We start from the raw sequence: 81,683 nt of genomic DNA, 5'->3' as shown, positions 1-81,683 counted from the left end.
AAGGAGATCTATACCAGTTTGGGAATCGATCCACCATCCTCGTTATGAGTTCCCGGGAATCCAGGTTATCTCGGTCACTACGCAGCAGAAACTCCAGCATGTCCTCTGCGGTACGGGTTTCAGTAAAAGCCTCGGAAGGCGAAAAAAAAGAACCGCTGACAGGCGGTTCCGGGCTGGTTGATAGAGGAGCGGCAGATGGTGAGGCTTCAATTATCTCGGCTTCAGTACGATGTCGTTCAGCACCAATTCCTCTGCGGTGTTCCTGATCTGGCTCAGGTGCCGTGTCCGCTCCAGGGTGTCGTCGGTTCGCGGCATCGGCTGGAGCCGGAGCAACTGGTCGGTCAATTGCTCCATCTTCTCCAGCGCTTCCTGTTCCACTTGGTGCATCTTTTCCATCAGGTCGCCTTGCATCTGGAGAATCAGGAAGCGCTGCGGGTGATGCTGTCGCAGATGATTCAACGCCATCCGGCCGTATTTGCCCAGGGGCTGCTGGTCTGTCTCCGCTTCGTTCGAGATGCTCAGGTTGGGGTACAGCAGGCCGTCCCTCTCCTGAAAGCTGAGCTTCAGGGTGTCTTTCTTGTCCATGAGACAAGCTCCTTTCGTGTTCCATGATTTTAATGTAGCGGGCAATATCGTTTAACAGGCTACGGGCGATGGTGTTCACCTGATATCCCAAGCGGGCGGCAAGGGGCAAGGTGTCAAAATGGGGTATGGTGGAGAAATCTACATGGTCTGGGTCCGGCAGCTTGCAGCGGCGGTGGATGATTACACGAACACTGTCCTCGATTAAGTCACCCATATGCTGCTCCAGGCCATGAAGGGGCATCGTTTGCAAAAGATGATCGGCAATGTCGTGCTCCATATCTTGCAGCCATTCCTCCCAGGAAGAAGTAACGGCAGTTTGGGTCAATTGAGCAATGGCGGAAGATAAGTTCATCGTATCGTAGGAGGTCAGCCTTCCGGCCAGTTCGGCGGGGTCCAACTGCTCCAGGCTCCACAGAGTGGGAATCGGCTTGCCGGTGGTTTGGGTGACATCAAACAGATGGTTCAATATGGGGCTTCCTTGCTCAAAGTCACAGACAGCGACGCTTTTTTCGCCTTTCTTCACAAAGCGCCCCAAGCGGTTCCACAGCGGGAGGGGAGCCAGCATGGTCGCTTCCGGGCGTTGGGCGTAGATGAGCAGGCTGTTGTCAAAGGAATATTTGTGGATGGAAGCAGCAAAGTGCAGATAGTCTCTCCAAGCTTCCCCGCTGCTGGTCAGGTTGGTTATTTCTTGTTCATATAAGTCGCGCAACCGCTCCACTCGGCGCATGGCTGGCTCTCCTTTCTTGAGTTGATGGGGGAACGATGCTACGGAAGCAATCAGGCTTCCATCTCATTTGCTTCATGAAAGTCTGCTTCAACATTCATGGGAGTAAACGGAAGATAGGGCTGTTCCAAGGAGCGGGCATATTCCGCATACCGCAGCTTCACCGCTTCAAAAAAATACGGCATCAGGCTGGTGTCAAATAAATGATACGGGCTGTAATTCCGGGGATGGTCCTGACCGGCTTCGATGTCTCCGGTGTACCCGTTAAACAGGTTGAAGGCCAGCCGGGTCAGCTTCATGGTGCTGCTGGTTTGCCAGCCTTGCTCCAAGCTGGAGAGGCGGATGCAGCTTTCGTCAAAATCGTACAAATCCCGGATGTGCTGACGGGTTTGCGGAGTCGAGCCCAGCAAGTAGAACAACGCTTTGCGATACGGGTCTTGCTGGCTGCGGGTCATCCGCAGGTTGCCTTCATAAAATTGTTCATGGTCAAGGTCTTTAAAGCTCAGATACATGATCAGATTCCTCCATTTCTTCATTGAGAGTGGGCTGCTGTTGACGCTGACGAGCAAAGTACATCTCCAGCGCTTTATCGATGATCTCCTCTACTTCTGATGCCTTGCTTTGCGGCGTGAAATACTTAGCAATTACCTTGTGCTTAATCTTGAAGGAGGCAGGTATTTTGCTTCGCGGCTTACGGGTGGCTTCGCCAGATAAAATCTTGGTGGCTTGCTCAACGGTGAGTCTGCCGGAATACTCGCGTAACAATTCTGCTTTTTTCATATCCACTTTGTATTCGTTTTGGGCCAGGATGCTGTCAATAGTGGTTTGCTCTGCCCCTGTTAGATATGAAAGACTGACAGCGGGATAAAGTCCAAGCTCTGCATCATCGACCCGCTTTTTTAAGGAAGGCAACAACTTGTCAATGCGTAGCAAGCGAGCTACCGTATTTTTAGATAAGCCATACTCCAAACCAAGTTTTTCATCACTGCGCAACTTCGTACCTAAAAGGGGCGAAGTAGAGTTTTCCTTGTTATACTGCGGGTTTTCCAGCTTTTTAAGCTCTTCAATAATGTCATTTCGTTTGCCCTGAGAAAACATATCCGAATAGCGCAGGGCCAGTACCTTAGCCTTTTCCGAGGGGAGCATATCCGAGAAAGAACGCTGCAAGACGTTGGTTTCCACCACGTACATAAGCGCTTCTTCATCGGTCAGCTTTTCCTTCACGATGGAGGGCAATTGCTCCAAGCCGATCAGCAGGGCGGCATTCATCCGGTTATGTCCGGCCAGCATTTCGTATTCACAGCCGTTTTCGTCGATTTCGATTGTGCGGATAATGACCGGCACCAGTACACCGTTGTTGGCGATGCTATCCGCCATGTCTGTCAGCCGCTCTCCTTCATAGAGACGGAACGGATGGTCCTTGAAAAATTTGATTTTGCAAATCGGAATGGACTGAATGGCTCCTTTCGCCGCTTCTGTCCCTTCTGGTTCTTTGAAGGATTGCTCGGAGAGCTTCAGCAGTTCGTCGATGCTGCCCAATTCAGGAGCCATTCGTTGCTTAGGCATGGCCATGCTGCATCAACTCCTTTGCCAGATAATGATAGGCCAGCGTGACCTTCGATTTCGGTTGATAGCTCATCAGGCTCTGGCTGTAAAAGTTCGCTTCCCCGACTTTGACGGATAAAGGGATTTGTGATTCAAAAATACGGATAATCTCGCCGTAGTAATCCTGCACCAGCTTGAAGGCGTCTTTGTACAGGTTGGTACGGGTATCGCACATGGTCATCAGAATGCCTTCAATGGCAATCTGCGGGTTAATTCGCTTCTTCACTTTCACGATGATGTTCAATAGTTGCGTCAGTCCGGTAGCGGACCATAGCTGCGGGTTGACGGGAATCAGGACGCTGTCGCTGGCGGCAAGGGCATTGATGGTTAAAAGCCCCAGTGACGGATTGGTGTCGATCAGGATGTAGTCGTACTGCTCCTTCATTGGCTCCAACAGCGTAGCCAGTGTTTTTTCGCTGCCCATTTCATCCCGCAGGTTTATTTCGGTGACGGATAACTCAATGTTACTGGGAATGAGGTCGATGTTGTGCTGATGATGCAAGTATTCCTCTGCCGCGGGGAGCGGGTGGTCGCACATGATGGCGTCCAGAATGTTGCACATGCTGACCGGCAATTGGTCCGGCTGCTCGATGCCGAAGCACAGGCTGAGATTGCCCTGCGGGTCAAAATCCACCAGCAGCACCCTTTTATTTTCATGGGATAAAGCATGAGCCAGATTATAGGCAGATGTGGTTTTGCCGGTGCCGCCTTTTTGGTTGGCAATGGTAATAGTCTTGGCCTTGGTCATGAATAACCCTCCCTGGAGCATTCGCTCCGATCATTTGTCAATGGCAGGGAGCGGGGCTGGTTCTTGTCCGTTCTCTCCGAGTTCTTCCCGACGTCCAAAAATGGACTCATTTCAGGTTGTTGTCGGGAAGCCTTGTGGGTGCTGAAAAAAGCACAAAAACCCGCGAAAAACCTTGATTTTACAAGGCTTTTCGCGGGTTTTGAATTCCTCTTCTTTGACTTAACCTCTGCTATCTTCTCAATAGCAGTCACGACTCAAAATCGTGAGGGAAACCGTTGCGAAATGTTATGCAAAGAAGTGGCAACGGTCGCCATGGATAATTCAATCCGCAAAGTCACGTTTATGGCATGCAATATGATGAGGAGAGACTGAAATTTCTCAGCCCTTTACTCTAGAGCGTGTTTGCAAACACGGCCTAGCATCGGAATATTTAAAAGCATGAATAACTCCAGTCTCCCGGGTTCAAACTGAAAAAATACGAAAAAATACAATGTAAATAAATTTTCCGATGCTATTCGAATTTCATCGGATTGTTTGCGCTTTCATACCGGGTTACACTTAATACGTAAACCATTACATCATGAAAGCAGGGGATCAACTGATGAAAAAGAGAAGCGCAAAAATTGCAGGCGGAGCTCTTTCTGTGGCACTGGCATTTTCCTTAGCCGCATGCGGGGGCAGCAATACCGAGGATACCTCAAAAAATGAAGGCGGGAAATCCTCCTCCGGACCGCAGGTGGAGCTTACCCTGTGGCAAACCTGGACGGACAGCGCCAGTCAGCCACAGCAAGACCGGATCAAGGCATTCCAGGAGCAGCACCCCGAAATCAAGCTGAATGTAGAATCCATTGCCCATGACCAATACAAGATCAAGCTCAAGACCAATGCTGCAGGCAAACAGCTGCCTGACATATTCCAGGTTTGGACTGGCGCTGAGCTTGAGCCCCTGGTAGACGCGGGGCTTGTCTCTTCCCTTGATAATATCAAGGATCATTGGAAGGACAAGCTGATATCGGAGGACAATCTGGCCCAATACCAGATTGACGGCAAGCAGTATGCCATTCCAGGCGGGATGAACTTGACGAATATCATCTACTATGACAAAGATTTGGTTGCGAAGGCGGGATATGCTGCTTTTCCTGACAGCTTTACTGAATTTAAGAGCTTGATTACAGCTCTGAATAATCAAAAGGTTACGCCTATCGCATTGGGCAATAAAGCCAAGTGGGTTCTCCAATCTTACTATTTCTCCACCATTGGAGACCGCTTTACCGGCAGTGATTTTCTCCCGGCGGTACTGGCCGGCCAGAAAAAATTTACTGATCCTGAATTTGTAAACGGATTGAAGGCAATTGAAGAAATGGTGAAGCTGAAAGCATTCAATTCGGATATGAACAGCATTGACAATAAGCAGGCCATTGATGTGTTCCTGCAAGGCAAATCCGGCATGGTCATCGCCAGTACTTCCGCCCTGCTGGATATGCTGACCAAAATTCCTGAGGGTAAAAATATCGGTATGGCAATTTTTCCCCAGGTTGAAGGCGGCAAAGGCGATCCGATGGCCATCTCGGGAAGTGCCCAGCATGGTTTGGCGTTGAACAGTCAGCTCAGCGGCGCAAAGAGGGAAGCAGCGGAAACCTTCCTGAAGTTTTTCTATGATGAAAAGCTGTACCAGTCCATGATTTCCAGAGGTTATCTGTCCCCTGCAAAGGTTCAGGCTCCTGCTGATACCAATGCCCTCCATAAGCAGCTGATTGAATTGACCGCGAACATAAAAGTGGCGCCTGTCTATGATGCAACGCTTCCGGCCAATCTCACGGATATTATCAATAATGGGCTTCAAGCGATTACGGTTGATGCCATGACCCCGGAGAAACTGGCGGCAGATATGCAGAAGGCCGTAAAGTAACAGGCGGCTGCGGGGTTCTCTTCTTATACCTTATACAGGCAGGTGCAACCACCGGCCGAAGCAATGAAAAAGGAAGCCGGTATGCCCTTGTGCCTTCCGAATGCTCAAGGCTGCAGAGGCCGCTTCCTTTTTTACGCATTTTAGAAAGGGGTAAAGAGTTATGCATACGCTGGAACGCAAATGGGGCTCAATTCTTCTGGGAATGATCCCCGCTCTGCTGATATATTCGATATTTTGCATTTTCCCGATCTTTATCTCATTTTATTATTCCTTTATGGACTGGAACGGCTTAAGCACCATGTCTTTTATTGGACTGGATAATTTTAAAGAGGTGCTCCGAGATAGCATATTTTGGAAGGGTGCCTTGAATAATCTTTACGTTGTGCTTGCTTCTGTGTTCGGCCAGGTGCCTATCGCCCTGGGCGTGGCGCTGCTTCTGAACAGCAAGCTGAAGTTTCTGGGCATTTTCCGAACAATCGGATTTCTGCCGGTGGTCATATCCTCGGTTATTGTGTCCGTTGTCTGGAATATGATCTACAACTATGAAATCGGACCGCTTAACGGGATTCTCCGGGCGGTAGGACTTGATTCGCTGGCCCGAAATTGGCTGGGAGAACCGGCTACTGCTATGGGAAGCGTTAATGTAACGATTGTTTGGCAGTTCATCGGCATGTATCTGGTTATCCTGCTGGCGGCACTGCAGAATATCCCCAGCGAGATCTACGAGGCGGCTGAAATCGACGGAGCGACGGGCTGGCAGAGGACATGGCGGATTACGCTGCCCATGCTGAAGAGCACCATTCTTGTTTGTGTGATGCTTTGCATTAGCGGCAGCCTCCGAACCTTCGATCTGATCTATGCCATGACAAACGGAGGCCCTTTCCACTCTACGGAGGTTATGGCAATTTATATGTATAACGAGACCTTCTCTTCCCTGCGGTATGGATACGGAAGTGCGGTATCCCTGCTGATCTTCATCTTCAGCTTTGTTCTGATAATGACTACGAACAAGCTGCTGAAGCCAAAGGACGACTAAAGAAAGGAGGAATACACTGTGGCCGTTCTAAAAAAAACCGTCATTTATGCCGTGCTGATTTTTTATGCTCTGCTAAATATATATCCGTTATTCTGGATGATCAATAACTCCTTCAAAAGCGATCAGGAAATTGCCTTGCATCCGTTTGCGCTTCCTTCCTCCCTGTCCTTCGCCAACTTCAGTGTTGCCTGGGAGAGTGCCAATTTGGGCCCTTACTTTTTGAACAGCCTGAGTGTGTCTATTGTTTCCCTTGGGGTTACGGTATTGCTAGGAGCGATGGCATCCTATTTTTTGTCCCGAATTAAATTCAAGGGAAGCAGCCTGCTGTATTCTTTCTTTATCGTCGGCATGCTTGTGCCTGTGCATGCGACGCTGGTTCCGGTCTTCCTTGTGGAAAAGAATTTGAACATCTTGAATACCTGGGTGTCTCTGGTGCTGCCTTATACAGCATTTCACCTGCCTATCACCATTTTTATCCTGACCAGCTTTATGGGCTCATTTCACAAGGATATCGAAGAATCTGCCGTTATGGACGGATGCGGCATTTTCGGGGTCTTCTTCCGCATTATCCTGCCGATGACACGTCCTGCGTTGGCCACTGTCGTGATTCTTAACTTTATTTACAACTGGAATGAATTCTCCTTCGCCCTGGTGCTGGTAAACAATGAGGCGCTCAAAACTTTGCCTCTGGCCATCGCCGGATTAACCGGGGAGTTCTCCAGCAGTCTCGGCCCGCAAATGGCGGCGTTGACTATGGCTGTCGTGCCGACAATCATCATCTACCTGCTGCTTGAGAAGCAATTGGTGAAGGGTATGACCGCGGGAGCCGTAAAAGGTTGATTTCCGCTGGAAGAGGATATTCTTTTAATAAGGATGTTCCTGCGAAGGTTGGGTGGACATGAAAAAAATCTATCCCTTTTCCGATTGGCGGCTGACGACGAAGGTAATTGTCATCTTTCTGGTGCTTGTGATTTTGCCGGTTTCCCTCTTTGGATGGGCCCTCTTGAGGAATACCAATGCCATTATGCAAGCGGAGGCGATTGATACCACCGTCCGGATTGTCGACACAGCCCAAAAAAATATGACTTCCGTCATTCGCGAGGTGGAAGACATTTCGTCTTATATCATATTCAGCAGTGACTTCCGCCAGATGCTGAAAATCTCATCCACCATAGACATGGCCGATGGGGAAGTCAGTGAGGGAGGCTCCGTTGAACAGGTGACGGGCTTCCTGACCTTTCAGCTCATGTCCAAGAGCTATATCAGCTCCATTTTGCTGGAAGGCCGGCAAAACACAGTGCTGGACATGGGGGAGCCGATTGTCGGTATAAGGGAGAAGGAATGGTCCGCGGCGGCGTATAAACGGGCAGGGGCAATTTATTGGACACCTTCCTACACCGTACGAAGCCAGTGGAATGGAGGGGAAAGGCATGTCATTTCTCTTTTCCGGCAAATCAATGATCTAAATCAAATCAGCATGAGGCTTGGTGAAGTCCGCATCCGGCTGAAGGAGGATCAGATTTATCAGCTGATTTCGGGAGGAATCAGCCCTTCCCTGGGCTCCATGTTCATCCTGGGAAAGGACGGGAGTGTCATTGTCCATGAAAACAAGGACTGGTTGGGGAGGCGCTACCCGGATGAGGCCTTCATCCAGCGGGTGTTGGCCGACGGCCGGAATCAGACCCGCTTTGGATATGTGCTCAACGGCCGAAGCGTCGCTGTCGTCTCCCAGTTCATCGAAGGAACGGACTGGAACATGGTGGCGGTGCTGGATCAGGCGGCAATTATGGAGAATCTGAAGGGAATGCAAAGCTATTTAGTCCTGATGATCGGTTTGGTCCTGGCCCTTGGCATTGCCGCCTCCTTCGGATTCTACTGGGCCATCATCAGACCTGTTACAGACCTGATCCGGGAGACACGGAGAGTGGAGAAGGGGGACTTCACCGCCCAAGTACAGGTCCGCTCAAGGGATGAAATCGGGCTGTTGGGCAACCGCTTCAACAGGATGGTGCTTCAGATCCAGCGCCTCATCGAAACGAAATTCATGCTGGAAATCAAACAAAAGGAATCCGATTTGAAATCGCTGCAGGCGCAGATTGATCCTCATTTTCTGTACAACACCCTGGATATGATCCGTTGGACGGCTCGGCTTGAACAGGCCATGAAGACAAGCAGGCTTATTGAAGCGCTGTCCCACTTCTTTCGGATGGGCTTGAGCGGCGGGCGCATATGGGTGACCGTCGGCGAGGAGCTGGCTTACGTGGCTAGTTATCTCGAGCTTCAGCAGGAGCGGCTGGGAGGGCAGCTGAAGTCCTTTATAGAGGTGGAGGAAGGGCTGGACCGCCAGAATGTGCTAAAGCAAATTCTTCAGCCTCTGGTAGAGAACAGCATTGTTCATGGATATCCGGGGGGAAGACATACGCTTAGCATCACTATCCGGTGCTACCGGGAAGACGAGCATATTGTTATGGATGTGATTGATGATGGCAAAGGCTTCGGAGAAGCCTTCTCTAGTGAGAATTTCCGCGAAAAGCTGCTGGATGACGGTGGTTACGCCCTGCGGAATATCCACGAGCGCCTGCGCTTGGCATACGGAGAAGGCTGCGGTCCTGAACTGATGCCGGCTGCTGCCGGAGCCTGGATCAGGGTCAAAATTCCGCTGCATCATGAAGAGCCTGGGGAAGTAGACTTCAATACGGGACAAAGCGGGGGGTGATAGCCTTGTACTGGAAAATGCTGATTGTGGATGATGAGCCGGTAATCTGCCGGGGCTTGCGGTATACCATTCCCTGGAACAGTATGGGTATTGAGGTGGTGGAGGAAGCCTACAACGGGGTGGAGGCACTGGAGGCAATAAACCGCCTGCCTGCAGATATTGTTCTCACCGACATCCGCATGCCGGTGATGGACGGATTGGAGCTTGCCCAGCGGATTGCGGAATGCAGGCCGGATGCGGCCGTAATTATGATGAGCGGTTTTGATGATTTCGAGTACGCCCGCCAGGCCATGCGGCTGGGTGTTCAGGATTATCTCCTAAAGCCCGTAAATATTGACGAGTTAAGCGCCATTGTTTCACGGATGGCGGCGCAGCTGGAAGAGCGGCGGGGCCTGTTTCTGGAGCATTGGCTGCTTCATGCGGTCATGAAGTCAGGCATTCCTCAATTTCCGGAGGCAGGGTCAACCCGGATGTGGCCGGAGGAAGCCCAATACCGTGTAGTGTGCAGCCAGTTGGACGACTTCGCGGCGCTGGAGGAGGGCTTAAGCGCTCTGGATCTGGATGAGGTCAGATCTCATTGGAAGAAAAACATCCATGAAGGGCTGACCGGCTGCAAGCTTCTGCATGTATCTGCCTTTGCCCATAAAAATTTGCTGGTGACCCTGATATTCACGGACGAAAGCTGGGATGAATCCCGCTTGACCGAGCTCTTAAGCCAGGTGTATTCTGCCTGGGATGGCCTGGCGACACCCCGATTTATACTATGCCCGGAAAAGAACCGGCAGGATCAGATACGGGAGGCATTGCAGGAAGCCTTCTCCCTGTTGGACGTTCCCTTCTTGAAGGATGTCCCGGTGGTTTCCTACAACGGCTGGGAGAAGCGCAGCGCAATCAGCAGGCAGGCAGTTTATTGGGAAGGAAGATTTGCAGGGATTTTGCTTCATCCCGATTCCGGTGAACTGGAGCTTTGTACAGAGCCGTTCTTTACTGAACTCAGCAGTGAAAAGTGGCTCCTTTCGGATGTGGCGGAGCAATGCAGGTATATTTTGTACGGCTTGTTTCACCGGTTTGAGACCCTGGAGCTCAAGCTGGAAGAGGAGCTCCATTTCCTGGGACAGCTTGATTTGAGAGTGCATAACAGCTACGAGCGCCTGCAGGAGCTGTTCAGGCAGGATCTCCGGACCCTTGCCGAAGCAATCCGGCCCGTCTCCTATTCCAGAAACCGGAGCATGATTGACCGTGCGGAAGCCTACATCCGCGAGCATATGAGCGAGAACTTGAAGGCAACCGATGCGGCCGACCATATCCACGTAACCCCCGGCTACTTCAGCCTGATGTTCCGCCAGGAGACAGGGAAGAACTTCAATGAGTACTTGAACGGATTAAGGATCGGGAAAGCCAAGGAACTGCTGATTGAAAGCGAGGACAAGGTTTTTGAAATCGCGGAAGCGGTAGGCTATAACGACTACAAGCATTTTGTATTTATATTCAAAAAAATTACCGGGATTACTCCTACCGCCTATCGCGATGTGCATAGGGACCGCAGGAGCAATCCGAATCAGGAGGATAAATGATGAATACGAGCGTACGTGCGATTGCCAGAAGAAATGAACGGAATCCGCTGATTACTCCGCAGGATGTGAAGCCTCTGCGTGATGATTTTACTGTGGAATGTGTCTTCAATGCAGGAGTAGCCCGTTATGGCGATGAAATTATTCTGCTGATGCGTGTGGCGGAGCGGCCAAAGCAAAGCAATCCGGATACATTGCGGGTGCCGGTGCTGAAAGACTCGGATGCAGGCTATCGTGTGGAGATTGTGGATCTGGACCGCAAGGACCCGGCCTATGACTTTTCGGACCCGCGGAAAGTGCGCCAGATTGATATCAATACGTATGTCTATTTGACCTCCATGTCTCATCTGCGGCTGGCCCGAAGCAAAAACGGCGTGGATTTCACCATTGAGGACGAAGCCTTTATCTTTCCCTCCAACCGGTACGAGGCTTTTGGAACAGAGGATTCACGCATTACAGAAATTGACGGGACATATTACATCAATTATACGGCTGTTTCAGATAAGGGCATTACCACTGCCCTTGCCAAAACCCGGAATTTCAAAACCGTGGAGCGGATGGGCATTATTTTTACTACGGAAAACCGGGATGTGACCATCTTTCCGGAACGAATCGGCGGGCAATACTTTGCCCTTCAGCGTCCGGTGCCGAAGCAGATCGGAATTGCAGAAATGTGGACGGCGACGTCGCCCAACTTGACTCACTGGGGAGAGCACCAGTTTCTGATGGGGGTCAAGGAAAACTGGGAGTCTTTAAAGATCGGCGGCGGCGCTGTGCCGTTCAAGACGGAGAAGGGATGGATCGAAATTTATCATGGCGCAGACCGGTCCAACCGCTATTCTCTGGGGGCAGTCCTTCTGGATTTAGAAAATCCGAACCGGATTATAGCCCGAACCAAGGAGCCGATTCTGGAACCGCAGGACCTGTATGAAGTGGAGGGTTTCTTCGGAAACGTTGTGTTTACCGATGGAGTGCTCTTTGAAGAGAACAAGGTTAAAATTTACTACGGCGCCGCAGACAATGTGATAGCACTGGCGGAGATCGACATCGAAGACCTGTACAGGGCGCTGGGCGTGTAGCTGCCCCAACAGGAGGAATTTTTTTAGTAATCATCCAATAGCCGGATACTCCTCACCGGGAGAGAATCCGGCTATTTGTGATGTAAAATCGAACACTTTATGAAAGCGCATACTCACTTGGTTTTATAAGGGGTTGGGGGTGAAAAAAATATTGACGTCATCGAACTAACATGTTAGTCTTGGTGTGTAGCATGTTAGACAACAACATGTCAAACAATTTAAGGGAGGTTATTGTGTGGATGTTACGAATATTGTAATCGGTTTCATTATGATTTTATCGTTTTTCGGTTTGGTGTGGTATTGCGTAAAGGGTTACAACCTCATGGTAGGTTTTTTTGTAATGTCGGTTCTATGGACGGCAATTGCCCTGATCGGCAACTCCATTTCCCCGACTTCCGTAATGGAAGGGAAATCGTGGATCGACGTTTTGACCAACGTGTTTCAGACGGGACCGGAGAATTACGGCAAGGCCATTCTGGTCAACATCTTCTTCGGCGCCTTTTTTGGAAGGGTGCTCATTGACACCGGCATTGCCGCCACTCTGATCCGCAAGGTAGTCGAGCTTGGCGGAGATAAGCCCCGTGTGACCATGTCCCTGCTGTGTATCGTGACAGCGATTATCTTCACCTCCATGACAGGAATCGGCCCGGTTATCTCCATCGCCGTCATTGTCTTGCCTATCATGCTTTCGTTGGGCATTCCCGCCCCTATCGCCCTCTTCTCCTTTATGGGCTCGATTATGGCCGGTATCTTCGGCAACATCGTCAACTTCAAGCAGTATCAGGCGATTTTTGCAACTGCCGAGAAAAGCTATGCCAGCTATGATTATAACGCTTACTTTAACTTCGGTATGATCGGTTTGGGCGTATCCCTGCTGGTTGTGCTGGTTGTGGCCAATGTCTTCATGAACAAAAAGAAGCTCACCCGTGCATGGGCAGCCACTGCGGATGAGGGAGCCACCAAGGATGCGCCGGCTATTTCGTGGATTTCCATCATTCTCCCGGTTATCGGCGTAGTGGTGTTTAAGGTCCCGATTATCTTCGGCTTTATCTTCTCCGCATTGTTTGCCCTCTTGACCTGCGGCAAATTGAAGGGCGGCTTCAGCAATATTTCCAGAATGCTCTCCAAGCAATTTTCCGACGGAGCCATCGATGTAGCGCCCATGATCGGCTTCCTGCTTACCTTGTCCATGTTTAACAACGCGGCTACCTATGCGTCTCCGTATTTCAAAACTTTGCTGGACGGCGTAATGCCTACCTCGGCGCTGCTCTTGTGTATCTTGTTTGCCGTGCTGACTCCGCTGGGCTTCTTCCGTGGCCCGATGAATCTGGTTGGCTCCGGATCGGCTATCCTGGCCGTGGTTGTATCCATTGCGGCATGGCCCGTACAATTCTTGTATCCGTTGTTTGCCATTACAACTGTTGCGCCCCAGCATTTGGACGTAACCCAATCATGGGTAGCGTGGGGCTTTGGCTATACCAAGGTGCCGGCTCGAGATTATATGAAAATGTCCATTCCTACCGGATGGATCATCGGTATTATTCTGTGTGCAATCGTATTCATCATGTACGGCAAGCTAGTGTAAAAGAGCATACCGGGCCGGCTTTTGCACTTGTGTAAAAGCCGGTCATTCAACCATTTGAACAGAATCGGAGGACGAACATGAGTAAATCGGTTAGAGTGGGAATAGACGTAGGAGGAACACATACAAAAGCAGTGGCCATCGACAATGAGACACAGGAGATTATCGGGAAATCGTCGGTGAAGACGACTCATGATGATCCCAAAGGTGTGGCGGCGGGGGTTGTGAAATGCTTTCAAAACTGTCTGAAGGAAAATAACATTCAAGCCAAGGATGTGGTCTTTGTAGCCCACAGCACCACTCAGGCAACCAATGCCTTGATTGAAGGGGACATTGCCCAGGTTGGCATCATCGGGATGAGCAAGGGCGGACTGGAAGGCTTTTTTGCCAAAAGACAGACCAAGCTGCAAAATATAGATTTGGGGAACAATAAAGAAATTAAGATTTTCAACAGCTTTATCAATATTAAGAAAATGACGGAGGCCTCCGTTCTGGATGTCATCAATGACCTGGTGAAGCAAGGCGCACAGGTGATTGTCCCGTCCATGGCCTTTGGCGTGGATAACGGCAAACCGGAAGCGATTGTGTATGAGAAGGCCGAGAAAAAGGGCATTCCCACCACCATGGCCTCGGATATTACCAAATTGTACGGGCTGACCCGCCGGACCAGAACGGCAGCGATTAATGCAAGTATTCTGCCGAAGATGCTGGATACAGCCAACTCCACCGAGCGGTCCGTAAGAGAAGCGGGTGTCCACGTTCCCCTGATGATTATGAGAGGCGACGGCGGCGTTATGGAAATCAGTGAAATGAAGAAGCGTCCCGTGCTCACCATGCTGTCCGGTCCGGCGGCCTCCGTAATGGGCTCCTTGATGTATCTGCGGGCCTCCAACGGGGTTTATTTCGAAGTAGGCGGAACCACCACTAATATTGGGGTCATTAAAAACGGGCGGCCAGCCATCGATTATTCCATCGTGGGCGGCCATCCTACCTATGTGAATTCCCTGGATGTGCGGGTGCTGGGTGTGGCCGGAGGCTCCATGGTCCGGGCCAACAAAAGCGGCGTTGTGGATGTGGGACCCCGTTCTGCCCATATTGCCGGGCTGGATTATTCCGTCTTTACCGACCCGCAGAAGATTAAAGGGCCGCAGGTGGAGTTTTTCTCGCCGAAGCCGGGTGATCCCGCAGACTATGTATCCATCCGTATGGAGAACGGCGAACGGGTAACCATCACCAATTCCTGTGCAGCCAATGTGCTGGGACTGGTGAAAAAGGAGCATTTCTCTTACGGCAATGTGGAGGCGGCCAGAAAGGCCATGCAGGCCTTGGCGGACTATTGCGGCACCACGGCCGAGGATATTGCCAAGCAAATTATGGAGAAGGCGTATGCCAAGATTGAGCCGGTTATTCTGTCCCTCGCCGAAAAATACAAGCTGGAGAAGGATCAGATTTCCCTGGTTGGCGTTGGCGGCGGCGCAGCTTCCCTGATTATATATTTTGCCGAAAAAATGGGGTTAAAGTATAGTATTCCTGAAAATGCGGAAGTTATTTCTTCTATCGGCGTTGCCTTGTCCATGGTCAGAGATGTGGTGGAACGGATCATCCCGTCGCCCTCCAAGGAGGTGATCAGCGCGCTGAAGATGGAGGCCATGAATAAGGCCATTCAAAGCGGAGCTACGCCGGAGAGCATCGAGATCCACATTGATATTGATCCGCAAACCTCCAAGGTTACCGCCATTGCCACCGGCTCCACGGAGGTAAAGACCAATGAGCTTCTGAAGGAATGCACGGAAGAGGAGCTGCGGCAATTGGCCGCCAACGATATGCGGGTTGCCGTGGAGCAGACCCGGCTTTTGGAGAAGACCAAGTATGTTTCCATTTACGGCGAGCAAACCGGCAAGGCAGGGGAAGCCGGGGCCATCCGGATTCTGGATACCAAGGGCTTCATCAAGGTGCAGCGGGGCCGGGGCATGGCCATCAAAACCACGGCAGGCGACTATCTCGATGCCGTCAAGAAGCTGTGGGAAAGCATGGCGGTTTATCAAACCGAGCTGATTGCCAGACCGGATTTTTATCTGTGCCTGGGCGCGCGGATTATGGATTTCTCCGCCTCCGACTTCGCTCAGCTGGAGCTATTGATGGACATTGAGGTATCCACATTTGAACCGGACACCGAAATTATTGTGGTGGCAGCCAATATTAAACAGAGCTAGAGCTTGTCCGGGGAAAGGAATGGAGGAGCTATGCAGGAGCAGGGGCAAATCACGCTGAGAGACATGGTTCATCACCTGCTGCAGGTGGAGGATGAAACCTGGGGACGGTATGCATTTTCCAGAGAGCTGTTGAAAAAACGCATCCAACCGGGCCAACAAACAGAGATGATTGCCAACGCAATCGCATGCGGGAGAGCATATGCCAGGCGAATGATTCGTGAGCATGGTACCAGGGATGCAAGCGAACTGGCCGGAAAGCTGAAGCTGAAGGTGGAGTTCAGAGAGGTTTCCATGACCGGCAAACGCGTTTTGTTTGCCTCATACGCGCCCCCGGATCAGATCATTATTATGAAGGAGCCTGTGGAGCAGGCTGTTCGGCTGATAGCGGAGGAAGACCCCGGGATAGTTGAACTTTTTACACAAACGGGTATAATAAATACTATCTTGGGGCATGAAATGTTTCATTTTGTAGAAGAACAACTGGAGCAGGAAATTTATACCCGTACAGAAAAAATATGTTTATGGAATTTTCTGGGATGGAAAAATTACTCTACAATACGTACCCTGAGCGAAATTGGAGCAATGGCATTTACACAGGAACTGAACGGGCTTGAATATTCTCCCTTTATTCTGGATGTTCTGTTGTATTATGGCTATGATGCTGCCAGTGCCCAAAAAATATTTCGTGACGTTCTGGAAGTGAGCTCAGGAAGGTGTAGGGAAACCGAAGATTATGAATAACACGAATTCATTGAATGATGTGACATACAACCAGATTAGAGAAGATATTATGAATATGACCCTGGAGCCGGGGACGGATGTCAGTGTGCCGAAGCTGTCCGAGCGGTATGGGGTCAGCAGGACCCCTGTACGGGAAGCCGTCGTCCGCCTTCAGCAGTCGGGTTTGGTGGAGATCTATCCCAAGCGCAAAACCGTGGTCTCCAAGATTGATCTGCAGCGGGTCCGGGAGGAATGGTTTATTCGAACCTCGCTGGAAACGGCCGTAGTGGATGAGTTCATTCTCCGGTGCAGCGAGCTGGTGGCGGATACCATGCAGGAGCTTATCAACAAGCAGAAGAGATATATGGACAAGAGGAATTTCTTCGAATTTTACTGCAAGGACAACCGGTTTCATCAGCTTATTTTTGAGACGGCGGGAGAAGAGCTGTCCTGGCTTACCATTGAAGAGGTGGCCTCCCATTATAACCGTGTCCGGCTGCTGTACGGCAAAATGCACGGGGCGGAGCAGTCCCACATTGACCATCACATAAAAATGGTGGCCGCTATCCGCAAGCGGGATGCGGGAGCCATGAGGAGCATTGTGGCGGAGCATTCCAACAGCTTGCTTGAGCAGGTACGGAGCATGGCCAAGCAATATCCGCAATTTTTCTAACATATCACGAAACCGCCATGGTATCCGGATGGCGGTTTTTTCGTATGGCCGTAAGGCGGAAGGGCGGGCCGCCAACGTGAGCCGAATCACAAAAGAAAGCTGCAGATATGCTAAGATGACAGCAGCAGCGGCAGGGCTTTTTACAGCCTTGTCTGATGGAATGGGGGAGTGGCAAATGAAGGAGATTCCGGTGAATGCCATGCGAAAAGGCGACTGGTCGTTGAATCTGGAGGAGGAGTACGGTCCGGGAGAGGAAGAGGAGATGGTGGCCTCCTCTGTAGAGGCGGTGTCGCAGACGAAGCGGGAGCACTACGTGAATATTATTACACCGGGTGACCTGGGCTCTCCCGAGGAATGGTTCATTCCCCGGCTTGAACGGGCATTGTCGGAGAAGGGGCTTCCCGTGGAAAAGCTGCTGTATGTGGGGGAATGCGGCTGCGGCGGGTATATTACCAGGATTTACCGCTAAGTTCCGAGAGCGGAATATGGTCCCGCCGTCAGGCAGCCGAAGGGATGGGATTTCCCGACGGCAGAGCCTAACTGCGGGATATTGCCGCGCATACCCGCTTCTTCTTTAGAATGCCGGCTATTCATACTCAATGGTCTGGCTGGCATCCCCGCCGGGGGGAATCATGGGATACACATTCATTTCCTCGGTTACATCAAATTCCAGCACGGCCACTCCCGGTTCAGCCCACGCTTCATGGATGACCGCTTCCGCTTCGGCGCGGCTGCGGGCATAATATCCCCGGGCGCCGAAGGTGCGGGCCAGCCCGGCGAAGTCGGGGGAGGAAATTTTAACCGAGGAATAGCGTTTGTCATGGAATAGCTGCTGCCACTGTCTGACCATGCCCAGGTAGCCGTTTTTCAATATGACAATTTTTAGGTCCAGCCCGTAATCTACGGCGGTCATCAGCTCCTGGATGTTCATCTGGATGCTGCCGTCGCCGCTGATACAGACGATAGGGCGGCCCGGTTCGGCCACAGCCGCGCCGATAGCCGCAGGCAGCCCGAAGCCCATAGTGCCAAGGCCGCCGGAGGACAGAAGCGAACGGGGACGCTTGAAGGGATAATGATGCGCCGCCCAAATCTGGTGCTGTCCCACATCCGTTGCCACGACCGCTTCTCCGGCGGTTTGGGCATGGACCAGCCGGATCACCTCCTGGGGCTGCAAAAGGGCTTCTCCCTTCGTGGACAAGGCGGGTATGCGTCTGGGGAAGGCTTCAATCTGTTTGTTCCATTCCTCCCAGGAACCGGTTAGTCCGCCGGAGAGCAGCGCGGTCAGCACCTCGTTGACGGAGCCGTGAAGGGCCAGATGTACAGAAACGTTTTTGTTCAGCTCGGATTCATCGATATCCACCTGGATTTTGAAGGAGTGGGGTGAAAACGACTTGGGATTGCCGGATACCCGGTCGCTGAATCTGACGCCGAGGCAAAGCAGCACATCTGCCTGCTGGACGGCCTTGTTGGCCGCAACCGTGCCGTGCATGCCTACCATGCCCAGATGCAGCGGATGGTCCGTGGGAAATGCGCCCAGTCCCATTAAGGTGGATACTACCGGGATCGCCGCTTGCTCAGCCAGAGAAAGAAGCAGACTGGAGGCCGCCTCGGACATACATCCGCCGCCAACAAGCAGAGCAGGCCGTTGTGCCTGGGCCAGCTTGCCGAAAACCGCTTGAAGCTCTTCATCCGGAATGGAGGTATCGGGCTTGTAGCCCCTCAGCTGCGGAACGGAGGAAAGCTCCACCGGCTTATGCCGGCTGGGCGCAGGCCCCTGCATGATGTCCTTGGGCATATCAATCAGGACCGGTCCAGGGCGGCCTGTGGTGGCCAGATGGAATGCGCTTTTGACGATTCTGGGCAGCTCGGCGATATCCATGACCATGAAGTTATGTTTCGTAATCGGCATGGTCATACCGAAGATATCCACCTCCTGAAAGCTGTCCAGACCAATCAGGTTAGAGGAAACCTGTCCCGTCAGCACCACCATGGGCACAGAATCCATATATGCGGTGGCAATTCCGGTTATGGCATTGGTTGCTCCCGGACCGCTGGTAACCAGAGCGACGCCGGCTTTGCCGGTTACCCGGGCATAACCGTCTGCCGCATGCACTGCGGCTTGTTCATGCCGGACCAGAATATGCCGGATGGACGGGCAATCGTACAGCGCATCGTAGATGGGGAGCACTGCGCCTCCCGGATAACCGAATACGGTGGTTGCCCCCTGTTCGAGCAATAATTCAATCAACAATTGCGCCCCTGTCAAAAAAACGCACCTCCCATTTCCAGTAGTCAGATGCCGGTTCCGAGGCTTCCCCAGCACCATTCGGCCTCTGGCGCAGATCATATTATTTAGAGTAGCGTAGCGCATAATAGTCTTAAATCTTGTGACCGGGATCACTGAAATACCAGATTTCGGACAAACCGGAGGGAGTGATAAACCATGCTGCAAATCAAACGGATCTATGAGCCTCCTTCCATAGAAGACGGCAAGCGGATCTTGGTGGACAGGCTGTGGCCCAGAGGCGTTACGCGGGAAGCGGCCTGTTTGGACCTTTGGATGAAGGATATCGCGCCGTCCGCCGCCTTAAGAAAAAGCTTCAACCATCAGCCGGAAAAGTTCGCGGAGTTTACCCGGTTTTACCGGGAGGAGCTGCAAAGCGAAGGGGCGCAGCTCCAACTGGACCAATTATGCGGTTTGATCGGGAGCGGTCCGGTAACGCTTGTCTACGCGGCAAAAAGCGCGGAGCATAACCATGCCTTGGTGCTGAAGCAATTTCTGGAGGAGAGAATGGGATAGCCGTCATAATCCGCTTCCGCCCCGCATATATTTTGCGGCAGACATTATTCGATAATGAGGTGGAAAAGTGGATAAAACGACAAAGCATTTACCGCCGTCCGGGCATATTCCGCAGCCTATCCGGGAAGGGGGCTACGGGACTATTGACCGGGGACCGCGGGATGTAATGCGGGACCGGCAGAATCCCGATATGCTGGTGCCTCCTGCTACGGATGCCGGGCTGATCCCCAATTTGCGCTTTTCCTTTTCCGATACCCATATGCAGCTGAATCAAGGCGGGTGGTCCAGAGAGATTACCATCCGCGACCTGCCGGTGGCTACAACTCTGGCGGGGGTCAATATGTGCCTGACCCCCGGGGGAGTCCGCGAGCTCCATTGGCACCAGCAGGCGGAATGGTCGTATATGCTTCTTGGCCATGCCAGAATCACTGCCGTGGACCAGAACGGCAGCAATTTTATTGCCGATGTGGGTCCCGGAGACCTGTGGTATTTCCCGCCCGGCATCCCCCATTCCATTCAGGGAATGGAGGACGGCTGCGAATTTTTGCTTGTTTTCGACGATGGGCATTTTTCCGATTTAAACACCTTGTCCATCTCCGATTGGTTCGCCCATACGCCCAAGGATGTGCTGTCCTCCAATTTTGGAGTTCCCATGGAGGCCTTTGCGCAGATTCCCGATGGACAGGTGTACATTTACCAGGACCAGGTGCCGGGCCCCCTCGACTCCCAAAAGGTCCACTCCCCTTACGGAACGGTTCCCCAAAGCTTTACCTACCGGATGCTGGCCCAGCCTCCCATGCAGCTTCCCGGGGGCAGTGTGCGGATTGTCGATTCCACCGTGTTTCCGGTATCCAAAACCATCGCCGCGGCGCTGGTGGAAATCAAACCCGGGGCCATGCGCGAGCTGCATTGGCATCCCAATAATGATGAATGGCAGTATTATCTGACCGGCCAGGGGCGCATGACAGTGTTTAGCGGCAACGGAGTTGCCAGAACCTTTGATTTCCGGGCCGGGGACGTGGGGTATGTGCCCTTTGCTATGGGCCATTACGTGCAGAATACCGGCGAGGAGACCTTATGGTTTCTGGAAATGTTCAAAAGCGACAGGTTCCAGGACGTTTCCCTTAACCAGTGGATGGCGTTGACTCCAAAGGAGCTGGTGGCAAGCAATCTGAAGGTTGGGCCCCAAGTGACGGATGCGCTGCGGAAGGAAAAATGGCCGGTGGTGACGTATCCCGGATTCACCTATTATCCGAAGCCAGAATAGCCTCGCCTTGTACTCCAGGACAGACTTGCGGTTGCCGCTTCCGGGCGGAGCCGAAAGTCTGTTTTTTTGCGGAAAGGAAAGATTTTTTGGCACTTAGATGAATTTGGGGATGAAATGCTTACTTTTGTAAAGCGACTATGGTAAAATGGAGTTAACAAAAGGAGTGATGCAGACATGTCGAATCCCCAATCATTATGTCCGAAGTTTGAGGCTGCTTTTGAACTGTTGGGCAAACGGTGGACAGGCCTGATTATCCAAGTGCTGCTAAGCGGACCCAAGCGCTTTAAGGATTTGTCCGACATTATCCCCGGGATGAGCGACAGAATGCTCTCGGAGCGCTTCAAGGAGCTGGAGGCCGCGGGCATTATTATCCGCCACGTGTACCCGGAAACCCCGGTCAGGATCGAATACGAGCTGACGGAAAAAGGAAAGGGTCTGCAATTTGTAATGAAGGAAGTTCAGGAATGGGCGGAAAAATGGGCGGGACATGAGGAAACAGAGTGAGGGAGATAAACGCAGCATGACGACAATCGGGTTAGTGAGACACGGTGTGACGGATTGGAATCAGGAAGGCCGTATGCAAGGAAAGAATGATATTCCGCTTAATGCGGAGGGAAGACGCCAGGCGGAGCTGCTGGGCAAGCGTATGGAAGGGGAGGAGTGGGATTACATCTACTCCAGCAATTTGGCCCGGGCGCGGGAAACGGCGGATATTATCGCCCGGCATATGGGCAAACAGGTGGCGGGATATGATCCCCTCCTGGCGGAGCGTTCCTTCGGGAACCTGGAGGGAACCACAGAGCAGGAGCGGATCAGCCGCTGGGGACCGGATTGGAAAAACGTTGATCATGGCGGAGAAACCCGTGAAGCGGTTATTGAACGGGGAATGAGGCTGCTGGAGGAAATAGAGCGCCGGCATCCGGGGAAACGGGTGCTGCTGGTGTCCCATGGAGCGCTGATTGGAGCGCTGGTGGAAACCCTTTTTCCCGACTTCGGCTATCTGGGCCTTAAGAATACTTGCGTCAATGTGCTGGAGAAATCCTCCGAAGGCTGGAGCTGCCGCCTTCATAATTGCGTCAAGCATCTGGAGGACGGGACAAGCTGCGGGTAGCCTAACCCAGCCTTAAAACGCGGCTATAGAGATCAAATAAATGCGGAGGCGTTGCCGGGATGGTGAAGGGACAGAGCGGCAGGCTCAGGAGCCTGCAAGTGGGAAAACCGGCCGTGTACCAATGGGGCGGAAAGGAGTTTGCCACCGGCATGGGCAAGCTGCCGGCAGCGGGAAAGCTTTTGCTCACCTTTGAAGGATATGCGGAGGACGGGCAGGCGGACCGAATTCATCACGGCGGCCGGGACAAGGCCGTTTGTGTGTATGCTTATGAGCATTATGCGTATTGGGAAAAGGAGCTGGGCCAATCCCTGGTTTATGCCGCTTTTGGCGAAAATGTGACTATGGAAGGGCTCACGGAGCAGGATGTTTGCATCGGAGACGTATACCGGATGGGGGAGGCGCTGGTTCAGGTCAGCCAGCCGCGCCAGCCGTGCTACAAGCTGGGGCATAAGTACAACCGGACGGATATGCCGCTTTTGGTGCAAACCACCGGCTATACCGGCTATTATTTCCGGGTGCTGGAGGAGGGCTGCACCGCTCCGGGGGATGCGGTTCTCCTGGTGGAGCGGTCCCCTGCAGGCATTACGGTGGCCGAAGCCAACCGGATTAAGTATACGGCCAAGGACGATCAGGCGGAGGCCGCCCGGCTTCTGGCTGTGCCCGGATTGTCGGACAGCTGGCGGGAGAGTCTCGCCAAACGGTTGAGCTAACCAGCCTATGGGCTGGTTTTTTGCGTTTTTGGTTCCGCTGCCGCTGTGATATAGTTAACATACGATTGCGGCTGGCGCAGGGTATCATGGAAATAGATAAATAATCGTAGATAACTTCCGGGCTTGATGATAAAAAGCTTTTATTGGCATAGCCTTAAATGATGCCAAAGAAGCCATCGTGAAGTCCGTCAGGAGGTGTTGGCTTATGTCACGGCTGAAGGGATTTGCGGCAACGGGCAGCGTCAAGCCAAACACAGGCATGGCGCCTGCCCTTCAATTGTTGAGCCGGGAGCATACCAAGCTCCGCCGGGGAATGGAGCAGGTCTGGGAATTTGCCTCCAAGTCCACGGTGCGCGGGGAGGAGTTTGTTCAGGAATGGCTCCGCCGGGAGCGGAAGCTGCGGAATGCCTTTAATCTGCACATGGAAAAAGAGGAGCAAATTCTGCTTGGCGTCCTGTCCAAATATTTGGATACGGATAAGGGGCCGGCCGCTGTCATGAAGTATGAGCATGAGCTCTTGGAAGAAACCTTCGATGAACTGGAAGCGGCAATGGAGCGCCTGGCGGAGAGGCCTAACGACGAAGAAGCGTTCCAGAGGGTTGCCGCCCAATTCCGGCGGGCCTGCCAGGTTATCGGCGATCATTGCTATAAGGAAGAGAATGCCGCTTTTGTGCTGGCCCAGAACCTGCTCACCGATTCGGAGAAGGTGCTGGTTCTGCAGATGATCCGCAAAAAGAAGCAATAGGGAGCTGCGGGTGCTTGTTTCGCCGCAGTCTCTAACCGATAGATGAGATGTATCATTATCAAGCGGAAAGGATGGGAAGCCATGCTTACGGGCGCTATATTGGCCGGAGGCCAAAACCGGAGAATGGGCAAGGAAAAAGCCCTGCTTCCTTTTTCCGGTGAATTGCTCATTCAGCGTCAGATCAGAACGATGAGCGAGGTTTGCGAGGAAATTATCGTGGTGACGAACCAGCCGACACTGTTTCTGCCGATTCTCGACCGCTCCATTCGGATCATTACCGATTATTACCCCGGCAAGGGACCGTTGTCCGGCATGCACGCGGCATTGACCTTGTCCCGGAATCCGGAGGTATGGATTGTCGGCTGCGACATGCCGTTCCTGTCCGCCGGCGCGGCCACAGCCATGCAGGAGCTGAAGGCTGCCTTGAAGTGCGATGCGGTGGTGCCGGTTATTGAGGGGCGTTCCCATCCGCTTCACGGCATTTACTCCAAGGGCTGCGCCGATGCTATATCCGCGCTGCTTCTGTCGGGAGAGTCCCGGGTTTCGGAGATGCTGCGGATGATCTATTGGCAGGAGGCGCCGGAGGCGCATTTTGCAGAGAAGCATATCGGCCTTGATTTTGTGACAAACATGAATACCCCCGAAGAATACGAGCTGGCATTGAAGCACGCCGCAGAGGCAGCCCTTTCCTAGAAAGGGCTGTTTTCATTTGGAGGCTGCTGCATACGGCGGCTAAATGTGACAAAACGACAAATGATGCTAAATGCGGGGGCAGAGGGCTTTTTATTGTGAATTTCATCACAGCGACACAGGGGCGGAAATAGTATTTTAAATCGTAGAAATGAAAGTGATTATCACTACCGGCTCGTGAATAAGATGAACTATCATCTGTTTTTTCTTAATGAAAGGAGCGGGAGAAAATGCCGTTAACCATGCTTCCCATTGGAAAAGAAGCTGTTGTGAATGAATGCAGGGCCAAAGAAGACACCAGGAAATTTTTGGCGGGACTGGGCATTGTGCCGGGAGTCTTCATTTCCGTCATTTCCGAAATGAAGGGCAATCTTATTGTCAGTGTGAAGGGCTCCAGACTTGCCCTGAACAAAGGTGTCGCTCAACAACTGATGGTCAATCTGCAATGAATATAAGCTGAGCTGCGGGCTCTCCCAAGGGAGATGTCCCGCCTTTTGTTAATAATGATTATCAATATCAACAATGTGGAGGATTCTTATGGAAATTTCGTTGAAGGAACTGAAGCCGGCCGAAGCCGCCGTAATCAAGAGCATCGGCGTAAGCGGTCCGGTGAAGAGAAGATTGATGGATATGGGCATTACGCCCGGCGCGAAGATTATCATGCGCAAGGTGGCCCCTTTGGGAGACCCCATCGAAGTGAATGTCAGGGGTTATGAGCTGACCCTGCGGAAATCCGAAGCGGAACAAATCACAGTTGAGAAATAGTTCAAATTCACGCGAGAATGGAGAATGAGTATGGCTGCGTACAGATTTGCCCTGGCTGGCAATCCTAACTGCGGAAAGACTACCCTATTTAACAATCTGACGGGGAGCAATGCCCATGTAGGCAACTGGCCCGGGGTAACTGTGGAGCGTAAAGAGGGAAAGTGCAAAAAGGTAAAGGAAAATGTGACCATTATCGACCTTCCCGGTATTTACTCGCTGTCACCTTATTCCCAGGAAGAAATTATCGCCCGCAACTTTCTCTCTAAAGAAAAGCCGGATGTTATTATCAACATTGTGGATGCCACCAACATCGAACGGAACCTGTACTTGACCACCCAATTGCTGGAGCTGGGGATTCCCACCATCATTGCCCTCAATATGATGGACGAGGTAAAGCTGCGGGGAGACACCATCGATGCCGCCAGTCTGGAGAAGCAGCTGGGGGTTCCGGTTGTCCCCATCACCGCAACCAAGAATCAGGGGATCAAGGAACTGTTGGAGCGCGCCTTGTCCTTGGACCACAAGCATGAGCGCGCCATCAAAACCGCCCTGGAGCATACCAAGCTGGAGGCGCCCGTCAAGGCCTTGAGCGAGCTTTTGCAAAAGGATAATTACTCCAACCCGCTTTACAACGCTGTAAAGCTGCTGGAAAGAGACGAAAAAGCAATTGAAGAGCTGAAAATGAGCCCGTCTTTGGCTGCCGCCGTCGACAAGATTGTGACCCAGGCAGAGAGCGCCGAGGGGGATCTGGAGTCGCTGATTGCCGACCTGCGCTACAAATATATCAGTGAATCCATCGAAAAGCACGTGAAGAGGGGAAGAAAAGAAGGGGACCTGACCTTCTCCGACAAGGTGGACAAGATTGTTACCAACCGCTACCTGGGCATTCCCATCTTCATCTTGATTATGTATGCCGTGTTCCAGATTTCGCTGGGTCCGGTAGCCGCCTTGATTGCCGATCCTTTTGCGGAGTTTACGGGAGAAACCATTCCCGGCTGGGTAGCTACCTTCCTGGAGAATATCGGAGCGTCCGAGACGGTTATGGGCTTGGTCATTGACGGCATTTTCGCCGGTATCGGAGCCGTTCTGGGCTTCCTGCCGCTGGTTGTCATTCTGATGCTCTGTCTCTCCATATTGGAGGACATCGGCTACATGGCCAGAATCGCTTTTGTTATGGACCGTGTGTTCAGACGCTTCGGCTTGTCCGGCAAAGCCTTTGTTCCGCTTCTGATGGGTTACGGCTGCGGCGTTCCCGCCATTATGGCCACCCGGACCCTGGAGGATGACCGCAGCCGGAAGCTGGCCATCACCCTGATGCCCTTTATGTCCTGCGGGGCCCGTATTCCGGTATATGCCGTATTCGCCGGCGCCTTCTTCGCTTCCAACCAAGGGCTGGTCACCTTCAGCATTTATGCTTTGGGTATTCTTGTCGCCATGCTCTCCTGCATCATTCTGAACAAAACCGTGTTTAAGGGCGAAGCGCCTCCGTTTGTAATGGAGCTGCCGCCGTACCGGCTGCCGTCGTTGAAATCCGTTTTGCTGCATACCTGGGAAAAAGCCCGCGGCTATGTGGTGAAGGTAGGTACTATCCTGCTGTCCATGAGCGTGGTCATCTGGGTGCTGCAAACCTTTGACTTCTCCTTCCACATGGTGGAGGATGCCGCTGACAGCATCTTCGGCTCCATCGGCAAGCTGATCGCGCCTCTCTTCACCTGGAACGGCTTTGGCGTAATCAACGGCACCGGCGAAGTCCACTGGCAGGTGGGCGCAGCGCTGCTGACCGGCCTGATCGCCAAGGAAGCGGTGGTCAGCACCTTGGGCATTCTGTATATCAATGAGGGCACGGAAGAACTGACCAATGCCCTCAGTACTGCACTGCATGGTTATTTTTCACCGCTGGCGGCATTCTCCGTTATGGTGTTCGTGCTGCTCTATGCGCCTTGCTTTGCGGCTATCGCCACAGCCAAGAAGGAGCTGGGCTCCTGGAAATGGACGTTGTTCACAGTAGCATACCAATGCGGAATTGCCTGGGTGATTTCACTTCTGGTGTATCAAGTTGGCCGTCTCCTGGGAATCGGACTCTAATTTATCCGGCATCATATTTGAGAAGGAAGAAGGGATTCGCATGGCAGATATTGTGATCATTGCAGTGGTTGTGGGGATTGTCGGGTTTACGGTATTCCGTTACCTCAAGAACCGCAAAAACGGCGGCAGCGCCTGCAACTGCGGCAGCGGCGGCTCCACCTGCGGCAAAGCGGACAGCTGCGGCATGTCCAACCGCTAAGCTTCAGGTTTCGCAACGGTTTATTTCGGACTCATCATCCTCATATTTACCCGGCATACCGCCTCTGTTCCCGTGGAACGGCAGGCTGGGGGCCGGGTATTTTTTTGAAAGGAAAGGCAAAATAAGATGACACAAGTTAGCAATATTCATCGCCTTGCTTTGTGATTATAATCACAGATGGACCATATGGCAGGGACTATACTGATGGTATAAGTTATCGCCATATAAATTATATTTATCGAGGATGGATGTTGCCATAAGCATCACCTCGATTGTGGCGAGAATACAGAGGAGTGGGTGAACATGCTTCAAACGTTATCCCGTGAAGAGCAAGTGGTAAGTACAGTGGACGTGCTGGGAGACGGAATGGATCAGCTAAGAGATGAGCATGGGCTGCTGAAGCGGGAAATGATGGAGCTTTATGGCATGGCAAAGGTAGTGGGGCAGAATGAGGACGTGCTGAATTGGAGTGTGTCCCTGGACTGTCTCCGCGGCAAAATCATTCAGTTTATGGAAAAGATGAATGCCCACTCTCTGTGGGAGGATCAGGTGCTGTTTCCCATGGTTCGCGACTATTCCGGCCAGAAGCTGGAGGAGCTGACTGTGCTGGAGCAGGAGCATAAGCTGGTTCATAGCCATATGATGAGCTTTTTGCATCTGATGGAAGGGGCTGCGGCTCCCATCAACAGCCAGAAGGCCAAGGAGGCGGCGGCTTGCCTGCTGGAGGCGTATACCGTCCTCGCCGGCCACTTCCGCAAGGAAGAAGAGAACCTGTTCCCGCTTGCCGAGCAAATGCTGATGGACCTGGAGCAATTCTTCACCTGCTGATGCGACTCGAAAAATATGATGAAAATGGTACACCGTCTGCATGCAGGCGGTGTTTTTGTTTGTTATAATCATATGAAAATGTTAAATGAGGGGTTAGATGATGATGATCCGCAATCCCTTCGGGCTGTCTGTGCGTACGGTGGAAGCAGGCGGGGACTTTGTGTTGCTTGTCACTGGGGGACAAGCTCATATTGGAGCGGCTGCAGTTGCATATCCTGCGGAGGGCGGCGGAACCTGCACGCAGGTGATCGGACTGCCCGGCCACAAGGAGGCGGAGCTTGCCCGGGAGCTGGCGGATATGGCCTGCAGCCGGTTAGGCAAAGCGGTGACGGTGATTGCCGGCATTCATATTGATCATGCCACCCCGGCGGAAATTCGGGCGATGGTGGCTGAAACAAGAGCGCTGTTCCATGGGGAGCTGGAGGTTCTTGCAGACAGGAGGAAGAGACATGGCGGAACAGCTGACGGACAAGCATGGACGGAAACATGATTATATCCGGATTTCCGTAACGGATCGCTGCAATCTGCGGTGCGTGTATTGTATGCCGGAGGAGGGAATGGAGTTTGAGCCGGAGGAAAAGCTTCTGCGGGCGGCGGAAATCCGGGAGGTGGTCCGGGTACTGGCCGGTATGGGCATCCGCAAGGTGCGGCTGACCGGAGGTGAGCCTTTGCTGCGCAAGGATCTGCCGGAGCTTGTTGCCATGCTTGCAGCCATCCCCGGGATTGAGGATATCGGGCTGACCACCAACGGCATCTTTTTGGAGAAAAAAGCGGAGGCGTTGAAGCAGGCCGGGCTTACCCGGATTAACATCAGCCTGGACAGTTTGCGGGAGGAGCGGTTTCGTCTGATTACGAGAGGCGGCGATATCCGCAGAGTGCTGGCCAGTGTGGATGCGGCGCTCCGGGTGGGGCTTGATCCCGTGAAGCTGAATGTGGTGCTGGTCAAAGGGGTCAATGACGATGAAATTGCCGATTTTCTAAAGCTTACCCTGGATCGCTGGCTGAATGTCCGGTTTATTGAATATATGCCCATCGGGCACAGCGGAAAGGATTGGAGGTCTAGGTATCTCCCCCTGGAGCAGGTGCTGCGGCAGGCGGAAGCCATGGGCCTCCCGGTGGAGGCTGCCGAAGGCATAACCGGCAATGGGCCTGCGGAAAATTACCGCATCCAGGGGGCGGAGGGCACGTTTGGCCTGATTCATCCGGTCAGCGACCATTTTTGCCAGGCCTGCAACCGGCTTCGTTTGACGGCGGACGGATATATCAAACCCTGCTTGTACTGGTCGGACGAATTCCATGTCAGGGACAGCATTGGAAACGATGAGGCCCTCCGCAATCTGATCAAAAGAGCCTTGGCCGCCAAACCCGAAAACCATGAAATGGCTCTGGCCATGTCGGATACCGGAGCCTCCCATACGCCGACTGTGCGGAGGATGTCCCAAATCGGAGGATAACAAAAAGCCCTCCGGCATTGGCCGAAAGGCTTTTTGCCCACATCAGAATGTTTAAATTCCTTACAGCGCTAAAGCGCGTAAGACAAACATTCGGATTGGCGATAAAAACTTCCTCTAAACGCGGTCGCTCATTCTCGAAAAACTCCGATCGGAGTTTTTCTCAAAAACTTGAAGGGGTTTCTAGATTAGATCACCCATGCTCTGCTGATGATCACCAGCAGAATGAAGAGCACCAGAATGACGCCAGTAGTAGTGAAGCCGCCACCTACGGGGCCACAACCTGCAGCATAACCCATTGTTGTTCACCTCCCCTCAAGAGTCTCAAGCGGGGGTATTGCGGAAACGAATAATACACTATATGCCGAGGCCAATGGGTGGATTGGACGGATGCCCGGATGGCATAATCTTTTGGCAAATGTACAGGAGGATGCTTAAGATGAGACAGATTCGCCAAATGCAGGAGCATGAACGGGAGGAATACATACGGCTCTCCTCCTTTGCGTTCCAATACACCCTGACGCCGGAGGAGCTGGTCAAACGGGCCGCTTCCTTGGTTCCTCAGGAAAACTGGGGCTGCTACGGAGAAGAGGGGCTGGAGGCGCGGCTGACGCTGCTGCCTATGGAAGTGTATGTGGGAGGCAAACCTTTTGCTATGGGCGGCATTGCCGGGGTGGCCACCTGGCCGGAAAAGCGCCGCGGCGGCAGAGTGGCCGGGCTGCTCTCCCATTCGCTGCGGGTGATGAAGGAGCAGGGGCAGATGATCTCCATGCTCCATCCCTTCAAGTTCGAGTTTTACCGCAGGTTTGGCTGGGAAACCTATGCCGAATACAAGAAGCTTGAGCTGGGTCCGCACCAGCTGCCCCGGTTTCCCGCCGTTGCCGGACGGATTGTGCGCACCACGGAGTTGGACATACTGGCGCCTGTTTATGAGGCGTATGCGGTGCGGTATAACGGCATGCTGGTCCGCAGCCGCAAGTGGTGGGAGGACCGGGTATTGGCCCGCAAAAACGAAGGCAGGCTGGGAGCCGCCTATTTTGACGCGGACGGTCAGGCTAAAGGTTATATCCTCTATAAGGTGGCCGATTATACCCTCACCGTCTACGAATGGGTAGCGTTGGACGGGGAAGCCTATAGAGGCTTGTGGAACTTTATAGCCGATCATGATTCTATGCTGGGAAGCGCCGGCAAGGTTCAGCTGCTGATGGCCCATCCCGGCGACAGGCTGGCCTCGCTGTTGAAGGACCCCCGCATCCTGCAGGAGACGGTGCCTTATTTTATGGCCCGGCTGGTGGATGCCGAAGCTTTCCTGAACAGGTATTCCTTCCGGCAGGGTGTCAAAGGCGAGCTGCATCTCCATATCCGCGACGAACAAGCGCCCTGGAATGAGGGCGGTTATGCCATTCGGCTGGGTGAGGAAGGAGCAAGGGTGCGGCGCAGCGCGGCCGGGGACGAAGCCGCCTCCGTCGAAGCGCTGTCCTGCGGCATCGGCATTCTTACCTCGATGCTGCTTGGATACGAGCGCCCGTCATTTTGGTATGAGCATGGTCTATTAACGGGGAGCGCGAGCCAACTGGAGCTGCTGGAAGCCGCTGTGCCGGAGGGACGGCCCTTTCTTCTGGATTTTTTCTGATTTATGTCTGAACTGGAATGGAGGAAAACGGATGGCCAAGGAAAACAGACAGGTCCCGTTTGGCTATGAGCCGCCGCAGGAGGTGAAAACCGGCACGCTGCTTGTGTACGGGGATTTTGCGGACACAGGAGCCGCCGGGCTGGCGGAGATTTACCGGTTTGCCGGGCAACGGGGCTTTGACCGGATTGTGCTGTACCCCATTCATGAAGAGACGGCCAGGCGGATGGGGCTCCCGCCTTTGCCGCCCTATTACCGCCGGGTCCAGGAGCTGGAGGGGGCTATGGAGGAGGCGGAAGCCTATCTGCCGGCAGGCGCCAGAGCCCTTCTGGACCAATGGGAAGGAAAGCGGAAGAAGTATACGCCTGTGGACACGGCGTTGGCTTTCTTGACGGAGAAGCATCGGGGTCCGTTTTTCGTGTGGATGCCGGAGGCTCTGGCACTGAAATGGGCGGGCTACGAATCCTTTAAGGAATGGATTCGCAAGCTCCGCCTGATTGTGGCCCCTCCTTCGGGAGGAGCCCGGCATCCGGCGCTGGAGCAGTTTTCCCACCGGTGGGAGTATGCGCGGCCCTTGGAATAGGTGACTCGGAAATCGGTTGATCTGCGGAGATCGGCGTAGATCAGCAGAGATTAGCCGTTCTGTACGGAACTCAGCGACCCTTAAAGGCTAAAATCAGCCAGTTAGCCGTTTTAACGGAACTCAAACACCCTTGGAAGGCTTATTGGTGTCCGGGAGACGGCCAATTGCCGCTTTAAGAGGCTCAGAGTTCCGTTATTTTTATTGAAGCTGCGAATTTTCTTCATAAGAGTCGGATAGTTCCGCAACCTGGCCGCGGGAGAGCTTAAAAAGCTAATGGTCAGCTAAACTAGAGAGTGTCGCAGCTAATCGCAGGCTGCCATCCGATAATTTGAAAACGGTATCACATTTAGACGAGTCTGCCTCGCCGCAGCCACACAGCCGGATCACCGGTGAAGCTTCGGCGGACAGACCCGCGGATGCCGTGCTGCCTACGGCATTTTACCCTTATTTCTTCCGCTTCTTGTTCTTCTCCCCATCCTTGAAGCCATTCTTGGCAGCGCCTGTCTGCAGCGTATCGTTGACAAACTCCATATCCTGATTTTCCGCTTCCATCCGTCCTGTTCCCTTGTAATTTCCTTGATGGACCTTGTTTTCCGGCATGTGGACTCCCCTCCTTACAGTTAAGGTTCGCATGTCGCGGGCTGAATATGCATCCGGACCGGGAGCGGCGCAGGCTTGTCCCCCAAGCTACCCCTTCAGGCGGTGCGGGACCCCGACTTAGGTCCAGTCCGAAAAACAGTCGCGGGTCCGTTTTGAAGAAAGCCGGAATGGCCTAAAATGAAAACATGAACAACACAAGGAAACAAACGAAAGGGGTGAACAACGGATGAAACGAAACGGAGGAAGCGGATTTGCCATACTGCTTATCGCCTGCGGCGCCTTGATACTGGTAGGCAGGCTGGGCCTGGGCAACATCGCCGGCTTCATTATCGCGGCCGCCATGGTGGCGTTGGGATTCTACAGCGTCAAAAACGGCAGCAAGTTCATGGGATGGGTGATTCTCATCATCGGCGGTCTGGTGCTGATGAGCAAGCTCTCCTGGATTATCGGACTGGTGCTGGCTATCGCCTTGATCGGCTACGGAGTATCTCTTCTAAAGCGCAACCGTCCCATGATTTAATCTTTTGACTATAGAGGCAAGGAGGCAAGGAACAGATGAGCATAATGAAGCGGGTCCGGGACATTAGCGTAGCCACGCTGAATGAAATGCTGGAGCAGGCGGAAGATCCGGTAAAGCTGATCGACCGGTATCTGTACAGCCAGAAAGAACAGATTGACGAGTCTGAGCGGTTATACATGCAATGCTTGAATCACGCTCAAGGGCTGCGCCAGCAGCTGACCGCAGCGGAGCAAATGCGGGATAAACGGGAGCAGCAAGCGCTGATTGCCCTGAAAGCGGGGGAGGAAGCGGTAGCCAAGCTGGCTCTCCAGGAAAAGATGCTTCACGAGGAGAAGGCGGAGCAATACCGCGGGCTCTACGAAGACAGTAAAAACGCCATCCTGGAATTGCAGGAGCAGCTAAACCAGCTGAAAGCCGATTATCAGGAAGTGGCGGCCAAACGGAGCTATTATCAGGCCCGGTTGGAAACCCTGCGGCTGCAGCAGCAGCTGAACGCCAGAATGGCAGGCAGAGCAACGGGAGATACGCCCCGTATGTTCGCCCGGCTGGAGGATAAGGTCTCCGATATGGAAATGGAGGCCAGAACCCTGCGGGAAATCCGCCAGGCCGGCCGCGACATTCTGTATACCGCCGGAGCTGCCGTCCAATCCGCACTGGATGTGGAGATGGAAAAGCTGAAGCGCAAGCTGGATAAGGAAGGTTGGGACAAATCATGACGAAACTGTACCGGTCCAGAAGGGACAGCAAGCTGACAGGCTTGTGCGGCGGCCTTGCCGAGCTGCTGAATGTGGATTCCACCATTCTGCGCCTGGTGGTGGTCATAACGACCTTTTTCTCGGGCGGCACCGTGATTCCCATCTATATTATCGCAAGTCTGGTGATTCCGAAGGAACCCGGCTTCAATACGCCTCCCATGTATCCGCCTAACGGAGGCCAGGGCTACTACGGCAATACTTATGGCGGACCGCACCAAGGCGGCGCTTACCAATCCGGTCCTGCCCGTCACCAAGACCCCTATCACGCCGGTCCGGCTCATACAGCCCGGCCGTCCGCCCAGCAACAGGCACAGTCCCCCTCCATCGATGAAATGATGAAGGATGTAGAGAAGAAAGCCATGTGGAAAGAAATCGAAGAACTTCGGGCCAAAGTGGCCAAATACGAGAAGGGAGAATAAAACAATGGGTGTATTTACAAGACTGAAGGATATGACGAAGGCGTCGATCAATGAGCTGCTGGATAAGGTGGAAGATCCGATTGTGATGCTGAACCAGTACATTCGCGATATGGAAGAGGAAATCGCCCAAGCGGAAGTAACGGTAGCCAAGCAAATTGCCAGCGAGCGCAAGCTGCAGCAACGGGTAGCGGAGCATTCCCGCCTGGCTGCGGAGCGCGAGAACCAAGCCGCGGCCGCGTTGAAGAACGGGCAGGAAGCAGTGGCCCGTCAAGCGCTGGAGGAAAAGCTGTACCATGACCAAAAGCTCAACGAGTATCTGGAAATGCACGCTCAAGCCAAGGCGCAAGCCGAAGAGCTGACCCGTCAGCTGCATGAAATGAAGGACGAATTCTACAAGCTGCGCAATAAGCGCAATGAGCTGACCTCCCGGGTGCAGCTGGCCAAGTCCAAGAAGCAAATGGCTCAAGTGACCAACCATAACAGCATCGAGGGAGGCAACGCGGCAAGAGGGTTCCACCGCATGGAAGAGAAAATCATGCAGTTGGAAGCCGAGGCGGAAATCGCCGGCAAGCCGTACCTGCCCGGTGTTGGCGCCGCATCCTACACCACTGTGGATCTGGCCAAGCAGGAGAAGGTGAATGAGCAGCTGGAAATTCTGAAGCAAAAGCTGGCCATTCCCTCCAATAACGAGGCTGCCGGGGAATAAACCGGAAGATTCACCGCTTTCTCAAAAATCAGCTATTCTTGCCGGCAGGAAGTATGATATTCTAATTCAAGGAAAAGCCATAGGGCCAACTGCCAAGCCTATGGCTTTTTCATACGAAGACGCCCCAAAAGTATCCGGAGGACTTGGCTTCGGAGCATTTGTCACTTTTGGGGGATGGTTTTGCCGGGTTACAATGACGCAGGGCGGGCCGCAGGAGGTGCGACACTTATGGACAGCAGGCAGCCAAACTACAACCGGGGCCGGAACACCTATCTGGTATTAATCGGAGCGGGTCTTTTTGTGCTCCTCAGCAAAGTTGTCGCCACGCCTGCAACTGTTATCTCCCTGTTTATGGTTGCGTTGGGCGTTTATTGCATTCGCTCCGGCACCCGCCGCAAGGGTTATGTGCTGCTGGGCATCGGCGGCTTTATTCTGGTGGGCAGCCATTTTGCGGTCATTGTGTCGCTGGTTCTGATATCCTTGGGATATTTCTATATCAAAAGCAAGGAAATCCACGGAGAGACAGGGGCCATTCAACGGACAAGGCTTATCGAGAGCCAAAAGCGGAACAAGGAAGCCTGGATTCTCCGCAGCCTCAGCCTGTGGTGTGTCATTGGCGAGCTGAGCCTGGATTTTACCCTGGCTATTCCCGAGGAGCCGGAAACCACCCTGGTCCTGCAGGGCATGATTGGCGATATTGATCTGTATTTCCCGGAGGATATGGCGGTTTCCATCGAAAGCTCAGTGCTGTTCGGGCAAATGAGGGTGGGCACGGAGCGGGAATCCGGCACGATGAACAAGATCCGCTGGCAGTCGCCGCATTATGAAACGGCGGATACGAAGGTGAAACTAATTGTTTCCTATCTCGTAGGAGATATTGACATTAAGGTGCTTTAAAAAGCTATTGCTTACGATGCAAGCTTTCCTTTCGGAAAGCTCTCAGGAGGGGGACGCCCGTGGGCAAACGTCTGACCAATATGATTTGGCGCAGCATGGGCGAATCCATTGTATTCAGCCTGGCGCTTTTGGGGCTTGCGCTGTATTTCCTTTATATATACGGCTTTTTGACGGCTTTTTCCTCATGGCGGGAGGGAGCGAAGCTCTTTTTGGGGATGGCGGGAGCCTCCGTGCTCATCGGCGGTGGGTACGGCTTTTGGTCCAGCCACCGGAATTCCGCCCGGCTGGAGCAGCTTCAGGACGTGATGATGCTCCTGGAGAAGGGCAATCTTTCCCGTGCGGTGCCTTATCTGGGCGAGGACGAGATTGGCCGATTGGGCCAGCAGCTGAACCGGATTTCCCGGAAATGGGAGGAGCAGGTGTCTTCTCTCCAGCGTTTGTCCACCAATAATGCGGAGCTGGCGGAAAAAGCGCGGTATTCGGCGGTCGTCGAGGAGCGGCAGCGTTTGGCCCGGGATCTTCATGATGCTGTCAGCCAGCAGCTGTTTGCCATTTCCATGACGGCCACGGCGGTGGGCCGGACCTTGGAGAAGGATTTTGAAAAGGCCAAGCGGCAGATTCACCTGATCGAGGAAATGTCCTCTGTGGCCCAATCGGAGATGCGTGCCCTGCTGCTTCATCTGCGGCCGGTGCATCTGGAGGGCAAGCGGCTTGCCCAGGGGCTGCGGGAGCTGCTGGCGGAGCTTCAGGCTAAGGTGCCCATCGACATTACATATGAAATGGATGAGGAGCTCCAGCTGCCCAAAGGGATTGAGGATCAGCTGTTCCGGATTGTGCAGGAGGCGCTGTCCAATACTCTGCGCCATTCCAAGGCGACGCAGATGGAGATTAAGCTGCAATGTCCCGCTGACCTGGTCAGACTGTCTGTGCGGGACAATGGGGTGGGCTTTTCCCCGGATGAAGAAAAGCATGCCTCCTACGGGCTGCTGTCCATGCGGGAGCGGGTCACTGAAATCGGCGGTTCCCTCAATATTATTTCTGCCCCGGGCAAAGGAACCCGGATCGAAATCCGCGCGCCGGTGATGGGCGAAGAGGAAGGAGAGCTGGTCGATGGAAGAACAAGCGGAAGAATCCATTAAGGTGCTGCTGGTGGACGATCATGAGATGGTTCGCATCGGACTGGCCGCCGTGCTGGGCACGGAGGACGGCATTGAGGTGGTGGGCGAAGCCAGCAACGGCATGGACGGCATCCGGCTGGCCCAGGAGTACAAGCCGGATGTGGTATTGATGGATCTGGTGATGGATGGGATGGACGGCATTGAAAGCACGCGACGGCTTTTGCAGCTGGTGCCCGATTGCAGAGTGATTGTGCTGACCAGCTATTTGGATGATGAGAAGATGTATCCGGTTATCGAGGCGGGAGCGTTCAGCTACCTGCTGAAAACCTCCCGGGCTACGGAGATTGCGGCGGCTATCCGCGCGGCGGCGCGGGGGCAATCCATTCTCGAATCCCAGGTGGCCTCCAAGATCATGAACCGGTTCCGCCAGCCCAAACCGGCCCATGCTCCCCACGAGGATTTAACGGAGAGGGAGATGGAGGTGCTCCAGCTGATCGCCGGGGGCAAATCCAATCAGGAGGTGGCGGACGCGCTGTTTATCGGCATCAAAACCGTTAAGTTCCACGTCACCAACATTCTTGCCAAATTGGGTGTGGAGGACCGCACCCAGGCGGCCATATATGTTCACAAGCACGGTTTGGCCGAGTAGGGCGTGTCTGAAACAGCCTCCGATTCCCGGGAAGGGAAACGGAGGCTGTTTGTTTTTGGGGGAATGTTTTACCAGAACCGGTTCAATAGCAGGCCTTGGTGGGGCAGCTGGGAATACCATTCCCGGGAGGCCAAATAGTTGGCATACCGCTTGTAGCGGCTATTGTCCCGGTTCAGCAGGTCCTCCGCCGGCACCGATTCCATCTCTGCGATCAGCTTCAGCAGGCCGGGGATTAACCCGTGTTCTCCTGTCAGAAGCGCGGTCACCTCAGCCAAATGTCCCAGGTCCTCCAGCTCGTCCTCCCGGGGAAAGGGCTCCCGGATGCGGCTTAGTTCCCGTTGGAAGCGGGGATTCAGATAGTCTGCCGATTGGGCCAGATGTTCCCCCAGCCCATCCAGAGCAGCATTCAGCTGCGCCAGCTTCTCCCGGATGTGCGCCCAGTCGGGGGCGACAGTGAATACGGCGGGTTTGGCGGTACTGGCCAGCAGCTGCAGATGCAGCCCCAGGGCAGGCAAGGTTAGCCGGTTTTCGGACGCAAATGTCCAGTCTCCTCCGTTTACCCGGTATTGGGCATCGGAAGCAGGCTGGTCCTTGATGGTTAATCCTGTAGCCGAGGCCATATTGCCCTCCAGATCCTGCAGGAAAAAAGCGCCGTCGGCGCCGGTTGCGGCGGCTTCCAGCACCAGCCTGATCCGTCCGGTATCGGAGTCCTTTTCCATGGAGGCGCGGACCCGGTCGGAGGCGGTATTGATGCTGTTTCTAAGCCAGGTCAGGGCCGCTTTATGGGACATGCCTTCCCCTGCCAGCCATTGCAGCTCCTTGTTTTCCTGGCGCGTAGCCAGCACCAGCCGGTTCATGCCGCGGCGGACGGTGGTGGGGGCATCAGGGGCAAAAAAGGCGGTGCGGCTGATCTGGGCCACGGCCAAACGCCTGATTTCCAGGGTATAGGCGCCTAAAGGGGCTCCCGGCTCCGCCTTCACATGGACCGCCTCCGGGCTGCCGTTGTCCACAGCGCGGCGGTTCAGGGCCTGGCTTGCAGCCGGATCGGCCAACTGCTCGGCGATTCCCCTTAAGACGGCTGCCGCCGCCAAGACCTTGGCCAATGCAACGGCAAACCGCTCCGCCGCCTCTATATCCGCTTCCTTGGCATAAGGAAAGGAGGCTGCTTTCCGCCGCATATGGGCATAAGGCGACTGGGCCCTGCGGATGACAGCCGCGGTGCTGTACCGGTAAAAGTCGAGATGCTCCTCATAGGATTTCAGCTTGCGGACGGGGCGGATAGGCAGCATGGGCAATCTCCTCATGAACGGTTTTCTAAAGAGGCCGGAACGATTTCCTAATCCCAATATTTACCCTTATTATAGCATTCCGAACCAAATCCGGCATGATCGCAAGGCCTTATCCTCCGGCTCCCGATTCAAGGCGGAGAATTGCCAGAATTGCCTGTTCGCCTATGACCGAATACGGGCTTAAGCGTAAGATGTAGCAACAAGGGCTTTAAGGGAGCGATACCCCATGGTTAAGATTCGGACCCGGATTCCGGAGCAGGATGACAAGGAGCTTTTTCAGCTGATATTGACCCGGCTGATTCCTTTTGCCCGGCAGGCAAGACCCACGATTAAATTCAGGCGGAGTGAAATCATCGACAGATGGCGCAAATGCAGGGTGTACGTGGCGGAAGGGACCGGCGGCAAGGCTGTGGGGTTTATCAGCTGCAAAACGGAGGGCCAAACCTTATCCATCGACATGCTGGCGGTTTCCCGGGAGGCGGAGGGCCGCGGCATCGGCAGTGCGCTGATTGAAACGGCAGAGCGCTACGGGCGGCGCCGGGGGGCTGTGTTAATGCGGCTGGGCGTTGATGAACCCAATCGGCATGCCAGGCAGTTTTATGAAATGAAGGGGTTTCAGGTGGAAAGCTACCTGCCTGAGCACCGGATGCTGATTTTGTCCAGAAGGATAAAATAAAAAAACAGGGGTGCATAAGGGCAACTGGTCCAATCCCCTGTTTTTTTGCGGAAATGAAGCAATACGAATTTCATAAGGGGATATTTTATGTGAAAGCGGTTGTATCGTTTGGGAATGGCGTCAAGGTATGCTACACTTTATGCTAGGAATAGCCGGCGCCTGCGGCAGGGAGCAGGGGCGTTTATTATTTTGAATACATTTTGAATACATAAAGGAAGAAGGGTCAGGTCCATGAGCGATTCGCGCTTTGATGCGTTTAAAGAGAACGGTGCGGTATTTTTTATCTTTGGTGCAACGGGGGATTTGGCCAAGCGGAAGCTGTTCCCCGCTTTTTTCAGCCTTTATAAAGAGGGCAAGCTCCCCGAACGGTTTGCGGTCATTGGCCTGGCGCGGAGAACCAGGACCAAGGAGCAGTTCAAGGCCGATCTTCTCCAATCCATCGCCGAATTCGCCCGTTATAAGGTGAATATCGAGGATGAAATCTGGCAGCGGTTTGTGGAGCACTTCGAGTATCTGTCCCTGGACATTCACAATGTGGAGGGGTATAAAGCGCTGAAGGATGCCTCCGAGCGGCTGGAGGACAAGTTCGACATTAAGGGAAACCGGCTGTTTTATTTGGCCCTGGCGCCGGAGCTGTTTGCCGGTGTGGCCAATAATCTGAAGCAGGGCGGGCTTTTGGAGGGCAGCGGCTGGAACCGGCTGGTGATTGAGAAGCCCTTCGGATATGACCTGGAATCCGCCGAAAAGCTCAATCGCCAGATCGGCGAGGTGTTCCGCGAGGAGGAAATCTTCCGGATCGACCACTACCTGGGCAAGGAAATGGTCCAGAATATCGAAATTATCCGGTTTGCCAATGCCTTTTTTGAGCCGTTATGGAACAACAAATATATTGCCAATATCCAGATCACCCTAAGCGAGACGGTTGGGGTGGAGGAGCGGGGCGGCTATTACGACCACTCCGGCGCCATCCGGGATATGGGCCAAAACCATATGCTGCAAATGGTCACCATGATGGCTATGGAGCCGCCCTCCAGGCTGAATCCGGAGGATATCCGGGACGAAAAGGTGAAGGTGCTCCGCTCTCTGCGGGTTCATGAAACCCTGGAAGATGTGCGGGCCAATGTGGTGCGCGGCCAATATACGGACGGTGTACTCCGGGGCAAGGCCCTGCCCGGCTACCGGTCGGAGGAGGCGGTGGCGCCGGATTCGGTAACCGAGACCTACTTCGGCGCACGTCTGTATGTGGACAACTTCCGCTGGGCGGGGGTGCCCTTCTATATCCGTACAGGCAAACGGCTGCCGGTGAAAACCACGGAGGTAGTGGTGGAATTTAAGAACATGCCGGACAATATCTATCTGGCCAAACGGACCAAGCTCCAGCCCAATCTGCTGGTGTTCCGGGTGAATCCCCTGGAGGGCATTTACATTAAAATCAACGCCAAGCAGCCGGGTTCGGATTCCCTGATCATTCCGGTAGCCATGGATTTTTGCCAAAGCTGCCAGGTGGGGCTGAATACGCCGGAAGCGTACGAGCGGCTTTTGTATGATGCGGCGCGGGGAGAATCCACCTACTTTACCCGGTGGGACGAGGTGGCTTTGCAATGGCGCTTCGTGGACCGGATCGTCCAGGCGTGGAAGCGGGATTCCCGCGACCTGAGCCTGTACCCTGCCGGGTCCTGGGGACCGGAGGCCATGGATAAGCTGCTGGCGGAGGACGGCTTCCACTGGTGGCCGATCAATGGCCAGGAGGAAAGCGATGTGCTGTGGGTGAAGGGTCAGGAGTAAATGGGGAAGCCGCCGGAAGCAGGAAGCCGGCGGCTTTTTTGTGCCGACTCCGGCGGATTTTTCCGGAGTAATCGGCAAAGCTGGAGATGTACAGGAACCGGATGGAAATCGTATAATAACAGGCAGGGGATGATGCAACGAAGGTTTTTTGCATAAAAAAATATCCAATAAGGGGTCTGTTACATGAACCGAAGAGGTTTTCTTCAATGGCTGGCTGCTCTTGCCGTGGGCGGTGCGGTTGTAGCCACAGGGCTTGTCCGCTGGCGGCCCGGCGCAGGCGGAGGAGACGTTCCGGAAGCCTCCGGAAGTCCGTCGCCCGCACCTTCAACCGATGCTCCGTCACCCACGCCCTCGGCAGGACCGGAGGGACCGCTGCTGTCATTTTTTATTCTGAGCGATCTTCATGTGAATTCGGGGGTGGCTTATCCGTCGGAGCATTTGAAGAAAACATTGGATGAGGTTACGAAGAAATTCCAATCCGCTACGGATTGCATCATTTTTACCGGGGATGTAACAGAGTCGGGTACGGATAAGGACTACAAGGAGCTCCGCTCCGTATTGTCCAAGTACAAGCTTCCGCCATATTATGCCAACATGGGCAATCATGATTATTACCGGGTGTGGATTGACAAGGAGGACAACTGGAATCAGAAGGGCTTTCCCAACGGACGGACGGATGAAGAGTCCCAAAAGGCGTTCCTGGACTTTTTTAAGCTGGAGAAGCCCTATTACGAGGTGGAGGTGAAGGACTATCTGATCCTCATGATGTCGCAGGAGATTTATCAGCAGACGAGAGCGGATGTAGGCGAAGGCGCCTGGTATTCGGAGGAGCAGCTGAATTGGCTGAAGGACCGCCTGGCGGCCAACAAACCGGGCAGGCCGGTATTTGTGATGATTCACCAGCCGCTGCCCGCGGCGGGGCAGGACGGAGGCTCCCACCGGGTCATTCCGGCGAAGAAGTTCCGGGAGATTCTGCAGCCGTACCCCAATGTGTTTGTATTCTCCGGCCATGGGCACCAGGACTTCACCAACGGAACCGCCCACTATTTAAAGGAAAGCTTCCACTGGTTCGTCAACTCGTCTGTGGGACGGGTGCTGAACGCCAAATACGAGCATGTCCGGCCGGATGCCGCCCAGGGGCTGTACGTGCAGGTTTTTGCCGACCGGGTGGAGCTTAAGGGCAGGGAATTCAGCACCGGGGAATGGATACCGGAGGCGGACTGGAAGGTCAAGCTGCAATCTGTTAAAGTATAAACATTGACGATATATGCCTGACGGAGCGTAAGTTGTGTGCAGGCCTTAGAGAGGAATCAAAAAAAGCATGAGTACATCCTTAACCCAAGAGCTATTGACGGAAATCGATAAGCGGCGGACCTTCGCCATTATTTCCCACCCTGATGCAGGTAAAACCACTTTGACGGAAAAGCTGCTGCTGTTCGGAGGCGCTATCCGCCTGGCCGGTACGGTTAAGGGGCGGAAGGCCAACCGCCACGCCACCTCCGACTGGATGGAAATTGAGAAGCAGCGGGGGATTTCGGTTACCTCCTCCGTGATGCAGTTCGATTACGAGGGCCACCGGGTCAATATCCTGGATACCCCGGGTCACCAGGACTTCAGTGAAGACACCTACCGGACCCTGACGGCCGCGGACAGCGCGGTGATGCTGATTGACTCGGCCAAGGGTGTCGAGGCCCAGACCAAAAAGCTGTTCCAGGTTTGCCGCAAGCGGGGCATTCCGATTTTTACCTTCATTAACAAGCTGGACCGGGAGGGCCGGGACCCCTTCGAGCTTCTGGAGGAGATTGAGAATCTGCTGGGAATCCGCTCCTATCCCATGAACTGGCCCATTGGCTCCGGCAAGCAGTTCCGCGGCGTATACGACCGGGAGAAAACCCGCTTGGAGCTGTTCCAGGGGGGTGACCACGAGCACCACAACATCAGTGTGAAGGAAGTCAGCGGCTACGATGATCCCCTGGTCAAGGAGGTGGCCGGACCGGATTATCTGTATGAGCAGCTTCAGGAGCAGCTGGCCCTTCTGGAAATCGCCGGAGACGCCTTCGATTACGAAAAGGTGCGGACCGGGGAGCTGACGCCGGTGTTCTTCGGCTCGGCCATCAATAACTTCGGCGTCCAAACCTTCCTGGACAATTTCCTGTCTCTTGCGCCCAAGCCCCAGCCCCGCGCCAGCAGCGAAGGCGAGGTGCCCCCTTCCGAGGAAAAGTTCAGCGGCTATGTGTTTAAGATTCAGGCCAATATGAATCCCGCCCACCGGGACCGGGTGGCGTTCCTGCGGATTGTCTCCGGCAAGTTCGAACGGGGGATGACGGTGAAGCATGTGCGGGCCGGCAAGGACATCAAGCTGGCTCAGCCGCAGCAATTTTTGGCCCAGGACCGGGATATTGTGGATACTGCCTATCCGGGAGACATTATCGGTCTGTTCGACCCCGGCATTTTCCGCATTGGGGATAGCCTGTGCCAGGGCAGCCAGAAGACCTTTGCCGAGCTGCCGGTATTCTCCCCGGAAATTTTCGCCAAGGTATCCATCAAGAACGCCTTGAAGCAGAAGCAATTCCTGAAGGGAATTGATCAGCTGACGGAGGAGGGCACCATTCAGGTGTTCAAATCCATCGGCTTTGAGGATATGATTCTCGGCGTAGTTGGCCAGCTGCAATTTGAGGTATTCGAATACCGCATGAAAAACGAGTATGGCGTCGATGTGCTGATGCAGCGTTTGCCCTTCCAGTTTGCCCGCTGGATTGTGGATGAGAAGGTTGACCCCGGCAAGTTCCGCGTCAACTCTCAGCTGGTCAAGGACAAAAGCGAGAATTATGTGGCGCTGTTCGAGAATGAATATGCCCTGCGCACCTCCATGGAGAAGAATCCTACGGCCAAGTTCCTGGAAACAGCGCCGTAAGCGGGCGTTTCATACATGATAAAAAGCCCCTTGTCCGGTGCTGTTGCCGGATGAAGGGGCTTTTTGGGATGATGCTGTGCCGGTATACTCACATTGGAGGCTGATCCGGTTGTTCCTGCCGGTTTTGCTGAAGCTGTGCAATTTGCTCCAGGGTCAGGTCAGCCGCCTCCGCAATTTCCGGAACAGTCAGCTTGCCCTTTTCCAGGAGCCTTCTTGCCACCTCGAGTTTGCCTTCCATTTTTCCTTCAATCTTACCTTCAATCTTACCTTCAATCTTGCCTTCCAGCAGGCCCTTTCGGCGGGCTTCCCGTTTCAGCTTGGGAAAATCAAACCAGGGCTCAAGCATCTGCCTCACCTCCTTGTCCACTTGGGTTTGGTAAACATCATAATGGTGATATAAGTAATCGGTGATGCTTTGCAGCGCCCGCAGGAGCTGCTCGAAGTCACCGGTATCCAGCTCATCATGGTTATAAAGCATCTCCAACTGCTCCAGCGTCCGGGTAATAATCTTCTTCAGTTCATCGAACTCGGCAAGCATTCGCTGCCGTTTCTCTGCAGTGGTCAAGCCGCTTCGCGCAATCTGCTGCAGGCGCTTCCTCACCCGGAAAACCTGAAGCGGAATCAAGGCATAAAGCTGCTTCCCGGCTAATTCTTCCCCCGTATAGGTCCAATAGCGCAGGGTGGGGGCCCGGTATTCGGCTGTCTGTCCGTCGGGAAAATGCAGCCGCAGCTGAACGGACTCTGCGATCCGGTGGTTTTCCTCCAAGAAAATCACCAGCTGCCGCGGGAAAAACAAATCGATGGCATCCGTTGGCGCGGCCTGAGCGGAGCGGTAATGCTCCAAGGCATGGCGGAAGCCGTATTCAAACATCCGGACAGCCATGGAGGAGTCATTCAGAGTCTGAAACTCCACGTGAAACTCCTTTTTTCCGCCGGGGAGCTCCACCGTCAGGAAGAAGTCCCCTTCAATAGCCCGCAATCTGTCATTGACAAACCGGCTGTTGGCATAGTGCAGCTTCACACTGTCCTCGGCGAGGGCTTCCTGAAACAGCCCGTTAATCAGCCGGACCACCGTCCGTTTGGATAATCGGAACAGCATGCGCATAATGTGATCCAGCTGAACCGCTTCGCGTTTACCCCTTTTTTTCCCTTGTTCGCCCATGCGCTTTCTTCCCCCATTATACCATATTCTGTTCCCGGACCGTGTGGGCGGCGCCACAAATAGAAAAAGCGCCGACCGCTCCCTTGCAGGAGCAATCGGCGCATGCTTTGCGTCGTTGTATATGCTTGCGATAAGCATAACATACGGCAGGCCGGATGTCGAGAAGCGGCAGCCGCATAATTTTGCCGGCAATTCCACTTCGCCTGCTCCAACCGTCAAGTCCCCACATAGGATATGGATGACGGGCATCAAGCAATTTGACGGGAAAAGAGGGGACGGAAAGCGTGCAGAGGTTTGTTCACAGCAAGTGGAGGAAGACGGAGGCCATTAAGGTGAATCCTGCGGTGCGGGAGCATATTCCCGATACCCGCCAGTTGGGGAAAGCTACACTGGAGGCGATGCTGTCGGAGTATGGCATGGTCTATGTCAAGCCGGACAAGGGCACCTTCGGCAAGGGAGTCATCCGTGTGGAACGGGAGAACGGCGGATTCAAATTCCAATCGGGCACCACGATCCGCACCTTTTCCACCTACGACGGGTTATATGACGGTTTGAAGCGGGTTACGGGAGGACGGCAATATTTGGTTCAAAAGGGCATCCATCTGCTGAAGTATGGCGGCAGACGGTTTGACATCCGGGTGATGGTGCAAAAAAGTCCCGCGGGGCGCTGGGAATCCACCGCCATGGTAGGGCGGGTAGCCTATCCGGGCAAAATTGTCACCAATTATCACAGCGGCGGTACGCTTAAGCCGGTGCCCACCCTGCTTCAAGCACATATGGGAGAGTCGGAGCGGGCAGCCTTTACAGGAGGGCTGAAGCGGTTGGGCGTTTCCGTCGCCAGGCAACTGGAAGCGGCTTATCCCGGCATCAAGGAGGTCGGCATTGACATTGCAGTGGACCGGAGCCACAAAAGCTGGATTCTGGAAGTAAACACCTGTCCGGACCCTTATATTTTCCGTGTCTTAAAGGATAAGGATATTTCCCGCAAGGTGATCCGTTATGCCAAGGCGTACGGACGGATTAAATCCAAGTAACATTCCTGTTGTAGCATTTTCGTAAAAACTTCCTACTGCTCTTCTTTCATTTTGGTGTATAGTAGAGAAAGTAAAGTGTTTATGCACCATGAAAGGAGCAGCAAGCCATGCAAGTGATGTACCGCTTTAACCGTTTTATTGAAAAATGGATGCCTTTTGTAACGCCATGCAGCCTGCTGCTTGGCGTCTTGTTTTCCACCTGGCTCACTTCGTTTTCCTTTCTCGTGCCCTGGATATTCGCCTTTATGACCTTTGCCGGAGGGCTTGGGTCGGGCTTTAAGGACATGAAAAAGGTGATGCAGCACCCGGCCCCGCTGTTGGCCTGCATGCTGATTCTGCATGTCTGGATGCCGCTGATCGCGTGGGGTGCCGGCCATCTGCTCTTCGCCAATGACCCGTATACCATAACGGGGATTGTGCTGGCCTTTGCCATTCCTACGGGGATTGTCAGCTTTATGTGGGTCAGCCTCTATCAGGGGAATATTGCCCTGACGTTGTCCATTATTCTGGTGGATACCTTCCTGGCCCCTTTTGTCGTGCCTTTTACCCTGCGGCTTCTGGTAGGAGCCAACGTATCCATTGATATCTGGGGAATGATGCAAGGGCTGATCTGGATGGTCGTGCTGCCTTCTGTGGCGGGAATGGCGTTGAACCACTGGACCAAAGGCGGCGTCAAAACTAGTCTGGCCCCCAAGCTGGCGCCGTTCAGCAAGATCGGCCTGATCCTGGTGGTGGCCATTAACGCCTCGGTGGTTGCCCCCAATTTCAAGCATATTGACGGGAAGTTTTTGGCGGTTGCTGCCACCATTCTGATGATTGCGGCCTCCGGCTATGTATGGGGCTGGCTTACCGGCAAAGGTCTGAGGGGCGATAAGGGCGTCATTGTAGCCATGACCTTCAACAGCGGCATGCGCAATATCAGTGCAGGCGCGGTTATTGCCGCCACTTATTTTCCCGCTCCGGTGGTATTTCCGGTTATGGTGGGCACGCTGTTCCAGCAGATTCTGGCCTCCACCTACGCCCATTTCTTAAGCAAAGCCTACGGCAGCCGCGATGAAGGGATTCCGCTCAAAACCAAACCGGCGGCCAAACCAAGGGATCTGGCGGCCAAAGGGTAAAACAACAGCAACCGGCTGGCTATCCGATGGACAGTCAGCCGGTTTTTTCGTATATGTTGCAATACGCATTAGTGGTGGTGCAAATTTTCCTTTAAGGTATTTACCAGTTCCTGCTGGATCTGTTCATCCGTATGGGTCCAGATGATTTCAAACAGTACCCCCAAGCCGGGCAGCGCACGGTCATCCCCGCCGATGGAGCCTTCAATGACTTCACGCAGTTCTTCATTGTTTTTATCCTCCACCCGGCGAACAATCGCCTGACGCAAATCCAGATTCATTTGCCTAATCCCCCGTTTCAAAAAACTGATATTCCTTTACTAATATGCACAGCCCTGCGCAGCTTCATGCTTCCCCGGAGGTTAACAGGTGGTTCCAGCGGCAAGGGCCGGGCTATTTCAGGATTTTATGCTACAATAGAAGCATGTGCATAGCGCGGCGAAGGGAGCCAGGAACAATGAAAAAACAATTTGCGATTATTGGGATGGGGCGTTTTGGCTCCAGTGTGGCCGAATATCTCGGCAAGCTGGGGTACGAGGTGCTGGCGGTGGATGATAATGAAGCCAGAATCCAGGAAATCAGCGACCGGGTGACCTATGCCGTCCAGGCGGATTCCACGGATGAGGATGCTCTCCGCAATTTGGGCATCCGCAATTTTGATGTTGTGGTAGTTGCCATTGGGCAGGATGTCCAGGCCAGCATTATGACCACCCTGATTCTGAAGGAAATGGGCGTTCCCAACATCATCGTCAAGGCGGCAAGTGAGCTGCAGGGCAAGGTGCTGGCCAAAATCGGCGCCGACAAGGTGATATTTCCCGAGCGGGATATGGGCAGACGGGTGGCCCACCATCTGATTTCCCCGCATATCCTCGACTACATCGAGCTGTCCGAGGAGCACAGCATTGTGGAGGTCCGGGCCGGGGAGGCGATGGCGGGGCAATCCCTGCGGGAGCTGGATATCCGCGCCAAATACAGCTGCAATGTGATGGGAATCCGCAGAGGGGACAAGCTTAATATTGCCCCCAACGCCGATGAAAAGCTCCAGGAGCAGGACATTCTGGTCATCATCGGGGAGAATTCAAACCTGACCCGGCTGGAAAAGGTGGTAGAACAAGCATGATCATTACATCGGCAGCCAATCCCCGGGTAAAGGCCTGGAGCGCTCTTTTGACCAAACGGGGAAGGGATGAGCAGGGCGCTTTTCTGCTGGAAGGCGTTCATCTGACCCAGGAAGCCCTCCGGTCGCAAGCAAAGGTGCAGACCATTCTTTACAACATGGACCGGGAGCTGCCAGGGGAGCTGGAGCATTACCGCTCTGCCGGTGCTATGGCGGAGCAAAGCGGCAATGTGGAATGGGTAGGGGTAAGCGAGACGGTTCTGGCCAAATGCACGGAAACCAAAACCCCCCAAGGGGTTGTTGCCGTATGCGCCAAACCGGACTATGAGGCGGCGGCTTTTTTGGAGTCCAAACAGGCCCTTGTAGTGGCTGTGGACGGGGTTCAGGACCCGGGCAATCTGGGGACCATTATCCGTACCGCCGATGCCGCGGGAGCAACCGGTGTGCTGCTGGGACGGGGAACAGTGGATTTGTACAACCCGAAGACAGTCCGCTCCACCATGGGCTCCCTGTTCCATCTGCCCATAGCGGAATGCGACCTGAAGGAGCTGCTGCTTGCCGCGGGCCGGCAGGGCATCCGGCTGGTGGGCACCCGGCTGGACGCCCGGCGTCACTGCTACGAGCTGGACCTGCGCCAGTCCGTCTGGTTTCTGGTGGGCAATGAGGGCAGCGGGCTTTCTCCGGAGCTGGCCGCATATGTAAACGAGGACATTATTATCCCCATGCCGGGACAAGCGGAATCCCTGAATGTGGCTATGGCCACGGGCATTCTTTTGTACGAGGCTGTGCGGCAGCGGCATTTTTCAAAATAATTTAAGCGCATGTTGGACCAAGCCTGCGGGATTTTCTTGCAGGCTTTTCTGCTTGTTTTGGCAAAGGGCCGGCCCAATCATTTCATCAGGTATGGTTTTGGCGGCCTAAAAAGTTTTATCAGGCATATTGCATGTCATTTCCCGGCGGGAGATGATGCTTATAGGTTATCTGAAGCGAATGGATGAAATAGACTCCAGGAGGAATCCGATTGAGCAAATATTCGCTGCGTTTACTTTCGTACAGTCTGGTGTTAGGCATGCTCCCCGCTGTGCTGATCGGCTTCGTTTCCCATTCCATGGCTTCCGGGGACATCGAGAAAAAGGTAAAAGAGGTGAATATGGAATGGCTGGCGCAGACCCAGCTGCGGGTGGAGCAGATGCTCAAGTCCATTGAAAAATCGGCTACCCAATTTGCCAACTCGTCTCTGGTCAAGTCATCCATGAATACCTCCTTCGGCTCAGCGGATTTTGAATCGGTCCGGGAGCTCTCCAAGGAGCTGTACAATTTGCAATCCGGCGATGCCGTCATTACCCAGGCGTATCTGGTGAATTTTAACCGCAGCTGGGTGCTGAACTTAAATGTTCTGAAGCCGCTGGAGCAATTTGAGGACAACCAGGAGTTTGCCGGTTATGCCAAGGAGCCGAAAAGCATCCAGTGGTATACAGGGCTGGCTCCCTCCAACGGGGACGGGTTTGCCGATTCGGTGGAATCCATTACATTGGTGCACAAAATCCCCATCCTGCCCCAGACGGACAAACCCCAGGGGCTTCTCGTTATCCGGATTGTGGCGTCGGAAATCAATGAGGCGCTGGCCCCCTCCAATATTTCCAACCGCAACTATATTCTCGACCGGGACGGGGCCGATGTGCTGGCATCCGAGGCGGAGAAGAACCGCTATGCGGGAGTGAGCCGCGCCGTGGAGCAGCGTCTTGCGGCTGCCCAGGATGAGCGGCAGGGCCAGGGGCTGTTCAATATGAAGCTGGACGGCGAGGAAATAGCCGTGCTGTACCGCTCCTCCACCTATAACAGCTGGACCTATGTGTCTGTGGTCTCCATCGGCGAGCTGCAGAAGGAAACGGACAAAATTGCCCAGCTGACCTTCCTGGTCTGTGCCTCCATTCTGCTTATTGTCGTTGCCGCGGCGCTATATGGCAGCAGGCGGATGTACAAACCCATCGGCAACCTGCTGGAGGTGGCCAGGGGGTTGGGCTCCTCCGGCCAGGAGCATCAGACCCAGCCGAAAAAGGATGAGCTGGAATTTATCAAAAACAGCATGCAGTCTCTGGCTGTTTCCCGGGACCGGGTGGAGCAGCAGATGCTGGGGCAAGCCAGTCATTTGAAGGAATTTTTCGTGCTGAAGCTGTTTACGGGCCAAATGACGGAGAATGACTACCTGTTCCGCTCCTCCAGAGACGGCTTTCCCGCCGGTTGGAAATGGCTGGGCGTACTGGCTCTCCAGATTGACAATCTCCAGGAAACCCGCTACAGCGAGGAGGACCGGGAGCTCTTGCTGTACGCCATCAGCAATATTGCCCAGGAGGTGCTCCCGGCCTCCATGCGTTTTCCGCCCATTACCATCAACCAGTCCCAGGTGACGCTGCTTGCTGCGGATCAGGAAAACAGGGAAGAGGTCCGGGGCCTGTTTTATGAAGCGGCGGAATGCATCAGGCGGTATGCCGACCAGGTACTGCAGCTGAAGGTGAGCATCGGCATCAGCAATCCCTTTGTCCAGCTTACCGATACGGTCAAGGCATTCGGCGAAAGCCTCACCGCCTTGAAGGCGCGGATCAATCTGGGGCCGGAGATCATTGTCCATTACGGCGATATTGAGAACAGCCAGGGGACAGACCGCTACGAAAATTCCCATCTGAAGGTGCTGGAGGAAAGGCTTGTTTACGCCATTAAGGAGCTGCAGCCCCAAAGCGCCTCCGCCGTTTTCCAGCAATATTTAAATGCGCTTTTGTATAAGGAAGGCCACCTGGAAAAGCACCAAATCCTGCTTGTGCAGCTGGCCTCCCGGCTTATCCAGCTGGTGCAGGAGCAGGGAATCTCCCTGCAGAAGCTGTGGGGGGACGATGGAGTGATGGAGCGGCTGTTCCACCTGCAGACCCGGGAGGAAATTATCCATTGGTTTGAATCGAAGCTGTTCGGCCCGATGATCCGGGTCTTGTCGGAAAAGTCGGAGAGCCAGTATATCAAAATCGCCGACAAGCTGGTGCAGATGATCCAGGAGCAATACGACCGGGACATTACCCTGGAATCCTGCTCGCAGCTTCTCAATTACCATCCCGTTTATTTGAGCCGGATTTTCAAGCAGGAAATCGGCATTCCCTTCAGCGAATATCTGACCGACTACCGGATGAAAATGGCCAAGGCGATGCTGGAGACCACCGACCTGAAAATCTCCGAGATCAGCCAACGGCTGCATTACAATAACGTCAGCTCCTTTATCCGCAGCTACAAAAAAATGTACCATCTCACACCGGGACAGTACCGGGAGAAGATTCTGAAGGGGCAACTGGAGTAATCCTGGCCGGGCAATACATGATATCCTAAAGAAAAAGGTGGAGCCGGATGAAGAAAGCGGTGGCGGCTGGTTGCGTTTTTCTGATTGTGGCGGGGATGCTTGCAGGATGCGGCTCCTGGGGCGGAGAAGACGGCGGCACCGGCGGGGAAAGTCCGTTTTATTTGTCCATCGGGGCCCCTCTGATCGGAGAGCTGCCTCCCAAGAATAATGCCGTGGAGCAAGCCATTGAAGCCTATACCCATACCGATTTGCAAATCCAGTGGATTCCCCTGTCCGCTTACGATGACAAGCTGCGGCTGATGATCGCTTCCGGGGAAATGCCCAAGCTGATCAAAATCAGCTATTCCCCCACCTACATCGCCACCATGAAGGCGGAGCAATTCTGGGAGCTGGGGCCGCTGCTGAAGGAGTATCCGTCCTTGTCGGCGCTGGACCGGCAATATTATGACAACATTTCGGTGGAGGGCAGAATCTACGGCATCCCCATTATCCGGGAGCTGGGGCGGGCCGTGATCCAGTACCGCAAGGACTGGTTTGACGCGTTGGGTCTGCAATTGCCGGTTACCCTGGAGGATTGGTACCGGGTGGTGCGGGCCATGACGCTGGATGATCCCGACGGCAACGGGAAGCGGGATACCTACGGCATGGTGCTGGAAAAAAGGTACAACCAGGATGTCGGCTCCCTTTTGACCCGGATCTCTGTCTCCCAGGGCGGGCCCAACAAGTGGCTGGAGAAGGACGGGCGGTTTACCCCGGAATTTATGACCAAGCCCTTTTTGGAAACTATGAAGATGTTCCGGCGGCTGTATCAGGAAAAGCTGATCAATTCCGACTTTGCCGTGGTGGATACCAATGAAACGGCAAGAATTTACGATTCGGGCCGGGCCGGCATCCAGATTAACGGCGGCAATGCCCAGACCTGGATGGATAAGCTGGGCAAAACCGTTCCGGACGCCGCGGTGGACGTGGCTCCCCTCCGGGGGCCAGCGGGCATCCGGTTGCCCGGGGAAGCGGGGAATGCCGGATTTTTTGCCATTCCCAAGGATTCCGTGAAAACTCTGGCCGAGGTCAAAAAAATTCTGCAGTTTCTCGACAAGCTGCTGGAGCCGCCGATGCAGACTGTTATTGGCAAGGGGGTGGAGAACCGCCATTGGAAGGATGCAGGGGCGTTTACGGAGGTGCTGGACCGCACGCTGGACCTGAAGGAAGTGAAGCCTTACCGGGACATGCTGCTGCGCCAGGCCGAGGAATCGGATGCCATCAAACCCAGCTCCCAGCCGGAGCTGTTCCGGAAGAGCCAGCAAATCAACAGGGAGAACAGGGCGCATATTGTGGATAATCCTGCCCTGACGCTGGAATCCGATACCTTTGCGGAGCTGGGCAAGGAGCTGGACACCCTTATCACGGATGCGGAAACCAAATTTATTATGGGGCTGATTGACGAAGCGGGCTGGGAGGCTGAGCTGGCCAAGTGGAGGCAGGCCGGCGGGGAACGGGTGATCCATGAATACGAGGAGGCCTACAGCAAACGGAACAGGAAATAAAACAAAGGCTCCAAACGGATATGGCTTCAAATCTGCGGTCCCGGTTCTGCAATGATGCAGAGCCGGGGCTGTTTTTTTGCCGCCTCCCGCCCCGCCACTGTCCGCAGCACAGCCGGAGTTTCCCATGGTTTTATCATGCGCATCCGAAAGTTGTGAATGGCATATTCCCGGGAATTCCCGCTGCCCACGGCAACATGGTTTTACCAGCCCTATAGCCTGTTATGGCAACCTGGTTCAAGATGGGGGCAGAACACAGAGAACTCATAGGAGGTTGCGAAGATGAAACAGGAAGTGGCTGCTCCGGCGGTGGCTCCCGGCCTGCAGGCCAGGAAGGGCAAGCTGGGCATTCTGCTGCGGGATATGGTCCGGGATAAATGGCTGTATCTGATGCTGCTCCCCGGCGTGATCTATTTTATTGTATTCAAGTATGTGCCCATGTACGGGGTAACCATGGCCTTCCAGGACTACAAGCCCTATACCGGTTTTTTGGGCAGTCCGTGGGTCGGCCTTAAACATTTTGAACGGTTCTTCTCCGAGCCGCAGTTCGGCGTGCTGTTCCGCAATACCGTTATTCTGGCGGTATACAATCTGATTTTCTTTTTCCCCATGCCCATCATTCTGTCCCTGATGCTCAATGAGGTGCGGCGGGCCAAATTCAAAAACTTCATTCAAACCCTGGTTTATATTCCCCACTTCGTTTCCTGGGTGGTGGTGGTGGGAATTTTCTATATCCTGCTGACCACGGAAAATGGCGTGTTAAACGAGTTTCTCTACCGGCTCACCGGCCAAAAAATCGCCTTCCTGCTGGAAGCGGAATGGTTCCGGACCATGATCATTACCCAATCCATCTGGAAAGAGGTGGGCTGGGGAACGGTTATCTTCCTGGCTGCTTTGGCAGGGGTGGATCTCCAGCTGTATGAGGCCGCCCGGATTGACGGGGCAGGCCGCTGGCGCCAGCTGTGGCATATTACCCTTCCCGCCATCCGCAGCACCATCGTCATTTTGTTCATTCTCCGGCTGGGGAATTTCCTGGATTCCGGCTTCGAGCACATCTTCCTCATGCTGACGCCCACCAACCGGGAAGTGGGGGAGGTCTTCGACACCTACGTCTATACCAAGGGCATGACCCAGGCCCAATACAGCTACAGCGCAGCGGTGGGGCTGTTCAAATCCGCCGTAGGTTTGGTGCTGGTGCTGGGGTCCAACTGGCTGGCCAAGAAATTCGGTGAGGAGGGCATTTATTAATGCTTGCCCTAACGAGGAACGGAGGAGCACATCATGCAACATGATAAAACACTAGGCAACCGGATTTTTGACATTGTGAATGCCCTGCTGCTGACAGTGATTGCAGCCGTATGCGTCATGCCGTTTATATACGTGCTGGCCGTGTCGTTTACCAGCCCGGCGGAGGTGGCCAGGGGCGGCTTGATTCTGTGGCCCAAGGAATGGTCATTGGCGTCGTACCGCTACATTTTCTCCACGGACACGCTGTTCCGGAGCATGCTGGTCTCCATTTATATTACGGTGGTGGGAACGGTGATCAACCTGTTTTTCACCTCTCTGATGGCCTATCCTCTGGCCAAAACCCGGCTGCGGGGCCGTCAGGTAGTGCTTTTGGGCGTGCTGTTCACCATGCTGTTCGGCGGCGGCATGATTCCCACCTATTTTGTGGTGAAGGGGCTGCATCTGACCAACTCCCTGTGGTCGCTTATGATCCCCAGCGCCATCAGCGCCTTCAATCTGATTGTGTTGAAGAACTTCTTCCAGCAGATTCCCGACGGGCTGGAGGACTCGGGACGGATCGACGGCTGCACCGATGTAGGGGTCCTGTTCCGCATTGTGCTGCCCCTGTCCCTGCCGGCTATGGCCACCTTCGGCCTGTTTTATGCGGTGGGCCACTGGAACCAGTTCTTTAATGCCATTCTGTACATCAACGACAGCCGGCTGTACCCCATTCAGGTGCTGCTCCGCCAGATTGTCATCCTGTCCCAAAGCCGCATCGGCGATACCTCCATCGACAATACGGATATCCAGCCGCTTACCATCCGCATGGCGGTTATCGTGTTTGCCACAGTTCCGATTCTGCTGGTGTATCCGTTCCTGCAGAAGCATTTTGCCAAAGGAGTTATGCTGGGCTCGGTCAAAGGCTGAGTGCTGCCGGCAAGAGCTGTATGCTATGCACATCCGGACGGCTGCCTGGCACTTCGGCAGACCGGCCCGGATTTCCCATAGACCAATACCACCAATAGCGGAGGGAAAGAAAAAATGATGAAAAAAACGGCATGTATTATGGGCGGCATCATGTTGGCCGCCACCGTATTATCGGCCTGCGGATCGGATGACGGGCAAGGGGCGGGCAGCGCAAGCCCAGCAGGCAGCGCCGGTCCGGCGGCCAGTCCCGCTGCCAGCCAGGCGGCCAAGGAGGAGCTGAAGCCCCTTGACCTTACCATTGCAGTCCACCAGCCCGGAGAGATTCCGGCCAAAGGAAATCCCATGGAGCAGGCTCTTGCCAAATACACCAACACCAATCTGAGCTTCCAGTGGATTCCCACCTCCGGCTACGACGAGAAAATCAATGTCATGCTTGCCTCCGGAGAGCTTCCCAAGCTGGTGAAGGTCAGCTACGTGCCTACTATCGTCAGCGCCATGCAGTCCGGCGTATTTTGGGAGGTGGGGCCGTACCTGAAGGATTACAAGAATCTGTCCGCCCAGTCGGATATTTACTATGACAATATCAAGGTGGACGGCAAGCTGTACGGCATTCCGGTCTACCGGGGAATTGGCCGCGCGGTGCTCCATTACCGCAAGGACTGGTTTGACGCCATGGGCCTGAAGGTGCCGAAAACTCTGGATGAATGGTATAATGTGTTGAAAACGGCAGCAGACGCCGATCCGGATAAAAACGGCAAGAGGGATACCTACGGGCTGATGCTGGATAAGAACTACAATCAGGGTGTCGCCTCCACCCTGACCCGCCTGAGCGTGGCCCAGGGCGGTCCGAACAAATGGAAGGTGGATGCCCAGGGCAATTTTACCCCGGAGTTTATGACCGATGAATTTACTAACACGCTGAAGCTGTTCAAACGGCTGTACGACGAAAAGCTGATCAATCAGGATTTTGCCGTTACCGATGCCCTGACCATCGACAAAACCTATGAATCGGGCCGCGTGGCTATGCGGATTTCCGGCGGCAACGCCCAGTCCATGCAGACGAATCTGGAGAAGGTGGTGCCTACCGCCGTAATCGATGCGGTTCCGATGGAAGGGGCAGGCGGCATCCGGGTACCTGGCGAAAGCGGCAATGCCGGTATTTTGGCCATTCCGAAATCCGCGGTTAAAACCGAAGCCGAGATGAAGCGAATCCTGACCTTCCTGGATCAGCTGCTGGACAAAGAGATGGTGTACCTGCTTAACAAGGGGATCGAGGGCAAACACTATAAGGTGGAGGGCAATTTTACCATTCCCCTGGATAAGGATGCCGACGCCAAGGAAGTGAAGCCCTACCGCGACACCCTGCTCCAGCGCGGGGAGGCTTACAATATGGATAAGCCGATGAAGCAAACGGACTTGTTCCTCAAGAACAATAAAATCGTCGCCGACAATGACAAATACGCCGTGCCGAATCCGGCCTTGACCCTGGCTTCCGCCACCTACACGGAGCGGGGCAGCGAGCTGGAGCAGCAGATTACCGACGCCGAAACCAAGTTCATTATGGGCAAAATTGATGAAGCGGGCTGGAAAGCGGAAGTGGAGAAGTGGAAAAAGAACGGCGGGGACAAGATGATGGAAGAGTATAAGGCATCTTATCTGAAGAGCAAAAAATAACAGCGGAGCATCGGGAAGAAAGGAAGGCAAACATATGAAAAGGCTGTCCGAATCCCAGGAGAAGCCTCCATTGCACAATCCGTTTTTTAACGCCCATCATTCCCCCATAGGGGCATATGCCAGCTTTACCCTGGGTTACCCGGGAGCAGCCGGAGGGTTTGATCTGGAGCGGGCCCAGCCGCCCCGGGAGCAGGTGTACGCCATTCTGGAGCGCGCGGAAGGGGCGGGATACGAAGGCTTTCCCTTCTTCGGAGACAATTTTGATGAAAGCAAATGGTTTACGCTGGCGGACCACGCAGCTGCCGGGGAGGAGGAGAGCAAAGCGCTGCTCCGCCCTTTCCGGCAGGAGGCAATCCGCCGGGAGTTCCGCTTAGGAACGGACACCTGGCAGGCGGGCGACTTGACCCTCCGCATTCTGTCCCAGGTCCGGCCGGTGCCCAATCCGGAAACAGCGGGAGAAGCGGAGCTTCGGGAGGCGCTGGTGCCGGCGGTGCTGGCGGAGATCACCGTGGACAACAGACAAGGCAGCCGTCCCCGCAAGGCCATGCTGGGGTACCAAGGGACGGACCCCTACTCCCATATGCGCCGCTTCCAGACCGCCTCCGGGATGAAGGGGATCGGGCAGGGCCGCCACACGGCTATCGCCACGCTGGATGCCGATGTCCATTCCACGCAGCACAGTACCATTGAAAAAATCATTCTGCAAAGCTCCGCCGGACATCCGGCCCAAAACGGCCTGGGCAGAGTCGCCGCTTTTATTATGGAAACCCCCGCAGGGGAACTGCGGACCTTCCGGTTTGCCATCTGCTTCTACCGGGCAGGCTATGTCACCGCAGGAGAGGACATGAGCTATTGGTATACCCGCTGCTTTGCCAATATTGAGCAGGTGGCCCAATACGCGCTGGACCATTACGAAGCCATCGGCGGCAGCTGCACCGCTTCCGACGCCATGCTCTCCGGAAGCAAGCTGTCGGAGGACCAGCGCTTTATGCTAATCCATTCCATCCGCAGCTATTACGGGAATACCCAACTGCTGGATCGGGCAGGACGCCCCTTCTGGGTGGTGAACGAAGGGCAGTACCGGATGATGAACACCTTCGATTTGACGGTGGACCAGCTGTTTTTTGAACTGCGGATGAATCCCTGGACAGTCAAAAACGAGCTGGATATGTTTGCGGAGCGCTTCAGCTATACCGACCAGGTCCGGTTTCCCGGGGAGGAGCGGCTGTATCCCGGCGGGATCAGCTTCACCCATGACATGGGGGTGGCCAATGCATTTTCGGTTCCCGGCTATTCCAGCTACGAACAGCCGGATTTGAGCGGATGCTTCTCGTATATGACCCATGAGCAATTGGTCAACTGGGTGCTTTGCGCCGCCGTTTACACCCACCGGTCCGGGGATGCCGGCTGGCTGAAAGGGAAGCTGCCGCTTCTGGAGCAATGTCTGGCCAGCATGGCCAACCGGGATCATCCCGACCCGGAACAGCGCAACGGCATTATGGGACTGGACAGCTCCCGCTGCGGAACCGGCGCGGAAATTACCACCTACGACAGCCTGGACGTATCCCTGGGCCAGGCCCGGAACAATATTTACCTGGCGGGCAAATGCTGGGCGGCATATGTGGCCTTGGAGCGGGTTTTCCGCTCCCGCGGCTTGTCCGAAGCCGCCGCGCTGGCCGCTCTCCAAGCCAGGCGCTGCGCGGATACATTAGCCGCCCACATGACGGAGGACGGCTACATTCCGGCGGTCATTCACGAAGACAACGACTCCCGGATCATCCCCGCCATAGAGGGGCTGGTATTTCCCTACGCAGCCGGCTGTGCCGCAGCCCTGGACCGCCAGGGACCGTACAAGGCCTACCTGGAAGCCTTGGACCGCCATCTGCGTACGGTATTGACGGAGGGCGCATGCCTGTTCGCGGACGGGGGCTGGAAGCTTTCGTCCACCAGCGACAACTCCTGGCTCAGCAAAATTTACCTGTGCCAGTTTATTGCCCGGCATATTCTGGGTTTGCCCCGGGATGAAGCGGGCCAGCGGGCAGACGCCGCCCATGCGGCTTGGCTCACCGATCCCCGCAACGGCATCTGGAGCTGGAGCGACCAGATTCTGGCCGGATTCGCCAAGGGCAGCAAGTATTATCCCCGGGGTGTGACCGCAATTCTCTGGCTGGAGGAATAGCGGAAGGGGATGTTCCGCTACCCTGAAATAACACTGGTCCTTGCCGCAGGCCGGATAGTGTTATGGAAGCCTCGAAACCGGCAAAGCCGGTTTGAGGGGCCTCTCCGACATTTCATCGGTCTAAAGGTGCGGCGGGAAACGCAGCATGGATGGCTATTTCATTGCAAGCTCGAATAAGGGAGTGATAACGGCAGGCGCTTTTCCGTTATTGCTCCCTTTTTCTCCTGTAAACTCCAGCCTGCCGGACTTTATAGGCGGACAGTTTTTTACCGGAGGCTGAGGTTTTTCTTGCAAAACCATAAAAACCTAGTATAATACTAGGTATAAAATTGAAGCCGGATAAGGACGGAGATGTTGGTCATGGGTTCTGCACAGGCAATTGCCGGAGCATGGGTGAACGATCAGCTGGATTTATACAACCTGGCAAGAAGCCTGGGAGATACGGCATGGCAGCAGGAAATTCTCGGGAGGCTCTATAACAGGGAGCAGCTGATCCGCCGGGAGGCGAGGCTGCAATCCAAGGAGGAGCTGTGGCGCAGGTTTGATGAGATCAACGGTCGGATGCTGGTCCTGTACCGGGAAATCCGCTCCCTCAGCCGCAAGGGCGAGGAGCTGGCGCTGCGGGAAGAGGCGTTGGAGCTGAAGCGGCAGCGTACCCGGATCGGAATCCGCCTTCGGCAGCTGGGGTAAAAAGGTCCGTAAAATTTAAAAAAACACCGGTCTGCAGCTGTCTGCTTGACCGAATGCGTCAGTAGGGTCCCGGGATGCGGAGGTCCGCTTGTCCGGGAATATTAGGAAGGGCCGTGCAGCGGTCTGCTTGGCCAAGCAAGCCGGCGGTCCTGCGGAGGTCCGCTTGTCCGTCAGCCTGATCTGTTTGCGGGAATGGTCCAGATTCCGGCAAACCTGCAACGTCTTACATCGAAACCTTCTTCATGTCGCGCATCATGTCCATCATCATGGTGGTCATTTCGTCGCATTCCTGCATTTTGGCCATCATCATGTTCATCATCTTCTCCATGCCGGCACCTCCTTTAAATGGAAAATAGGCTTACAACTATTAAACTACTACAGTTCTTGAGAGAGTTCAAGAGCTTTTTTGTCATTCTTCTAATGATTGATCGCTTATTGACCGCTTTTGAAATGCCGCGGGGAACGCCCGGTGAGCTTGCGGTAGGATTTGTAGAAGTTGGAATAGCTGTTAAAGCCCGACATGAAGCAGGCCTGGGTCGGCGCATAACCTTCCAGCATAAGGGCGTCCGCCATATGGATGCGCTTGTAGGAAATATATTGATTGATGGAGTAGCCTGTCGCCTCCTTGAAAATATGGCACAGATGATATTTGGTGAGGAAGAATCGCTCCGCCAAAGCGTCCAGGGTCAGCGCCTCGTTGAGATTGGCGTTGATGTATTCCAGCAGCTCGCCGATTTTGGTCATGGCCGGCTTATGCAATTGGGCGTTCAGCAGCTCGTTTTCCTTGATGCTGTTGACGGAGGCCAGAAGCTCCGCGATGATGCACTTGGCTACAAATTCCTCCTCGGGACCGGGATCGGCAAGCAGCCGCAGCAGCTTCCCGTAATAGTCCAGAATTCCGTTTTTGCGCACCAGCTCTCCCTGGATCAAATTGCCGTGCCCCAGCTTCCGGTACTTGAGGGATCGGCAAAAATCCACCCCGTGGGACAGGAAAGGAGGCAGAAAATCCTTCTTCAGCGTGAGCACAATGCGCTCATAGGGATGATCCGGCGAGATGGATAAGGCGTGCAGCTCGGTGGAATTCATAATAAGAAGGGAGTCGGGGGACAGCTCGTAGCGGTTGCCCTCGATGATATAGGTGCCGTTTCCCTCCAGGAACAAAAAGAGCTCGTAGCCCAGCTCATAATGCAGCTTAAAATGGTCCGGATTGGGCACTTCGTCCCGGCTGTGATGAATCGAAAAGGAGCCGTCCGACGACGTATGCCGGACTCTCGTCAGGTCCGCTTTCACATGTCTCACCCCTCTCCATATTACCGCAAGATTTGCATAGTATCAAACAAGGATTGTATAGCTGGCGCAAGCCCTTAATGGTACATTGAATGGGAGTATGAAACCGTTTCAGCAGCGCTTCGTATGGAGTGCGTGGATTGAAAAAAGGAGGACGCGTTAGCTTATGGATAAAGTAAGAATTGGTATAATCGGGTTGGGCAATATGGGAACCTCCCATGCCACCCACATTCACCTGGATAAGCGGGTGCCCAACCTGGTCCTGGGAGCCGTATGCGACATCAGCGCCGAAAGAAGGGAATGGGCCGCGAAGACACTGCCCGAGGTTCCCGTGTTTGAGGACGCCCTGTCCATGTACAAAAGCGGCCTGATCGACGCCGTGCTCATCGCCGTGCCCCACTATGACCATCCGCCCCTTGCCATTCAGGGCTTCGAGCATGGATTGCATGTGCTGGTGGAGAAGCCGGCAGGGGTATATACCAAGCAAGTGCTGGAAATGAACGAAGCGGCCAAAAAGTCAGACAAGCTGTTCTGCATCATGTACAACCAGCGCACCAACCCGGTGTACCAGAAGGTTCGCGACCTGGTGAAAAGCGGAGAGCTGGGCGGCATCAAACGGGCCGTCTGGATCATCACCGACTGGTACCGTCCCCAATGCTACCATGATTCCGGCACCTGGCGCTCCACCTGGGAAGGAGAAGGCGGCGGCACGCTGATCAACCAGAACCCCCACAATCTCGACCTGTTCCAATGGATTCTCGGCATGCCCAAGCGGGTGCGGTCCTTCTGCGGCTTCGGCAAGTTCTACAATATTGAGGTGGAGGACGATGTCACCGCCTATATGGAATTCGAAAACGGCGCCAGCGGCGTATATATCACCTCCACAGCGGAATCTCCGGGCACCAACCGGCTGGAAATCTCCGGCGACATGGGCAAGATCGTCGTGGAGAAGAATGTGATCACCTTCCACCGCAACCGCGTGTCGGAACGGGAATTCAACAAGACCAACACCGCTCCCTTCGGCCGTCCGGAGGCCTGGAAATGTGAGGTTCCCGCGGATACCAACGGCGGAGAGCAGCATGTGGGCATCATGAAGAATTTCACCAATGCCATTCTGAAGGGCGAGAAGCTGCTGGCTCCCGGGGAAGAAGGGGTTCTTGGCCTCCTGATCTCCAACGGCATCCACTATTCCGCCTGGACCGACAGCTGGGCCGATCTGGAGAACTTTGACCACGACGGATTCTACAATCTGCTTCAGGACAAAATTAAAGCTTCCACCTACGTCAAGCCCGATGTTGTCCAACGGGTCGCAGACGTGGCCGGAACCCACTGATAAAGGAGACGATCCCCATGACCAAAATACTGGGCGCCCAAATGTACACCCTGCGGGATTACACCAACACCGCCGAGGAACTGGATGCAACGCTGAAGAAAGTCCGCGAGATCGGCTACACCACCATCCAGGCTTCGGGCATCAAGGCGGCCTTGCCGGCCGAAGAGCTGAAGGCCATCGCCGATTCACACGGCCTTAAGATCGTGCTGACCCATGTGCCATATTCCAAATTCGTGGATGAGCTGGACAGCCTTATCAAGGATCACCATACCCTGGGCTGCGGCATTGCCGGTCTGGGCGGCCTGCCTACCGAATTCCGCAATGCGGACGGTTATCCGGTCTTCGCCCGCAAGTTCTCCGCCATTGCCGACGAGTTGGGCAAAAACGGCCTGAAATTCAGCTATCACAACCACCATTTTGAATTTGAGAAATTTAACGGCAAATTCGGCATGGATATTCTCGTGGAGGAAACCAATCCGGAAACCTTCATGTTCACTCTGGACACCTACTGGTTGCAATACGGCGGGGTAGATCCCGTCAACTGGATTCGCAAGCTGGCCGGACGGGTGGATGCCATCCACTTCAAGGATCTGGCCATCGCCGACGACAAGCAGATTATGTCCGAGGTAATGGAAGGCAACCTGAACTGGCCGGAAATCTTCAAGGCCTCCGAGGAAGCCAAGGTGAAGTGGTATCTCATCGAGCGGGATGCCGGCCCGACGGAAGCCTTCGACAGCCTGGCGATCAGCTACAACAACCTCAAGAAGGAAGGTTTCGCATAATATGGGCGCAAGAAATGCCGTCATTCTCGGCTGCGGGGCCATCGGTCCGGTGCATGCCGCGGCCATAGCGGAAGCGGCGGATGCCAAGCTGTACGGAGTCTGCGACATCATCCCCGAGCGGAGCGCCGCTTTGGCGGGGCAATACGGCTGCAAAAGCTTTACCAGGGCAGAGGATGTGTTGGCTGACCCTGACGTGGATACCGTCCATATCTGCCTGCCCCACTATCTCCATGCGCCGATGGCGATTCGGGCCGCGGAGGCGGGCAAGCACATCGTCCTGGAAAAACCGGTGGCCCTGAACGCGGCGGAGGCCGGTGAGATTGTCCGGGCGGTGGAAAAGTCGGGTGTCACCTGCTGCGTTATCCTTCAGAACCGCTTCAACCCTTCCGTGGAAAAAGCCAAGGAATGGATTGACCGGGGCGAGCTGGGCCGGATGCTGGGCCTGCGCTGCATCCTTACCTGGCACCGGACGCCGGAATATTACCGCTCCGAGGACTGGCGCGGCAAGTGGGCCACCGAAGGCGGCGGCCTCTTGATCAACCAGGCGGTGCATATGCTGGATATGCTGTATCACCTGGGCGGCGAGGTGGAAGCCGTCAAAGGAACCACGGACACCCGGGTGCTCCAGGATGTCATTGAAGTGGAGGATACGGCGGAGGCCACCCTGTATTACAAGGACGGCAAGAAGGGCTTCTTCTATGCCACCAACGGCTATTCCGGCAACAGCCCGTTTTTTGTGGAAATGCATATGGAAAAAGGGCTCCTGCGCTACACGGACAACCGCCTGCTCTTGATCAGGGACGGGGCGGAGGAAGTGCTGGCCAGCGATTCCGCCGCGGAGCTGGGCAAGTCCTACTGGGGCAAGGGCCATGCCAAGCTGGTGGCCCTATACTACCGGAGCAGGGAAACCGGCGTGAAGGAGTATACCGGGTTAAGCGAGGCGGCTGCTTCCATGGGTCTTTTGGACGCCATTTACGCCTCCTCCAAAAGTCACGCCAAAGAAACCGTTCATACCTATTAATCCTTAAGCCGGCATACAATGCCGGCTTTTTTGCTGTCAGCGGATGTCGATTTAGGACGACAAATGAAATATAAAATATGGTATACTGATTAAAATAACCTATTTAGGGAAAGAGTGGACCACTCGATGAGCAACCACCATTCATGCAAAAACCTGCAGGACAATCCCTCTCCCCAAACCTGTATGGAGCATTACGGCTGTATATATGACAACAATCATCTGGTGACGCTTCTGGTAGACCCGGCAGACGGAAGAATTGTGGACGCCAACAAAGCGGCGTTGGATTTTTACGGCTACCGCTTGTCCGAACTGAAGGCCATGAGCATTGAGGCCCTGAAGGCCACGGACGCAGGCGGCATGGCCCAATTAGCCGGCATTTCGATGGACAATCCCTTTGTGGACCGAGTGAAGGAAGGGAAGGAAACCAACCAGATCCTGATGGACTGCCACCAACGGGCAGACGGCCGGGCCATGTATGTGGAAATTCATACCGGCATGATTACGATGCTGGGGGTAAACTGCATCTATTCCGTCGTCCATGATGTCACCGAGCGGGTCCGGGCGGATCTGTTGCTGAAGGAAAGCGAGGAGCGGTACCGGAATCTGGTGGAACTGTGCCCGGATGCGATTATTGTGTTCCGCGAGGACATGGTGCTGTTTGCCAACAAACAAGCTGAGGCGCTGTTTGGCCTGGGACGGGAGCAGATGGTAGGCTGCAGCCTGCAAAGCTTCTTTCACCGGGGATTTTTGAAAAGCAGGGAAAATAAAGTGCTGAGTTACCTGGACCAGGCTACGGAGAACACCCGGGTGGAGATCAAGGCGGTGCTCAACGATGGGCGCGCCGCCGATCTGGATATTGTCTGCGCGCCGGTGAGCTTCGCCGGGGTCAGCGCCACCCAATTGCTGCTCCGGGATGTGACGGACAGCAAGAAGGAAATCCGGCGGGCGGTGCAGCTCCAGGAGCGCCGGCTGGCTGCGGATTTTCCCCTGCCGGACCGGGCCGGCTTCCGGAAGCTGTATGTCCCCGCCGGAACCTTAAGCGGCGACTTTTACTTTTTTCACCGGCTTGGCCCGGACAAGGCTATCGGCGTCATCGGCGATGTGACCGGCAAGGGAATTACGGCGGCGCTGAATATTTCCGCCATGCGGCTTTTATTTTTTGACAGCGTGCAGGAGCATTCCCATCCTCAGGATGTGCTGCGGGATCTGAATTTGAAAATTGTGCGCCATCTGGACGAGGACTATATTGCCGTCTGCTGCTTTTTGCTGGACTTTGGGGAGGGGACGCTTACCGCGGCGGCGGCGGGCATCAATGAATTTGACCACTGCGCCCCGGATGGCCGGTGGAGGAAGCTGCAGGTGAAGGGCGCTCCCGTAGGGATGTTTGAAAACAGCAAATTCGATTCCGTACGTGTGCCCTTTTCCTCCGGGGACCGGTTTTGTTTTTATACCGACGGTTTGGAGCTGCTTGAAGGCGGGGAGACTGCATATTGGGAATATGAAGCGTTGAAGCGGGCGACACAGGATTCCATGTTGCAGGACGACTGTACGTGGCTGGAGTTGACAATCAGGTGAAGGCAGGGAGATCTGGATGGCAGTATGTGTGAAAGAAGTGGTTTTGTTTGGTTTGGATCATCACCAGGGTCTGATCGACGGGATTATCCGGGACCTGGGTCCGCATGTGGAGCCAATTGCTTTTGATGTAAAGCTGATTCTTGCCGAGGCCGTGGCCAACGCTTATTTTCACGGAAACGGCGAGGATTGCACCAAGCCCATCTATATCCGCTACTCCCTTGACGGCAAACATCTGAATCTGCAGGTGGAGGACACGGGGAAGAAGTCGGGCTTCCGGGAAATTCCGCTGGATATTGATGAAGACCGGCTGCTGGACGAAGGCGGCAGAGGGTTGTATCTGATCCGCAGCTTTTCCGATCATGTGGAGATGGTGGACAATACAATTAACATTGTGAAGATCCTGGAATGCCAGTAGACCGCCCCTGTGGAGATGGAGGAGAACGAAATGAAGCTGAGTTTACGAGTCAAAATAAGCACACTCTTGTTCCTGCTGATCTGTATTCCGCTGGCAATGTCCGGCATCCTGTCCTACAGCCTGTCATCCGATGCCCTGCAGTCCACCATTGAGGAGCAGTTGGCGATTACCACTTCCTCCGCTTCCAAGGAAGTGGAGGGGAAGCTGGAGCAGGTTCGCCAGAACCTGCAGATCATCGTCAAGAATAATACCTTGGCGCAGCTTCCTCAGAGGACCTCGGACACCGCGCTGAAAAACGAGGCTTTCCAGTATTTATCCCAAATACATAAGGATAACGCCGGTCTGACCGAGCTTCTTGTGGTAACGGATGCCAAGGGCAAAGCCCTGGTAACCAGTTCCTCCGCCACACCGGATTTGGATGTGCAGGACCGGGACTATTTCAAGCAGGCAATTGGCGGCGCCCTCGCTACAAGCGAGGTGCTGATTTCCAAGGACAGCAATAATCCCGTGGTGGTGATTGCCCTGCCTTTGGCAAGCGGCGGAAGCAATCAGGGTGTGCTGCTGGCAACCATCTCCTTTCCCTTTCTTACCCAAGCCGTCAGCGACGTTAAGGTTGGCGAAAGCGGCTATGCCTACATGTTGGACAGAACCGGCCTGCTGGTTTCCCATCCCGTTGCGGACAAGGTGCTGCAGGAAAATTTCACGGACAACGGCTATCCGCAAATGAATGCTCTGGTCAAGGATGTGCTTGCCGGCAAGGCCAAGGCAGGCTTCTACAGCTTTGACGGCATCTACAAGTATGTGGTTTTTGAGCCTGCCGGCAATTGGATCGTCGCCACAACGGCCAATTATGACGAGTATATGGCTCCAGCCTTCAAAATCCGCAACGATACCATTGTCATTACTCTGGTATGTATCCTGATTGCCCTGGTCATGGGTTATCTCATGAGCGAAATGGGGATTATCCGTCCCATCCGCAAGCTTCAGAAGGCCATGGCATTGGCCGGAGACGGCGACCTGACGGTGCACACGGCGATCCGCTCCAAGGATGAGTTCCAGCAGTTGAGCGAATCCTTCAACCTGATGGTCGACAAGCAGGGAATGATGATCCGCAAAATCCGCGACGGCTCCCAATTGCTCATGGGCATGTCCCAGGAGATGGCGGCCTCCTCGGAGGAAATCAACGCCTCCATTGAGGAAATCAGCGCCAACATGCAGGAGATTGCCGCCGGCGCCGAAAACAACAACGCGTCGGTGGTCAACGCGTCCCAGGTGCTGGTGCAGCTGTCCAGTCTGGTCCAGCTGGCCCTCAATAAAGCCTCCGCAGCCAGCGAGAATGCGGATACCTCCGACAAAGCCGCCCAGGACGGCCGTGTCCGTGTCCAGGAAACGGTAAAAGCAATGGAAACCATCAGCGTCAGCACCGGCGAAACAGAGGCCATTCTGGCCTCGCTCAGCACTCAATCCGCCACGGTGACGGAGATTGTGGGCGTTATTAACGCCATCGCCCAGCAGACCAATCTGCTGGCGTTGAATGCCGCAATCGAAGCCGCCCGCGCCGGGGAGAACGGCAGAGGCTTCGCCGTAGTGGCCGGAGAGGTCCGCAAGCTGTCCGAGGAATCCAACAAACATGCCAACGAAATCTCGGAGCTGGTCGGCGGGATGGTAGACCAGATCGGCAAGGCTGTAGCAGCCATGAAAGGAGCCTCCTCCGCGGTTACCCAAGGGGTGGATGTCGTCCAGGAAACAGACCGCGCCTTTATGCATATTATTGACACTGTTCAGGTCATCACCCATAATGTGAAGGAAATTGAAGAGATCACCCGGGACGAGGTGGCCACCTCCGACCAGATCATCGGCCTGATTGATTCCATGGGAAGCATTTCCGAACAAACCGCAGCCAACAGCGAGAGTGTGTCCAGCGCCATCGAAGAGCAGTCCTCTACAGTCGGCAACCTTGCTTCATCCGCCCAGGAGGTCAGCGCCATGGCCAATGAGCTGGAGGGTATGGTGGAGAATATTAAATTAAGAGGTGACTAACATGCAGCAGGAAAAGGTCATACGCATTCCTCCCACATTTTCCATTGAGGAAGCCTCTCTGTTCAGAGAGAGCATGCGGGGGTATGTGAGCAACGGAACAACCCAGTTTCTTCTGGATTTTAGCGATTGCCGGTTTATCGACAGCACAGGGCTGGGCGTTATCGTCAGCGCCTACAAGAAGTGCGTGGAAGCAGGCGGCAAGATCAGATTGCAGGCTTTGGCGCCCAATGTCATGAAGGTGTTCCAGCTGACCCGCCTGAATAACGTATTTGAAATTCTCCCATAACGATAAACCGAGATACAGCCAGAACAATCGAGAGAATGGCTGAATAAGGGGACAGAAATCGCTTCCATCCACACCGGCAAGCGGAATCTGGCCTCTTTCTCTTTGAATCCGAACCTTTACAAAGAAGGCTCCGAAAGAGTAACATACGTTCTGTACCTTACGAAATCACAATTGGATGTTCCTGGTGAAATCGCTGAAATCCCGCATCATGCGGGATACGGGGGAACCAACTGTTCCGCGGAGGGCTTTGATTTTGGGGCCTGACGGGAACAACGGGGTGAATCCTGTGCGGGCTTGTAGAGACGTACAGGTAGGGCGACTCTTGCCGCCCGAATCCGGCAGCTAACCTCGCAAGCGTTGATAAGGGGAAGGGGACTCTTGGTGCGTTGGCGCCACGGAGAAGCTCTTCGTGGTGTCTTTTTGCTGTCTGAAAATGGATGGGCATTTGGGCGGTGAAAGAGGATATGATGCGGCGGAAGGACAAATTCTAACCAAGACGAAGAGTGGATTTTACTTCCCGGTTTCCCGTTCGCATTCAGCTTAGGGGTACCTATTAAACAACACAGGCGGGGAAAAAACGATGTTATTGCGCTTAAAACGGTTTTTGATCGGCAGACCTATGAAATCCCATGAGCTGGGAGACGAAAAGCTCAGCAAGCTGAAGGCGCTGGCCATCCTGTCCTCGGATGCCTTGTCTTCGGTGGCGTACGGCACGGAGCAAATTTTGATCGTGCTGATTACGCTGGGCTTTGCAGCCCTGTGGTATTCCATTCCCATTTCCTTTGCGGTGCTGGCCCTGCTTACGATTCTGGTGCTATCCTACCGCCAGACCATCTTCTCCTATCCCGGCGGCGGCGGCGCTTATATTGTGGCCAAGGATAATCTGGGCGTGCGGACCGGTCTGGTAGCGGGGGGTTCGCTGCTTGTGGACTATATTCTGACCGTGGCGGTCAGCACCTCCGCGGCTACCGATGCGGTGACCTCGGCATTCCCGAATTTGCATCCGTACCGGATTGAAATTGCTCTTGTCATGATTTTGTTCCTGACCATTATGAACCTGCGGGGCATTACGGAGTCCGCCGCGGTGCTGGCCTATCCCGTATACTTGTTTGTGGCCGGGATCTTCCTGATGATCATTGTGGGGCTTTTTCGGGTGGCCACCGGAGATGTGCAGGCTGCTCCTGCGGAGTTTGGCCTGGATGTATCCGGCATCTCCCTGTTCCTGCTGCTGAAGGCGTTCAGCTCCGGCTGTTCGGCGCTGACGGGGGTGGAGGCGGTCTCCAACGCCATTCCCAGCTTCAAGGCCCCTGCCGAAAAGAATGCGGCGGCTACGCTGGCGCTGATGGGCATCATTCTCGGCTCCATGTTCCTGGGCATCAGCTTGCTGGCCTATTTCTACGGCATTTCGCCCATGAAGGATGTTACGGTAGTCTCCCAGATTGCCGAAGCGGCCTTCGGGCGGGGAGCGATCTACTACTTCATTCAGGGCGCTACGGCCCTGATCCTGTTCCTGGCGGCCAATACGGCGTATGCGGCGTTTCCGCTGCTTGCCTTTATGCTGGCGAAGGATAAGTTCATGCCCCACGCCTTTATGATCCGCGGCGACCGGCTGGGCTTCTCCAACGGCATTATCGTGCTTGGCTGTTTGGCCGGGGTGTTGGCCATTGTGTCCGACGGCTATACGGAGAATCTGATTCCCCTCTACGCCATCGGGGTATTCATTCCCTTTACCTTGTCCCAGTTGGGGATGATGCGGAGATGGTACCGGCTGAAGCCCCAGGGCTGGCTGGTGCGGTTTGTCGTCAACGGCATCGGGATGCTGACCACCCTGGCGATTACGCTGATTTTCCTGTTCACCAAATTCAGCCAGGTTTGGATGGTATTCATCTTCCTGCCGGTGGTGTACATCATGTTCCAGCAGATCCACCGCCACTATATGGCCGTTGCCGATGAGCTGCGGATTGATCTGGTTCAAGACAAGCCGGTGGCCAAGGGCAATACCATTGTGATTCCGGTGGCGGGCATTACCCGGGTGGTGATGAACACCATCAGCTACGCCAAGTCCATGACGGATAACATTGTGGCGGTGTACATCGGCTTTGATGACGAGGACATCGAGAAGATGGAGAAGAAGTGGGAGGAGTGGGATTGCGGCGTGCGCCTCATTGTCCTGCGCTCCCGCTACCGGAGCATCATCAAGCCGCTGGTGAAGTTCATTGAAACGGTGGAATGGAAGAACTCGGAGACCGGGCATATTACCATCCTGATCCCGCAGTTCATTCCCAAACACTGGTGGCAGAATATCCTGCACAATCAAACCAGCCTGCTGATCCGCTACTATCTGTTCAAATATAAGGACGTGACCATTTCCACCGTGCCGTATCACTTGAACAAGTAAGCCCGGGACGTACTAAAGGCCATTCCTATGACTGCTGCGGTGCAGGGGAATGGTCTTTTTCTGGTGGCATGGCAGGAGTGGGGGCGGCCGCTACGGCATGGCGCATAGGCTGGGGTGTACGGCGTGGCGTAGGTTGAGTGGGATGGGGACGGCATATGGTGGGTGGGATGGGTATAGCGTATGGTGAGTCGGATCGATAAGGCGTATGGTGGGTGGGATGGGGACGGCATATGGTGGTGGAACCGGTAAGGCGTATGCTGAGTGGGATCGGTATGGTGAGTCTGATTGCTGGTAGTGGAGTGTGTAAGCGTCAACAAATATTCGCTATTTAGCAAAAATTGACGGAAACTTAAGAATAGCATACATAAAATGTTTGCTAAGGCTCCTGTAATCCTCAAAATAGAGCAGAAAGCCTTACATAGCAATCATTTCATGTATGCTATTGGTGTAAAAAACGGCATTGCAGGCGAATAGCATACAAATGCTGATCGCTATCATCCGGCTGCCCTCAAAAGAAGAGCCCCGGAAGACATCCGGCTTTTCAAAAAGCACACTAACCCCAAGCCGCCGCAAAAATTCCTCGCCGGCAAGCGGACAGCACAGCCCCGCTACCCCAGCAGCATCCGGACGGTGGTGAACACCAGCCCCAGGAAAAAGCCGCAGACGGCGCCGTTGACCCGAATCCACTGGAGGTCCTTGCCGGCCTTGTCCTCCACCAGGGCAATCAGGGTATCATTGTCCATCTTTTCGATGTTTTCCCGGACCAACCCGCCGATGCGGGAATGATTGGCTTCCAGAAACCGCACCGTCATGTCCTGAAGGAAGCTGTTGACAGTGGCCAGCAGCCGGTCGTTGCGGCTGAGCTCCTCCGCCGTCTCCTCCACAAAGGGAAACACCCGGTTTTCCAGCAGCTCTCCGCTTTCGATCTGATCATGCAGCTTCGTCCGCAGCTCCTCCAGAAAGGCCAGAGGCTTTTCGCCGTCCACCCAGTTGCCCAGCAGCTCCTGGAGTTTGGCATTCCACTTCTCCCGGTTTTCCGGGGACTTTGTCTGGGCGTCCCATTCCTTCTTCAGGGAAGCCAGAATGGATTCTCGGGTGGGATGGCCCTCCAGGCTGATCTCCCGGAGTTTGGTGACGAGAGCAAGCTGAATAGCCCCGCCGATTTGGTCCTCGTCAAAATAGTTCAGCGCCGCGTTGACGGCAAATTGCATCAGTCCGTTCATTTTGAGGCTGCCGATAGCGGTGATGGCCAGCCTCCCCATCATGCGCCGGGCATCGTCGGTGACCACCCAGCGGGTTCCCTTGTCCACGGCCATGTCCAAGAGCTTCTCCGTGGCCTGCCGGGCGGCAGGTTCGCCCCCGGCCAGCTCCAGAAGCCCGTCCGCCCAGTTCCGGGACCGGATAAAGCGGGAGATATGGGGCAGCGCCCCGTTCCATACCTTGTCCAAGGGGCGCGACAGCAGAGAGAGCACCCAGGCCTTGGCCATGTCCTTGAAGCGGGCGGAGGCGAGCCCCTTCCGGGCAGCGCTCATCAGGCGCTCCGCCACCTCCAGCTCCCGCAGCTTGTCCACCAGGCTTTCCTTGTTGAGCAGGTTATTCTGCACAATGGTGACCAGGGCCTGGGTCATCTTCTCCCGGTTCCGCGGCAGCAGCGCCGTATGCGGAATGGGAATGCCCAGGGGATGCCGGAACAGAGCCGTCACCGCAAACCAGTCGGCCAGACCGCCCACCAGCCCCGCTTCAAAAGCCCCTGCCAAAAGCCGGGCAGCGGCATATTTTTGAAAGGGGAGCATTGCAATGAAGCCCGCCCCCATAATAAACAGGGAGATGCCGGCAATCCTGCGTGTTTTGGATTCCATTATCGGTTGTCCACCTTTTCGGGGTAAAGATCATGATTCATCAGCCGGTGGCGAGCCATTTCCTCGAAGGGGGTGCCGGGTTTCCCGTAATTGCAGTAGGGATCGATGGAAATGCCGCCGCGCGGCGTAAATTTGCCCCATACTTCAATATACCGCGGCTGCATGAGGGTAATCAAATCGTTCATGATGATGTTCATGCAGTCCTCGTGAAAATCCCCGTGGTTGCGGAAGCTGAACAAATACAGCTTCAGCGATTTGCTCTCCACCATTTTGATATCGGGAATGTAGCTGATGTAGATGGTAGCGAAGTCCGGCTGCCCGGTAATGGGACAAAGGCTGGTAAATTCGGGGCAGTTGAATTTCACAAAATAATCCCGCCCCGGGTGTTTGTTATCGAAGCTCTCCAGCACAGAGGGATCGTAGTCTTGGGGGTACCGGGTACCCTGATTGCCCAGCAAGGTTAAATCCTGCATTTCATCCGCTTGTCTTCCTGCCATTGTGTCGGCCTCCTTGTCTAATGCCTATACCCCGCGTTTATTGCCCCAAACCAGGGCATGGAGCTGGGGCAGCACCCGCACGTCCTTCAATTCCTTGCGTTCCATAACCATTCCCAGGAGGTTCTCGTAGGCCGCCAGCAGCCGCAGGGCCGTGCCGCCGGTTTCGCCGCCTACCGGCTCGGGATTGCCTGTTTGCAGAATCAGGGGAACCTCCGGATAACGGGTATGAAGCCCGGACGCATAGTCCAGATCCTCCCGGTTGAAAATCACGACTTTCAAGCTGTACGCAGGCCCTGGGCATACGGTATTCGCGCTTATTCCGGGGCCACTGCCCCCACGGCCATCGGCAGCATGCGTTCCGGCGCTGTTCCCGGTGCCGCTCTCCGCCAGCCTGTTCACCCATACATCCAACTGCTCCAAATCTGTTATCATGCCGGAGCTGGGAGGTTTGGGCGAGAGGGTGACCTCATCCGTCAGCAGCACCCAATCCTGCCAGACGGAGCCCTGTGTTTCCACAGCGATGCGGATGCCCTTGCTGCGGAGAAGCTCCACCAGACTGCCCAGCTGGGGAAGAAGGAGGGGATTGCCGCCGGACAGGGTCACGTGGTCGAAGCCGCCATCGGCCAAAGCCGCAAGCTCCGCCCATATTTCTTCGGCGCCAAGCCTCCGCAACTCTTCCCGGGCGCTGCCGTCCCAGGTAAAGGCGGAATCGCACCAGGAGCAGCGGTAATCGCAGCCTGCGGTGCGCACAAACATGGTCCGCCGCCCAATGGACATTCCCTCCCCCTGGACCGTCGGCCCGAAAATCTCCAGAACCGGGATGGCGGCTTGCACACCGCCGTTCCCGATTGACCGCTGTGTGCTACTCATCCACCATCCACTCCCGTCTGGCCTCGGCATAGCTGGTGGGGGTTTCAAACAGGCGGACAAACTCCGTCCGGCCTTCCCGGATTTGCAAGCGGTACGGCTGGGATTGCAGGGCTTCCTCCATCTTCCGGAACAGCCAGACCACCATATTCTCGGCGGTGGTGTTCATGGGAGGAAGGCTTTCGTTCAGATACCGGTGGTCCAGCCAGCCTTCGATGGAGCTTTTCCAGATATCCTTAATATCCCCAAAATCCATCGCCAGCCCTGTCTCCCCGGGAATGGCGCTGATCCCGAAGACTGCTCTATAGGTATGGCCGTGCAGGTTCATGCACTTGCCCTCGTAAGCGTGAAGATGATGGGCGGCATCAAAGGTGAATTCCTTCACCACCATGACCCGGCGTTCATGATACCGCAGCTGCTCCCGGCTGATGTCCTCTCCCAGACGCTGGACCCGCTCCGGAATGGCAAAGCCCCCCGGGCCGCATGTGTGATTGTCGTGAGTCATTGTGAGCCTCCTTTTTCCTGTAGATATTTCTCAAGACCGGCGCGGCGCAGCTTGCAGGCGGGACATTCCCCGCACCCGTCGCCGGGAATGCCGTTATAGCAGGTCAATGTTTTCTCCCGGACAAACTGGAACGCGCCCAGCTCATCCGCCAGCCGCCAGGTCTCCGCCTTGTCCAGCCACATCAGGGGCGTATGAATGACGAAGGGGTAATCCATGGCCAGATTCAAGGTCACATTCAAGGATTTAATGAAGGAATCCCGGCAATCGGGATATCCGCTGAAGTCTGTTTCGCATACTCCCGTGACCAAATGACGGGCCCCTGCCTGCTTGGCGGCGATGGCGGCAAAACTCAGGAACAGCAGGTTCCGTCCGTCCACAAAGGTTGTAGGCAGCTTGCCTTCCTTCTGGTCGATGTCGATATCCTGACGGGTTAAGGCATTGGGAGCCAACTGGTTCAATAAGGACATGTCCAGAATGGTCTGACGGATGTTTAATTCCTTGGCAATCTCCGTGGCGCATTGGATCTCCGCCTTGTGGCGCTGGCCGTAATCGAAGGTGACGGCTTCCACTTCGGCAAACATGGACTTGGCCCAGAACAGGCAGGAGGTGCTGTCCTGGCCGCCGCTGAAAACAACAAAGGCTTTTTCATTTTTGAGCATAAAAAAATCTCTCCTTCTCCAAATAGTCATGGAAAAACGAGAGGACCGGATATCCGCAAAAAACAAGCCTCAGAGAACCGCGGCGAAAAAAAGCCCGGCCTGAAGGAGTCAATAGTTTTTTTTAGAGGGAGTTCGCGAACCTCTCCTGCAGGAACAAACGCCGCTTCGTGAGCATGCGCTTTTCGGTGCAGATTTGTTATTCAATTGTGAACCGGCCGCAGCATGTTGCGGGTAGGCCGGATATTTCATTATACCACAAGGGAACGGCGTTCATCAAAAAGGCCCCTCACCCAAATATGGGAAGGGGCTTTACTGCGAGGTTATACTCGAAATTTCGACTATAATTTTTCGAGAAGAGGTATTTTGGGGCGTTATACTCGAAAAATCAGTTACAAATCGGCTCTTGGGAGCCATTGTGCTGAATTGTAATCGATATTTCATATCCAAGTGCCAATTCGGGGTAGTCGCCGGGTTTTATATATGAAATTTCATACTCGAACCGCGCCGGTAGCCGTACCTCCGGAAGCTATGCGCCGGGAGTTATAGGCCGAAGTTGAAGGCGGTAGCTGTCCACCGAAGCCATACGCCCGAAGGGCGATGTCCTGCGCCGCCTTATTCCGTTAGCGGATACCGGTCCGCCCGGTAAATATCCCGCACCACCCGGTAGGCCAGCTTGGGCTTGCGGTATTCGTTCAGCAGCCCCTTGTTGTTGAAGCTTCTGGCCCGGTCGCGGAAGAAACCCCGCTCGCTGCGCAGATCGCCGCGGATGTCGGCGAATTGCCAGATGAAGGTGCCGCTTAGCTTCGGGTCCCCGCGGAAAATCCGCAGCGCCTTGGCCAGAATCTCCGCCTGATAATCCTCGCTGAACAGCCGCGGCTCCCAGCCGGTGTCCCCGTAAATGCCTGCGCCGCCGAACTCCGTCATCAGGACGGGTTTATCGGCACAGCCCAGGGAGGCGGCATGTTTGTGGAAGCCTGCCAGCATGTCCGCAAACTGCTCCACTTTCCCGTTGTACCAGCCATGGTAGTAGTTGATGCCGATCACATCGAAGCAGCCCATCACAATGTCCGTCAGCGGATGCATGGTGGCGTAGGCTACCAGACGGCTTTGGTCCAGCTCCCGGACCAGCCCCGACAGGGATTGGCTCAAGTGCAGCGCTTCCTGGCTGCGGGTGTCGATCTCGTTGTGCACAGACCAGAACAGGATGCAGGGATGGTGGAAATCCCGGCGGATCATTTCCCCGATCATCGTTCTGGCCCGCTCCTCCAGCACCGGATTGCCGGTGGCCTCCACGGGCAGATGCGCTCCCCAGATGGGAATTTCGCTCCAGTAGAGCAGCCCGTTTTCATCCAGCAAATCGATCCAATACGGGGATTGGGGGTAGTGGCTGCCCCGGACAGAATTACAGCCCAACTCCTTCAGAAGGGCGATCTCCTTCGTCATCAGCTTGGGCGGAAAGGCGAAGCCCCACTCCGGATGCTCCTCGTGGCGGTTTACCCCCTGGAAGCGGATTTCCTTGCCGTTCAAATAAATCTTGCCCTCCGCCGCCCGGATGAACCGGAAGCCGATGCGGTCCGCCAGATCATCCTCCGGCGTTGCGGCGCGGACCATATACAGCTCCGGCCGGCCCACATCCCACAGCCGGGGATTCGGCAGGGTATGCGAGAAGGCCGCGTGAACCGTTCCGTTGGCAGGCACCCCTACCGTTTGTTCCCCGATTGTTACGCCGTCCAGGGTCAATGCAACAGGCACCGAGGCTGCTTCCCCCAAAGACCGCAGAGTGACGCGGCAGGAGGTTTCAAGCTGCCCGTCGGAGCCCTGGCTGTATTCCATTTTCAAGCCTTCAATGAATATATCGGGGAGCACCTGAACCTCCACCGGGCGGATAATGCCGCCGTAGTGAAACCAGTCCACCGCATGATAGGGAATGGTATCCTCGCCCAGACGGTTGTCCGTGCGGATCACCAGCTCATGTACGCCGGGGACAGCATGGGACACAACAAAGGAGAATGGCGTAAAGCCCCCGAAGTGCCCGGCCACCTGCTCGCCATCCCAATATACCTGGGCAAAGCCTTGCACGGCATGGAAGATGATCTGCAGGTTTTGCTCCCCGGAAACGTTGATCCGGGTCCGATACCAAGCGGCGCCCCGGTAATCGTAGAGCCCCAGCTCATTGTTCCAGCAGGCGGGCACATACATTTGCCCGTGGTTCGCCGGAAATTGCTTCTGCCATTCCTGAGTCAGCCCCATATCCTCCGGATCTGTGACAAAATCCCAAAGCCCGTCCAAATTTCTGCATTGCCGTACGGTATGATCTATAAATGTGCGGTTCATGGTTCTTGCCTCCTTTGTTTTCTACGGCAAGCGTATCATTGAAAGCTTCGATCCTCCATGTAAAAAACGGACAGAAATCATGTACAATTGGGATAGGATACGCGTAAACGGAACAGGAGGGAACGCCCATGGCCATTCGCTTTTCCGAGCTGATGCTCAAGATTGAACTGATTTATGACAAACCGCCCTTGCCGGGCTGGCAGGACCCGCGGCGGACCATTCACGTGCACAGTCTCTATTGGGTGCATGAAGGGCGGGGCTTCTTTACGCTGGACGGGCGGGAGTTCCCGGTGGGTCCCGGCAGTCTTTTGTATTTGCGGCCCGGGCGGGAGCTGTGGATGATGTCGGATACGGATAACCCCCTTCATATGACCATGATCCTGTTCCAGGCGGCTGCGGTTACCCGCCATAATGGCGCATGGCAGGTCAGGGAGCTTGCAGCCTTGGAAATGGCCGAGGTTCAGGCGCTGCGCGGCGCCGACCGGGAGGACTGCGAAGGCCGGATCAAGGCCCTGCGCACGGCCTGGGCCCCCGGTGACGACGGGCGGGAAGCCGCCGCCTGCAATCTGCTGCTGCGGCTGATCAGGTCCGTCTCCCGCCGGCAGACTGCCCGGGGCGGACAGGAGCGTCCCGCATCGGGAGCAGGGCCCGGAAGCAGCGGCCCGCCCCCCTGGGAGGCGGCCAAGCGTTATCTGGATACCCACTATTACGCGGATATCCGGCTGTCTTTGGTGGCGGAGGATTGCGGCATCAGTCTGCGCCAGCTGCGGCGGCGTTTTTTGGAGGAGCTGGGGACAAGCCCCAAGGAATACCTGGACAAGGTTCGTCACGAGCACGCCCTGCGGCTGTTGGAGCATACCGATGAGCCTCTGAAGCGGATTGCCTCCGCCTGCGGCTATTATGACGAGTTCCATTTCAGCAAAGCCTTCAAAAAAATTGCCGGCATGTCCCCCTCCGCGTACCGCAGCGCCACCCCCAAAGGGGAATGGAGGCAGGAGCGGGGGGAGGAATAATCCCCGGGGCAATATTTTCCGAAACCCGCGCATAGGCTTATACGAGAATGTGTACCGGCCGTCCCCGGCAGGACCGGTTGGTCTTTTCCACGGATTTTCCCACGGATCAAGCCGCAGGAGGCAAGTCTATGCAAAAACGCGGATTTTACGGCCGGCCCCCCAAGAGGAAGCGGCGGAGGCGGATTGTTTTTCTCCTTCTCTTCATTACCATGGCGTTTGCGCTGCAGTCCTTTATTTTTGTGGAAAAAAATCTGAAGCCGCCTCTGATGAATCTGGCCAAGGTGCGGGTGAAGCAGATCGCCACCCAAGCCATCAACAGCGCCATCACCGACCGTTTATCCCGGGGGGCCAATTACGACAAGCTGATCGAGTGGCAGCGGGACAATAACGGCAATGTCTCCAGCTTCGTCTTGAATTATGCCGAGCATATGCGCATTACGGCGGATACGGTGTCCACTGTCCAAAACCAACTGCTGAGCCTGAAGACTATGCCGGAGCATATTCCTTTGGGGCAGGCCATGGGCAGCGCCCTCTTGGCCTCCTTCGGCCCCAAGGTGCCGGTGCGTCTGGTTCCCATGGGCAGCGCCCAGGTGTCCCTCAATACCCGCTACGAAAACGCCGGGATCAACATGATTCTGGTGGAGGTGTACATCCGCATCATCGCTGAAGTCTCCGTCATCATCCCCTTCGATTCCGAACCCGAGGTGGTGGAAACGGAGATTCCGGTAACCTATGTGCTGGTGGTGGGCGGCACTCCCATGTACTATATGGACAATAAGGGCAATCCTGTAGGCGGGTCAGCGGCGCTTCCCCCCAGTGTCTCTCTGCCCCAGCTGAAGGAGCAGTCCAGCCTGCCCATCACAGGCAAGGACAAATAGGAAGTAGGAAGAATGAAACCAAACACAGCCTTTACCGGGGGAAGCTTCCCTTGCGGCAAAGGCTGTGTTTATTGGTGCTTGTGCGGGTATGAGCCTTATTTCAAAATCTCCTCAATGAGGTCAAGCTCCTCTTGGGTAAAATCCGGATTGGCGAGGGCCGCTACATTCTCCTCGATCTGGCTGACGCGGCTGGCGCCGATCAGGGCGGAGGTCAGCCGTCCGCCGCGGAGAGCCCAGACCAGGGCCATTTGGGCCAGGGATTGACCACGGGCTTCCGCCACTTGGATCAGCTTGGTCACCTTGGTTATGGTCTCCTCGGTAATGTCCTGCTCCTTCAGGAAGCCGTTGCGGGCGGCCCGGGAATCTGTGGGAATACCGGCCAGATATTTGTTGGTCAGGAGCCCCTGGGCCAAGGGACAGAAGGCAATGCTGCCTACGCCGTTTTCCTCCAGGACATCCTGGAGACCGTTTTCGATCCAGCGGTTCAGCATGGAGTATTTGGGCTGGTGGATCAGAAGCGGGGTGCCCAGCTCCTTAAGAACCTTGGCGGCAACGGCGGTTTGCTCCGCGCTGTAGTTGGAGATGCCTACATAGAGAGCCTTGCCTGAGCGGACAGCCTGGTCCAGGGCCATCATGGTTTCCTCGATGGGAGTCTCCGGGTCGGGACGGTGGGAGTAGAAAATATCCACATACTCCAGGCCCATGCGCTTTAAGCTTTGGTCCAGGCTGGACAGCAGATATTTGCGGGAGCCCCAGTCGCCGTAAGGGCCTTCCCACATGTGGTAGCCGGCCTTGGTGGAAATGATCAGCTCGTCCCGGTAAGGGGCGAGGTCGGTCTTCAGCAGCTGTCCGAACATCAGCTCCGCCGAGCCTGGAGGCGGGCCGTAATTGTTGGCCAGGTCAAAATGGGTGATGCCCAGGTCAAAGGCTTTGCGGATCATGGCCCGTCCGTTCTCAAAGGTATCCACGCCTCCGAAATTATGCCACAGCCCCAGGGAAATGGCGGGCAGCTTCAGACCGGAGCGTCCGCAGCGGTTGTATTTCATCGAGTCGTACCGTTTCGGTGCCGCTTGATAGCTCATGCAAGCTTCCTCCTTAAAGTTTTGAGTTTGGTTGCCACTTTGTGGCCTATCCGAAAAACTGGTTTCGTGAGCATCTGCTGTTGGATTATTGCTCATGGATTGCAGGTTATGGGGTATGAGGCTATTATAAACAAAAGAGTGTGGCGGGAAAAGAAGTGAAAAAAGGTTGCCTTGCTTACCTTCAGGTTAGGGCGTGTCTGAAAACCCGCTTGAGGGCATCTTTCACCGCCTTTTCGTCCCTNGTTAGGGCGTGTCTGAAAACCCGCTTGAGGGCATCTTTCACCGCCTTTTCGTCCCTTGCTTCGTTACTTCCGCTTGACGTACCCCCGGTACGCCTTCACGAAAGTGCCTTGCCTGGAACGAAAATTTGGGCATTAGCTGCTCCCCTCGGAGTTATCAGACACGCCCTAGGAGGTCCAAGGTTCGGAGCAAAAGTCCAGCGGTAAGATGTCAAGCCCCTGAAAGAAGCGAATTGGAAATTTTATTGGGGCTG

78 protein-coding genes and 2 riboswitches are annotated in these 81,683 nt (G+C 54.8%); of the genes, 60 read left to right on the top strand and 18 right to left on the bottom strand.

Annotation, left to right across the window (positions count from 1 at the left end):
* The 4 genes from DQG13_RS32035 to DQG13_RS22575 form a co-directional block, all read right to left on the bottom strand.
* Positions 1–1,312 (bottom strand): ArdC family protein (locus DQG13_RS32035; protein WP_483874473.1); only part of this gene is annotated, 1,312 nt, incomplete at its 3' end.
* A 50-nt stretch (positions 1,313–1,362) separates the two neighbouring features.
* Entirely contained in the window at positions 1,363–1,821 is a 459-nt protein-coding gene (locus DQG13_RS22585; RefSeq protein WP_220094435.1) for a DUF6075 family protein, read from the bottom strand.
* A complete protein-coding gene (locus DQG13_RS22580) occupies positions 1,805–2,881 on the bottom strand; it encodes a ParB N-terminal domain-containing protein (RefSeq protein ID WP_258525814.1) in 1,077 nt (358 codons plus the stop codon). Before DQG13_RS22580 ends, DQG13_RS22585 begins: the two co-directional genes overlap by 17 nt.
* Positions 2,868–3,662, bottom strand: a complete 795-nt coding sequence (locus tag DQG13_RS22575; protein WP_113022425.1) for a ParA family protein — start codon at positions 3,660–3,662, stop codon at positions 2,868–2,870. Before DQG13_RS22575 ends, DQG13_RS22580 begins: the two co-directional genes overlap by 14 nt.
* A 138-nt stretch (positions 3,663–3,800) precedes the next feature.
* Between DQG13_RS22575 and DQG13_RS22570 the strand changes: the two genes are divergently transcribed.
* From DQG13_RS22570 to DQG13_RS22515, 12 genes are all read left to right on the top strand, one after another.
* On the top strand, positions 3,801–4,034 hold the full coding sequence (locus DQG13_RS22570) for a hypothetical protein (protein WP_113022424.1): 234 nt from the start codon (positions 3,801–3,803) through the stop codon (positions 4,032–4,034).
* A gap of 229 nt (positions 4,035–4,263) precedes the next feature.
* Positions 4,264–5,571, top strand: coding sequence for an extracellular solute-binding protein (locus DQG13_RS22565; RefSeq protein ID WP_181592927.1), 1,308 nt, complete (start codon positions 4,264–4,266; stop codon positions 5,569–5,571).
* A 364-nt stretch (positions 5,572–5,935) separates the two neighbouring features.
* The gene (locus DQG13_RS22560; protein ID WP_309472252.1) at positions 5,936–6,607 is read left to right on the top strand and encodes a carbohydrate ABC transporter permease; all 672 of its coding nucleotides are present in this window, start codon (positions 5,936–5,938) and stop codon (positions 6,605–6,607) included.
* 18 nt (positions 6,608–6,625) lie between these two features.
* Positions 6,626–7,447 (top strand): carbohydrate ABC transporter permease, encoded by an 822-nt coding sequence (locus DQG13_RS22555; protein ID WP_258525813.1) that lies wholly within the window; start codon positions 6,626–6,628, stop codon positions 7,445–7,447.
* A 58-nt stretch (positions 7,448–7,505) separates the two neighbouring features.
* Positions 7,506–9,323: a cache domain-containing sensor histidine kinase gene (locus tag DQG13_RS22550; protein WP_113022419.1), complete on the top strand. Its 1,818-nt coding sequence runs from the start codon at positions 7,506–7,508 to the stop codon at positions 9,321–9,323.
* A gap of 5 nt (positions 9,324–9,328) precedes the next feature.
* Positions 9,329–10,897, top strand: coding sequence for a response regulator transcription factor (locus DQG13_RS22545; RefSeq protein ID WP_113022416.1), 1,569 nt, complete (start codon positions 9,329–9,331; stop codon positions 10,895–10,897).
* Positions 10,894–11,973, top strand: coding sequence for a glycoside hydrolase family 130 protein (locus DQG13_RS22540; protein ID WP_258525812.1), 1,080 nt, complete (start codon positions 10,894–10,896; stop codon positions 11,971–11,973). Before DQG13_RS22545 ends, DQG13_RS22540 begins: the two co-directional genes overlap by 4 nt.
* Before the next feature lie 235 nt (positions 11,974–12,208).
* The gene (locus DQG13_RS22535; protein WP_113022412.1) at positions 12,209–13,558 is read left to right on the top strand and encodes a citrate transporter; all 1,350 of its coding nucleotides are present in this window, start codon (positions 12,209–12,211) and stop codon (positions 13,556–13,558) included.
* A gap of 77 nt (positions 13,559–13,635) precedes the next feature.
* A complete protein-coding gene (locus DQG13_RS22530; RefSeq protein WP_113022410.1) occupies positions 13,636–15,768 on the top strand; it encodes a hydantoinase/oxoprolinase family protein in 2,133 nt (710 codons plus the stop codon).
* A gap of 30 nt (positions 15,769–15,798) precedes the next feature.
* Positions 15,799–16,509, top strand: coding sequence for a hypothetical protein (locus DQG13_RS22525; protein ID WP_113022409.1), 711 nt, complete (start codon positions 15,799–15,801; stop codon positions 16,507–16,509).
* Complete coding sequence (locus tag DQG13_RS22520) at positions 16,502–17,161, top strand: GntR family transcriptional regulator (protein WP_113022408.1); 660 nt, start codon at positions 16,502–16,504, stop codon at positions 17,159–17,161. The genes DQG13_RS22525 and DQG13_RS22520 overlap by 8 nt, the downstream gene beginning before the upstream one ends.
* A 175-nt stretch (positions 17,162–17,336) precedes the next feature.
* On the top strand, positions 17,337–17,630 hold the full coding sequence (locus DQG13_RS22515; RefSeq protein ID WP_113022406.1) for a CGCGG family putative rSAM-modified RiPP protein: 294 nt from the start codon (positions 17,337–17,339) through the stop codon (positions 17,628–17,630).
* A gap of 117 nt (positions 17,631–17,747) precedes the next feature.
* Here DQG13_RS22515 and ilvB read toward each other — a convergent pair whose 3' ends face one another.
* A complete protein-coding gene (gene ilvB, locus DQG13_RS22510; RefSeq protein ID WP_113022404.1) occupies positions 17,748–19,487 on the bottom strand; it encodes a biosynthetic-type acetolactate synthase large subunit in 1,740 nt (579 codons plus the stop codon).
* Between the two features lie 117 nt (positions 19,488–19,604).
* Between ilvB and DQG13_RS22505 the strand changes: the two genes are divergently transcribed.
* The 14 genes from DQG13_RS22505 to moaA all read left to right on the top strand — a co-directional run bounded on the left by DQG13_RS22505 (position 19,605) and on the right by moaA (position 29,815).
* Positions 19,605–19,961, top strand: coding sequence for a DUF488 domain-containing protein (locus DQG13_RS22505; protein WP_113022402.1), 357 nt, complete (start codon positions 19,605–19,607; stop codon positions 19,959–19,961).
* A 67-nt stretch (positions 19,962–20,028) separates the two neighbouring features.
* Positions 20,029–21,228 carry an oxalate decarboxylase family bicupin gene (locus DQG13_RS22500; RefSeq protein WP_113022401.1) on the top strand — a complete coding sequence of 400 codons (1,200 nt, stop codon included), beginning with the start codon at positions 20,029–20,031 and terminating at the stop codon, positions 21,226–21,228.
* A 174-nt stretch (positions 21,229–21,402) separates the two neighbouring features.
* On the top strand, positions 21,403–21,732 hold the full coding sequence (locus DQG13_RS22495; protein ID WP_113022399.1) for a winged helix-turn-helix transcriptional regulator: 330 nt from the start codon (positions 21,403–21,405) through the stop codon (positions 21,730–21,732).
* Positions 21,733–21,748: 16 nt separating this feature from the next.
* Positions 21,749–22,339, top strand: coding sequence for a histidine phosphatase family protein (locus DQG13_RS22490; protein WP_113022397.1), 591 nt, complete (start codon positions 21,749–21,751; stop codon positions 22,337–22,339).
* Positions 22,340–22,398: 59 nt separating this feature from the next.
* Positions 22,399–23,049, top strand: coding sequence for an MOSC domain-containing protein (locus DQG13_RS22485; RefSeq protein WP_113022395.1), 651 nt, complete (start codon positions 22,399–22,401; stop codon positions 23,047–23,049).
* A 205-nt stretch (positions 23,050–23,254) separates the two neighbouring features.
* A complete protein-coding gene (locus DQG13_RS22480) occupies positions 23,255–23,794 on the top strand; it encodes a hemerythrin domain-containing protein (RefSeq protein WP_113022393.1) in 540 nt (179 codons plus the stop codon).
* 81 nt (positions 23,795–23,875) lie between these two features.
* Positions 23,876–24,487, top strand: coding sequence for a molybdenum cofactor guanylyltransferase (gene mobA, locus DQG13_RS22475; RefSeq protein ID WP_181592926.1), 612 nt, complete (start codon positions 23,876–23,878; stop codon positions 24,485–24,487).
* A gap of 227 nt (positions 24,488–24,714) precedes the next feature.
* Positions 24,715–24,933 carry a FeoA family protein gene (locus tag DQG13_RS22470; protein WP_113022389.1) on the top strand — a complete coding sequence of 73 codons (219 nt, stop codon included), beginning with the start codon at positions 24,715–24,717 and terminating at the stop codon, positions 24,931–24,933.
* An 88-nt stretch (positions 24,934–25,021) separates the two neighbouring features.
* Positions 25,022–25,249 (top strand): FeoA family protein, encoded by a 228-nt coding sequence (locus DQG13_RS22465; RefSeq protein ID WP_181592925.1) that lies wholly within the window; start codon positions 25,022–25,024, stop codon positions 25,247–25,249.
* A 30-nt stretch (positions 25,250–25,279) separates the two neighbouring features.
* Positions 25,280–27,334: a ferrous iron transport protein B gene (gene feoB, locus DQG13_RS22460; protein WP_113022387.1), complete on the top strand. Its 2,055-nt coding sequence runs from the start codon at positions 25,280–25,282 to the stop codon at positions 27,332–27,334.
* A 40-nt stretch (positions 27,335–27,374) separates the two neighbouring features.
* Entirely contained in the window at positions 27,375–27,533 is a 159-nt protein-coding gene (locus DQG13_RS22455; protein ID WP_113022385.1) for a FeoB-associated Cys-rich membrane protein, read from the top strand.
* 303 nt (positions 27,534–27,836) lie between these two features.
* The gene (locus DQG13_RS22450; protein ID WP_113022383.1) at positions 27,837–28,361 is read left to right on the top strand and encodes a hemerythrin domain-containing protein; all 525 of its coding nucleotides are present in this window, start codon (positions 27,837–27,839) and stop codon (positions 28,359–28,361) included.
* A 97-nt stretch (positions 28,362–28,458) separates the two neighbouring features.
* A complete protein-coding gene (gene lpdD, locus DQG13_RS22445) occupies positions 28,459–28,851 on the top strand; it encodes a prenylated flavin chaperone LpdD (protein WP_181592924.1) in 393 nt (130 codons plus the stop codon).
* Positions 28,811–29,815, top strand: coding sequence for a GTP 3',8-cyclase MoaA (moaA, locus tag DQG13_RS22440; protein WP_113022381.1), 1,005 nt, complete (start codon positions 28,811–28,813; stop codon positions 29,813–29,815). Before lpdD ends, moaA begins: the two co-directional genes overlap by 41 nt.
* 185 nt (positions 29,816–30,000) lie before the next feature.
* Here moaA and DQG13_RS22435 read toward each other — a convergent pair whose 3' ends face one another.
* Entirely contained in the window at positions 30,001–30,111 is a 111-nt protein-coding gene (locus tag DQG13_RS22435) for a sporulation protein YjcZ (RefSeq protein ID WP_113022379.1), read from the bottom strand.
* A 140-nt stretch (positions 30,112–30,251) separates the two neighbouring features.
* Here DQG13_RS22435 and DQG13_RS22430 point away from each other — a divergent pair, with 140 nt between their 5' ends.
* Together DQG13_RS22430 and DQG13_RS22425 are read left to right on the top strand one after the other, a co-directional pair.
* The gene (locus DQG13_RS22430; protein ID WP_258525811.1) at positions 30,252–31,445 is read left to right on the top strand and encodes a GNAT family N-acetyltransferase; all 1,194 of its coding nucleotides are present in this window, start codon (positions 30,252–30,254) and stop codon (positions 31,443–31,445) included.
* Between the two features lie 31 nt (positions 31,446–31,476).
* The gene (locus tag DQG13_RS22425; protein ID WP_113022376.1) at positions 31,477–32,025 is read left to right on the top strand and encodes a hypothetical protein; all 549 of its coding nucleotides are present in this window, start codon (positions 31,477–31,479) and stop codon (positions 32,023–32,025) included.
* A gap of 444 nt (positions 32,026–32,469) precedes the next feature.
* On the opposite strand, the gene DQG13_RS30955 is transcribed toward DQG13_RS22425, so the two are convergent.
* A complete protein-coding gene (locus tag DQG13_RS30955; protein WP_181592923.1) occupies positions 32,470–32,625 on the bottom strand; it encodes a hypothetical protein in 156 nt (51 codons plus the stop codon).
* A gap of 226 nt (positions 32,626–32,851) precedes the next feature.
* Between DQG13_RS30955 and DQG13_RS22420 the strand changes: the two genes are divergently transcribed.
* The 7 genes from DQG13_RS22420 to DQG13_RS22390 all read left to right on the top strand — a co-directional run bounded on the left by DQG13_RS22420 (position 32,852) and on the right by DQG13_RS22390 (position 37,689).
* A complete protein-coding gene (locus DQG13_RS22420) occupies positions 32,852–33,145 on the top strand; it encodes a LiaF transmembrane domain-containing protein (protein WP_113022374.1) in 294 nt (97 codons plus the stop codon).
* A 35-nt stretch (positions 33,146–33,180) separates the two neighbouring features.
* Positions 33,181–33,861 carry a PspA/IM30 family protein gene (locus DQG13_RS22415; RefSeq protein ID WP_113022372.1) on the top strand — a complete coding sequence of 227 codons (681 nt, stop codon included), beginning with the start codon at positions 33,181–33,183 and terminating at the stop codon, positions 33,859–33,861.
* A complete protein-coding gene (locus DQG13_RS22410) occupies positions 33,858–34,319 on the top strand; it encodes a PspC domain-containing protein (protein WP_113022370.1) in 462 nt (153 codons plus the stop codon). Before DQG13_RS22415 ends, DQG13_RS22410 begins: the two co-directional genes overlap by 4 nt.
* Positions 34,320–34,323: 4 nt before the next feature.
* Positions 34,324–35,025: a PspA/IM30 family protein gene (locus DQG13_RS22405; RefSeq protein ID WP_113022368.1), complete on the top strand. Its 702-nt coding sequence runs from the start codon at positions 34,324–34,326 to the stop codon at positions 35,023–35,025.
* A 228-nt stretch (positions 35,026–35,253) separates the two neighbouring features.
* Positions 35,254–35,922 carry a cell wall-active antibiotics response protein LiaF gene (gene liaF, locus DQG13_RS22400; protein WP_113022367.1) on the top strand — a complete coding sequence of 223 codons (669 nt, stop codon included), beginning with the start codon at positions 35,254–35,256 and terminating at the stop codon, positions 35,920–35,922.
* An 80-nt stretch (positions 35,923–36,002) separates the two neighbouring features.
* Positions 36,003–37,061, top strand: a complete 1,059-nt coding sequence (locus DQG13_RS22395) for a sensor histidine kinase (RefSeq protein WP_113022434.1) — start codon at positions 36,003–36,005, stop codon at positions 37,059–37,061.
* Positions 37,033–37,689 carry a response regulator gene (locus DQG13_RS22390; protein WP_113022365.1) on the top strand — a complete coding sequence of 219 codons (657 nt, stop codon included), beginning with the start codon at positions 37,033–37,035 and terminating at the stop codon, positions 37,687–37,689. Before DQG13_RS22395 ends, DQG13_RS22390 begins: the two co-directional genes overlap by 29 nt.
* Before the next feature lie 68 nt (positions 37,690–37,757).
* Here DQG13_RS22390 and DQG13_RS22385 read toward each other — a convergent pair whose 3' ends face one another.
* A complete protein-coding gene (locus DQG13_RS22385) occupies positions 37,758–38,978 on the bottom strand; it encodes a hypothetical protein (RefSeq protein ID WP_113022364.1) in 1,221 nt (406 codons plus the stop codon).
* 226 nt (positions 38,979–39,204) lie between these two features.
* Here DQG13_RS22385 and DQG13_RS22380 point away from each other — a divergent pair, with 226 nt between their 5' ends.
* The 4 genes from DQG13_RS22380 (at position 39,205) to DQG13_RS22365 (ending at position 44,353) form a co-directional block, all read left to right on the top strand.
* A complete protein-coding gene (locus DQG13_RS22380; RefSeq protein ID WP_113022362.1) occupies positions 39,205–39,654 on the top strand; it encodes a GNAT family N-acetyltransferase in 450 nt (149 codons plus the stop codon).
* A 231-nt stretch (positions 39,655–39,885) separates the two neighbouring features.
* A complete protein-coding gene (zwf, locus tag DQG13_RS22375; RefSeq protein WP_113022361.1) occupies positions 39,886–41,439 on the top strand; it encodes a glucose-6-phosphate dehydrogenase in 1,554 nt (517 codons plus the stop codon).
* Between the two features lie 183 nt (positions 41,440–41,622).
* Positions 41,623–42,693, top strand: coding sequence for a metallophosphoesterase family protein (locus DQG13_RS22370; protein WP_113022359.1), 1,071 nt, complete (start codon positions 41,623–41,625; stop codon positions 42,691–42,693).
* 67 nt (positions 42,694–42,760) lie between these two features.
* Positions 42,761–44,353 (top strand): peptide chain release factor 3, encoded by a 1,593-nt coding sequence (locus DQG13_RS22365; RefSeq protein WP_113022357.1) that lies wholly within the window; start codon positions 42,761–42,763, stop codon positions 44,351–44,353.
* A gap of 88 nt (positions 44,354–44,441) precedes the next feature.
* Here DQG13_RS22365 and DQG13_RS22360 read toward each other — a convergent pair whose 3' ends face one another.
* Entirely contained in the window at positions 44,442–45,515 is a 1,074-nt protein-coding gene (locus tag DQG13_RS22360) for an RpnC/YadD family protein (RefSeq protein ID WP_113022356.1), read from the bottom strand.
* A 284-nt stretch (positions 45,516–45,799) separates the two neighbouring features.
* Here DQG13_RS22360 and DQG13_RS22355 point away from each other — a divergent pair, with 284 nt between their 5' ends.
* Both DQG13_RS22355 and DQG13_RS22350 read left to right on the top strand, forming a co-directional pair.
* Positions 45,800–46,549 (top strand): YheC/YheD family protein, encoded by a 750-nt coding sequence (locus DQG13_RS22355; protein ID WP_113022354.1) that lies wholly within the window; start codon positions 45,800–45,802, stop codon positions 46,547–46,549.
* A 107-nt stretch (positions 46,550–46,656) separates the two neighbouring features.
* Entirely contained in the window at positions 46,657–47,667 is a 1,011-nt protein-coding gene (locus DQG13_RS22350; protein ID WP_113022352.1) for a bile acid:sodium symporter family protein, read from the top strand.
* A 68-nt stretch (positions 47,668–47,735) separates the two neighbouring features.
* Here the strand turns inward: DQG13_RS22350 and sspI are convergent, their stop codons facing one another.
* On the bottom strand, positions 47,736–47,945 hold the full coding sequence (gene sspI / locus DQG13_RS22345; RefSeq protein WP_113022350.1) for a small acid-soluble spore protein SspI: 210 nt from the start codon (positions 47,943–47,945) through the stop codon (positions 47,736–47,738).
* Positions 47,946–48,121: 176 nt separating this feature from the next.
* Between sspI and DQG13_RS22340 the strand changes: the two genes are divergently transcribed.
* From DQG13_RS22340 to DQG13_RS22300, 9 genes are all read left to right on the top strand, one after another.
* Entirely contained in the window at positions 48,122–48,784 is a 663-nt protein-coding gene (locus DQG13_RS22340; protein ID WP_113022348.1) for a potassium channel family protein, read from the top strand.
* Complete coding sequence (locus tag DQG13_RS22335) at positions 48,781–49,593, top strand: TrmH family RNA methyltransferase (protein WP_113022346.1); 813 nt, start codon at positions 48,781–48,783, stop codon at positions 49,591–49,593. The genes DQG13_RS22340 and DQG13_RS22335 overlap by 4 nt, the downstream gene beginning before the upstream one ends.
* 209 nt (positions 49,594–49,802) lie before the next feature.
* On the top strand, positions 49,803–52,121 hold the full coding sequence (locus DQG13_RS22330; RefSeq protein WP_113022344.1) for an AraC family transcriptional regulator: 2,319 nt from the start codon (positions 49,803–49,805) through the stop codon (positions 52,119–52,121).
* A 47-nt stretch (positions 52,122–52,168) separates the two neighbouring features.
* The gene (locus DQG13_RS22325; RefSeq protein ID WP_113022342.1) at positions 52,169–53,665 is read left to right on the top strand and encodes an extracellular solute-binding protein; all 1,497 of its coding nucleotides are present in this window, start codon (positions 52,169–52,171) and stop codon (positions 53,663–53,665) included.
* 279 nt (positions 53,666–53,944) lie between these two features.
* Positions 53,945–54,910 carry an ABC transporter permease gene (locus DQG13_RS22320; protein ID WP_113022340.1) on the top strand — a complete coding sequence of 322 codons (966 nt, stop codon included), beginning with the start codon at positions 53,945–53,947 and terminating at the stop codon, positions 54,908–54,910.
* A gap of 33 nt (positions 54,911–54,943) precedes the next feature.
* Positions 54,944–55,816: a carbohydrate ABC transporter permease gene (locus DQG13_RS22315; RefSeq protein WP_113022338.1), complete on the top strand. Its 873-nt coding sequence runs from the start codon at positions 54,944–54,946 to the stop codon at positions 55,814–55,816.
* A gap of 117 nt (positions 55,817–55,933) precedes the next feature.
* On the top strand, positions 55,934–57,490 hold the full coding sequence (locus DQG13_RS22310) for an extracellular solute-binding protein (RefSeq protein ID WP_113022432.1): 1,557 nt from the start codon (positions 55,934–55,936) through the stop codon (positions 57,488–57,490).
* A gap of 34 nt (positions 57,491–57,524) precedes the next feature.
* Positions 57,525–59,669 (top strand): glycoside hydrolase family 52 protein, encoded by a 2,145-nt coding sequence (locus tag DQG13_RS22305; RefSeq protein WP_113022336.1) that lies wholly within the window; start codon positions 57,525–57,527, stop codon positions 59,667–59,669.
* Positions 59,670–60,029: 360 nt separating this feature from the next.
* Complete coding sequence (locus DQG13_RS22300) at positions 60,030–60,359, top strand: hypothetical protein (protein WP_113022334.1); 330 nt, start codon at positions 60,030–60,032, stop codon at positions 60,357–60,359.
* A gap of 432 nt (positions 60,360–60,791) precedes the next feature.
* Here DQG13_RS22300 and DQG13_RS22290 read toward each other — a convergent pair whose 3' ends face one another.
* Positions 60,792–61,649: an AraC family transcriptional regulator gene (locus DQG13_RS22290; RefSeq protein WP_258525810.1), complete on the bottom strand. Its 858-nt coding sequence runs from the start codon at positions 61,647–61,649 to the stop codon at positions 60,792–60,794.
* A 163-nt stretch (positions 61,650–61,812) separates the two neighbouring features.
* On the opposite strand from DQG13_RS22290, the gene DQG13_RS22285 reads away from it, so the two are divergent.
* From DQG13_RS22285 to DQG13_RS22250, 8 genes are all read left to right on the top strand, one after another.
* On the top strand, positions 61,813–62,979 hold the full coding sequence (locus DQG13_RS22285) for a Gfo/Idh/MocA family protein (protein ID WP_113022329.1): 1,167 nt from the start codon (positions 61,813–61,815) through the stop codon (positions 62,977–62,979).
* A 17-nt stretch (positions 62,980–62,996) separates the two neighbouring features.
* On the top strand, positions 62,997–63,761 hold the full coding sequence (locus DQG13_RS22280; RefSeq protein ID WP_113022327.1) for a sugar phosphate isomerase/epimerase family protein: 765 nt from the start codon (positions 62,997–62,999) through the stop codon (positions 63,759–63,761).
* Position 63,762: 1 nt separating this feature from the next.
* Positions 63,763–64,782, top strand: coding sequence for a Gfo/Idh/MocA family protein (locus DQG13_RS22275; protein WP_181592922.1), 1,020 nt, complete (start codon positions 63,763–63,765; stop codon positions 64,780–64,782).
* Between the two features lie 126 nt (positions 64,783–64,908).
* Positions 64,909–66,357 carry a SpoIIE family protein phosphatase gene (locus tag DQG13_RS22270; RefSeq protein ID WP_113022323.1) on the top strand — a complete coding sequence of 483 codons (1,449 nt, stop codon included), beginning with the start codon at positions 64,909–64,911 and terminating at the stop codon, positions 66,355–66,357.
* 16 nt (positions 66,358–66,373) lie between these two features.
* On the top strand, positions 66,374–66,772 hold the full coding sequence (locus DQG13_RS22265; protein ID WP_113022321.1) for an ATP-binding protein: 399 nt from the start codon (positions 66,374–66,376) through the stop codon (positions 66,770–66,772).
* A gap of 30 nt (positions 66,773–66,802) precedes the next feature.
* Positions 66,803–68,812, top strand: a complete 2,010-nt coding sequence (locus DQG13_RS22260) for a methyl-accepting chemotaxis protein (protein WP_258525809.1) — start codon at positions 66,803–66,805, stop codon at positions 68,810–68,812.
* Between the two features lies 1 nt (position 68,813).
* Positions 68,814–69,098 carry an STAS domain-containing protein gene (locus DQG13_RS22255; protein ID WP_113022319.1) on the top strand — a complete coding sequence of 95 codons (285 nt, stop codon included), beginning with the start codon at positions 68,814–68,816 and terminating at the stop codon, positions 69,096–69,098.
* 181 nt (positions 69,099–69,279) lie between these two features.
* A riboswitch (cyclic di-AMP (ydaO/yuaA leader) is annotated at positions 69,280–69,470 on the top strand.
* A gap of 208 nt (positions 69,471–69,678) precedes the next feature.
* Complete coding sequence (locus DQG13_RS22250) at positions 69,679–71,496, top strand: APC family permease (RefSeq protein WP_113022317.1); 1,818 nt, start codon at positions 69,679–69,681, stop codon at positions 71,494–71,496.
* 608 nt (positions 71,497–72,104) lie between these two features.
* On the opposite strand, the gene DQG13_RS22245 is transcribed toward DQG13_RS22250, so the two are convergent.
* The 6 genes from DQG13_RS22245 to DQG13_RS22220 form a co-directional block, all read right to left on the bottom strand.
* Positions 72,105–73,355, bottom strand: coding sequence for a DUF445 domain-containing protein (locus DQG13_RS22245; RefSeq protein WP_113022315.1), 1,251 nt, complete (start codon positions 73,353–73,355; stop codon positions 72,105–72,107).
* The gene (queF, locus tag DQG13_RS22240; protein ID WP_113022313.1) at positions 73,355–73,852 is read right to left on the bottom strand and encodes a preQ(1) synthase; all 498 of its coding nucleotides are present in this window, start codon (positions 73,850–73,852) and stop codon (positions 73,355–73,357) included. The genes DQG13_RS22245 and queF overlap by 1 nt, the downstream gene beginning before the upstream one ends.
* A 24-nt stretch (positions 73,853–73,876) precedes the next feature.
* Positions 73,877–74,722, bottom strand: coding sequence for a 7-carboxy-7-deazaguanine synthase QueE (gene queE, locus DQG13_RS22235; protein ID WP_113022311.1), 846 nt, complete (start codon positions 74,720–74,722; stop codon positions 73,877–73,879).
* The gene (locus tag DQG13_RS22230; RefSeq protein ID WP_113022310.1) at positions 74,715–75,224 is read right to left on the bottom strand and encodes a 6-pyruvoyl trahydropterin synthase family protein; all 510 of its coding nucleotides are present in this window, start codon (positions 75,222–75,224) and stop codon (positions 74,715–74,717) included. Before DQG13_RS22230 ends, queE begins: the two co-directional genes overlap by 8 nt.
* On the bottom strand, positions 75,221–75,883 hold the full coding sequence (queC, locus tag DQG13_RS22225) for a 7-cyano-7-deazaguanine synthase QueC (protein WP_113022308.1): 663 nt from the start codon (positions 75,881–75,883) through the stop codon (positions 75,221–75,223). Before queC ends, DQG13_RS22230 begins: the two co-directional genes overlap by 4 nt.
* A 105-nt stretch (positions 75,884–75,988) precedes the next feature.
* Positions 75,989–76,032: riboswitch (PreQ1 riboswitch) on the bottom strand.
* Between the two features lie 463 nt (positions 76,033–76,495).
* On the bottom strand, positions 76,496–78,217 hold the full coding sequence (locus tag DQG13_RS22220; RefSeq protein ID WP_113022306.1) for a glycoside hydrolase family 2 protein: 1,722 nt from the start codon (positions 78,215–78,217) through the stop codon (positions 76,496–76,498).
* A gap of 128 nt (positions 78,218–78,345) precedes the next feature.
* On the opposite strand from DQG13_RS22220, the gene DQG13_RS22215 reads away from it, so the two are divergent.
* Positions 78,346–79,230, top strand: coding sequence for an AraC family transcriptional regulator (locus tag DQG13_RS22215; protein WP_113022304.1), 885 nt, complete (start codon positions 78,346–78,348; stop codon positions 79,228–79,230).
* A gap of 128 nt (positions 79,231–79,358) precedes the next feature.
* Positions 79,359–80,108, top strand: a complete 750-nt coding sequence (gene yunB, locus DQG13_RS22210) for a sporulation protein YunB (RefSeq protein ID WP_113022302.1) — start codon at positions 79,359–79,361, stop codon at positions 80,106–80,108.
* Positions 80,109–80,203: 95 nt separating this feature from the next.
* Here yunB and mgrA read toward each other — a convergent pair whose 3' ends face one another.
* Positions 80,204–81,190 (bottom strand): L-glyceraldehyde 3-phosphate reductase, encoded by a 987-nt coding sequence (gene mgrA / locus DQG13_RS22205; RefSeq protein WP_113022300.1) that lies wholly within the window; start codon positions 81,188–81,190, stop codon positions 80,204–80,206.
* Positions 81,191–81,683: the final 493 nt, after the last annotated feature.

The sequence above is a fragment of the Paenibacillus sp. YN15 genome, from assembly GCF_003285005.1.
Taxonomy (GTDB): Bacteria; Bacillota; Bacilli; order Paenibacillales; family NBRC-103111; genus Paenibacillus_AR.
Note: the sequence above shows the minus strand (reverse complement) of the source record. Positions and strands in the feature narration are given on the sequence as shown.

Bases quoted from the DNA above. Each gene is read 5' to 3' on its own strand.
- DQG13_RS22450 (WP_113022383.1), top strand. From the start codon at position 27,837: ATGCTTCAAACGTTATCCCGTGAAGAGCAAGTGGTAAGTACAGTGGAC.
- DQG13_RS22405 (WP_113022368.1), top strand. From the start codon at position 34,324: ATGGGTGTATTTACAAGACTGAAGGATATGACGAAGGCGTCGATCAAT.
- sspI (WP_113022350.1), bottom strand. From the start codon at position 47,945: ATGAATCTGGATTTGCGTCAGGCGATTGTTCGCCGGGTGGAGGATAAA.
- DQG13_RS22520 (WP_113022408.1), top strand. From the start codon at position 16,502: ATGAATAACACGAATTCATTGAATGATGTGACATACAACCAGATTAGA.
- DQG13_RS22565 (WP_181592927.1), top strand. From the start codon at position 4,264: ATGAAAAAGAGAAGCGCAAAAATTGCAGGCGGAGCTCTTTCTGTGGCA.
- DQG13_RS22480 (WP_113022393.1), top strand. From the start codon at position 23,255: ATGTCACGGCTGAAGGGATTTGCGGCAACGGGCAGCGTCAAGCCAAAC.
- DQG13_RS22585 (WP_220094435.1), bottom strand. From the start codon at position 1,821: ATGTATCTGAGCTTTAAAGACCTTGACCATGAACAATTTTATGAAGGC.
- DQG13_RS22525 (WP_113022409.1), top strand. From the start codon at position 15,799: ATGCAGGAGCAGGGGCAAATCACGCTGAGAGACATGGTTCATCACCTG.
- DQG13_RS22530 (WP_113022410.1), top strand. From the start codon at position 13,636: ATGAGTAAATCGGTTAGAGTGGGAATAGACGTAGGAGGAACACATACA.
- DQG13_RS22245 (WP_113022315.1), bottom strand. From the start codon at position 73,355: ATGGAATCCAAAACACGCAGGATTGCCGGCATCTCCCTGTTTATTATG.
- DQG13_RS22540 (WP_258525812.1), top strand. From the start codon at position 10,894: ATGATGAATACGAGCGTACGTGCGATTGCCAGAAGAAATGAACGGAAT.
- DQG13_RS22435 (WP_113022379.1), bottom strand. From the start codon at position 30,111: ATGGGTTATGCTGCAGGTTGTGGCCCCGTAGGTGGCGGCTTCACTACT.
- DQG13_RS22215 (WP_113022304.1), top strand. From the start codon at position 78,346: ATGGCCATTCGCTTTTCCGAGCTGATGCTCAAGATTGAACTGATTTAT.
- ilvB (WP_113022404.1), bottom strand. From the start codon at position 19,487: ATGGTGCTGGGGAAGCCTCGGAACCGGCATCTGACTACTGGAAATGGG.
- DQG13_RS22300 (WP_113022334.1), top strand. From the start codon at position 60,030: ATGGGTTCTGCACAGGCAATTGCCGGAGCATGGGTGAACGATCAGCTG.
- DQG13_RS22425 (WP_113022376.1), top strand. From the start codon at position 31,477: ATGGCCAAGGAAAACAGACAGGTCCCGTTTGGCTATGAGCCGCCGCAG.
- DQG13_RS22265 (WP_113022321.1), top strand. From the start codon at position 66,374: ATGGCAGTATGTGTGAAAGAAGTGGTTTTGTTTGGTTTGGATCATCAC.
- DQG13_RS22390 (WP_113022365.1), top strand. From the start codon at position 37,033: ATGGAAGAACAAGCGGAAGAATCCATTAAGGTGCTGCTGGTGGACGAT.
- DQG13_RS22270 (WP_113022323.1), top strand. From the start codon at position 64,909: ATGAGCAACCACCATTCATGCAAAAACCTGCAGGACAATCCCTCTCCC.
- DQG13_RS22360 (WP_113022356.1), bottom strand. From the start codon at position 45,515: ATGGGCGAACAAGGGAAAAAAAGGGGTAAACGCGAAGCGGTTCAGCTG.
- DQG13_RS22305 (WP_113022336.1), top strand. From the start codon at position 57,525: ATGAAAAGGCTGTCCGAATCCCAGGAGAAGCCTCCATTGCACAATCCG.
- DQG13_RS22285 (WP_113022329.1), top strand. From the start codon at position 61,813: ATGGATAAAGTAAGAATTGGTATAATCGGGTTGGGCAATATGGGAACC.
- DQG13_RS22575 (WP_113022425.1), bottom strand. From the start codon at position 3,662: ATGACCAAGGCCAAGACTATTACCATTGCCAACCAAAAAGGCGGCACC.
- DQG13_RS22280 (WP_113022327.1), top strand. From the start codon at position 62,997: ATGACCAAAATACTGGGCGCCCAAATGTACACCCTGCGGGATTACACC.
- DQG13_RS22415 (WP_113022372.1), top strand. From the start codon at position 33,181: ATGAGCATAATGAAGCGGGTCCGGGACATTAGCGTAGCCACGCTGAAT.
- DQG13_RS22580 (WP_258525814.1), bottom strand. From the start codon at position 2,881: ATGGCCATGCCTAAGCAACGAATGGCTCCTGAATTGGGCAGCATCGAC.
- DQG13_RS22515 (WP_113022406.1), top strand. From the start codon at position 17,337: ATGAAGGAGATTCCGGTGAATGCCATGCGAAAAGGCGACTGGTCGTTG.
- queE (WP_113022311.1), bottom strand. From the start codon at position 74,722: ATGAGTAGCACACAGCGGTCAATCGGGAACGGCGGTGTGCAAGCCGCC.
- queF (WP_113022313.1), bottom strand. From the start codon at position 73,852: ATGGCAGGAAGACAAGCGGATGAAATGCAGGATTTAACCTTGCTGGGC.
- mgrA (WP_113022300.1), bottom strand. From the start codon at position 81,190: ATGAGCTATCAAGCGGCACCGAAACGGTACGACTCGATGAAATACAAC.
- DQG13_RS22350 (WP_113022352.1), top strand. From the start codon at position 46,657: ATGCAAGTGATGTACCGCTTTAACCGTTTTATTGAAAAATGGATGCCT.
- DQG13_RS22395 (WP_113022434.1), top strand. From the start codon at position 36,003: ATGATTTGGCGCAGCATGGGCGAATCCATTGTATTCAGCCTGGCGCTT.
- DQG13_RS22230 (WP_113022310.1), bottom strand. From the start codon at position 75,224: ATGACTCACGACAATCACACATGCGGCCCGGGGGGCTTTGCCATTCCG.
- DQG13_RS22325 (WP_113022342.1), top strand. From the start codon at position 52,169: ATGAAGAAAGCGGTGGCGGCTGGTTGCGTTTTTCTGATTGTGGCGGGG.
- DQG13_RS22380 (WP_113022362.1), top strand. From the start codon at position 39,205: ATGGTTAAGATTCGGACCCGGATTCCGGAGCAGGATGACAAGGAGCTT.
- DQG13_RS22430 (WP_258525811.1), top strand. From the start codon at position 30,252: ATGAGACAGATTCGCCAAATGCAGGAGCATGAACGGGAGGAATACATA.
- DQG13_RS22250 (WP_113022317.1), top strand. From the start codon at position 69,679: ATGTTATTGCGCTTAAAACGGTTTTTGATCGGCAGACCTATGAAATCC.
- feoB (WP_113022387.1), top strand. From the start codon at position 25,280: ATGGCTGCGTACAGATTTGCCCTGGCTGGCAATCCTAACTGCGGAAAG.
- moaA (WP_113022381.1), top strand. From the start codon at position 28,811: ATGGCGGAACAGCTGACGGACAAGCATGGACGGAAACATGATTATATC.
- DQG13_RS22455 (WP_113022385.1), top strand. From the start codon at position 27,375: ATGGCAGATATTGTGATCATTGCAGTGGTTGTGGGGATTGTCGGGTTT.
- DQG13_RS22370 (WP_113022359.1), top strand. From the start codon at position 41,623: ATGAACCGAAGAGGTTTTCTTCAATGGCTGGCTGCTCTTGCCGTGGGC.
- DQG13_RS22470 (WP_113022389.1), top strand. From the start codon at position 24,715: ATGCCGTTAACCATGCTTCCCATTGGAAAAGAAGCTGTTGTGAATGAA.
- queC (WP_113022308.1), bottom strand. From the start codon at position 75,883: ATGCTCAAAAATGAAAAAGCCTTTGTTGTTTTCAGCGGCGGCCAGGAC.
- DQG13_RS22275 (WP_181592922.1), top strand. From the start codon at position 63,763: ATGGGCGCAAGAAATGCCGTCATTCTCGGCTGCGGGGCCATCGGTCCG.
- yunB (WP_113022302.1), top strand. From the start codon at position 79,359: ATGCAAAAACGCGGATTTTACGGCCGGCCCCCCAAGAGGAAGCGGCGG.
- DQG13_RS22420 (WP_113022374.1), top strand. From the start codon at position 32,852: ATGAAACGAAACGGAGGAAGCGGATTTGCCATACTGCTTATCGCCTGC.
- DQG13_RS22495 (WP_113022399.1), top strand. From the start codon at position 21,403: ATGTCGAATCCCCAATCATTATGTCCGAAGTTTGAGGCTGCTTTTGAA.
- DQG13_RS22385 (WP_113022364.1), bottom strand. From the start codon at position 38,978: ATGCTGCCTATCCGCCCCGTCCGCAAGCTGAAATCCTATGAGGAGCAT.
- DQG13_RS22410 (WP_113022370.1), top strand. From the start codon at position 33,858: ATGACGAAACTGTACCGGTCCAGAAGGGACAGCAAGCTGACAGGCTTG.
- mobA (WP_181592926.1), top strand. From the start codon at position 23,876: ATGCTTACGGGCGCTATATTGGCCGGAGGCCAAAACCGGAGAATGGGC.
- lpdD (WP_181592924.1), top strand. From the start codon at position 28,459: ATGATGATGATCCGCAATCCCTTCGGGCTGTCTGTGCGTACGGTGGAA.
- DQG13_RS22255 (WP_113022319.1), top strand. From the start codon at position 68,814: ATGCAGCAGGAAAAGGTCATACGCATTCCTCCCACATTTTCCATTGAG.
- DQG13_RS22490 (WP_113022397.1), top strand. From the start codon at position 21,749: ATGACGACAATCGGGTTAGTGAGACACGGTGTGACGGATTGGAATCAG.
- zwf (WP_113022361.1), top strand. From the start codon at position 39,886: ATGAGCGATTCGCGCTTTGATGCGTTTAAAGAGAACGGTGCGGTATTT.
- DQG13_RS30955 (WP_181592923.1), bottom strand. From the start codon at position 32,625: ATGCCGGAAAACAAGGTCCATCAAGGAAATTACAAGGGAACAGGACGG.
- DQG13_RS22550 (WP_113022419.1), top strand. From the start codon at position 7,506: ATGAAAAAAATCTATCCCTTTTCCGATTGGCGGCTGACGACGAAGGTA.
- DQG13_RS22260 (WP_258525809.1), top strand. From the start codon at position 66,803: ATGAAGCTGAGTTTACGAGTCAAAATAAGCACACTCTTGTTCCTGCTG.
- DQG13_RS22315 (WP_113022338.1), top strand. From the start codon at position 54,944: ATGCAACATGATAAAACACTAGGCAACCGGATTTTTGACATTGTGAAT.
- liaF (WP_113022367.1), top strand. From the start codon at position 35,254: ATGGACAGCAGGCAGCCAAACTACAACCGGGGCCGGAACACCTATCTG.
- DQG13_RS22505 (WP_113022402.1), top strand. From the start codon at position 19,605: ATGCTGCAAATCAAACGGATCTATGAGCCTCCTTCCATAGAAGACGGC.
- DQG13_RS22340 (WP_113022348.1), top strand. From the start codon at position 48,122: ATGAAAAAACAATTTGCGATTATTGGGATGGGGCGTTTTGGCTCCAGT.
- DQG13_RS22465 (WP_181592925.1), top strand. From the start codon at position 25,022: ATGGAAATTTCGTTGAAGGAACTGAAGCCGGCCGAAGCCGCCGTAATC.
- DQG13_RS22310 (WP_113022432.1), top strand. From the start codon at position 55,934: ATGAAAAAAACGGCATGTATTATGGGCGGCATCATGTTGGCCGCCACC.
- DQG13_RS22320 (WP_113022340.1), top strand. From the start codon at position 53,945: ATGAAACAGGAAGTGGCTGCTCCGGCGGTGGCTCCCGGCCTGCAGGCC.
- DQG13_RS22220 (WP_113022306.1), bottom strand. From the start codon at position 78,217: ATGAACCGCACATTTATAGATCATACCGTACGGCAATGCAGAAATTTG.
- DQG13_RS22335 (WP_113022346.1), top strand. From the start codon at position 48,781: ATGATCATTACATCGGCAGCCAATCCCCGGGTAAAGGCCTGGAGCGCT.
- DQG13_RS22485 (WP_113022395.1), top strand. From the start codon at position 22,399: ATGGTGAAGGGACAGAGCGGCAGGCTCAGGAGCCTGCAAGTGGGAAAA.
- DQG13_RS22365 (WP_113022357.1), top strand. From the start codon at position 42,761: ATGAGTACATCCTTAACCCAAGAGCTATTGACGGAAATCGATAAGCGG.